General features: G+C 36.0%; 119 protein-coding genes, 1 pseudogene and 1 riboswitch (2 of these 121 only partly in view). Of the genes and pseudogenes, 34 read left to right on the top strand and 86 right to left on the bottom strand.

The window, feature by feature from the left end:
- The 6 genes from CHRYMOREF3P_RS16655 to CHRYMOREF3P_RS16630 all read right to left on the bottom strand — a co-directional run.
- A protein-coding gene (locus CHRYMOREF3P_RS16655) for a fatty acid desaturase family protein (protein ID WP_077413648.1) crosses the window boundary here: on the bottom strand, positions 1-1035 show its 5' portion. It extends 57 nt beyond the left edge of the window; the window shows 1035 of its 1092 coding nt (coding positions 1-1035); it begins with the start codon at positions 1033-1035; the stop codon falls past the left edge of the window.
- A gap of 82 nt (positions 1036-1117) precedes the next feature.
- Positions 1118-2146, bottom strand: a complete 1029-nt coding sequence (locus tag CHRYMOREF3P_RS16650; protein WP_175627183.1) for a homocysteine S-methyltransferase family protein — start codon at positions 2144-2146, stop codon at positions 1118-1120.
- Positions 2136-2507 carry a four helix bundle protein gene (locus CHRYMOREF3P_RS16645; protein WP_077413647.1) on the bottom strand — a complete coding sequence of 124 codons (372 nt, stop codon included), beginning with the start codon at positions 2505-2507 and terminating at the stop codon, positions 2136-2138. The genes CHRYMOREF3P_RS16650 and CHRYMOREF3P_RS16645 overlap by 11 nt, the downstream gene beginning before the upstream one ends.
- A 29-nt stretch (positions 2508-2536) precedes the next feature.
- On the bottom strand, positions 2537-3697 hold the full coding sequence (locus tag CHRYMOREF3P_RS16640; protein ID WP_077413646.1) for an O-succinylhomoserine sulfhydrylase: 1161 nt from the start codon (positions 3695-3697) through the stop codon (positions 2537-2539).
- Between the two features lie 111 nt (positions 3698-3808).
- Positions 3809-5347, bottom strand: coding sequence for an ACT domain-containing protein (locus tag CHRYMOREF3P_RS16635; RefSeq protein WP_180565075.1), 1539 nt, complete (start codon positions 5345-5347; stop codon positions 3809-3811).
- Positions 5347-6291, bottom strand: a complete 945-nt coding sequence (locus CHRYMOREF3P_RS16630; RefSeq protein WP_180565074.1) for an alpha/beta fold hydrolase — start codon at positions 6289-6291, stop codon at positions 5347-5349. Before CHRYMOREF3P_RS16630 ends, CHRYMOREF3P_RS16635 begins: the two co-directional genes overlap by 1 nt.
- 66 nt (positions 6292-6357) lie before the next feature.
- Positions 6358-6464, bottom strand: a riboswitch (SAM riboswitch).
- Between the two features lie 188 nt (positions 6465-6652).
- Between CHRYMOREF3P_RS16630 and CHRYMOREF3P_RS16625 the strand changes: the two genes are divergently transcribed.
- Positions 6653-9268: an MGH1-like glycoside hydrolase domain-containing protein gene (locus CHRYMOREF3P_RS16625; protein ID WP_180565073.1), complete on the top strand. Its 2616-nt coding sequence runs from the start codon at positions 6653-6655 to the stop codon at positions 9266-9268.
- 70 nt (positions 9269-9338) lie between these two features.
- On the opposite strand, the gene CHRYMOREF3P_RS16620 is transcribed toward CHRYMOREF3P_RS16625, so the two are convergent.
- The 7 genes from CHRYMOREF3P_RS16620 to CHRYMOREF3P_RS16590 all read right to left on the bottom strand — a co-directional run bounded on the left by CHRYMOREF3P_RS16620 (position 9339) and on the right by CHRYMOREF3P_RS16590 (position 16205).
- Positions 9339-9758, bottom strand: a complete 420-nt coding sequence (locus tag CHRYMOREF3P_RS16620; protein ID WP_077413642.1) for an OsmC family protein — start codon at positions 9756-9758, stop codon at positions 9339-9341.
- Positions 9759-9785: 27 nt separating this feature from the next.
- Positions 9786-11108, bottom strand: coding sequence for a DUF58 domain-containing protein (locus tag CHRYMOREF3P_RS16615; protein ID WP_077413641.1), 1323 nt, complete (start codon positions 11106-11108; stop codon positions 9786-9788).
- Positions 11109-11183: 75 nt separating this feature from the next.
- Positions 11184-12215 (bottom strand): AAA family ATPase, encoded by a 1032-nt coding sequence (locus CHRYMOREF3P_RS16610; protein WP_077413640.1) that lies wholly within the window; start codon positions 12213-12215, stop codon positions 11184-11186.
- 110 nt (positions 12216-12325) lie between these two features.
- Positions 12326-13483: a hypothetical protein gene (locus tag CHRYMOREF3P_RS16605; RefSeq protein ID WP_077413639.1), complete on the bottom strand. Its 1158-nt coding sequence runs from the start codon at positions 13481-13483 to the stop codon at positions 12326-12328.
- Between the two features lie 11 nt (positions 13484-13494).
- Positions 13495-14283, bottom strand: a complete 789-nt coding sequence (locus CHRYMOREF3P_RS16600; RefSeq protein ID WP_180565072.1) for a DUF4129 domain-containing protein — start codon at positions 14281-14283, stop codon at positions 13495-13497.
- Positions 14276-15238 carry a DUF4013 domain-containing protein gene (locus CHRYMOREF3P_RS16595; RefSeq protein ID WP_180565071.1) on the bottom strand — a complete coding sequence of 321 codons (963 nt, stop codon included), beginning with the start codon at positions 15236-15238 and terminating at the stop codon, positions 14276-14278. The genes CHRYMOREF3P_RS16600 and CHRYMOREF3P_RS16595 overlap by 8 nt, the downstream gene beginning before the upstream one ends.
- A complete protein-coding gene (locus tag CHRYMOREF3P_RS16590) occupies positions 15222-16205 on the bottom strand; it encodes a stage II sporulation protein M (RefSeq protein WP_077413636.1) in 984 nt (327 codons plus the stop codon). Before CHRYMOREF3P_RS16590 ends, CHRYMOREF3P_RS16595 begins: the two co-directional genes overlap by 17 nt.
- A gap of 28 nt (positions 16206-16233) precedes the next feature.
- Here CHRYMOREF3P_RS16590 and CHRYMOREF3P_RS16585 point away from each other — a divergent pair, with 28 nt between their 5' ends.
- Both CHRYMOREF3P_RS16585 and CHRYMOREF3P_RS16580 read left to right on the top strand, forming a co-directional pair.
- Positions 16234-16983: an RDD family protein gene (locus CHRYMOREF3P_RS16585; protein ID WP_077413635.1), complete on the top strand. Its 750-nt coding sequence runs from the start codon at positions 16234-16236 to the stop codon at positions 16981-16983.
- Positions 16984-17124: 141 nt separating this feature from the next.
- Positions 17125-17415 (top strand): GNAT family N-acetyltransferase, encoded by a 291-nt coding sequence (locus CHRYMOREF3P_RS16580; protein ID WP_089692650.1) that lies wholly within the window; start codon positions 17125-17127, stop codon positions 17413-17415.
- Here the strand turns inward: CHRYMOREF3P_RS16580 and CHRYMOREF3P_RS16575 are convergent.
- The 5 genes from CHRYMOREF3P_RS16575 to smpB all read right to left on the bottom strand — a co-directional run bounded on the left by CHRYMOREF3P_RS16575 (position 17404) and on the right by smpB (position 22141).
- Entirely contained in the window at positions 17404-18375 is a 972-nt protein-coding gene (locus CHRYMOREF3P_RS16575; protein WP_180565070.1) for a glycosyltransferase family protein, read from the bottom strand. The genes CHRYMOREF3P_RS16580 and CHRYMOREF3P_RS16575 overlap by 12 nt on opposite strands.
- Positions 18376-19200 carry a UDP-2,3-diacylglucosamine diphosphatase gene (locus CHRYMOREF3P_RS16570; RefSeq protein ID WP_047380663.1) on the bottom strand — a complete coding sequence of 275 codons (825 nt, stop codon included), beginning with the start codon at positions 19198-19200 and terminating at the stop codon, positions 18376-18378.
- 57 nt (positions 19201-19257) lie between these two features.
- Positions 19258-19998 (bottom strand): YebC/PmpR family DNA-binding transcriptional regulator, encoded by a 741-nt coding sequence (locus tag CHRYMOREF3P_RS16565; protein ID WP_077413632.1) that lies wholly within the window; start codon positions 19996-19998, stop codon positions 19258-19260.
- Between the two features lie 95 nt (positions 19999-20093).
- A complete protein-coding gene (locus CHRYMOREF3P_RS16560; protein WP_180565069.1) occupies positions 20094-21605 on the bottom strand; it encodes an OmpA family protein in 1512 nt (503 codons plus the stop codon).
- Between the two features lie 77 nt (positions 21606-21682).
- The gene (smpB, locus tag CHRYMOREF3P_RS16555; RefSeq protein ID WP_180565796.1) at positions 21683-22141 is read right to left on the bottom strand and encodes an SsrA-binding protein SmpB; all 459 of its coding nucleotides are present in this window, start codon (positions 22139-22141) and stop codon (positions 21683-21685) included.
- A 121-nt stretch (positions 22142-22262) separates the two neighbouring features.
- Between smpB and CHRYMOREF3P_RS16550 the strand changes: the two genes are divergently transcribed.
- On the top strand, positions 22263-23885 hold the full coding sequence (locus CHRYMOREF3P_RS16550) for an ABC-F family ATP-binding cassette domain-containing protein (RefSeq protein ID WP_077413630.1): 1623 nt from the start codon (positions 22263-22265) through the stop codon (positions 23883-23885).
- A 76-nt stretch (positions 23886-23961) separates the two neighbouring features.
- Here CHRYMOREF3P_RS16550 and CHRYMOREF3P_RS16545 read toward each other — a convergent pair whose 3' ends face one another.
- Positions 23962-24774, bottom strand: coding sequence for a M48 family metalloprotease (locus CHRYMOREF3P_RS16545; protein WP_077413693.1), 813 nt, complete (start codon positions 24772-24774; stop codon positions 23962-23964).
- A 93-nt stretch (positions 24775-24867) separates the two neighbouring features.
- On the opposite strand from CHRYMOREF3P_RS16545, the gene CHRYMOREF3P_RS16540 reads away from it, so the two are divergent.
- From CHRYMOREF3P_RS16540 to CHRYMOREF3P_RS16520, 5 genes and pseudogenes are all read left to right on the top strand, one after another.
- Positions 24868-25890, top strand: coding sequence for a hypothetical protein (locus CHRYMOREF3P_RS16540; protein ID WP_180565068.1), 1023 nt, complete (start codon positions 24868-24870; stop codon positions 25888-25890).
- An 80-nt stretch (positions 25891-25970) separates the two neighbouring features.
- Entirely contained in the window at positions 25971-27683 is a 1713-nt protein-coding gene (gene recJ / locus CHRYMOREF3P_RS16535; protein WP_077413628.1) for a single-stranded-DNA-specific exonuclease RecJ, read from the top strand.
- 38 nt (positions 27684-27721) lie between these two features.
- A pseudogene (locus CHRYMOREF3P_RS24410) lies at positions 27722-28083 on the top strand (four helix bundle protein).
- A gap of 33 nt (positions 28084-28116) precedes the next feature.
- Positions 28117-28701, top strand: coding sequence for a nicotinate (nicotinamide) nucleotide adenylyltransferase (gene nadD / locus CHRYMOREF3P_RS16525; RefSeq protein ID WP_180565067.1), 585 nt, complete (start codon positions 28117-28119; stop codon positions 28699-28701).
- Positions 28702-28785: 84 nt separating this feature from the next.
- Entirely contained in the window at positions 28786-29124 is a 339-nt protein-coding gene (locus tag CHRYMOREF3P_RS16520; protein ID WP_180565066.1) for a DUF3817 domain-containing protein, read from the top strand.
- Between the two features lie 50 nt (positions 29125-29174).
- On the opposite strand, the gene CHRYMOREF3P_RS16515 is transcribed toward CHRYMOREF3P_RS16520, so the two are convergent.
- Positions 29175-30956 carry a carboxypeptidase-like regulatory domain-containing protein gene (locus CHRYMOREF3P_RS16515; RefSeq protein WP_180565065.1) on the bottom strand — a complete coding sequence of 594 codons (1782 nt, stop codon included), beginning with the start codon at positions 30954-30956 and terminating at the stop codon, positions 29175-29177.
- Positions 30957-31277: 321 nt separating this feature from the next.
- On the opposite strand from CHRYMOREF3P_RS16515, the gene CHRYMOREF3P_RS16510 reads away from it, so the two are divergent.
- The 3 genes from CHRYMOREF3P_RS16510 (at position 31278) to CHRYMOREF3P_RS16500 (ending at position 36781) form a co-directional block, all read left to right on the top strand.
- A complete protein-coding gene (locus CHRYMOREF3P_RS16510; RefSeq protein WP_180565064.1) occupies positions 31278-33539 on the top strand; it encodes an outer membrane beta-barrel family protein in 2262 nt (753 codons plus the stop codon).
- A gap of 45 nt (positions 33540-33584) precedes the next feature.
- Positions 33585-35837 carry a TonB-dependent receptor domain-containing protein gene (locus CHRYMOREF3P_RS16505; RefSeq protein ID WP_180565063.1) on the top strand — a complete coding sequence of 751 codons (2253 nt, stop codon included), beginning with the start codon at positions 33585-33587 and terminating at the stop codon, positions 35835-35837.
- Between the two features lie 83 nt (positions 35838-35920).
- The gene (locus CHRYMOREF3P_RS16500; protein ID WP_180565062.1) at positions 35921-36781 is read left to right on the top strand and encodes an alpha/beta hydrolase; all 861 of its coding nucleotides are present in this window, start codon (positions 35921-35923) and stop codon (positions 36779-36781) included.
- A 49-nt stretch (positions 36782-36830) separates the two neighbouring features.
- Here the strand turns inward: CHRYMOREF3P_RS16500 and CHRYMOREF3P_RS16495 are convergent, their stop codons facing one another.
- The 10 genes from CHRYMOREF3P_RS16495 to CHRYMOREF3P_RS16450 form a co-directional block, all read right to left on the bottom strand.
- Positions 36831-38585: a discoidin domain-containing protein gene (locus CHRYMOREF3P_RS16495; protein WP_180565061.1), complete on the bottom strand. Its 1755-nt coding sequence runs from the start codon at positions 38583-38585 to the stop codon at positions 36831-36833.
- Between the two features lie 27 nt (positions 38586-38612).
- Entirely contained in the window at positions 38613-39638 is a 1026-nt protein-coding gene (locus CHRYMOREF3P_RS16490; protein WP_180565060.1) for a hypothetical protein, read from the bottom strand.
- A 9-nt stretch (positions 39639-39647) separates the two neighbouring features.
- Entirely contained in the window at positions 39648-41174 is a 1527-nt protein-coding gene (locus CHRYMOREF3P_RS16485; protein ID WP_232539050.1) for an NAD(P)/FAD-dependent oxidoreductase, read from the bottom strand.
- Positions 41175-41211: 37 nt separating this feature from the next.
- Complete coding sequence (locus CHRYMOREF3P_RS16480; protein WP_180565058.1) at positions 41212-42726, bottom strand: polyamine aminopropyltransferase; 1515 nt, start codon at positions 42724-42726, stop codon at positions 41212-41214.
- A complete protein-coding gene (locus CHRYMOREF3P_RS16475) occupies positions 42719-42934 on the bottom strand; it encodes a DUF350 domain-containing protein (protein ID WP_077413617.1) in 216 nt (71 codons plus the stop codon). The genes CHRYMOREF3P_RS16480 and CHRYMOREF3P_RS16475 overlap by 8 nt, the downstream gene beginning before the upstream one ends.
- Before the next feature lie 12 nt (positions 42935-42946).
- Positions 42947-43177, bottom strand: a complete 231-nt coding sequence (locus tag CHRYMOREF3P_RS16470; protein ID WP_232539049.1) for a hypothetical protein — start codon at positions 43175-43177, stop codon at positions 42947-42949.
- The gene (locus CHRYMOREF3P_RS16465) at positions 43138-44595 is read right to left on the bottom strand and encodes a DUF4178 domain-containing protein (protein WP_180565057.1); all 1458 of its coding nucleotides are present in this window, start codon (positions 44593-44595) and stop codon (positions 43138-43140) included. The genes CHRYMOREF3P_RS16470 and CHRYMOREF3P_RS16465 overlap by 40 nt, the downstream gene beginning before the upstream one ends.
- Before the next feature lie 2 nt (positions 44596-44597).
- Complete coding sequence (locus tag CHRYMOREF3P_RS16460) at positions 44598-44957, bottom strand: S-adenosylmethionine decarboxylase family protein (protein WP_121486271.1); 360 nt, start codon at positions 44955-44957, stop codon at positions 44598-44600.
- Positions 44958-44977: 20 nt separating this feature from the next.
- The gene (gene ctlX, locus CHRYMOREF3P_RS16455; RefSeq protein WP_180565056.1) at positions 44978-45901 is read right to left on the bottom strand and encodes a citrulline utilization hydrolase CtlX; all 924 of its coding nucleotides are present in this window, start codon (positions 45899-45901) and stop codon (positions 44978-44980) included.
- A gap of 86 nt (positions 45902-45987) precedes the next feature.
- The gene (locus CHRYMOREF3P_RS16450) at positions 45988-46902 is read right to left on the bottom strand and encodes a dimethylarginine dimethylaminohydrolase family protein (protein WP_077413613.1); all 915 of its coding nucleotides are present in this window, start codon (positions 46900-46902) and stop codon (positions 45988-45990) included.
- Between the two features lie 290 nt (positions 46903-47192).
- On the opposite strand from CHRYMOREF3P_RS16450, the gene CHRYMOREF3P_RS16445 reads away from it, so the two are divergent.
- On the top strand, positions 47193-47357 hold the full coding sequence (locus CHRYMOREF3P_RS16445; protein ID WP_156118387.1) for a hypothetical protein: 165 nt from the start codon (positions 47193-47195) through the stop codon (positions 47355-47357).
- 35 nt (positions 47358-47392) lie between these two features.
- On the opposite strand, the gene CHRYMOREF3P_RS16440 is transcribed toward CHRYMOREF3P_RS16445, so the two are convergent.
- The 3 genes from CHRYMOREF3P_RS16440 to CHRYMOREF3P_RS16430 form a co-directional block, all read right to left on the bottom strand.
- Positions 47393-49567, bottom strand: coding sequence for a TonB-dependent receptor domain-containing protein (locus CHRYMOREF3P_RS16440; RefSeq protein WP_180565055.1), 2175 nt, complete (start codon positions 49565-49567; stop codon positions 47393-47395).
- Between the two features lie 80 nt (positions 49568-49647).
- Positions 49648-50709, bottom strand: coding sequence for a helix-turn-helix domain-containing protein (locus CHRYMOREF3P_RS16435; protein WP_077413611.1), 1062 nt, complete (start codon positions 50707-50709; stop codon positions 49648-49650).
- An 82-nt stretch (positions 50710-50791) separates the two neighbouring features.
- Positions 50792-51157, bottom strand: a complete 366-nt coding sequence (locus CHRYMOREF3P_RS16430) for a winged helix-turn-helix transcriptional regulator (protein ID WP_077413610.1) — start codon at positions 51155-51157, stop codon at positions 50792-50794.
- A gap of 121 nt (positions 51158-51278) precedes the next feature.
- Here CHRYMOREF3P_RS16430 and CHRYMOREF3P_RS16425 point away from each other — a divergent pair, with 121 nt between their 5' ends.
- Positions 51279-52073 (top strand): SDR family oxidoreductase, encoded by a 795-nt coding sequence (locus CHRYMOREF3P_RS16425; RefSeq protein ID WP_077413609.1) that lies wholly within the window; start codon positions 51279-51281, stop codon positions 52071-52073.
- A gap of 18 nt (positions 52074-52091) precedes the next feature.
- Positions 52092-52415 carry a hypothetical protein gene (locus CHRYMOREF3P_RS16420; RefSeq protein ID WP_077413608.1) on the top strand — a complete coding sequence of 108 codons (324 nt, stop codon included), beginning with the start codon at positions 52092-52094 and terminating at the stop codon, positions 52413-52415.
- A 59-nt stretch (positions 52416-52474) separates the two neighbouring features.
- Here the strand turns inward: CHRYMOREF3P_RS16420 and CHRYMOREF3P_RS16415 are convergent, their stop codons facing one another.
- From CHRYMOREF3P_RS16415 to CHRYMOREF3P_RS16375, 9 genes are all read right to left on the bottom strand, one after another.
- Positions 52475-53761, bottom strand: coding sequence for a citrate synthase (locus CHRYMOREF3P_RS16415; protein ID WP_047380612.1), 1287 nt, complete (start codon positions 53759-53761; stop codon positions 52475-52477).
- A gap of 88 nt (positions 53762-53849) precedes the next feature.
- Positions 53850-55142: a phosphopyruvate hydratase gene (gene eno / locus CHRYMOREF3P_RS16410; protein WP_077413607.1), complete on the bottom strand. Its 1293-nt coding sequence runs from the start codon at positions 55140-55142 to the stop codon at positions 53850-53852.
- A gap of 224 nt (positions 55143-55366) precedes the next feature.
- A complete protein-coding gene (locus CHRYMOREF3P_RS16405) occupies positions 55367-56515 on the bottom strand; it encodes a hypothetical protein (RefSeq protein ID WP_180565054.1) in 1149 nt (382 codons plus the stop codon).
- A complete protein-coding gene (locus CHRYMOREF3P_RS16400) occupies positions 56512-56841 on the bottom strand; it encodes a hypothetical protein (protein WP_180565053.1) in 330 nt (109 codons plus the stop codon). The genes CHRYMOREF3P_RS16405 and CHRYMOREF3P_RS16400 overlap by 4 nt, the downstream gene beginning before the upstream one ends.
- 22 nt (positions 56842-56863) lie before the next feature.
- Positions 56864-57193, bottom strand: coding sequence for a hypothetical protein (locus CHRYMOREF3P_RS16395; RefSeq protein WP_180565052.1), 330 nt, complete (start codon positions 57191-57193; stop codon positions 56864-56866).
- 70 nt (positions 57194-57263) lie between these two features.
- Positions 57264-57959, bottom strand: a complete 696-nt coding sequence (locus CHRYMOREF3P_RS16390; protein ID WP_232539048.1) for a sensor histidine kinase — start codon at positions 57957-57959, stop codon at positions 57264-57266.
- A gap of 711 nt (positions 57960-58670) precedes the next feature.
- The gene (locus tag CHRYMOREF3P_RS16385) at positions 58671-59495 is read right to left on the bottom strand and encodes a hypothetical protein (protein WP_077413602.1); all 825 of its coding nucleotides are present in this window, start codon (positions 59493-59495) and stop codon (positions 58671-58673) included.
- 6 nt (positions 59496-59501) lie between these two features.
- Complete coding sequence (locus CHRYMOREF3P_RS16380; RefSeq protein WP_077413601.1) at positions 59502-60134, bottom strand: response regulator; 633 nt, start codon at positions 60132-60134, stop codon at positions 59502-59504.
- A 217-nt stretch (positions 60135-60351) separates the two neighbouring features.
- The gene (locus tag CHRYMOREF3P_RS16375; RefSeq protein WP_180565050.1) at positions 60352-62205 is read right to left on the bottom strand and encodes a beta-galactosidase; all 1854 of its coding nucleotides are present in this window, start codon (positions 62203-62205) and stop codon (positions 60352-60354) included.
- A gap of 66 nt (positions 62206-62271) precedes the next feature.
- Between CHRYMOREF3P_RS16375 and CHRYMOREF3P_RS16370 the strand changes: the two genes are divergently transcribed.
- Positions 62272-62706 (top strand): hypothetical protein, encoded by a 435-nt coding sequence (locus tag CHRYMOREF3P_RS16370; protein ID WP_077413600.1) that lies wholly within the window; start codon positions 62272-62274, stop codon positions 62704-62706.
- A gap of 103 nt (positions 62707-62809) precedes the next feature.
- On the opposite strand, the gene rplQ is transcribed toward CHRYMOREF3P_RS16370, so the two are convergent.
- The 29 genes from rplQ to CHRYMOREF3P_RS16225 form a co-directional block, all read right to left on the bottom strand.
- Positions 62810-63331 carry a 50S ribosomal protein L17 gene (gene rplQ / locus CHRYMOREF3P_RS16365; RefSeq protein WP_077413599.1) on the bottom strand — a complete coding sequence of 174 codons (522 nt, stop codon included), beginning with the start codon at positions 63329-63331 and terminating at the stop codon, positions 62810-62812.
- A gap of 6 nt (positions 63332-63337) precedes the next feature.
- Positions 63338-64333, bottom strand: coding sequence for a DNA-directed RNA polymerase subunit alpha (locus CHRYMOREF3P_RS16360; RefSeq protein ID WP_047376582.1), 996 nt, complete (start codon positions 64331-64333; stop codon positions 63338-63340).
- Between the two features lie 33 nt (positions 64334-64366).
- A complete protein-coding gene (gene rpsD / locus CHRYMOREF3P_RS16355; protein ID WP_047096812.1) occupies positions 64367-64975 on the bottom strand; it encodes a 30S ribosomal protein S4 in 609 nt (202 codons plus the stop codon).
- A gap of 19 nt (positions 64976-64994) precedes the next feature.
- Complete coding sequence (rpsK, locus tag CHRYMOREF3P_RS16350; protein ID WP_047376581.1) at positions 64995-65384, bottom strand: 30S ribosomal protein S11; 390 nt, start codon at positions 65382-65384, stop codon at positions 64995-64997.
- A gap of 12 nt (positions 65385-65396) precedes the next feature.
- A complete protein-coding gene (gene rpsM, locus CHRYMOREF3P_RS16345; protein WP_034738759.1) occupies positions 65397-65774 on the bottom strand; it encodes a 30S ribosomal protein S13 in 378 nt (125 codons plus the stop codon).
- Between the two features lie 9 nt (positions 65775-65783).
- Positions 65784-65900 carry a 50S ribosomal protein L36 gene (gene rpmJ, locus CHRYMOREF3P_RS16340; protein ID WP_007839480.1) on the bottom strand — a complete coding sequence of 39 codons (117 nt, stop codon included), beginning with the start codon at positions 65898-65900 and terminating at the stop codon, positions 65784-65786.
- Between the two features lie 62 nt (positions 65901-65962).
- The gene (infA, locus tag CHRYMOREF3P_RS16335; protein ID WP_034684855.1) at positions 65963-66178 is read right to left on the bottom strand and encodes a translation initiation factor IF-1; all 216 of its coding nucleotides are present in this window, start codon (positions 66176-66178) and stop codon (positions 65963-65965) included.
- Between the two features lie 3 nt (positions 66179-66181).
- Positions 66182-67561, bottom strand: coding sequence for a preprotein translocase subunit SecY (gene secY, locus CHRYMOREF3P_RS16330; RefSeq protein ID WP_047376580.1), 1380 nt, complete (start codon positions 67559-67561; stop codon positions 66182-66184).
- Positions 67562-67570: 9 nt separating this feature from the next.
- On the bottom strand, positions 67571-68020 hold the full coding sequence (gene rplO, locus CHRYMOREF3P_RS16325; protein ID WP_077413598.1) for a 50S ribosomal protein L15: 450 nt from the start codon (positions 68018-68020) through the stop codon (positions 67571-67573).
- A gap of 20 nt (positions 68021-68040) precedes the next feature.
- A complete protein-coding gene (gene rpmD, locus CHRYMOREF3P_RS16320) occupies positions 68041-68217 on the bottom strand; it encodes a 50S ribosomal protein L30 (RefSeq protein ID WP_047376578.1) in 177 nt (58 codons plus the stop codon).
- A 10-nt stretch (positions 68218-68227) separates the two neighbouring features.
- The gene (gene rpsE / locus CHRYMOREF3P_RS16315; RefSeq protein WP_047376577.1) at positions 68228-68749 is read right to left on the bottom strand and encodes a 30S ribosomal protein S5; all 522 of its coding nucleotides are present in this window, start codon (positions 68747-68749) and stop codon (positions 68228-68230) included.
- A gap of 19 nt (positions 68750-68768) precedes the next feature.
- On the bottom strand, positions 68769-69122 hold the full coding sequence (gene rplR / locus CHRYMOREF3P_RS16310) for a 50S ribosomal protein L18 (RefSeq protein WP_077413597.1): 354 nt from the start codon (positions 69120-69122) through the stop codon (positions 68769-68771).
- 15 nt (positions 69123-69137) lie between these two features.
- Positions 69138-69683, bottom strand: coding sequence for a 50S ribosomal protein L6 (rplF, locus tag CHRYMOREF3P_RS16305; protein ID WP_047380589.1), 546 nt, complete (start codon positions 69681-69683; stop codon positions 69138-69140).
- A 17-nt stretch (positions 69684-69700) separates the two neighbouring features.
- Positions 69701-70099, bottom strand: coding sequence for a 30S ribosomal protein S8 (gene rpsH, locus CHRYMOREF3P_RS16300; RefSeq protein WP_047376575.1), 399 nt, complete (start codon positions 70097-70099; stop codon positions 69701-69703).
- Positions 70100-70245: 146 nt separating this feature from the next.
- Complete coding sequence (rpsN, locus tag CHRYMOREF3P_RS16295; RefSeq protein WP_002983233.1) at positions 70246-70515, bottom strand: 30S ribosomal protein S14; 270 nt, start codon at positions 70513-70515, stop codon at positions 70246-70248.
- A gap of 3 nt (positions 70516-70518) precedes the next feature.
- On the bottom strand, positions 70519-71070 hold the full coding sequence (rplE, locus tag CHRYMOREF3P_RS16290) for a 50S ribosomal protein L5 (protein WP_047380587.1): 552 nt from the start codon (positions 71068-71070) through the stop codon (positions 70519-70521).
- An 11-nt stretch (positions 71071-71081) separates the two neighbouring features.
- Entirely contained in the window at positions 71082-71408 is a 327-nt protein-coding gene (gene rplX / locus CHRYMOREF3P_RS16285) for a 50S ribosomal protein L24 (RefSeq protein WP_047376572.1), read from the bottom strand.
- Between the two features lie 21 nt (positions 71409-71429).
- Positions 71430-71798, bottom strand: a complete 369-nt coding sequence (gene rplN, locus CHRYMOREF3P_RS16280; RefSeq protein ID WP_002983226.1) for a 50S ribosomal protein L14 — start codon at positions 71796-71798, stop codon at positions 71430-71432.
- A gap of 2 nt (positions 71799-71800) precedes the next feature.
- Entirely contained in the window at positions 71801-72055 is a 255-nt protein-coding gene (gene rpsQ, locus CHRYMOREF3P_RS16275; protein ID WP_027387210.1) for a 30S ribosomal protein S17, read from the bottom strand.
- Positions 72056-72067: 12 nt separating this feature from the next.
- The gene (rpmC, locus tag CHRYMOREF3P_RS16270; protein WP_034694678.1) at positions 72068-72253 is read right to left on the bottom strand and encodes a 50S ribosomal protein L29; all 186 of its coding nucleotides are present in this window, start codon (positions 72251-72253) and stop codon (positions 72068-72070) included.
- A gap of 12 nt (positions 72254-72265) precedes the next feature.
- Positions 72266-72691 (bottom strand): 50S ribosomal protein L16, encoded by a 426-nt coding sequence (gene rplP, locus CHRYMOREF3P_RS16265; RefSeq protein ID WP_077413596.1) that lies wholly within the window; start codon positions 72689-72691, stop codon positions 72266-72268.
- 98 nt (positions 72692-72789) lie between these two features.
- On the bottom strand, positions 72790-73539 hold the full coding sequence (gene rpsC, locus CHRYMOREF3P_RS16260) for a 30S ribosomal protein S3 (RefSeq protein WP_077413595.1): 750 nt from the start codon (positions 73537-73539) through the stop codon (positions 72790-72792).
- Between the two features lie 7 nt (positions 73540-73546).
- On the bottom strand, positions 73547-73945 hold the full coding sequence (gene rplV / locus CHRYMOREF3P_RS16255; RefSeq protein ID WP_034694674.1) for a 50S ribosomal protein L22: 399 nt from the start codon (positions 73943-73945) through the stop codon (positions 73547-73549).
- Between the two features lie 2 nt (positions 73946-73947).
- Complete coding sequence (gene rpsS, locus CHRYMOREF3P_RS16250; RefSeq protein ID WP_034702850.1) at positions 73948-74226, bottom strand: 30S ribosomal protein S19; 279 nt, start codon at positions 74224-74226, stop codon at positions 73948-73950.
- A gap of 2 nt (positions 74227-74228) precedes the next feature.
- Positions 74229-75050, bottom strand: coding sequence for a 50S ribosomal protein L2 (gene rplB, locus CHRYMOREF3P_RS16245; RefSeq protein WP_047380579.1), 822 nt, complete (start codon positions 75048-75050; stop codon positions 74229-74231).
- A 22-nt stretch (positions 75051-75072) separates the two neighbouring features.
- On the bottom strand, positions 75073-75363 hold the full coding sequence (rplW, locus tag CHRYMOREF3P_RS16240) for a 50S ribosomal protein L23 (protein ID WP_180565049.1): 291 nt from the start codon (positions 75361-75363) through the stop codon (positions 75073-75075).
- A 3-nt stretch (positions 75364-75366) separates the two neighbouring features.
- A complete protein-coding gene (gene rplD / locus CHRYMOREF3P_RS16235) occupies positions 75367-75996 on the bottom strand; it encodes a 50S ribosomal protein L4 (RefSeq protein ID WP_045491156.1) in 630 nt (209 codons plus the stop codon).
- Positions 75987-76613, bottom strand: coding sequence for a 50S ribosomal protein L3 (gene rplC / locus CHRYMOREF3P_RS16230; RefSeq protein ID WP_077413594.1), 627 nt, complete (start codon positions 76611-76613; stop codon positions 75987-75989). Before rplC ends, rplD begins: the two co-directional genes overlap by 10 nt.
- Positions 76614-76863: 250 nt before the next feature.
- Entirely contained in the window at positions 76864-77628 is a 765-nt protein-coding gene (locus tag CHRYMOREF3P_RS16225) for a DeoR/GlpR family DNA-binding transcription regulator (RefSeq protein WP_077413593.1), read from the bottom strand.
- A gap of 116 nt (positions 77629-77744) precedes the next feature.
- Here CHRYMOREF3P_RS16225 and CHRYMOREF3P_RS16220 point away from each other — a divergent pair, with 116 nt between their 5' ends.
- The 7 genes from CHRYMOREF3P_RS16220 (at position 77745) to CHRYMOREF3P_RS16190 (ending at position 86982) form a co-directional block, all read left to right on the top strand.
- Positions 77745-79343, top strand: a complete 1599-nt coding sequence (locus CHRYMOREF3P_RS16220) for a glycerol-3-phosphate dehydrogenase/oxidase (protein WP_180565048.1) — start codon at positions 77745-77747, stop codon at positions 79341-79343.
- A gap of 10 nt (positions 79344-79353) precedes the next feature.
- A complete protein-coding gene (glpK, locus tag CHRYMOREF3P_RS16215) occupies positions 79354-80850 on the top strand; it encodes a glycerol kinase GlpK (protein WP_077413591.1) in 1497 nt (498 codons plus the stop codon).
- Positions 80850-81605, top strand: coding sequence for an MIP/aquaporin family protein (locus tag CHRYMOREF3P_RS16210; RefSeq protein ID WP_262889623.1), 756 nt, complete (start codon positions 80850-80852; stop codon positions 81603-81605). Before glpK ends, CHRYMOREF3P_RS16210 begins: the two co-directional genes overlap by 1 nt.
- Positions 81606-81648: 43 nt before the next feature.
- On the top strand, positions 81649-82422 hold the full coding sequence (locus tag CHRYMOREF3P_RS16205; RefSeq protein WP_410493573.1) for a hypothetical protein: 774 nt from the start codon (positions 81649-81651) through the stop codon (positions 82420-82422).
- Positions 82423-82599: 177 nt separating this feature from the next.
- Positions 82600-83022, top strand: a complete 423-nt coding sequence (locus tag CHRYMOREF3P_RS16200) for a hypothetical protein (protein ID WP_180565047.1) — start codon at positions 82600-82602, stop codon at positions 83020-83022.
- A gap of 172 nt (positions 83023-83194) precedes the next feature.
- The gene (locus tag CHRYMOREF3P_RS16195) at positions 83195-84172 is read left to right on the top strand and encodes a hypothetical protein (RefSeq protein ID WP_180565046.1); all 978 of its coding nucleotides are present in this window, start codon (positions 83195-83197) and stop codon (positions 84170-84172) included.
- 80 nt (positions 84173-84252) lie between these two features.
- Complete coding sequence (locus CHRYMOREF3P_RS16190; protein WP_180565045.1) at positions 84253-86982, top strand: hypothetical protein; 2730 nt, start codon at positions 84253-84255, stop codon at positions 86980-86982.
- Between the two features lie 97 nt (positions 86983-87079).
- Here the strand turns inward: CHRYMOREF3P_RS16190 and CHRYMOREF3P_RS16185 are convergent, their stop codons facing one another.
- The 8 genes from CHRYMOREF3P_RS16185 to rpsL form a co-directional block, all read right to left on the bottom strand.
- Positions 87080-87580 (bottom strand): low affinity iron permease family protein, encoded by a 501-nt coding sequence (locus CHRYMOREF3P_RS16185; RefSeq protein WP_077413585.1) that lies wholly within the window; start codon positions 87578-87580, stop codon positions 87080-87082.
- A gap of 92 nt (positions 87581-87672) precedes the next feature.
- Entirely contained in the window at positions 87673-88869 is a 1197-nt protein-coding gene (locus tag CHRYMOREF3P_RS16180; RefSeq protein ID WP_180565044.1) for a PepSY-associated TM helix domain-containing protein, read from the bottom strand.
- 270 nt (positions 88870-89139) lie between these two features.
- Positions 89140-89757: a hypothetical protein gene (locus CHRYMOREF3P_RS16175; protein ID WP_077413583.1), complete on the bottom strand. Its 618-nt coding sequence runs from the start codon at positions 89755-89757 to the stop codon at positions 89140-89142.
- A gap of 18 nt (positions 89758-89775) precedes the next feature.
- Positions 89776-92031, bottom strand: a complete 2256-nt coding sequence (locus CHRYMOREF3P_RS16170) for a TonB-dependent siderophore receptor (protein WP_077413582.1) — start codon at positions 92029-92031, stop codon at positions 89776-89778.
- 305 nt (positions 92032-92336) lie between these two features.
- Positions 92337-92642 (bottom strand): 30S ribosomal protein S10, encoded by a 306-nt coding sequence (gene rpsJ / locus CHRYMOREF3P_RS16165; RefSeq protein WP_002661363.1) that lies wholly within the window; start codon positions 92640-92642, stop codon positions 92337-92339.
- A 16-nt stretch (positions 92643-92658) separates the two neighbouring features.
- Positions 92659-94776, bottom strand: coding sequence for an elongation factor G (gene fusA, locus CHRYMOREF3P_RS16160; protein ID WP_077413581.1), 2118 nt, complete (start codon positions 94774-94776; stop codon positions 92659-92661).
- A 6-nt stretch (positions 94777-94782) separates the two neighbouring features.
- The gene (gene rpsG / locus CHRYMOREF3P_RS16155; RefSeq protein WP_034694654.1) at positions 94783-95259 is read right to left on the bottom strand and encodes a 30S ribosomal protein S7; all 477 of its coding nucleotides are present in this window, start codon (positions 95257-95259) and stop codon (positions 94783-94785) included.
- 23 nt (positions 95260-95282) lie between these two features.
- The gene (gene rpsL, locus CHRYMOREF3P_RS16150; protein ID WP_002983146.1) at positions 95283-95696 is read right to left on the bottom strand and encodes a 30S ribosomal protein S12; all 414 of its coding nucleotides are present in this window, start codon (positions 95694-95696) and stop codon (positions 95283-95285) included.
- 457 nt (positions 95697-96153) lie between these two features.
- Between rpsL and CHRYMOREF3P_RS16145 the strand changes: the two genes are divergently transcribed.
- The 5 genes from CHRYMOREF3P_RS16145 to CHRYMOREF3P_RS16125 all read left to right on the top strand — a co-directional run bounded on the left by CHRYMOREF3P_RS16145 (position 96154) and on the right by CHRYMOREF3P_RS16125 (position 100160).
- Positions 96154-96630 (top strand): Dps family protein, encoded by a 477-nt coding sequence (locus CHRYMOREF3P_RS16145; RefSeq protein WP_077413580.1) that lies wholly within the window; start codon positions 96154-96156, stop codon positions 96628-96630.
- 95 nt (positions 96631-96725) lie between these two features.
- Positions 96726-97904, top strand: coding sequence for a nicotinate phosphoribosyltransferase (pncB, locus tag CHRYMOREF3P_RS16140; protein ID WP_077413579.1), 1179 nt, complete (start codon positions 96726-96728; stop codon positions 97902-97904).
- Positions 97905-98031: 127 nt separating this feature from the next.
- Entirely contained in the window at positions 98032-98502 is a 471-nt protein-coding gene (locus CHRYMOREF3P_RS16135; RefSeq protein ID WP_077413578.1) for a YciI family protein, read from the top strand.
- A 233-nt stretch (positions 98503-98735) separates the two neighbouring features.
- On the top strand, positions 98736-99710 hold the full coding sequence (locus tag CHRYMOREF3P_RS16130) for a DUF6624 domain-containing protein (RefSeq protein ID WP_180565043.1): 975 nt from the start codon (positions 98736-98738) through the stop codon (positions 99708-99710).
- A gap of 216 nt (positions 99711-99926) precedes the next feature.
- Positions 99927-100160 (top strand): hypothetical protein, encoded by a 234-nt coding sequence (locus CHRYMOREF3P_RS16125; RefSeq protein WP_077413577.1) that lies wholly within the window; start codon positions 99927-99929, stop codon positions 100158-100160.
- Between the two features lie 64 nt (positions 100161-100224).
- Here the strand turns inward: CHRYMOREF3P_RS16125 and CHRYMOREF3P_RS16120 are convergent, their stop codons facing one another.
- The gene (locus CHRYMOREF3P_RS16120; protein ID WP_077413576.1) at positions 100225-101625 is read right to left on the bottom strand and encodes an MAC/perforin domain-containing protein; all 1401 of its coding nucleotides are present in this window, start codon (positions 101623-101625) and stop codon (positions 100225-100227) included.
- Positions 101626-101767: 142 nt separating this feature from the next.
- On the opposite strand from CHRYMOREF3P_RS16120, the gene CHRYMOREF3P_RS16115 reads away from it, so the two are divergent.
- Positions 101768-102523: a DUF5995 family protein gene (locus tag CHRYMOREF3P_RS16115; protein WP_077413575.1), complete on the top strand. Its 756-nt coding sequence runs from the start codon at positions 101768-101770 to the stop codon at positions 102521-102523.
- Between the two features lie 61 nt (positions 102524-102584).
- Here CHRYMOREF3P_RS16115 and CHRYMOREF3P_RS16110 read toward each other — a convergent pair whose 3' ends face one another.
- The 5 genes from CHRYMOREF3P_RS16110 to CHRYMOREF3P_RS16090 all read right to left on the bottom strand — a co-directional run bounded on the left by CHRYMOREF3P_RS16110 (position 102585) and on the right by CHRYMOREF3P_RS16090 (position 110252).
- Entirely contained in the window at positions 102585-105683 is a 3099-nt protein-coding gene (locus CHRYMOREF3P_RS16110) for an efflux RND transporter permease subunit (RefSeq protein WP_077413574.1), read from the bottom strand.
- On the bottom strand, positions 105683-106798 hold the full coding sequence (locus CHRYMOREF3P_RS16105) for an efflux RND transporter periplasmic adaptor subunit (protein WP_180565042.1): 1116 nt from the start codon (positions 106796-106798) through the stop codon (positions 105683-105685). Before CHRYMOREF3P_RS16105 ends, CHRYMOREF3P_RS16110 begins: the two co-directional genes overlap by 1 nt.
- A gap of 3 nt (positions 106799-106801) precedes the next feature.
- On the bottom strand, positions 106802-108076 hold the full coding sequence (locus CHRYMOREF3P_RS16100; RefSeq protein WP_180565041.1) for a TolC family protein: 1275 nt from the start codon (positions 108074-108076) through the stop codon (positions 106802-106804).
- Between the two features lie 137 nt (positions 108077-108213).
- A complete protein-coding gene (locus CHRYMOREF3P_RS16095; RefSeq protein ID WP_180565040.1) occupies positions 108214-109575 on the bottom strand; it encodes a sensor histidine kinase in 1362 nt (453 codons plus the stop codon).
- 2 nt (positions 109576-109577) lie between these two features.
- Positions 109578-110252: a response regulator transcription factor gene (locus tag CHRYMOREF3P_RS16090; protein WP_077413690.1), complete on the bottom strand. Its 675-nt coding sequence runs from the start codon at positions 110250-110252 to the stop codon at positions 109578-109580.
- Positions 110253-110435: 183 nt separating this feature from the next.
- Here CHRYMOREF3P_RS16090 and rmuC point away from each other — a divergent pair, with 183 nt between their 5' ends.
- The 4 genes from rmuC (at position 110436) to CHRYMOREF3P_RS16070 (ending at position 114457) form a co-directional block, all read left to right on the top strand.
- Positions 110436-111941: a DNA recombination protein RmuC gene (gene rmuC / locus CHRYMOREF3P_RS16085; protein ID WP_180565039.1), complete on the top strand. Its 1506-nt coding sequence runs from the start codon at positions 110436-110438 to the stop codon at positions 111939-111941.
- A 5-nt stretch (positions 111942-111946) separates the two neighbouring features.
- Positions 111947-112786 (top strand): LytTR family DNA-binding domain-containing protein, encoded by an 840-nt coding sequence (locus tag CHRYMOREF3P_RS16080; RefSeq protein ID WP_180565038.1) that lies wholly within the window; start codon positions 111947-111949, stop codon positions 112784-112786.
- A gap of 91 nt (positions 112787-112877) precedes the next feature.
- Positions 112878-113669, top strand: a complete 792-nt coding sequence (locus tag CHRYMOREF3P_RS16075) for a CPBP family intramembrane glutamic endopeptidase (protein WP_077413568.1) — start codon at positions 112878-112880, stop codon at positions 113667-113669.
- A 20-nt stretch (positions 113670-113689) separates the two neighbouring features.
- A complete protein-coding gene (locus CHRYMOREF3P_RS16070) occupies positions 113690-114457 on the top strand; it encodes an RNA methyltransferase (RefSeq protein ID WP_180565037.1) in 768 nt (255 codons plus the stop codon).
- A gap of 128 nt (positions 114458-114585) precedes the next feature.
- Here the strand turns inward: CHRYMOREF3P_RS16070 and CHRYMOREF3P_RS16065 are convergent, their stop codons facing one another.
- Complete coding sequence (locus CHRYMOREF3P_RS16065; RefSeq protein WP_047380511.1) at positions 114586-114927, bottom strand: hypothetical protein; 342 nt, start codon at positions 114925-114927, stop codon at positions 114586-114588.
- Between the two features lie 183 nt (positions 114928-115110).
- Between CHRYMOREF3P_RS16065 and CHRYMOREF3P_RS16060 the strand changes: the two genes are divergently transcribed.
- A protein-coding gene (locus tag CHRYMOREF3P_RS16060) for a hypothetical protein (RefSeq protein ID WP_077413566.1) crosses the window boundary here: on the top strand, positions 115111-115343 show its 5' end (the start). The gene runs 949 nt beyond the window's last position; only the first 233 of its 1182 coding nucleotides appear in the window; the start codon lies at positions 115111-115113; its stop codon lies off the right edge, out of view.

Raw genomic sequence — 115343 nt, 5'->3', positions numbered from 1 at the left:
CTTGCTTAAAGCAGTCAACAATGGAAATCTTTTATATGCAAGATCATATTCTCTGGCAAATTCTTCAATCTCCTCTGTGATCTCGTTGTAATACATATAACTGTAGTTCGGAAACAGATGATGTGCTACATGGAAATTAAAATTCCCCAACATATTCCTTACCAGCCAGTTATTTTCTTTTAAATCATTGGTCACTTCAAACTGATGACGAAGCCAGCTAAATGGCAGACCATTTTCTTTATTTAATTTTGGAAAGGCATTATCAGGAAGCGGATGCAAAGGCAGTAAAACAAACAATGCAAAAATACTTGCTGAAATTACCTGTAAAAACCACGCTCCTAAAGCCAACCCTATTGATACTTTAAAGAACATCACAGGAACCACAATCTGATAAAAGAAATAGAACAGCTTATAGCTTATCATTTTTACTTTCTCCATAACCGGTATTCTCCCCTGAGTCTTTAAAATCACTCTTTCTTTGTCAAAGAAGTCTCTGAAGTCTCTTATAAACATCCAATTGAACAAATAGAATGGATATACTAAAAAGAAAAACTTATCCTGATACCTCTGTACTCCTTTTGCTTTGATCCACGGTACGATTAACAGCAATCCGCTCTGCTCGATATCCGTGTCCCATCCATCTACATTGGGATATGCATGATGGCTTGCGATATGTCTTTTTTTCCAGATATAGGAGTTGGCTCCTATAAAATCAAAAATGTGAAGAACCAGCCCGTTCAGTCTTTTACTTTTATATATGTTGTTATGGGCTGCCTCATGAATTAGGTTTAAATAAATCAAAACCAGAGAAATTCCCATTAAAACAAAACTCAGAATATACATCCAATGTTTTTCAGCATTCAAAACAGCAAGAAAATATAACCCTATATAGACCAGTGGCAGAATAACCGCTTTGATCTGAATGTAGATATCCCTGTTCTCAGAAATGGTTTCTACTCTTTGGTTTACTTTCTTTCTCAGCTCATTAAATAATCTGATATCCTCCGAATCTTTTAAGTAAATTGGCTTTTTCATTATATTTAACTTTGTGGTTTACATAAAGTTACTATTTATAATTAGCCTTCATTCTTGATTTTAATTAAAAAAATCTATCAAATCACACAAATTCCTTCAATTTCCTTGGCTGATATTGTTCTACCAAATCTGCAATCGCTTTTATATGCTCAGGCGTGGTTCCGCAGCAACCACCGATAATATTGATCAGTCCTTTTTCTACATATTCTTTAATTTGTCTTGCCATATCTTCAGGAGTTTCGTCATATTTTCCAAAAGCATTCGGTAAACCTGCATTCGGGTATGCTGAAATATAGAATTCTGAATTATGGGCCAGAGTTTCAAGATAAGGCGTCAGCTGATCTGCTCCCAATGCACAGTTGAAACCTACACTTAATAAATTCAGGTGGGAAACGGAGATCAGAAAAGCTTCTGCTGTTTGACCGCTCAGTGTTCTTCCTGAAGCATCGGTAATGGTTCCTGACACCATGATCGGAATTTTTATTCCTCTTTCATCCTGTAGTTCATCAATGGCAAACAAAGCTGCTTTTGCATTCAGGGTATCAAAGATGGTTTCTACCAAAAGAATATCTGAACCTCCGTCCAGCAAAGCTTCACACTGCTGCCTGTAAGCTACTCTCAATTCTTCAAAAGTGATGGCTCTGTATCCGGGATCATTAACGTCTGGACTTAAACTTGCCGTTCTGTTTGTTGGCCCGATAGATCCTGCTACGAATCTCGGTTTGTCCGGATTTTTCGCGGTATATTCGTCACAGGCTTTTCTTGCAATTTTTGCGGACTCATAGTTCAGTTCGTATACCAGCTCTTCCATGTGATAATCTGCCATCGCTATGGTAGTTCCCGAGAATGTATTGGTTTCAATGATATCAGCCCCTGCTTCCAGGTATTTCTTGTGAACTTCTTCAATCGCCTGAGGCTGTGTGAGAGAAAGAAGGTCATTATTTCCTTTTACCGGATGCTCCCAATCCTTGAAACGCTCTCCACGATAGTCATCTTCTTCAAACTTGTATCTCTGAAGCATTGTTCCCATAGCTCCGTCAAGAACCAGAATTCTCTTCTGAAGTTGAACATTGAGTGCTGAAAGCTGAGCGTCTTGTATATTATTTTTCATTTTCTATCAATTTGTAACAGTTTATAAATCCGCTGACCAGTTTTTTGCATAAGAGGATTTTTTTATTGATTATTTTAAAATCTTCTTTAGAAATATATTGTTGGTCTGAAGCCAAATGGAATTGAGTTTCCAGTTTATAAAGAGATTTCCCGGCAATCTGCAGAAACGGTAAAGTATCTTCGGGATTCTGCCTTCTACTTCCTTCCGTTATATTGAACGAAACTGAAGTTACCATTTTTCTTATCTGACCTGTTAAAGCCAATAATTCTTCTTTAGGAAAGTTGGCAGTCAGGATATAAGTTAGATTAACCAACTTTCTTCCCTCCATCCAAATTACTAATTCTGTGTATTCTCTATTCATTTGGTTTTTTATAAACTGTCAACGATTAACTAATCTAAAGCCTGTTTCAGATCTGCTATGATATCTTCTACATTTTCCAAACCTACCGAACAGCGAACCAATCCTGCCGTAATACCTACTTCATTTCTTTCCTCATCGGATAATTTAGAATGGGTTGTAGATGCCGGGTGGGTAACGATCGTTCTTGTATCACCTAAATTAGCAGACAGTGAGCACATTTGTATCTTATCTAAAAAGTTTCTTCCGCCTTCTATTCCTCCCTTTATTTCAAATGCTACGATATTTCCTCCAAGCTTCATTTGCTTTTTAGCGACTTCATAACTTGGATGGGATTTCAGAAATGGATATTTTACTAATTCTACGTTCGGATGACTTTCTAAAAACTCAGCTACTTTCAATGCATTCTCACAGTGCTTTTCTACACGGATCGCCAATGTTTCTAAACTTTTTGATAATACCCAGGCATTAAAAGGAGATAATGCAGGTCCTGTATTTCTTGCGAAAAGATAAATTTCTCTGATCAGGTCTTCTTTTCCTACTGCTATTCCTCCTAACACTCTTCCCTGTCCGTCAATCAATTTCGTCGCTGAATGTACAACAATATCTGCACCATATTTGATCGGCTGCTGAAGATAAGGTGTTGCAAAGCAGTTATCTACAATAAAAATAAGGTTGTGCTTTTTCGCAATCTGTCCGAAGAACTCAAGATCCAGAATTTCAATAGCCGGATTGGTAGGAGTTTCAAGATATAAGATCTTTGTATTGGGCTTGATATATTGTTCAACATTCTCAGCATCTCCTGCTTTGAAATAAGAGGTTTCAATATTCCATTTCGGGAAATACTTAGTAAATAAAGTATGCGTAGATCCGAAAACTGACTGGCAGCTCACGATATGATCTCCGGCATTCAATAAAGCAGCAAATGTAGAATAGATGGCAGCCATTCCTGTAGCAAACGCATATCCTGCTTCTGCACCTTCCATCTTAGCAATCTTATCTGTAAATTCTGTTACGTTTGGATTAGAGAAACGGCTGTATAAATTCTTTGGTTTTTCTTCTGCAAAGCTTGCTCTCATATCTTCCGCATCCTGAAATATAAAACTGGAAGTAAGGTATAATGGTGTAGAATGCTCGTCAAACTGACTTCTTTCAGTCTGGGTTCTTATTGCTGATGTTTCAAAATTTTCCATATAGTTTTAATTGATCAATTTTACATTGTAACCATCAGATTCTTCGCTATGCTCAGAATGACAATTGCCGTTATGGTTACACTGCCAAATTGATAGATGTTAGATTAAATATTATTTAGTTTCACTTACTCTTAAAATATCTCCGAATACTCCTCTGGCTGTTACCTGTGCACCTGCTCCTGCTCCCATGATAACGATAGGATTTTCACCATAGCTTTCTGTGTAAATTTCAAAGATTGAATCTGAACCTTTTAATTGTCCTAAAGCTGAAGTTGCCGGAACAGAAATCAATTTTACATCTAACTCACCTTTATCTTTCTGCAGATCACCATGCAAATCACCTACATATCTCAATACATGCCCAGGCGCCTGATTTTCTTTTATTTTCTGATACTCTTCGTCCAGTTCTTCAAGTCTTGAAAGAAATTCTGATTTTGAAACCTCAAGCAGACTTTCCGGAACCAGATTTTGAATATTGATATCTCCGAATTCATTAATTAAGTCTAATTCTCTCGCCAGAATCAATAATTTTCTTGCTACGTCATTTCCCGATAGGTCTTCTCTTGGATCCGGTTCTGTGTATCCTTTTTCCAAAGCTTCATTGATAATGGTTGAAAATTTATCGTCTCTTAAAGAAAAATTGTTGAAAACATAGCTTAATGTTCCGGAGAATACTCCTTTGATTCTGGTGATATTTTCTCCTGAAAGGTGTAATAATTTTATCGTATCAATTAATGGTAAACCTGCCCCCACATTGGTTTCATACAGATAACGTCTGTTGTTTTTATTCAACGTATATCTTAGTTTTCTGTATTCTTCAATCGGAAGGGTATTAAAAATCTTGTTTGAAGAAACCAGATCAAATCCGTTTTCTGCCAAAGCATGATAGTTTTTCACAAAATCCTTACTTGCCGTGTTATCAACAACGATAAGGTTCTCCAGCTGGTTTTCGTTGGAGAAATTAATCAGCTCCTGAACACTCGAAGGATGTTCTGCAGTCAAAACCTCATCGCTCCAATTCGCATCAAATCCTCTTTTGTTGAAAGCTATTTTCTTTGAATTGGCTACTGCAACAACTTTAAGATCTATTTTTTTACGTCTTTTTATTTCTTCTGAAGATTCCAATACCTGTTGTATCAGAGTTTTTCCTACATTTCCGTGACCTATAATTGCTAAATGAACTGTCTTTGGCTTTTTGAAAATTTCAGACTCGATGATATTTCTGGTTTTTTCATCCTGTGAAGAAGTTACTACGATGTTGACCCTGTTTTCTCCCGCAACCTGATTCAAAAGTAATGGGAAAACATTGTTTCTTGCCAGCTCAGCAAATACTTTATTGAAATCTTCTGCTACAAAACCGATCACAGAAACATTATTGATACTATAGATCTGAGAAACTTTTCCAGATTTTCTTTCTGCTTCAAACTCATCAATAAGACAAGCAACTGCTTTTTCTGCATCAATTTCCTGAACCAAGATAGAAATTCCGTTTTCTATGGCCTGTTGGGAAATTACTCCTACACTGATACGCGCTAAGGTAAGCGCTTTAAAAATTCGTCCGTCAATCCCGATTTCTCCCAGGAAATCTTCTCCTTCAAATTTGATGATTGATCTGTTCTTCAAAAATTTTATTTCGTTAGCATTTTTCATTACTTCTGTAAAATGTTTTTAATGATATTATTTAATTGTTGATATTCCATTAAGAAGGCATCATGCCCGTGTATAGATTGGATCTCGTGATAAGAAACATTCTTATTTTTCTCTTTTAAGTTTTCAAAACACATTCGGATTTCAGAAGCAGGAAAGAATAAGTCTGTATCTACGGAGATCATGTGCATTCGTGCCTGTATTTTATCCAGTGATGGTTCATCAGCATTAATATTCATTAAGAGATGATTCATCAGTTTGTACGCTTTTAAACTAAATCTTTCGTTTAGTGCATTACCATGATAAACCAACCAGTCTTCTGATTCCAGACATTGTTTGTCCTGGTTATATTGGTTTTGAAATCTGTCATTGAGCGACTGTGGTGTTCTATAACACAGCATGGCATGAATTCTTGCTTTCTGTAATGGTTCTTCTTTATCATTCAATAAAAATTTCTGAACCAGACATTGTGCATGAAGCCAGTCGTGTGTTCTGTAATCACAGGCAATAGGAATAAATATTTCTGCAAGATCCGGCTGCTTGGCAAGCATTTCCCAGGCAATTCCTCCTCCCAGAGAGCCCCCAATAATGGCGTATAGATTTTTGATATGTAAAGCTTCAAGCCCTTTTAGAAATATCGCAGCGATATCTGAAGGCGTGAAATCTTCATAGTCTTCAATTAAAAAATTGTCATAACCGTTTCCGGGTATATTGAAACACAGAACTGTATATTGATTGGTATCAACAATCTGATTTTCTCCTACCAATTGTTTCCACCAACCTTTTTCTCCGGATACATCTGAGTTTCCGGTAAGTGCATGATTGATTAAAACAATGGGTGCTGTAAACAGATCTTTCCCAAAAAGCTGATAGCTTAACGGGATATGGTATTCCTTTTGGGAATTGGTTTGATACGAAAGATTTATATAGTTTAATTCTGTTTTCAATTCTATTATATTTTAATACAAATACAATTGAAAATGCCACAGGAAATGGCTGAAAAGAACTTCAGTAAGTTATCTGTCCAAAATACTTTGGTAGAACGTAGCACCTTCTTTGCTTGCGCAAAGGGTTGCTAAGGTTTCATAGGGTCTAATCCCTCAACCTTTCTTGATAACATTTTCAATATTTGAATGAACGAATGATGCAAAGGTAGTTCTTTTCTTTTAATTTCAAAAAAAAAATATTTTAATATTTAAAAAAGCCCTTAAATACAAGTATTTCAAAACTATATTAATAATTGTTCAGATGAAAAAAATTGGAATTATTTTTCAAAAAAACTAACTTCGTATGGAAAAATGATGAGATATGACCGCCGAAAAAGAAAGATTACAAGATACTAAATGGAAAAACTGGGGACCTTATGTAAGCAACCGACAGTGGGGAAATGTACGTGAAGATTACAGCTCAAACGGGAATGCCTGGGATTTTACCAATCATAATAATGCTGAAAGCTATGCTTACCGCTGGGGAGAAGAAGGCATCGCCGGAATTTCTGATGTAAAGCAACTTTTCTGTTTTGCTTTTTCATTCTGGAACAAGAAAGATAAAATGGTAAAAGAACGATTCTTCGGATTGAGTAACCCTCAGGGAAATCATGGTGAAGACATCAAAGAAATCTTTTATTACCTGGACAATACGCCTACCCACAGCTATATGAAAATGGTGTATAAATATCCGATTAATGAATTTCCTTACGATGATCTTGTTATAGAAAACGGAAAACGAAGCAAAAAGGAACCGGAATATGAGATTTTCGATACCGGAATTTTTGATAACGATGAATATTTTGATATTTTCATTGAATACTGTAAAGCCGATCACAACGATATCTTAGCCAGAGTCACCGTTTGTAATCGAAGCCAGCATGAGGCTCCTATTCTGGTAGCTCCCACAATCTGGTTCAGAAACAACTGGAAATGGGGATACAATACTTATAAAGGAGAGGTTAATGCGTCTCATGACGGAAGTATTAATATTGGTCATGACAGCATTTCGATCAAAAAGCTATATTCCCGAAACTCAAATGCACAAAGTGTATTTTGTGATAATGAAACCAATACTTCCAAACTTTACGGAGCTCCCAAAGCAGAGAATACTTATTTCAAAGATGGAATCAATAATTTTATTATTCATCAGGGAGATACTGTAAATCCTGAAAAAAGAGGAACAAAAGCTTCTTTTCTTATTGATGAAATTATTGATGCTGGGGAATCAAAAGTTTTTGAGTTCAGGTTGTCTCCTGACGAAATGGATGAACCTTTTGACAGTTTTGATCATATTTTCAATATCCGTCAAGCTGAAGCCGAAGAGTTTTATAACGATATTCAGAATGATACAGTAAATGAAGATGAAAGAAATGTTCAGCGACAGGCTTTTGCAGGGCTTCTTTGGAATAAACAGTTCTATCATTACAATATCGGAAAATGGTTGAAAGGAGATCCCAATTTTGAGGCTCCAAGAAATTTCAACGAATATGTAAGAAATACAGAATGGAATCATCTTCATAATAAGGATATCATTTCCATGCCTGATAAATGGGAGTATCCATGGTATGCTACGTGGGATCTGGCATTTCACTGCGTCCCTTTCTCCATTATAGATGCGGAATTCTCCAAAGGACAGCTTTTATTACTTACCAAAGAATGGTACATGCATCCTAACGGACAGCTTCCTGCTTATGAATGGAACATGAGCGATGTAAACCCGCCTGTACATGCCTGGTCTTGCTTCCGTGTTTTTAAGATTGATGAAAAAAACAATGGAAAGCCGGATTTATTATTTTTAGAAAAAGTCTTTCAGAAGTTGTTGCTGAATTTTACATGGTGGGTCAACAGAAAGGATAAAAATGGTAAAAATATTTTCGGAGGCGGCTTCCTTGGTCTAGATAATATTGGTGCTTTTGACCGGAATATGGAACTAAAGGACGGTCAGCATCTTGAGCAGGCAGACGGAACAAGCTGGATGGCGATGTATGCATTGAATATGATGCGTATTGCGATGGAACTTGCCCAATATTATCAGGTATATGAGGATATGGCGATCAAGTTTTTTGAACATTATCTTTATATCGCTGAAGCTATGGAAAACCTGGGTGAAGGAACAAAAGGCTTGTGGAATGAAGAAGACGGATTCTTCTATGATGTATTGCAGCTTGGAAACGGAGACAGTGTTTCTTTGAAATTAAGAAGTATTGTCGGCTTAATTCCTTTATTCGCAGTAGAAATTGTGGATCACAGGCTGTTGGAAAAGATGCCTAATTTCAAAACCAGAATGGAATGGATCCTAAAAAATAAGCCGGAACTCACCAAGCTCGTTTCTCATTGGGATGAGGAGGGACAAGGCAGAAAACATCTGATGAGTATTTTACGTAAAAACAGATTAACAAAGGTTCTTACAAGAATGCTTGATGAAAAAGAATTTCTAAGCTCTTACGGAATCCGTGCTATGTCTAAAGTATACGAAGAAAATCCTTTTGTATTCTCTGTGCATGGAGCCGAAAATATGGTATACTATACTCCTGCAGAAAGTGACAGCCGAATGTTTGGTGGAAACAGCAACTGGCGTGGGCCGATCTGGTTTCCTATCAATTTCCTGATTGTTGAAAGCCTGCAGCGTTTTCATTATTATTATGGAAACAGTCTTAAGGTAGAATTTCCAACAGGAAGCGGCGATAAAAGAAATCTTGATGAAGTCGCTCAGAATATCAGCAAAAGGCTCTGTTCAATATTTTTAAAGGATGAACATGGGCAAAGGGCTTTCAACGGAGGCAATCCAAAATTCAATTACGATGAGCATTTCAGAGATTATATCACCTTCTTTGAATATTTTCATGGTGATAACGGCCGTGGTGTAGGGGCTTCTCACCAGACAGGATGGACTGCCACTGTGGCGAAACTGATAAAACCAAGACTTACCTTTTAATCAGCAATGAGTAATAAATAATAAAAAAGCCGGATGAGTCATCCGGCTTTTTCTATTTTTAAATAAGAGATTAAATTTTTTCTCCGTTTACATAGACTTCATATCCGATTTCTACATTCGGTTCTAACGTTTTTGATACGGAACAGTATTTTTCAAAAGAAAGTTCTGCTGCCTTTAATGCTTTTTTAGGATCAATTTCTCCTTCTAAAAGGAACTTAACATTAATGGATTTAAAAGGTTTTGCTTCATCTACCTGTACTCTTTCTCCTTCTACTTCTGCCTGAAAACTTTTGATATCCTGACGCTGCTTCTTTAAAATAGAAACCACATCAATTCCGCTGCAGCCCGCGACTGCCATCAGTACACTTTCCATTGGAGAAACGCCTTTTGCTCCCGGCTGGGAAGTATTATCCAGAAGAATAGAATTTCCTTGTGCATTTGTACATTCAAATAAAAAATCGTCGTTTATTCTGTTAAGTGTAATTTTCATTATTTATTGCTTATTGCTTTTGCAAAGTTATAAAATTCCTCTCGCTTTTATCTCAAGATATTTATTGATAACATCGATATTCAAATTTTCCGGAAGTGTATATACGGTATAGATTCCATATTTGCGAAGTTCCTGGATGATCAGTTTCTTTTCAAACTCAAATTTCTCAGCAATGATCTCATCATAGATTTCCTGCATATTTTCAGGATTTTTGTTGATCAGCGTCTGCAATTCTGAATTTTTGAAGAATACAACTACCAGCAAATGGTTTTTTGCGATTCCACGTAGATATTTCAGCTGTCGGTTCAGTCCGTCCAATGTTTCAAAGTTGGTAAAAAGCAGAATTAAGCTTCTTTGATTGATAGAATATTTTACATCCTGATACAGGCGGTTGAAATCACTTTCAAAGAAATCTGTTTTAATATTATAAAGCGCTTCAGAGATTTTTTTCAGCTGCCCGGATTTATTATCGGCTGCAATTTTATTTTCAGCTTTCTTGGAAAAGGTCATCATACCGGCTCTGTCTCCCTTTCTCAAAATAATATGAGAAAGTGCCATTGTTGCATTGATGGAATAATCCAGCAAGCTTAATCCATTGAAAGGCATTTTCATGGTTCTTCCTTTATCAATCAGCATAAAAATACGCTGTGATTTTTCATCCTGAAACTGGTTTACCATCAAACGGTTGGTCTTGGAAGTAGCTTTCCAGTTGATCGTTCTGATATCATCTCCGGGAACATATTCTTTGATCTGTTCAAATTCCATCGTGTGTCCCAGCTTTCTGACTCTTTTGATTCCACCTAATAGAAATTCACTTTGAATGGCCATCAGCTCATATTTTCTGAGATGAATAAAGGATGGATAAGATGGCAGCATAGCATCCTTCTGAAAAATAAATCTTTTTGAAATTAAACCTAATGGTGAAGATGCGTAAATATTCAAACCTCCGAAATGATATTCTCCTCTTTCCTTAGGTTCTAATGAATATTGAAAGAATGTATTCGCTCCTGAAGCGATCTGTTTTTCGATTAAAAAATCTCTTTTCTGAAACTGAAAAGGAATTTCATCAATAATCTTAGTGGATATGGTAAAGCTATAATTATTTTTGATGTCAATTTTTACAAAATTCTCATCTCCGTTAGACAGTTTTTCCGGTAAAATTCTTTGAACCTGCAGCGCATTCTTTTGGTTAAAAAGCAACAGGAAATCTACCATTGCAGCCAGAAAACAAATCAGAAGCACGATATGGGCTGCCCACATCAGCACCGGAAAGAAAAATGCCAGAACATACAGAATCCCCACTCCGATGAGTGCAAAAAAGAAACGTGTATTGATGTATAAGTTTTTCATTGGTTAGGGTATAGGGATTAGGATTTAGAAAAAAGGGATTAGGGATTATTGCCCTGTCACCTATTATCTAATAACCTATCTCGGAATCTCTATTCCTTCTAAAATCTGGCGGATAATTTCATCTGCAGTAAGACCTTCCATTTCTCTTTCGGGAGATACGATGACTCTGTGTCTTAAAACAGCATAGCTTGCTTCTTTGATATCTTCAGGAGTCACAAAATCTCTTCCTCTCAGCGCTGCAAATGCTTTTGATGCTGTAAGAAGTGCTAATGAAGCTCTCGGTGAAGCTCCCAGATATAAGAATTGGTTTTCTCTTGTATTGATGATAATCTTAGCAATATATTCCATCAGCTGACTTTCCACAATGATTTCTTTTACCAGATTCTGGTAGTTTTTCAGCTGTACAGCTGTGATCACGCGGTTTACGCCTTCTGTTTTATCTTCTTTTTTACTTTCGTGCTGATTTTTAATGATCGCGATTTCCTGCTCAAGATTAGGATATCCTACATTGATTTTGAATAAAAAACGATCCAGCTGGGCTTCCGGAAGTCTGTACGTTCCCTCATGTTCTATAGGGTTTTGTGTAGCGATAACAAGAAAAGGTTCTTCCAAAATATAACGGGTACCATCCATGGTGATCTGTCTTTCTTCCATTACTTCAAATAATGCAGATTGTGTTTTTGCCGGCGATCTGTTGATCTCATCAATCAGGATGAAGTTGGAGAAGATAGGTCCTTTTTTAAATTCAAATTCTGAATTTTTCACATTGAATATGGATGTCCCCAAGATATCGGAAGGCATAAGATCCGGAGTAAACTGAATTCTGCTGAAACCTACGTCAATGGTTTTGGCTAATAATTTTGCGGTGATTGTCTTCGCCACTCCCGGAACTCCTTCAATCAAAACATGACCGTTTGAAAGTAACGCTGCCAAAAGATGTTCAATCATCTTCTCCTGCCCTACAATTACTTTTCCGATCTCAGATTTTACTTTCTCCAGGCTTGCACGAAGTTCGATCATATCTATTCTCGAATGAAACTGCTCTTCCTGCTTATTAAGGTCTATAGAGCTTTGGTTTTCTATATTAGGGTTATCAAAGTTTTCCATAATAAATTTTAATTTGCCGATCTAACAATGGCTGTCAATGTAATAATCAAATCTCTTCCTGGAAAAGTCATTATTAGCATTGGTACTTGTTACATCATTATATTGTTGTATTATTTAAATATTTCATCAAGGAGCTTATTGATCCTTGTAAGGTCTTCCTTCATTACGCTGGCGTAAGGGTCCTGAGCTTTTTTTACAAGCGTTATCGCTTCATTGATCATCTCTATGGTTTTCCCGGTTTTCAGCTGTAATTTTTTTGCAAATTCTTCATCTAAATTCTGGGTATCTATCAACAGATCCATCCTCACTTTGTTCAGAAAATACTGTGCCTTCTTGGCCATCATATCATGAAAATCACCTTCCTGAAGATACAGATTTCCAATACTTTTCACAAAATCCAGAGAAGTATTCCTTAGTGGCTCTGTTACCGGTACTATTCTCTGTTTTCTTTTCGCATTAAAGAAAATAAAAAGGACAAGTCCACCCAAAAGCACCCACCAGGCATACTTTAAAGCCGGATTTGACAATACAAATCTCATGAAGAAGCGTGATGCTGAACTTTTGTTGGATACAAACCAAATGGTTTCTCTATCTGGCAGATATGAAAACACATCCTGTGCATATTTTACGTTCCCAGGTTTCAGAAGATAATAATTGGTCAGAAAAAGAGGTTCAGTATGAGCGTAAATATATCCTTTTCCAAATTTCACTTTGATAAAGTTGGCCTGATCGTTATTCTTTTTTTCCACAGTTTTCCCCAGAACTTCAACTTTAGGTTTAATGAATGAAAATCCTCTTCCTGACGGAAATTTATCCAGCTTAACAAAATCATTCTGATATTTTTTGTCTGTAAGTTTCAGCACATTTTCCTCTTCAAAGGAGATTTCGGAATCATAATACCCGATACTGTCTGAAATTTCTTTCGGCATCCGAACCACCAGTAAAAATGCATCCGAACCTTCAGATACCTGAGTCAGGATTTTATTCCAGGACTCTTTGTCAAGATTATTTTCAATAACAATAATATTGTGAGGATCCTTTTTATGCTGACTGTAGTATTCGTAGGGAACCTGTTCAATCTTCTTCAGATTATTTTTAAACAGATCTTTAGCTTCATTATTAAAAACGAATAGTCCGAACGGAGACTTCTCATTAATGTCAAAATTCTTTCGCCAGTCTGTCGTTTCTTTTTTGTTAACTTCAAGCAATGCCAGAACAATCATCACAATGACGAAAATTACAGCATATGTTTTGAAAGTTTTATTCATGGTTACTATTGTTAAGGTTTAAATGCCTGATACTGATTTTTAAATTTCTGATAGCTTTCTTCTTCAATACTGAATTCTCCGTACCAGACATAATCAAAGATATAAGAAAGATTAGAGAAATCGTTTTTAAGATGGGGAGCTTTCAACTCTGCGGCATAATCTTTATTGGTTTTTTCCGGATTCCAGTTGATCAGCTTTTTATCACTCAGTTTTTTAAGAACAAACAGGAATTGGTAACGAACTGCTGACCGATAATCTCCCGCCATCTCAAATTTCGCGATACTTTCAGGAAAATTGATTTCATGGATATTCTCATGGAGTTCCTGAACGTTGATATCCAGTTTCTTATTCTTTTTACCAAAAATAAAATTCCCATCTTTCCCCATCAGATATTTAATAATGAAATAAAGCAGAAAACCTACAAGGATAATCGCAAACAGACGGATAAGAACAGTTGTAAATTCCCCCGACTTAGTCAATGTTGTTTCGCCAAAAATCCCCTGTATAATCTGATTGAGCTTCCGCATCAGTTTTTGAAAGAAAGATTCTCTTGGTTTTGATACTGAATAATCAAATTCACGTCCTTTATATCTTGACGGAATATTTTCTTTAAATGTTTTCGGATGAACCTCATTTTCTGACACTGGGTTTTTCATCAGCACAGAATCTGCACGCAGCATATTTCTGTAATGCCCGGTTGTATATAATGAATCTACCAGATCATCATCAGGATTATCGTCCTGAGCCTGAACCAGCCCAAGAGAGAGAAAAAGGAGTAAGAAAAGGAAAATTTTATTCATTGATTCCAATCGTGTCTATTTCTGCAAGTTCTACTTTCTGGTGAAAATCTGTTCTGCTGTCATAATACATCAATCCAGCATTCACATACATCAGGTTTGAAAGAAAAAATGAAATCAGCATTGAAACTCCATAGAATACAAAAAACAAAATTCCGGCAGTTCCGGTAAAAGGGTTCTGCTCAAAATTTCCGTCCGGTGCAGACGTAAGAAGCGATCCGTAAAAGAATATCATCGGAATAAATGTAAATACAGATGTTATCATGTAAATAATAATAAACATCACAAACGCAGATCCCCAATATTTCCAGAACGGAGATTTCTCACTGCCATTCGGGTAAGAAAACTGTGACCGTAAAGCATAGCTCAAACTTCCCCAGAAACCTCTGCCCGAATTAAAATAATCATACATCAGAAATGTAGTGAAATTAAATATCGCTGGGTAAAGCAGCAGTATCAAAAACAGTCCGATAATAATAAAAATGAGGATATAAGAAAATCCTACGACAAACAATACCATCGGAGTGACAATAAAAATCATTCCAAGGCACAGCTTAGCTATTCTCCCTGCATTGCTTTTAAAATCACTCAGAATTTCATCCGCTTTTATCTTTTCTGCACCTTCTGCAATTCTTTTTAAATAGAAAACAGGATACAGGTAATTGACAATCATCAGGACCATGAAAAGCAGAAAAGTCAGTAATCCTACTGTAATCAGCATACCGGCATTATCCGAAAAATACTGTTCAAAATAAGATGTTTCTCCCCCAAGGTTGGATGCGAATACCTGCGAAAAGAGTTCTTTATACCCGAAGATTGCAACGGTTACCATTAAGATCAAAAGCAAGCCATTGATCAGAATATAGTTCTTAAAATAATTCTTCCCATATATTTTGAAGAAATTAAAACTATCGCTGATAAAGTTTCCAAAATCTCTTTTTTTATATAATTGTATCATGAATGTGTTTATTAGTTTTTTTATAGACAACAGACGGATATACAAAATAGTAGAATCCTATAATTGCCAGTGAGCCAAAAATAATGATCAGGTTCAGAAACAAAGGCATTTTCAAAGCATGTCTTGTAACATAACCTTCTATAATTCCTGCACAAATTGTGAAAGGAACAGTACTTAAAAATATTTTAAATGAATCTTTAAATCCTTTTTTAAAAGAGTTAAACCTTGAAAACGTTCTCGGAAATAAAATAGATGCACCCAGAATCAGGCCACACATCGCTTCTACCACCATGGCAAAGATCTCAAAAACTCCATGAAGCCATATTCCTCTTGCACTCTCTTTCAATGCTCCATAATCATAGAAAAAATACTGGAAAGCACCCAGCATCACACTATTGGAAAGCAATGCGAATAATGTTCCCACTCCGCCTGCAATTCCGTAAATATACAGTTTCGCTCCTACCTGGATATTATTAAAAATAATCCCGATGGTACTTCCCCATGTACTGCCACTCTGATAAACTCCTACCGCATTATTATGCTTAATATTTTCAATGGTTTCATTTACGTAACCTTCACCCAGAATAATATTTACAAAATCTTTATCATAAATGGCAGAAAGTACTCCTATTGAAGTAAATAAAATGAAAAAGAGAAAAGCATACATCAGATATCTCCTGTACTGATACATCAGCAACGGAACTTCAGTTTTGAAAAAATAAACCAGCCTGTTCTCCTCTACCCTTTTTGTTTTATAGATCTTCTGAAAAATCTGGGCAGACAGATGGTTCAGGTAAACAGTAGTGTTACTTTTGGGATAATAGGTCTGGGCAAAAGAAAGATCATTGATCAGGTTAATATACAATGAAGACAGGTCATCAGGATTTTTTTTAATTTTCCCTTGAATAACCTGTTCTATTCCCAACCATTTTTCTTTATTTTGTTTAATGAAATAAACTTCTCTCATAATTGTTAAGGCTAAAATAATAAAAAATATGTCTCAAATTGCGATAAATACCTCACAAAATGTAAATATTAATTTTAATATTGCAGGCGTAGGAGAAAGGATGCTTGCCTTCATTATTGATCTTCTGATCAGGATCGCTTATGTGGTGATTATCCTGTATTTGTTCTTCAATATTTTCGACTTAGGATATTTATTAAACGGCCTTGATGAATGGTCTATAAGAGCTGTATATCTTATCCTTACTTTTCCTATTTACATTTATCCGCTTGTATTGGAAAGCTTAATGGAAGGCCAGACACCCGGCAAAAGGCTGATGAAAATCAAAGTGGTAAAGATTGACGGCTATCAGGCCAGTTTCGCCGATTATATGATCCGCTGGGTTTTCAGAATTGTTGATGTTTCATTTGCTGGAGTTATAGGACTTATCTCTATGATTGTTTCTAAAAACAACCAGCGTTTGGGAGATATTGCTTCGGGAACCGCTGTCATTTCTCTGAAAAACAATATCAATATCTCGCATACAATCCTGGAGAATATCCACCAAGATTACATTCCTTCTTTTCCACAAGTCATTGCTTTGAGCGATAATGATATGAGAATCATCAAAGATAATTATACCAAAGCGTTGAAAGTAGATGACCGCCAGATCATCAGTAAGCTGTCTGAGAAAATTAAAAGTATTCTAAAACTGGAAATAGACACTTCTAAAATGACGGAAAGACAGTTTATCAATGTGATTATTAAAGATTATAACTACTACACGGGAAAAGATAATTAATCAGGCCAATAGTGCAGGTTGCTCCGCAAGTGAATTGTCAATTTAAAAATATTGAGAATTTGATTGCGGAATTCATTACTTATTACTCATACCAGCAAGGTCGGTGCAATTTTTGTATCTTTAATCGTAAAGTTCAGCATTATGAAATTTGAAAACAATAAATCCGGAAACGGCGGAGTTCTTACCCTCAATAACGAAATAAAAGAAGTAGGCAGGCTTACCTATACTATTTTCCCTGAAGATCATAAATTCATTATCTCTTTTGTATTGGTACATCCCGAATTTGAAGGCCGAGGAATGGGAAAATTCTTAGTAGAAGAAGCCATCAAATTTGCCCGAGAAAACAACTGGAAAGTATATCCACACTGTTCCTATGCAAGATCTGTGATGATGAGAATGAGTGATGTGGACGATATTTTTTTAAAGAATTAAAACCTCATTGAGCAGAATATCTTCAATATCATCCGGGTAATCTACTTTCAGATGATGATCAGAAGCTACCCATTCCATAATTTCCTGAAGATTTAAAACCTTGGAATTGGGTATTCCCATTTTGTCAAGGGCACATGCATTACATTCCTGTTCATACTGATTGTGGATAGGAATAACAAATAGTTTTTTATCCATAAACAATGCTTCTGCAGGAGATTCAAAACCTGCGTTGCACAAAATTCCGTCACAGCCTTCAAAATACTTCAGGTATTGCATTTCATCAATAGGAAATACTTCCACATTTTTTACTTTAACCTGTACTTTGCTGTATTTTGAAAATACTTTCCATTCCACAGGAATTTTTCTTAAAACCTTGATGATATTTTCATCTGCAAAACTTGGAAGATATACAAGATAATATCCCTGTTTATAAGGATTAAGGTTTCTTATTTTTCTTCTGATCACAGGCTTTTTGATCTGAGGATGATAGTTTTCAAAATGAAATCCTATTTTCCTTTCACTGGGAACATAGTATTTTAAAATCATTTCTCCCAGAAAATCCTTTTTCTTTGGCTTTGGTGTTTCCGGAAAACTCATAGAAGCCTGATGGCTCAGTTCTATCATCGGAAGCTTTTTCAATTTGGAAGCCCAGCCCGTTAAAGGTTCATAATCATTAATTATTAAATCATATTGTGAGAGCTCCAATTCTCGTATTGTTTTGGCCGCTTCAAGGAATTTATTTTCTGTAAACGTTTTTCGGTAGGATAAACCGCCTGTTTTGTTATAAAGGAGGGAAATACCCTTATATTGGAAATTAATGTCAAAATCAGCCTTTAATTGCGATTGGTGTCCACTGATCAACGTATCAACGGATGCATATTTTTTGAGAATAGGAATAATTTCCTGTGCTCTGGCAATGTGACCGTTTCCAGTACCCTGGAATGCGTACAAAATCTTCATTTAGGAAAAGTTGGTTACAATTTTTAAAAGAGCAGAATTATCCATTTCCTGAATTTCTTCTACTTCATCATCTTTCAGCAAATGTTTATGCTCGTCATAATAAAAAATTGACCATTCTTTATTATTGTATTCCAAGGCAGAGAGATTTTCAATCCAATCCCCGGAATTCAAATAAGTACAGGATCCTTTTTTATTAACAACCTCACGGATCTGTGGCTGGTGGATATGTCCGCAAACTACATAATCATAATTATTGTCAATAGCCAGCTCAGAAGCTGTAAGTTCAAAATCACCAATATATTTTACCGCTTTTTTCACATTGTTTTTGATCTTTTTCGAAAATGAATATTTCTCTTTACCCATTTTTTCTAAGAACCAATTTACAACATTATTAATAATAATCAGGAGGTCGTAGCCTTTTCCGCCAAGTTTGGCGATCCATTTTGAGTGCTGGACGGATGCATCGAAAACATCACCGTGAAATATCCAGGTCTTTTTCTGATCAATATTCAGGCAGATTTTATTGCAGACTTTAAGTTTTCCAAGTTCAAAATCTGTGAACTTTCGAAACATTTCATCATGATTACCCGTGATATAATAGACATCTGTGTTCTTGGTTGCCAATGAAAGAATCTTTCTGATTACTTTCAAATGAGGTTTAGGGAAGTAAGACTTTTTAAACTGCCAGATATCAATAATATCACCGTTCAAAACTAAAGTTTTAGGCTGGATAGAATTGAGATATCTCAACAATTCTTTAGCCTTACATCCATAAGTTCCCAAATGAACATCCGATATAACAACTAATTCAACGTTTCTTTTCATAGTTTTGTACAAAGAAACTAATTGAACGTTAACTGTATATGAATGCTATATTATTTTTTATAAAGAGTCCATCAGCTCTTCTGTGATTTCCATATTGTGGTAAACGTTTTGAACGTCATCATCCTCTTCGAAACGCTCAAGCATTTTCATGTTAGCTTTGAACTGTTCTGCATTTACTTCTTTTGTATTGTTTGGAATTCTTTGAAGTTCTGCACTCTTCGCTTCAATACCAAGCTCATCTAATTTGTGAGATAAAGAACCGAAATCTTCAAAAGCAGTTGTGATCATTACTTCTTCTTCATCTTTTTCTACATCTTCTGCTCCGCCATCAATCATTTCCATTTCAAAATCATCCCAATCCATTTTGATCTGAGCCAAATCAAGCGTGAAAATTCCTTTTCTATCGAAAATAAATGCCAATTCACCATTTTTCCCGAGGTTACCATCAAACTTGTTAAAAATAGCTCTCACGTTCGCTACAGTTCTTGTTGTATTGTTTGTAGTACATTCTACAAAAAAAGCAACACCACCTTGCCCGTATCCTTCATACGTAATTTCTTCATAGTTCTCTGCATCGGCACCGCTTGCTTTCTTAATCGCACGTTCTACGTTGTCCTTAGGCATGTTTGCCCCTTTCGCATTCTGGATACATCTTCTCAAGGCCGGATTCGCTTCCGGATCTGTTCCACCAGCTTTTACAGCTAATGCGATGTCTTTACCTATTTTAGAGAATGTTTTGGCCATTTTATCCCATCTGGCCATTTTAGAAGCTTTTCTATATTCAAATGCTCTTCCCATTTTAATTTTTAAATTTCCAACAAAATTACTCAAAAGTCAACAAAAAAAAAATACCTCCAAAAAATTTGGAGGTATTCATTATTTAGAAAAATTAATTATTTTTTCTTTTTAGCTGCAGCTTTTTTCTTAGCTGGAGCTTTTTTAGCTTTTTTCACTACAGTCTTCTTCTCTACAACTTCTAGATCAGATTTCTTAAGTGCATCCCAAGCAGCACCGTTGATAGCCTCAACAACTACTTTTCTGTCAACAATTCTTTCAGCATCAGAAGCTTTTTCAGAAACAGTAGCGTCTCTTTCACCAACTCCTACAGATTTTAACTGATTACCACTAACACCTCTAGCTTCTAGAGCACCTACTACTGAAGCAGCTCTTTGTCTAGAAAGTTTCAAGTTGTATGCATCAGCACCTTTCTTATCTGTGTGACCAGTTACTAAGAAAGTACCATCGTTAGATTGCTTAATGATTGTTGCAGCTTGATCTAATTTACCGCTAGATTCAGGTCTGATTGTAGCTTTATTGAAATCAAATAAGATATCTTTAAGAGCACCCGTAGCTTCTTTAGCGATAACATCTTTTGGCTTAGGACATCCGTTGTATTCAGGAAGACCTGGAACAGTAGGACAAGCATCATCTTTATCTAAGATACCGTCACCGTCTGTATCTGGCCAAGGACAACCGTTGTTTTCAGCAGGACCTGCTACTGTAGGACAAGCGTCATCTTTGTCGATTACACCATCACCGTCAGTATCTGGCCAAGGGCATCCGTTGTTTTCAACTGGACCTGCCACTTCTGGACATTGATCGTCTTTATCTGGAACTCCGTCACCGTCAGTATCAGGACATCCTTGGAATTCTGGTAGACCTGGAGTATCTGGACAAAGATCATCTTTATCTAGGATGCCATCCTTATCTCTATCTCTGTTTCCGAATCTGAATAAGATAGAAGCAGAAGCTTGCCAGAAGTTAGCCACTGTAGAGTGGTCACCTGGAGTTGATACATAATCTCCTTGAACACCAAGACCGAAGTTCTTAGTTACCCAGAAGTTAGCACCAGCACCTGTAGCTACAGTAAAGTGGTTAGCTTTACCATTTTCGTTACCATCCTTACCATTAACAACGTTTTCGATTGGATTACCGTTAGCGTCAACAGATGTTCTAGGGAAAGTAAGAGCTGTATAGTCATGTCTTAAGTAGTTAGCACCAACTCTTAAATATGGATCAAACCAAGATTCTTCGTTCCATAAAAGACCTGCAGCGTGAGCCTGGAAACCAAGACCTGTCATTAGGAAAAATTCTTTCCCCATGTTAAATCTTTTGTTTTCAACATTCCCAACAGAAGTCTGCCAGTCAATTACTAAACCTTTACCAACATTTCTAGCAACTGTTAACTTAGATAATGGAGGAGTAATAGAGAAGTTGTTCACATTGAACATACTTTTCGTCAAATTGTTAGCAGAGAACGTATTACTGAAGTTACCTCTTGCTGCTACGTGGTTTTCTGCATGAGCACCAACTCCGATTAACCACGGATTGTTGGTAGTCTGTGCGAAAACAGTAGAGGCAACAGTAAGCGCCAATGCTGAAATTCCTAATTTTAGATTTTTCATAGAATTAAATGATTAAATAATTGATAATGCAAAATAAATATAATTTTTCTTTATATACAAAGTTTTTCAAATGATTTTTAACTTTTCTTTAATATTCTGTCCAGGTTCCGTTTGTTTTCTCTATCTTTTATCGCCTCCCTTTTATCGAAAAGTTTTTTCCCTCTACTCAGCGCTATCAGAACCTTTGCTTTACCTCGGTCAGTGATATATAATTTTAAAGGTATTATGGTGTTCCCAGCATCCTTTAACTTTTTTTCAAGTTTTTGTAATTCTTTTTTGTGCAAGAGCAATTTCCGTTCCCTTTTTGTTTTATGATTGTAAAAAGTTCCCAATTTATACTCATCAATCATCATGTTAATGATGTACAATTCCCCATCAATAAACTGACAGAAGGATTCTGTGATAGATGCTTTGGATGAACGTAAAGATTTTATTTCGGTACCCGTCAAAACCATTCCTGCTTCATATTCTTCAAGAATTTCATATTCAAAACGGGCTCTTCTATTTAATATACTAACTGTTTTCTCAATCTTCATCATTTTAAAATTTCGTTAATGAAATATATAAAAAATACCATACAATTAAAAACTTGACTATTATATTATTACAATATACCCAAATTCTTTTCGTATTTTTGCGCCAAATTTACAAAACTATATGTTAACAGTATCTAACTTATCTTTACAATTCGGGAAAAGAGTTCTTTTTGACGAGGTAAATATTATGTTTACCAAAGGAAACTGCTACGGGATCATCGGAGCAAACGGTGCGGGAAAGTCTACATTCCTTAAAATATTAACAGGAAAGCAGGATCCTACAACAGGACATGTATCTCTGGAACCAGGGAAAAGAATGTCAGTTTTGGAGCAGGATCACTTTGCTTATGATCAGTATACTGTTCTTGAAGCAGTTTTGAGAGGTAACAAGAAATTATTTGAGATAAAAGAGGAAATGGATGCGTTATACGCAAAAGAAGATTTCTCTGATGAAGACGGAATAAAAGCTGGTGAACTAGGTGTAATCTATGATGAAATGGGAGGTTGGACTGCAGAATCTGATGCACAGACAATGCTTTCAAACGTTGGAGTAAAAGATGATATGCATTGGCAGGTGATGAGCGAACTTGAGAACAAAGACAAAGTGAAGGTTCTTTTGGCTCAGGCTCTTTTCGGAAATCCGGATGTGTTGATTCTGGATGAACCTACCAATGACCTTGACATTGATACTATCTCATGGCTGGAAGATTTCCTTGCAGATTATGAAAATACAGTAATCGTTGTATCTCACGACCGTCACTTCTTAGATACGGTTTGTACGCACATCGGTGACTTGGATTATGCTAAACTTAACCTTTACACAGGTAACTACTCGTTCTGGTATCAGGCTTCTCAATTGGCAACAAGACAGAGAGCTCAAGCCAATAAGAAAGCTGAGGAAAAGAAAAAAGAACTTCAGGACTTCATTGCCAGATTCAGCTCAAACGTTGCTAAAGCAAAGCAGGCTACAGCAAGAAAGAAAATGATCGACAAATTAAACATTGACGATATTAAACCATCTTCAAGAAGATATCCAGCTATTATTTTCGAAATGGAAAGAGAAGTGGGAGATCAGATTTTAGATGTAAAAGGTCTTGAAAAAACAAAAGACGGAGAATTATTATTCTCAAACATTGATTTAAACCTTAAAAAAGGGGACAAAGTTGCTATTCTTTCAAAAAACTCTTTAGCTATCACAGAATTTTTCGAAATTTTAGCAGGAAATATTGAGGCAGACAAAGGAACTGTTGCTTGGGGAGTTACAACAAACCAATCTCAAATGCCTTTAGACAACACTAAATTCTTCCAGGAAGATATCAGCTTGGTTGATTGGTTGAGACAATTCACTAAAAATGATGAAGAGCGTCACGAAGAATTCATGAGAGGATTCCTTGGAAGAATGCTTTTCTCAGGTGATGAAGCTTTAAAATCTTGTAAAGTACTTTCAGGAGGTGAAAAAATGAGATGTATGTTCAGCAGAATGATGCTTCAGAAAGCAAACGTTCTTTTATTAGATGAACCTACCAACCACTTAGACCTTGAAAGTATTACCACTTTGAACAACTCTTTATCTAACTTCAAAGGAAATCTTTTACTGGCATCTCATGACCACGAAATGCTTTCAACAGTCTGTAACAGAATCATTGAACTGACTCCTAACGGAATCATCGACAGAGAAATGACTTATGACGAATACCTTGCTGATAAAAAGGTAAAAGAATTAAGAGAAAAAATGTATTCTTAATCGAACAACATTAAAATTTATATAAAAAAACCTCAAGGCAGTGCTTTGAGGTTTTTTGTTAGAAATATATAATCAATTATTTCGTAAGTTTTGCAGTAGGCAAAGTTACCGTTCCCGGGTCTTTCCACATCCCGTCTTTTTCTGCTCTCTTTTTAATAGACTCTGCCCTTTTATTACTGTCAGGATGAGAATTGAACATTTTCTCAAAATTACTTTGTGTACTTCCTTCTGAAAGCAGCGCTAATTTTTTGAAAGCCGTATAAGCTCCCACAACATCATATTTATTAGCTTTCATAAAGTCGTATGAGTAGGTATCTGCTTCTGATTCCTGTTTCTTACTGTGCGAAGCATCCAAAAATGCATTAGCCATCTTTCCTACCTGGCTCTCATTAAGAGTAGCTACTGCAGAAGAAGCTGATGATGCTGCATCTAATGCCGCTGCTTTCAGATAAGCAGATTTCATTGCATCTTTTGTATCCTGATTTTTCACGTGCCCTATTTCATGCCCGATAACGGCAAGCAATTCATTGTCTGTCATGATATCCATCAGAGAAGAGAACACACGTACGCTTCCGTCTGCACAGGCAAATGCATTGATATCTTTTACTTTATAAACTTTATAATTCAAATTCAGACCGTCCTGAGATTTGTGTTTTCCAAACAATTTGTTCAATCTCACGGTATACGGATCTTTAGGTCCTGCTACGGCATTATTTTTATCCATCCAGTCTACTGATTCTTTGGATAATTTAACCGCATCTTCGTTCGTAAATGTCAATGCTTTTGCACCATTTGAAACCATTCCGGCAGCTTTCCCGAGGTTGATTTTTTGTGCATTGATAGAATGCATAGCCCCTAATAAGATAAGGCATAGAGTAATTTTTTTCATAATCATTTAAAATTTGGAGCACGAAGATAGCCTTTTTTTAAACAATTATTAAATTAAAAGAGTAATCTCAATTTTTTTAATTTTAAAAGAAAAATGAAGACCATTTACCTTTTTACTATATTTTTCTTTTCTCTATTCACAGGGCAGGAAAAAACAAGATATAATATGCCTGATTATGAAGATGTAATGATGACCTCTACTACTTATAATCTACCCTTTAATGTCAACTTCACATCATCAACTTACCCCAAAAATTTAAAAAGGCTTGAGCAAAAAAGTAATGGAGAATACCTTAATATTTTAGAATATGATAAAAATGGAAATTTGATTTATAAATATTATCGACAATATGTAAGTGAAAACTGGAATGGAAAATACCTGACTATTATTGAAAGAAATATTTACAATGATAAAAACCAGCCGGTTAAAACCCTTATTCTGCACTCCAATACCGGAGCAAGTTTAAATGAATATCACTATGATTCTGCAGGAAATATAATCCTTGTGAACAGCACCGGAATAGCCATCACGGGCAACAATGAAAACCAATGGGAATATATTGAAAACTTACGAAGGACCGAAGATTTCGACAAGGATAAAAATATTCTGAAGCTGAATAATAAAAAGAATAAAAGTTCCTATGTTTTTGAATATGATTTTAATAAAAAACTAGTAAAAGCATTGTCTAAGGATCAGCCTTCGGATTATAATTATATTATATATCAATTTAATACCTCAAATCAGTTAATATCAAAGACTGTTTTTGATCAAGGTAAAATTTATTATAACAATTCTTATTTCATTGAGTATAAAGACAATAAAAAAATCACAAAAGAATATGACGAGGAAAAGAATTTAACTCAGACAACAGTGGAATATCCTGAAAATAAATTCACTCTTATTGAAACAGCAAATACTGAATATAAATTTGACCAGAAAAGAAAATACTTTGGAAAAACACTGATTTTTGATGATAGCTTTACTCAGGATAACAATGAAAAGACATTGGAAAAATTTGATTTGGATGAGTACAATGTTCTCGTAAAGATGGTTTCAGAAAAGAATGGAAAGATAGATTCTACTCTTATTTTCATCAACAAGTATGAGTTTTATTAAGCGATATCCTGCTCATTTTTAAAATCTAATTTGCTGATTTTTAAAGAGGCTTTTAGAACTTTTTTCCTTATTTTTGTGAAATGAGTCAAAAATGGATTTATAAGCCTGAACCCGATGAGGAAGTTGTGGACAGACTAAGTTCGTCACTTGGTTTTGGTACTTTTGAATCTAAAATCCTCGTTTTAAGAGGGATTGACAACTATCAAAAGGCCAGAGAATTCTTCAAACCGAACTTTAACGATATACATAATCCGTTTTTAATGGCAGATATGCAAAAAGCTGTAGAGCGTATTGCAACGGCTATTGAAAATGGTGAAAAAATATTGGTATATGGTGACTATGATGTGGATGGAACCACTGCAGTTGCTTTGATGTACCTTTATCTCAGTAAAATTGTTGAGAAAAAATATTTAGACTATTATATTCCGGACAGAAATTCTGAAGGATATGGAATTTCTACTGAAGGAATTGATTTTGCCAAAGAAAATGGTTTTTCATTGATCATCGCTCTGGATTGTGGAATAAAAGCACTTGATATGATCAGCTATGCCAGTAACCTGGATATAGATTTTATTATCTGCGACCATCACCTTCCGGGTGAAGAAATTCCTGATGCTGCGGCTGTACTTGACCCTAAAAGAAATGACTGCCGATATCCCTTCAAAGAACTTTCAGGATGCGGTGTTGGCTTTAAACTTTGCCAGGGATTAAATACAATCTATAAATTACCAGAAGCAGAATTATTTGAACTGACTGATCTTCTGGCTATTTCTATTGCAGCTGATATTGTTTCCATGACAGGAGAAAACAGAGTACTGGCTAAAATGGGACTAAAAATTCTTAGAAAGACCAGAAATCTGGGACTAAGACTGTTGATTCCTGAGGATAAACTTTCTCATTTTGAAATTTCCAATATTGTTTTTGAAATAGCTCCTAAAATAAATGCAGCCGGAAGGATCTCTCATGGCAAAGCGGCCGTAGAACTTATGGTTTCCGACAATCTGAAACATGCCAATCAGATTGTGAGTGATATCATGAACCTTAACGATGAACGAAGAGAACTGGATATGAATTCCACTCTTTCGGCATTAAACCAAATTATAGAGTCTCAGCAAGAAACAAAACATACAACAATCGTTTATCATCCTGAATGGAATAAAGGAGTGATTGGTATTGTAGCTTCCAGGCTTATTGAAACTTATTATAAACCCACACTGGTATTTACTGATGGTAACAATGGGGAAATGGTAGCTTCTGCGAGATCTGTTTCTGATTTTGATGTGCATGAAGCTCTTGATATGTGTTCGGAATATTTCCTTAAGTTTGGAGGCCATCACGCAGCTGCCGGACTTTCTATGGAAAAAGACAAATTTGATGCTTTCAAGGAAAGGTTTGAAAAAATTGTTTCTGAAAAAATCAAAGACCATCAAAAAGAACCTTCCATTGCCATTGATACTGAAATTACAATTGATGAAATCAACAGAGAGTTTATCAATTTTCACAGAAAACTGGCTCCATTTGGACCTCACAATATGAAACCTATTTTTACATTGACGGATCAGAAACTGTCTGGTTATGTAAAAACAATGGGAAAAGATAATAACCACCTGAAGTTTTATATCAAGCAGGAATCCACAGGACGAAACATTGAATGTGTAGGCTTCAAACTAGGACCATTTGTTGAAGATTTTAAAAATAAAAATTTCGACCTTGCTTTTACCCTTGAAGAAAACCACTGGAAAGGCAACGTCACTCATTATCTAAATATTAAGGATGTGAAGTTTAGGGATTGAGAATAGGGATTAGGATTTAGCAATAAGGGAATAGGGAAATGCATATGGGAAATTATAAGGAATTAATCGTCTGGCAAAAATCTGTAGATCTCGTTACAGAAATCTATACAGTAACAACAGCTTTTCCAAAAGAAGAACTGTATGGGCTTACAAGTCAGATCCGCAGATCCTCAATTTCAATTCCATCTAATATTGCTGAAGGTCACTCCAGAAGATCTACTAGTGACTATCTTCAGTTTTTGAAAATTGCAAGAGGCAGCAGTGCTGAATTGGAAACCAATTGATTATTTCAAAAAATTTAAATTATTTGAATCCTGAAAATTTTCAAATTTTAATCGAAAAAACATCCGAAATATCAAAAATGCTGAATGTAGTAATTACAAAACTTCAAACTCCCTAAGACCTAATTCCTGCAACCTAACTCCTTGTAACAATGAAAAAAATCGGTTTATTTTTCGGATCATTTAATCCTATTCATATCGGACATCTTATTCTGGCGAATTATATTCTGGAAAATTCTGATATGGATGAGCTTTGGTTTGTAGTGAGCCCACAAAATCCGTTTAAAGACAAAAAGTCTTTACTGAAAGATCATAACAGACTCGATATGGTACAGCTTGCGGTAAAGCACTATCCGAATATGAGAGCTTCTAATGTAGAATTTTCTCTTCCGATGCCAAGTTATACGATCGATACCCTTACTTACCTCCATGAGAAGTATCCTGAATATTCTTTCAGCCTGATTATGGGAGAAGATAACCTGAAGAGTCTTCACAAGTGGAAAAATTCTGATGTTCTGATCAAAAATCATCATATCATAGTTTATCCAAGAGTATTTGAAGGCGAAAAAGCAGATTCTGACTATTTACAGCATGAAAATATTTCTCTGATCAAGGCGCCGGTCATAGAACTTTCTGCCACTGAAATCCGTAATATGATTAAAGACGGCAAAAATGTAAGGCCGATGTTACCTCCTGAAGTTTTTGAATATTTGGATGGTAGCAGTTTTTATAAGTAATTTTGCAAATCAGAAATGAGAGGGTAAAAACTAAAAGCCAGAGAAAGACTCTTACCTTTTAACTCTCACCTCATAACTCAAGAAATGGACTTCATCGAAAAATTTTTCTCAAAATATTCTCAGGAAAAAATCATCAAATGGTTTAAACAGATATGTGTTGCAGAAGCTGTTTCATGTCTTTTACTGTACTGTGTTGCGATGATATGGATCCGATATGATGAAAATTTGTATTCCATTATCTTCATCAGCGTTATTGGCAGTTTACACGGATTATTTTTTACGCTTTACCTTTTACTCTGCCTTCCTGCAAGAAAAATTTATAATTGGGATGATGAAGATTTTGTTTTTGCCTTATTATCTGCATTCTTCCCTTTTGCAACGGTTTGGGTAGACAAAAAACTAGCCCGATTCGACAGAAAATAAATAATATAATAAAAAAAGGACCTTTTCGGTCCTTTTTATTTTGAATAGTATTACATATCCCGTTTTACATGTCCTGTTGCTGTAAAGGTATGATTACCGGAATTATCTGTAAAAGTTCCGTTAACTGTAAAATCAATGTAGTCTCCCAAAGCTCCAAAAGCAGTTATATCAACAACCAAATTCCCGTTATTTGATGTAATGGATCCCCCCGAAAACTCAAACATATAGTTATTGGTAAAACTTGCAGTAATTCCTGTCATATTGTTTTGAGTCATAAAGAAAGTTGGCCCAATTGGATTTGTTGAGATTATTCTTAATTGTTTGGCTGGCAGATTAGGTGATGTAGAAGTAAGACCTGTCCATTGCGCATTGAACGATCCTGACAAATTAATAATAGGTTGATTATCAATTTTATAACTCACAAATTCATTCACAGAGCTACAAGCCATGATATTCCCCAAATTCATAGTAGTAGATGTGGCAGTGAAAGTAACTTCATTAGTACTCAGAAAATTAACGTTATCAAATCCTTCATACCTAAACTGTGGATTTGCTGTGCATGAATACGTATTGAATATAAAACCTCCGTTATTATCTACCGGGACTGACATATACTGGAAATAATTTGTACTTACTGTTGGTTTCAATTCTACATAACCATCACTCACATTGGCATTGGCACATGTTTTCAGAACTCCCTGAATGGTATAGCTGGTAGATGTAGAAGGGTTTACAACAATATCAGAAATAGTCGTTATGACTCCTGTTGGAAAAGGGCCTACGTTCGATGCATAAATTACATTATTACAGACATCATAAACTTTTAAACTAAGAGTTTCACCTGCCGGAACAATTCCGGAAACCACCCCTGCATTATCCGTCATTCCGTAAGTCTCATACGTTTGAGAGCTTCTCTTTAAAGCTACCTTGGTATTAGGTAAAACCTGCCCTGCAGAGTTTTTTACAGTTACTTTCATGGTTGCCTGTTCAAACTGTGCATCATAATTCCACCAGGAAAAATGACTTACTGTTCCTACATAAGCATTTCCAATCTTTGTAGCAGAACCTTCTTCTTTCCACATTCCTGTATCTTCATTATAAGACCATAATGGAATTGTAGTCGGTGAACTGGAAGTTTGTGTGGCATCCACAGGAACAGTTATTTCTGCGGTATGTCCGTTTGCAAGCTGAAGGTTTTGTCCCGCAGTTCCTGTCAACTGTACATGCAGCATTCCAAATGTTTCCATTATTCTGGCATTACCTCCTGAATTGGTTGCCAAAAATGATCCAGGCATTAATTCATTAAGATATTGATTGGATGGTGCTAAATGAAAGACCCCAACACTCACATTTCCTGAATAGGCGTTTCCGTTTGCATCTTTGAAACTTCCGTCAAATTTCACTTTTGTTCCGTTTGGTAATGAAACTGTAGAGGTAGAACCCGTGGTAATTGTAGATGTCGTTGTTGCGGGAATCATCATGATATTCACCCTATTTATTCCGTTGGTAGGTACCAAAACCCTCGATGCATTTACATAGCCGGATTTTGTCACTTTTATATGGGCAAAATTTTCTTTTACCGAAGCATTTTTAAATGTAAAGAAACCTTTAAGATTGGTTGTAACTGTACTTGTTCCGATTGTAACCGTTGCTCCTGATACCGGAAGCCCGTTCGTATCAAGAACGACACCCTGAAAATTCTTTTGCGTCGTATTCCCAAAATTATAATTGGATGGAGGGTTTGTTGTGTCGTCCTCTATTTCTGAGAAAGTTTCATTTTTACATGAAAACATCAACACAAACAACAATAATAAGAGATAAAATTTTCGCATATGGTATTAATTTTTAGTTTTTACTAAATTAATAATAAAATGCAATCATTGTTATCTTTTCTGATTTCTCATTAAATATTTTTTAAAATTTCCATCAATTTCATATTGTCATGTAACAAAAATGAACTTCAAATTGTCTAATTAAGTAATAAAACCATTGAAACTCAAAATTGATATAAAATTTTAGTTACTGATAATCAAATACTTAAATAAAGTTTAAAAACATTTTAAGTACTTTGCATTGCATGATACTAAATTTATTATATATCTTTGTAATGTAAAATAACAAACCATACAAGCTATTAATTAAAAAATAATATCATGAAAACTCAAATTCTTATTGCAGCACTATTTTTCGGTGGACTTGTAACTGCCCAGCAGAAAAAAGACAGTTTGAAAGTAAATGCTATTGATGCAGTGAATATCAAGAAGCAGGTTTTCAAAAAACAAGGAGACCGTTTAGTTTACGATGTAGCTTCTTCATCTATTGCTAAGGGAACCAACACCTTTAATCTTTTGAAACAAACTCCAATGATTTCCAGCATTGATGGAAAAACACTGAAGATTTTGGGAAAAAATGATGCGGTGATCTACATCAACAATAAGAAAACAAATATGGATTCTGAGGCATTGATTGAAATGCTGAAATCTACTCCATCAGAGGATATCCAGAAAATTGAAGTGATTACAGTTCCGGGAAGTGAATTTCAGGTTGAATCCAAAGAAGGCGTAATCAATATTGTAATGAAAAAAAGCAAAAACAACGGTTATAACGGAACGTTGAAAATGCAGAATGAGCAGGCTTATTACAACAACCCTAATTCAGGAGCTTCTTTTAACTTCAGACAAGGAAAGTGGTCCGGTAACTCAAACTTCAGAACGGGAAGCTGGACAGACAGACAAAGATATACACTCTCTAACGGAGATCCTACATTCAAAAATGAATCATTTGGATTTAATGATGATCCCAATAAAAATTTTGGCGGAGGGTTTAATGTTGATTATGAGATCAATAAAAAGCATAGTCTTGGTTTCTCCTACAACATGAGATATAATAAAAGTTTCAATTCTGTATTGGATATTACCAACTGGCAAAATGGGGTTTTAAATAATAGAACGGTCAATAATGAAGATGCACAAACGAGAAATCATTCTTTCAATTTAAATTATGAAATGAAAACCGATTCTCTGGGAAGCAGACTTACCTCAAACATTTCTTACTTATGGTTCAACAGAGATAAAGTAAGTTTTAATGAAAGTTTTCCTTTAACTAATGATACCATCAACAAATATTCTGCACTTCATCAATCAGTACCTCAGATCATTAACAACTATGCAGCAAATATCGACTACCTGAAAAAAACGGCTAAAGGCGCAACATGGTTAATGGGAATCAGCTACAATCATACGAACACTGATAATGATACCAAACAAGACAAATTAATAGGTAGTGATTTTGTGATAGATCCTAAACAAACCAATCACTTCATTTATAAAGAAAATATTTTAGGTATTTACCTGAACTATGAACGTAAACTGACTGAGAAAATATCCGGAAAAATAGGAGCCCGATATGAAATGACAAGAAGTACCGGAGAAATTCTGGAAAAAACAGGGTTTGAAAGAAATTACAACAATCTTTTACCTTATCTGAATTTAAATTATGCCATCAATTCTGATCACAATCTGAGCTATACTTTCTCAAGCAGAATCCGAAGACCAAGATTCTGGGAACTCAATCCGTCCAGAACGTATTTCACTCCTACGAATTATACACAGAACAATCCATTTGTTCTTGCTTCAAAATTTTATAATCAGGAGCTGAACTATATGTACAAAAATGCATTTTATGCCAATCTTAGCTTTAATATGGTAGAAGATGCATCTGCCTCTGACATGCTTCCATTACAAGGGACTTTAACAACTCCAGAAAGGGATAAAAATGGAAATATAGTCTATGGTCCAGGCGGAAATATGATCATGCGAACAACTAGATTCCTAAGGTATATAAGAACCAATTACGGTAAAAACAGAGAGCTCGCTCTTACGCTGGGAATGAACAAGTCATGGTTCAAAGACATATGGACAACTAACTATTCTGTTAATTTGGGTTATGTTACCTACAAAGGCGGAGTATGGGAAGATCCAACGTCTCAGCTAGGTCAGTACGAATCCGAGTCACTGGATCCTTATATCATTGATGTAAAAAACTACAATATGTCTGTAACGATCAATAATATTATCAGACTTTCATCTAAAAAAGACTGGTTCTTAGGAGTTAATTACTTCTTTGCAAGCCAGACCGCTATGGAAGGAGGTATGATAGGAGCAAGACAAAGCTTTGATCTTAGTCTGAAAAAAATTGCAGGCGACTGGACCATTGTAGCGGAAGTAAGCGATTTATTTAACCAAAGCTTTTACAGCGTTAAAGGAGTACAGCCAAACGGAAAATATAACAATATAACCAACTTCAACTATCCAAGGCTCATGAGCATCGGGGTTACTTATAATTTCGGAAATCAGAAACTGAAAAAGGCAAGGGAAATGAAATCAGCTAATGATGCTGTAAAATCAAGAACCTAATCTGCACAACTTATATCACAAATCCACTCTTAAATAAAAACAAACATGAAACGTATAATTTTGTCAATGGCTATCGTATTCGGTACTTGTGCACTTGCACAGGAGAAGAAATCTGATACGGCAAAAACAAAAAATATAGAAGGAGTTACCATTACAAAACAGGTTTTCAAAAAGCAAAGTGACCGTTTTGTATATGATGTGGCAGCATCACCAGTAGCTAAAGGAAATACCACTTTTGACCTTCTGAAACAGACTCCTCTATTGTCTTCCACAGATGATAAAACATTAAAAATCGCAGGGAAAAATAATGCTCTGATCTATATCAACGGAAGAAAAAGCAATATGGACTCTGAGTCGCTGGCTCAGTTCCTGAAAAATACTCCGGCAGAAAACATCCAGAAAATTGAAGTGATTACTGTTCCTGGCAGTGAGTATCAGGTAGAATCATCGGATGGTATCATCAATATCGTTTTAAAGAAAAAAATGAGTGACGGTCTCAACGGAAATATGAGAATGTCTAATACAACCGGTAAATACAACGGAAGCCAGGCCAGTTTCTCTGCCAACTATCGAAAAGGTAAACTGGGAGTGAGCGCCAACCTAAGCGGTGGTGAAAATATAGAGGCACAAACCTACACTTTAAGAAACGGAACTGCCAAAACATCTAACGAATCTACGGGAGATATTGATGATCCGAACAAAAATATCGGAGGTTATCTGAATATTGACTATCAGCTGAACGATAAAAGCAACTTGGCTTTATCATGGAACACATGGGCTAATAAAAGTTATAATTCTACCGTAAATCTTTTCAATACCATTAAGACAGAAAACGGAACAAAATATACATGGTCCAAGAATAAAGAAGATGCAAGATCTTACAACAATTCCGTGAATTTAAATTATGAATTAAAGACCGATTCCTTAGGCAGTAAGCTTAATGTAAATGCGGCTTATCTTAATTATAAAAGATTCCAGTTTACAGACAACAGAACACATATGTCTGATGCGAATATGGGAGTTGGAAAAATGACTACACAGTTATTCCAGGATCTTCCACAGATCATTAATAACTTCTCCGGAATGGTAGATTATAATCAGAAATTTAAAAATGATCTGACTATTTCAATAGGGGGAAATTATAACAAAACCAAAACAGACAACGATTCTAAAAACATTACGTATTCTTTTAATCCCGCAGAAGTTCCGGATTCAAGACCGAACCACTTTATCTATGATGAAAATATTTATGGTGCTTATCTGACGATAGAAAAGAAATTATCGGATAAAATCTCTGGAAAAATCGGAGCGAGATATGAAATTACAAACAGTCTTGGAACCTCTGACAATGCCCCTACAGATGAACTTAAAAGGATTGAAAGAAATTATAACAACCTTCTTCCCTATTTGAGCTTCAACTATGCAATCAATGATAAAAACAATATTTCTTATTCCTTTTCAAGCAGAATGAGAAGACCGAGCTTCTGGGAAATCAATCCGGTAAGAAACATTCTGACAGATGATAATTATACTCAGAACAACCCTTTTGTAAAGGCTTCATCTACTTACAATCAGGAATTAACTTATATGTTTAAAAACTCATACTTCCTGATTTTAAACCATTCTTATATTCAGGATGCCATCACTCAGGTTCCGCTGCAGGGATATCCGGTATCTCCTGATGGTACGGTGGGTCCCAATCCTGTATTGAGATATATAAGAACCAATTTCGGAAATAAACAGGAAATGTCTGCAATGGTAGGGGTTCAGAAATCATTCTTCAAACAATACTGGACCACCAACTTCAATATTGGAGTTCAGCATAATATCAACAATGGAAGCCTTGATATGGATCCTACTACGGGAGATCGATTTAGGAATCAGAAGGGCGAAGATATTGTATACACCAACAAGACTAATTCTACCAGTCTTTTGATCCAGACCAACAACACGATCCGTCTTGATAAAAAGAAAACATGGTTCTTTGGAGTTAATTATTTCTTCGTAGACAAGCAGCAGATCGAACTTGGATTACTGAAAAGTTTAATGAGTTTAGACCTCAGCATCAAGAAAGTGTGGAACGAGTGGACCTTCGCAGTTAATGCCAATGATATTCTTAATACCAATATCGTTAAAATTGAAGACTTCCAGGAGAATGGAAATTATAATTACATCCACCAAAACCGTTACAACAGAAATGTGATGGTAAGCCTTACCTACAATTTCGGAAACCAGAAAGTGAAAAAAGTACGAGACATCGAAGGTGCATCAGATGCTATCAAAAGCAGAACAAGATAAAGAACTATCTTTCTTCATATTCAATTAATTATTCTTACAGTATCCGCTGATTCTTTTCAGCGGATTTTTTATATTTAATTGCTATGAAAAAAGATATACATATTATTTCGGTTTGCTTAATCCTGCTTTTTCTATGGATTGGCTGCAAGGAAAAAAAGATAGAACTGGGTAAAAATGCCAGCTTTGATAAAGAAGAAAATATTCATTATGGGAATAGCGATAAGCAGGTCATGGATCTTTATATTCCAAACAAAAAAACAAATACCAAAAAAGAAGTCTTCATCATTATCCATGGTGGAGGCTGGCGCAGTGGAAATAAGTCACAATTGACTTTCTTCACACTTTCTCTGATGCAGAGATTTCCTGATCATATTTTCGTCAACATGAATTATAGACTGGCTTCAGCAACTCAATTTGGACTTCCGAATCAGGCTGAGGATATTAGAAAAGTGACTGAGTTGCTAAAAAATAAACTGGGTTACCACCCCAACCTGATTTTATTAGGAAACAGTGCCGGCGGGCATTTGTCTATGTTATATGCCTATCAATTCGATATTGACAAAAAAGTAAAAGCTGTAATTAATATTGTTGGTCCTGCAGATCTATCAGATCCGGGTTTCAGAAATTATCAGGAATATTCTTTTGTGGAAAAAAGGCTTGTAGATCCCGCTGTACCGAAAAAGGGCACAACACGAATAGATTTTGCAAGTCCTGTAAAATGGATAAGAGAAAACTCCCCTCCTACCTTATCTTATTATGGAAATTCGGATCATGTCATACCTTCTACTCAGGAAAAAATCTTAGATTCAGTTTTAAATAAAAATCATGTTATCCATGAGTCTTATCCATTCAATGGTGGACATCTGGATTGGGATAAACAGCCTAATGATGAATTTCTTATCAATAAAATTGAAGCTTTTCTTAAAAGACTAACAAAAAAATAACACGTTCTGATACTTCAAAACGTGTTATTCTTTTATCTATTAATGGTATTTATTCAGATTTTGCAACGGCTGTTCTTTCTGAAACCCCATTGGCATTGAAAGCTTCAATCTGGAAATAATAAGCATCTGTTCTGTCTGCTCCTGTAAAGAAATATTCATTCTTTCCGTATACCATAATGCTTCCATACAATTTATCAGGAGACTTCCCGAAATAGATTACATAGCCGTCTGCATCAGGATTCTGCTGCCACTTCATCCAGATACTTCTTCTTTCACCATATTTCTTGGGATCAGCTCTTAAAGGTACAAATCCCTCAACTTTTGAAGGCTGTTTCCCTGCTCCTTTTCCAAATACCCTGAAACCGCTCAGTGCAAATTTCCCTGTAGGCATTTTCAGATTTTCCATTTTAAGGAAACGGGCTTTTACAGGCTGCTCCAGCTCTACATAATCGTGAGGAACATCTTTTGTATTTTTGCTTTTATCTACAATTACACTCCACTTCTTGCCGTCATTGGATCCATAGATCTTGTACTGGTGCATTTTTCCTAAGGTTTTCCCCATAAACTCTGCATCCTGGTCAGCATAATTGATCTGAATGGCATTGATAGCAGAGACCTCACCAAGATCTGTCTGGAACCATTCTCCAGAATTTCCGGTCTTGGCACTCCAATAGGTTTTGATATCTTCATCTACAGCATTATTCGGCTGATATCCACCTAAAGTAGATGAAACCTGAACCGGTTTATTATAATTCAACAGCATCCATCCGGCAAAAAGACCTTTTGTAAAATCTTTTCCCTGTGCATATTGCGGAAGGTATGTGGGGTAATCACCATAAGCTGTATTACAGTACATTACATCATCTTTATCAAAACCTGCCGGCCAAATTCCCAGTCTTCTTTCAAAATTATTTTTAGTGGAGATAAAGATGGTTGAAATGTGCCACCAGTTTTTATAATTGTCTTCAAAAGTAGCTCCGTGACCTGCTCCTCTGGCAAAACCTCCCGGTTTATAGGAAAACGGATTATGCTGTTGGTATTCGAAGCCTTCCAAAGGATTTTTGCTTACGTATACTCCATCAGAATATCCGCTGAATTCTGTTGCCGGAGCACCATACTGCATATAATATTTTCCGTTGTGCTTTGTCATCCATGCTCCTTCCACAAAAGGCTGAAGAAAAACATTATCATTATACTCCCCGAAACGTTCCCAGCCGTGGTCTTCTGGTTTTAATTTAATAATCGGTTTTACAAAACCTTCAGACTGAAGGTTTTTCACTTTCACTTCTGTTCCCAGCAATGGCCATTCATTACTTGAACCCCAGTACAGATAGAGTTTATTTTTATCTTCATCATAGTGGAATGCCGGATCCCACGCTCCTACTTTTAAGGTATCTACAGCAATTTTCCAATCATCTTTTGTAGGATTTGTACTTTTCCAGATCGGAAAATCCTGCTCCCAGGTAGAACCATAAACGTACAAAGTGTCTTTCATAGCCCAAACTGCCGGAGCATTAAGATCATGAGTGTATTTATTGTCTCTGAGAAATTTCCTTTTTACAAACTTCCAGTCCAGCATATCGTCACTGTACCAATATCCTTCCTGATTCGTAGAAAAAAGAAACAGTTTATTCTTAAAATTAACAATCACCGGATCTGCCGTAGCACGGTGTTTTCCCTGTTTAGAAAAAACTTCGAAAGGAGTATAACCATAATCAATATTGATAGGATTACAGAAAGTCTTCTGCTGTGCTCCTGCAATGATTCCGAGAAAAATTGCTAATAACAGAAAGTATTGTCTCATTTTTAGATTTTAAAGATTACCGCAAAGTTAGCTAACTTTTTTTGGTTTTCTCCAAATAAAGCCGTCCAGGAGATAATGAGTAAGCTGAGGCACTACTAATAACGGAACCAGAAACTGAAACCATTTCTCCGAGATCATCACATTCATGGAAAAATGCTCGTTCCAGACCAGCGTTTCCCACAAAAATTCTTCAACAAAGGCAAATCCCAAAAGAACTCCTATAAATAAAAATACTCCGGAAAAAGATTTAAAAATCTGTATTCCATTCAACGTACTATTTTCCTTTTGCTGTATTTCCCGGATATAAATCAATGCGATATAAGGAATCCCGTGGGAAATCACATTCAGAAAAGTAAAAAGAAGATCATTGTTGAAGTACACGATTCCGAAATACCAGGAAAGGAAAGTTCCGGCAATCAGTGCAGTTTTGGGGATATTAATTCTTTTGGTTTTAAGAGCTTCAAAAACAGTTTTAGCAATCCAAATAATCAGAATTGTAAAATATATGACCATGATTAAATGAGTATAATCCGGGAGATTTTTAAGCCAGTCAAACTCATTATTGACAAACCATGTAAAGGCACGTGGTGTCATGAACCAATATAACATGGGATAGATTGTTGCGGAATAAACAGCTACCTCATCTATTTTTTTGCTCCAGTTATTCGGTTCAAAACGCGCATAGATTCTCATAAACCCGTATTGCTGGCGTATAAAATGGAAAACTGCAACCAAAGCCAATACCGACCAGAAGGTCAGATTCCCGAATTGAAACAGAATAACACCCAAAATCCAGCTTATAGCAGGAATTCCGAGATAAAGTAATTTATTTTTCTGGATCTCACCTTTTACAAAATAGGTCTTGAACAAGGTAGAATAGACGTGGGCTACATCCACAAAAACAATCAGAAAGAGCCATGTGTAAAAAGAATACTGATTTTCCAGCCCCTGAATCTGTTGCTGAAAAAGAAAAATAATCAGCAATACCAGGAAAGGTGGTGATAAAATAAACCACCAGTCTGTTTTGGCATTATGTATCCAGGGTTGTTTCATATAGTAATTTTATATCATTTTTTCTGCAGTCCGGATTCCCTGATAAAAGGCTTCTTCAAAAATAGATATTCCTGAAAGATCGGAATGGGCAAAGAAAATTTTATCTTCAATAGGTTCTTTTGCTGTTCTGGTTTCTTCTCCAAAAATCTGGTTGGGAACCGGCGCGATCATCGCATGCCCTATTTTATGAAACTGCATTTCCAGAACAAAGTCTTCTATCAGAGGGTGTGCTTTCTTCAGATCATTTAAAACTAAATCTTTCAGTTCGGCGTCTTTCATGGCATACAATTTTTTTCTTGCTTTTCTGCAGTCCCCGGTTGAAAAACTTTTGTAATGGGTAATCACCTTTTCACCCATAATCTGGTTAAGATTCTGATGCTGATCAAAGATATAACCCAATCCAGAAGATCCATAGATTACATTATCCCAGGCCAGTTCTTCATCTCCTCCGAATTCATTCCTCAGGGTAATTGTTGTTAAAAGCCAGGGAACATAGTTGAAAGAAGCCGCTTTTTGATGATTGAAAATTCTTTCGTTTACAAACTGTGGTGATGCAAACAGCACTTTATCAGCAATGATTTTTTTTGTTTTTTTCTGGGTATTGTCAAAACTCAGGACCTCAACTTTACCATTGAGCGTTACATCAAAGACAAGATTACCGGACATCTGTTTTCCTTCAGTATATTTTGAGAAATGTTTTGCCAGCCTTGCATTGCCTTCCGGCCATGTGAAAACCTGATCTTTATATTGAGTACTCCAGTTATTCTTTCTTCCAGCGAAATAATGAATTCCGGCCCATGCTGAAACATAATCTATCCCTAATCCGAAATCGTCTCTGCAGGAATAATCAAGAAGCCAAAGAAGTTCTTCGGAGTGATAATTATTTTCTTTGAGCCAGTCTTTGAAAATGAGCTTTTCAAGGTTTACAGCCTCATCTTTTCTGCTTGAATCATGTACCGGAATAGCAAACCAATATTTCCCCTGTGCATCTTTCTTTACACGAAACTCATCCATCAGCTTGAAAAAGCGGTTAAGTTCCTGCTGGGTTTCTGTTGAAATTCCTCTTTGGGGAACAATATCATTCTGCCAGGAGTTTTTATAAAACAGTCTTTCCTGTTGTGGAAAAGTCATTTGGTATTCATCAAGAATGGGCTCTCCGTTCTCTTCCGTTCCAAGACAGATTCCACATTCTTTCAGAAACTCGATGATTTCTGTATTCTCTTTGTTTGGCAATGGTAAATAGTGAGCACCTAAAGGAAATTTTGAAAATGAATTCTGTCCGTTGGAAGAGTTTCCACCGAGATGATTTTCCATTTCAAGGAGAAGGTAATCATTTTCATTATTCAGATTAAAAAAACGGCATGCCGAAAGTCCGGAAATTCCACCACCCACAATAAGATATTTGGTGTGGATAACTTCTGAAAACTGTGGAAAATCTTTTGCCCACAGCCGATGTCCGAGAACATGATTAGTACCCGTAATCCTCAGGAGCAGTGACTTCACCTTCTTTCCGCAATATTGCAAAAAGGGAAGCATAAGGCTACCTAAAAATATAGTTTTAAGAAAATCCTTTCTACTGTACTTTCCCCCACTCTTCATCGAAATAACGAACTAGTATCTGGTTATCCAGACGGTTAACTTCTACTTCTTTCACTTTCATATCTTTACTGAAATAAGACATCTGTGAAAAGTTGTAATCATAAAATTTTAAACCGGGAAGCTTTCTGTAGATTCTGTTGTTGACAGGTTCAAACGAAGCCATAGAAAATCCCCATTCTCCAAAAGACGGAACATAAGTATGATACGCCGCTGTGAAAGGAAAAATCTGATTGATCGTTTTTTCTATACACCAGAATGATTTGGGAGCAAAATACGGAGAAGTGGTCTGAACTACAATTTTAGTGTCCAAAGTCGTCAGTTTCTCCAGTTCTTTATAAAACTGCAGGGAATAGAGTTTCCCTAAGCTGTAATTGGAGGGATCCGGAAAGTCTATGATGATGACATCAAACTTTTTTTTGTTCTCTTTTACCCAAATGTAGGCGTCTTTATTGATTACTTCTACTTTAGGATTGGAAAAAGAACTTTGATTCAGCTTTCGCATGGTTTCATTGATCTTAAAAAACTGTGTCATTTCTCCATCCAGATCTACAAGCGTTATTTTTTTAACGTCTTTGTATTTTAATACTTCTCTTGCTGCAAAACCATCACCTCCTCCAAGAATCAAAACGTTATCAATGTTTTTTGCCATAGACATCGCCGGATGCACTAAAGCTTCATGATAACGGTATTCATCGGTGGAAGAAAACTGTAAGTTATTATTTAAATACAGACGGAATTCGTGAGTATTTCTGGTGAGAACAATCCTTTGGTAGGGAGAACTTTTGGTATAAACCACATTTTCACCATATAATTTTTCTTCAGAATAAGACAAAATAGTATCAGAAAAAATAAAAAGTCCTACTAATATAATGAATGCTGAAATTGATTTTACTTTTAATGAAAGCGGCTTTGACAATTCCCTTTTAAGATAATAGCACAGGAATATAGCGATCGAAATATTAATGAGCCCAAAAAACAAAGGGGTTTTTACAATTCCCAGTTTCGGAATCAAAACCAATGGAAATAGAATGGATGCCAGCAAAGCTCCGATATAATCGAATGCAAAGACATTTGAAACTAAATCTTTAAACTGCACCCTGTCTTTCAGAATATTCATCAAAAGTGGAATTTCCACTCCAACGAGGCATCCTGTGAAGAAGACAAAGAGATAGAGAACGCTCTCAAAATGTGCCAGTGTATTAAACAAAGTAAAGAGCACCACAGAGCTGACTCCGCCCACGATTCCAACCAGAATCTCAATCTCAATAAATTTATCGATCAGATTTCCTTTGATGAATTTCGCAAAATAGGAACCTACTCCCATTGAAAATAGGTACACCCCGATAATGAAAGAAAACTGCTTTACAGAGTCTCCTAAAAGATAGCTCGCCAGGGCTCCGGCCACCAATTCATAAATCAATCCACATGTAGCAATGACGAATACTGAAAACAATAAAAGCAGCTCAAGAGGAATCCTCTTCTTATCCATGAATTGCGGCGCTTATAATCATTGAAATTCCTATGATAAATGCTCCGAAGACAATAGCCAGTGCTATATTTTTGTTCTGAGCGATCTCATGCCATGTTTTTTCCGGAGTAAGTTTTTCAATAATGAAATAACACACCAGCAAAATAGCGATTCCTAAAAATGAGTAAAGAACCGAGTTGAATATTGGTAATAAATTGATGTTGTCCATAGTTTTATATTTTTATTTGTGATAGTATCTGTAGAATCCTACTCTGGAATGACTTCTTGTGGTTCCATCGCGGTATGTTTCCGTTTTGGCACAGTCGCAGACCTGATTTCCCTGATAAGTAAGATATACGAACCATGTCAGGAAAAAGCTCCCAATCAGGCAGAGTATCCAGTTTTGTCTTATATAGTTTAAAATATTAGTCATCATGATGCAGAATAAGGTGAGTTTGAACTGTTCTTCCATTTATTCACATTAAAGAAATGCTTTCCTATCCACATCGCTACAAACAAAGCGGCCATTATGAATATAATAAATCCGAAGTTCCAGAATGAAACGGGAAGCCAGGTTGCTTTGAGCTGTACATAGGTATTGCTTGAAATGGGATCTGTAGTGAGTTTAGGTGCTTCAACATTAATCAGGGAGTCCAGCTTTTGAGTCCCGAAAGACGTTTTAGTAAGTCTGGCTACTTCCGAAGTATCTTTTTCCAGTATCTTTCCATCTGTAAAAGATGTGGTTTGCCCGCTCAACAGGTCAGTAATCTCTATAATTCCCGATTTATCCCGTGATAACGTTACCTTTGAATCCGGAGACATAAGACCGGAAAAGGCAGGTAAAGAGCCATCCTTCTCTGCAGAAATAAGAAAGTGATACTGCCCGGAGCTTACTCCACAAAGATTAAAATCTTCGGACTGACTTCCTTCTGACCAGCTTTCCCCATCTTCGTAACCATGATACTGTTCGATATCTTTGGAGGTATAGATAATTTCATTGGTTTTTTCATTCACAAGACTCAGCTGAATATTTGCCCAGGAATTATCAACCCCTGAAAATGCATTTACCTTTAATGGTGCCGAACCTCCTGAAAGGGTAAAACTACTGCTCACCATTTCTTTATCCCGTACATCTGTAAAGTTGATGGTCTGCGCAAAAACGGTTTCGTTAGTTCTTGATGTATAAACATAGAGCTGAAACAGACATATCAATAATGCTGCTATACAGAAAATGTTTATAGCCTGTTTGATATCAAAATAATAAGGCTGAACAATTCCTACTCCTGTATAATAGGGCATATGTGCTATTTTAAAAGCTTTTTTAACATCATGTTTTGAAATGTGAACTCCATAAAAATACTGGCTTTTCTTGCTGGTCTTTTCCTGAGAGATCATACGGGTTCCGTTGACATATTCTTTGTAAGTGGCAAGACTAAAATCCACGTGTTCTTCAAAAAAACCGGCTGCAGCTTCAACACTGCACTGAGAGTTTTCGTACCAGCGATAGGTTCGTCCTAGATAGGTTGGTAATTTCGAATTTTTACCTTTAAAATCATCGGGATGCATAGGAATCAGGAAAACCCAATGTCCGTCACTTTCACTCAGGAAAGCATCATTTCCTTTGCTGTCTTTTAGATAATATTCGCGCCAGAAAATATTGTTGCCATATCTTTTGACAATAATAGCAACGACTGTATATTCTTCACCTCCGATTTTTCCTTTTTGGCCAACATCCAACACAACGTTTTCCGTTGGGACTTTCAAATGTTTGATTTGTTTGTTTCCAGCTACATCAATAAGATGAGAACAGGTTTGACAAACATATTCTTCAACAGGAAAGGTGAGATCTAATTTATTTTCTGATTCGCATGCTGGGCAGACATAGTGCATTGTTATCTGTAAATTTTGTGTTTTTGAATGGTATTAGCTTTAAAATACTGAACCACTTCATCTGCAATCTGCTCTACTTTTGTGGTATTGTCCTGTGTATAATTACAAAGGAAAACATCGAAAGTAAGCTGTTTAAATTCCGGCCACGTGTGGATACAAAGGTGAGACTCTTTAAGGATCACTGCAGAAGTAAAACTATCATTCTCAAAAATATGATTGGTTACTCCTACAATTTCCACCTCTTTGGTTTTCAGAATCTCTTCTGTAAATGTGAGAAAACCTTTGCTGTCTAATAACAAATCTTCTGACTCTGTTTCCAAAGTCAGAAGAATATGTAAACCTTTACTTGATAATGGGTTCAATTAATTTTTTCGTAAATATATTATTTTTTTGGAAGAAAAACCTCAGCAAGCATACATCTTGCGCTTCCTCCTCCATTTACTTCAATGGTATTCAGGTCAGAATAGATAATTTCGCAGTATTTTTCAATAGCGACTACCTGATCTGCAGCTAAAGATTGATAAGCAGTCTGGCTCATCACCAGAAATTTCTCACCGTTTTTGTTCTGAACCTGAAGCATATTTCCTGCAAATTGCTGCATCTGCTCTTCTGAAATTTCGATGATTTCTTTTCCGGAACCTTTAATAGTTTCAACTACTTTTTCTCTTTCCAGCTCATCATCAATACAGTCCAGGCAGATTACGACAAACTTATCCGCTACACACATCATTACATTAGTGTGATAGATAGGAAGTCTTTCTGTTCCTACCGTCTGGAATGAATGGAAAACAACCGGAGTGAACCTGAATTTTGCACAGAATTCTCTGAACAGTTTTTCATCCAGCCTCAAAGAAACGGAACCGTAAGCAATTTTATTATCGTGATCGAAAATCATACTTCCCGTTCCTTCCAGGAAATGCCCCTGAGTTTCAGGAAAAGACCAGTCATCAATTTCAGCAACTTCAAAGCCTTGATCTTTGATGCTTTCAATAATATCTTCTCTTCTTTCTACTCTTCTGTTGGAAGCGAACATCGGATATAAAACCACTTTCCCGTCTTTATGGAAACTCACCCAGTTGTTCGGGAAAATAGAATCCGGAGTATGAGGATCCAATGTATCTTTTATGGTGATCACATTGATTCCTTTTCCTCTCAGCTTTCCGACAAAGGTGTTGAACTCAGCCAAAGCTTTCGACTGGATATCAGAACCCGTCTGCTCTACCTGAAAGTAATTGTTTTTCGCTGTCTCAGCGTTGTAACCGAATGCAATCGGTTCTATCATTAATACTGTATCTGTTGTTTGCATTTTTTTTGATTAAAAGATTGAAAAATTAAAAAGATTGAAAGATTAAAAACTCTCTCACTTTCAAACACTAAAACTCTCCTACCTGATTATTCTCTCACAAGCGGCATTGTGGAGCATCTCAACAAACCGCCCATTTTAGAGATTTCTCTATAAGGGATTTCTTCAACGGTCATTCCCCACACGTTTCTCAAATGGTCATTCATTCTGGTGAATGCTTTGTCTGAAACTACTATATCAGGAGCAATAGAGAAAATATTCGGGAACATTTCAAACATTTCTTCATCATTGATATGGAAGCAGTTTTCTTCTCCGAAAATGTCGATAATCAAGCGGTAGTCGCTTTCGTCCACGAATCCGTTTTTATAAATGATACATTTGTCTTCTCCTACCGGATTAAATGTACAATCCAGATGCAGAATTCCTTCAAACGGAACTTTATCATTTTTCTTCAGCTCCAGGTCGATGATTCTTTTCTTTGGAAAATATTCTTTTAAGATTTCAATGGCATACTCATTTGTTCTTGCCGTCTTATAGTTTCTGTAATCTTCGCTGAAGCAGGTTCCGATAAAAATAAAATCATTCCATACGATAACATCTCCTCCTTCAATATGTGCTGTTTCCGGAAGGTTGATAATCTTTCTCCATGCTACTTTCTCAAAAACGCTTTTGTATGCTTCCTGCTCGTCTGCTCTGTCTGCAATCACATTGGAAATGATCATCTTGTCATCAATCACAAAGGCTACATCTCTTGAGAAGACCTGGTTGTAATCTTTGATGATACTTGGACGCAGTACTTCAACGTCATACTTTTTTAAAACCGCTTCAAAAGCGTTCATTTCATTGATAATATCCTCTTCTTTAGGATACATGTTGTGTTCGATTGAGTAATATGACTTTGCGTCATAACTTTCCTCTAGTGTGGGAACTGCCCCCAGTGAATTAGGCTGGCCTAGAACTACTGACTTCAGCCTACCCGTTTCGTTTTTAATGTTTAGTCTCATAAAGATTTATGCAATACTACAAATATAAGTAAAGGTCTCTACCTATAAAACTTTTGGATTATTTTATGTATTAAATTTGATCTCCAAAATCAACACCCTTCAACAAAATTTCCTTGTCTGCACAGCCAACTGTAGTGAATAGCTCCAAAAACATCTACAACTTACTATTTTCCATCTACATAAGAACAAAAAAACAGATAATTCTATTATTTAATTTCCTATATTAGTGATATAATTTTCGCGAAATTATATCTCATAAAACTTAACTATTAACACCAAAAATCAAAGTTATGAACAAGAACAATCCGGTGCTGAAAAACGCACAAAAATTAGGAAGAGAACAACAGAAATCCGTAATGGGAGGTGCGCCAATCTCAACAGGCAGAAGATGCTGTGAGTGGGATGATACAGGAAAATGTTATATCTGGACTTGTGACAGATGCCAATGTCCATAATAAAAACGAAAGCCTGCTTTTTCAAGCAGGCTTTCTTATCTCGCTCTGTTTTCTTCTTCTGTTCTCTGGGTTTCTTTTACCTGATATTTTGAACTTCCCATAGTATAACTGAGTGAAAATACCAATCTGCTGCTATCCCACCAATGGGTAAAACGATTATCCATGATCTGTTTATGACGAAATTCTAATCGTTGATCATAAGAATCAAGGAGATTATTAAACCCGATTTTAGTGTTCAGTTTATTATCAAACCATGACTTTTGAACTGATACATCTATGGTATACCTTGGTTTGATAATGTAAAGACTGTTCCCCGTTTTAGATTCATAATTAGCAAATACATTCACAGTAAATCCTTTTGGAAGGGAAAATACCTGATTGAGCCTCACTTCATAATTGTAGATTTTCAATGCAAAGACCTCATCCAGATAAGGTCTGAATTCATCATTATAATATCCTGTGATCTGACTGGTAACATTCCACCATTTTGTAATTCTGATTGGAAAGCTGGTTTCCAAGACAGCAAAGTTCCGGTAAGGAAGATTTGTTCCCAGATATTCTAATACATTCGTTTCCGGATTGTACAGGGGATAACGTGTCATCACATCTTTTTCTTTTCCAACGGTAAAGCTTGTGATCCAGTTTTTATAACGGTAGGTTGCTTTGATCTGGTTTGTAAAAGAAGGAAGCAGATAAGGGTTTCCTATCCAGTAATTTAGCGGACTAAAATAAAACCGGAACGGATTGAGCTGAGAGAAGACCGGTCTTGTTATTTTCCTGCTGTAAGAAAGGGAAAGTTCGCTGGACTTGTTAAAAGTATAATTTGCACTTAATGATGGCAGCCATTTCAGATAGTTTCTTGCAACAACGGAATCCACAGTAACTGCATTGGAAATACTGTTTGTATTTTCAAATCTCAGGCCTGCATTGATCTGTAAGCTTCCTATTTTCTGTCTGTATGCCAGATAACCTGCCCATATTTTTTCTTTATATAAAAACACATTACTTCTTGCAGGATCAAAGACAAAATGGTTTCCGGCAGACAGTGTATCATACCTGATATTGTTTTGGGTGTCTGAATTGATATATTTAACTCCCGCTTCAACATCTGCATGATCAATTTTCTGCGAAACATCTATCTGGGCAGTATAGATAGTAATTTTATTAATCAAGTCAGACTTCCAGTAAGACAGAAGATTTACTGTGGTCTGATCTCTATTGATAAAATCATCATTCTGTTTATTTTTAACTGAAAGATAGTTTCCTAAAAAACCGAATTTAAAACCTCTATTTTGAAAAGAATAATCGGTGGTAATTCCATAATTATTTTGTGAATAACGGGTAGGACTTTCACTGGCGGTATTCAATATTGTCTGGGTTTCATTTTTATCGGTAGTAAAAAGTGATCCGTTTCGTGAACGGTCATTATTCCTGAAATTACCTCTCAGATTGATCCCTAGTCTGTTTTTATCATTCAGTCTGAAATCGGCTCCCGTCTGAATATTGTACATCTTTCCAAAATCTTCCTGATAGGTATGGGTGCGCATCATATTTGTATTTGCCAGTCGCTGCAAAGCCTGATAACGATAGGTTGAAATACCTTCATTATAACCTGCCTGAAGACTGTATGTCACTTTCCCCGTATGATAAGATGTATTGAATGCATTTTCCCTGTAGTTGAATTTATTAATATACACATTACCATTATAGCTTGCTTTCCAGCCGAGTCCGGTATTCTTTTTTAATTTAATATCAATAATCCCTTTAAATTCGGCATCATATTTTGAAGACGGATTGGTATTCACTTCTACAGATTCTACCATATCCGGGGATAAAGACCGCAAATAAGCCTGCAGTTCCTGATTACTCATCACAACAGGTTTTCCATCAATAAGAACAGCCGGAGCAATTCTTCCGCCAATAAAAATTCCGTCTTCCTGATCCACTGTTACACCAGGTGTTTTTCTTAAAACATCAAGAAGATGCATAGACGTTTTAAAGTCTCTGTTTCCGGCAACAGAAACAACGAGGTTCCCATCACTCAATTTCATCTTTCGTGGAGCGGATTGAAGAATGATTTCTGAAATAGTCGTGGTGGAAGATTTTGCCTGAGCCAGAGAATCCGGAACTTTTCTTTTTACAATTTCCTGCGCTTTTCCAAAAATTGAGAGAAATAGCATGAATAACAAGAGCCACAATTTGATTATCATAGATTTTAAATTTTATGAAATCAAAAGTATCAGCTTGTTGTAAAAATGCGGTTTTGAAATTGAAATTCCGCAGTACTGAATTATAAATTTGAACTCTGAAACCTAGGCTCAGCAAGGATTTGAGATTGTTTATACAAAAGAGGAGTTGTATTTTTAATTTTCTTAAAGGTTGAAAAGAAAGTGGACTTAGAATTAAATCCTACTTCATACCCGATCTCCTCAATTTTTAAATAAGACCCGTTTTCTATTTTTTCACAGGCTTCATTGATCCTGTATTCATTGATACAGGTAGAAAAACTTTTCCCCAAATTATCATTCAACAATTGGGACAGTTGATGAGTAGACATATTCATTCTTGAAGACAGGTCGCTCAATTTTAAATTCGGATTTTTATAGAGTTCTTCTGTATCCATTAATCTCTCTAATCTTGATACAAAACTATCTACTTGTTCTCCGGAAATCTTTTTATTGGAATACTTTTCTGTTTCTTTTACCGGAAGCTGCTGATATTTCTTGTTAAATAAAATCAAAAAATTGGCATACAGCACAAATGAAAACACGAGACTTCCTCCTGCACAGTATATCTGTACCCAGCCCGTTGATAGCAGCTGATAGCTAAGAAATATAATCACATTGCTGACCAGAATCGGAAGTACAAAGTTATTCGGACTTTTAGGGTGCTGCTTAAGCAAAATATAATACTGATAGACTGTAAGAAATATAAATACAGACCAAACGGTATAGATAAAAGTACCAAAATAGTTATCCCACGTAATGGGAAACACTAAATACAATAAACCAACAATTCCTAAAATAAGAGTTAATATCCCAAACCATTTCTGACAGTCCTTCCAATCAAACTGATCCTGCTGGAAGGAAGATTTCACATAATAATATAAAGCTGGTCCGGTAAAAAATAAGGCTGACAGCCCTAAATGCGCGATAATTCTGGGTAAATCAGGATAAAAATAAAAGCATACAGAAATCATTACTCTTGAGCTTAGCATTAAGAGAAGAATTCCAAGGAAAAAATCCGGAGGGTATTTCAGTTTTTTAACAAACAGCAGATAGAAGCCCAGCAGAAGTCCGTTGAATGCTCCTACTGCGCTGAAGAAAAATAACATCTGTTCTCCAAAAGTCATTGGGTATTAATTTTTTACAGTAGTAAATTTAATCAATTTATTATATTATATTTTGTAAAAATTAAAAATATCTTTCTCTTTTTTAGGATTCTTTTTCCAGCCTTTTCAGGATCAGTGTCCGTAAGCGCTCATCATGGTCATCCCCCCATTTCCCTAGTGTGGCAATAACCGGAATCAATGTCTGTCCAAATTCTGTAAGCCTGTATTCTACTTTTGGAGGTACAACGGGATAAATCTTCTTTGTGACAAGTTCATGCTCTTCCAGTTCTTTTAACTGAACATTCAATACTCTGCGGGAAGCATCTGGAATTTTCCGCTGCAATTCACTGGGTCTTTGAAATCCTTCATTAATAAACCATAGTAAACGGATTTTCCATTTGCCATAGAGCACCTCAGCAATCAGATCAAGCCCGCAGTTCAGATTGGGTGGGATTTTTCTTTCGTACATAAAACAAATGTAACACAATGAGGTGAGATCACAATAGGGGATTAATTTATCACTATGTGATTCGTAAGACCGTACTTGTAAGAGCCTGTTATACTCCTGAAATTTGTACAAAAAAGAAATCATGACAGAATCATTTAATTTCAACAATGAATTATCAGGTAAGATTGCTTTGGTAACGGGTGGGACAAAAGGAACCGGAAAAGCTATTGCTGAAAGATTACTAACCGCCGGTGCCACTGTAATTATTACTGCAAGAAATCAGTCTGAAGAGATGAATAATCAGCTTCATTTTATTTCAGGAGATCTGAGTAAGGCAAAAGACACGGAAAAACTGGTAATAGAAGTGTTATCTACTTTTGGTAAGCTTGATATTTTAATTAATACATTGGGTGGCTCAGAAACGCCTGGTGGCGGCTTCTCTGTTCTGAATGATGAAGACTGGGAAAATACAATTCAGACCAATTTGTTGGCACCCGTTCGTTTAGACAGAGGATTTCTTCCGCAAATGTTGGAACGAAGGGAAGGTGTGATCATTCATATTGCGTCCATTCAGGGAAGACTGCCTTTATTTGATTCCACATTACCCTATGCTGCTGCCAAGGCCGGACTGATCAATTACAGCAAAGGTTTATCAAAAGAAGTTTCCCCGAAGGGAGTCCGTGTACTTACTGTTTCTCCAGGCTGGATCATGACTTCATCTGCCATCCGAATGATGGAGCGTATTGCTAAAAGTTCAGAAACTTCAATAGAAGAGGCAACTCAAAGTGTCATGGATGCGTTGGGTGGAATTCCGATCGGTAAGCCTGCCCAGCCAGAAGATATTGCAGAATTTGTTGGTTTTTTAGTTTCTCCACGGGCACAATATTTAACAGGAACCGAATATGTAATAGATGGTGGTACTATTCCTACAGTTTAATCATTTAAAAATAACAATATGAACTTACCTAACATTTTACAGGAATTTTTAAAGGCACAGAAGCTCTTTGACAGTACAACTTTTTCCAATTGTTTTTCTGAACAGGCATCCGTATTTGATGAAGGAAAAATATACACGGGAAAAGAGGAAATAAAGCAATGGAATGAAAAATCTAATCATGAATACAAAACCTTGTTTGAAGTAAAAGATTTTTCGGAGAAGGATAATACAACTGTTTTAAGAATCAAAATTTCCGGCTCTTTCAGTGGTAGTCCGGTAGTGCTGAATTTTCATTTCCGGTTGAAAGACCATCTTATTATGGCGTTAGCTATTACTGAATAAGTTGTAAAAAAAAGAATCCCAAAGTTTGCTTTGGGATTCTTTTATGGTATAAGCAAATATTATCTGCTTGCGATGTCAATGTAGTTTCTTTCCTGAGCACCTTGGTAAACCTGTCTTGGTCTTCCGATTGGGTCTCCTTTCAATCTCATTTCTTTCCACTGAGAAATCCATCCTGGAAGTCTTCCTAATGCAAACATTACTGTAAACATCTCTGTAGGAATTCCTAACGCTCTGTAGATGATTCCTGAATAGAAATCTACGTTTGGATATAGTTTTCTTTCAATGAAGTACTCATCTTCAAGTGCTACTCTTTCTAACTGCATTGCAATGTCAAGAGCTTTATCCTGAATACCAAGTGCAGTAAGGATATCGTCAGCAGCTTTCTTGATGATTTTCGCTCTTGGGTCGAAGTTTTTGTAAACTCTGTGTCCGAATCCCATTAGACGGAAGCTATCACCCTTATCTTTAGCTTTAGCAACATATTTAGATACGTCACCACCATCTTTTTCAATAAGTTCAAGCATTTCGATTACCGCCTGGTTAGCTCCACCGTGAAGTGGTCCCCAAAGTGCAGATACCCCAGCAGAGATAGAAGCGAAAAGACCTGTGTGAGCAGAACCTACCATTCTCACTGTAGAAGTAGAACAGTTTTGTTCGTGGTCTGCGTGAAGGATTAATAATTTATCTAAAGCATTTACAACTACCGGATCGATTTCGAAATCAGCGTTTGGTAATCTGAATGCCATTTTGTAGAAGTTCTCTACATAGTTTAGGTTGTTATCACCGTGGTTTAATGGTAAACCTTGAGTTTTTCTGTAAGTCCAAGCACAAAGGTGAGAGAACTTAGCGATCATCAGCTCAGCAGCATGATCCATTTCTTCTTTAGAATTTACGTTAACGGCTTTCGGGTTGAAAGCTGTTAAAGCAGAAGTCATAGAAGATAAAACTCCCATAGGGTGAGCAGAACGAGGAAAAACATCAATGATTTTTTTCATTTCGTCTGCGATGAAGTTATATTTTTTAATATTGTTGTCGAATGAAGTAAATTGATCCTGAGTAGGTAATTCTCCATGTAATAAAAGATACATTACTTCTGTGAAGTTAGATTTCTCAGCAATCTGCTCGATTGGATAACCTCTGTAGAACAATTCTCCTTTATCTCCGTCTAAGTAAGTGATGTCGCTAATAGTAGCTCCTGTATTTTTGTAACCTAAATCCAGAGTGATCAAACCTGTCTGGTCTCTTAATTTTGAAATATCAATCCCTCTGTCTCCGATAGTACTATCCACGATAGGATATTCATATGAATTACCGTCGTAATTCAATATTACTTTGTTGTCTGACATTATTTATTTATTTTTTTTAAATATACCACTTTCCATAAAATACGGCAAACTAAAAATTTCGCTTGCCGTGATTTATAAATTCGATTAATTATCTTTTGATTTTAAAAGCTTCCAATCCTGGGAAAATTGCAGTTTCACCTAAAGCTTCTTCAATTCTCAATAATTGATTGTATTTAGCCATTCTGTCTGATCTTGAAGCTGAACCTGTTTTGATCTGTCCACAGTTCATTGCTACCGCTAAATCAGCAATTGTAGAATCTTCAGTTTCTCCTGATCTGTGAGACATTACTGAAGTGAACTTGTTGTTCTGAGCCATTTGTACAGCAGCCATTGTTTCAGAAAGAGAACCGATTTGGTTTACTTTTACAAGGATAGAGTTCGCAATATTTTCTTTTACTCCTCTGGATAGTCTTTCTACGTTGGTTACGAATAAATCATCACCTACAAGCTGTACTCTGTCACCGATTTTATCAGTTAACATTTTCCAACCCTCCCAGTCATTTTCCTGCATACCGTCTTCAATGGAAATGATTGGGTATTTTGCAGCCAGTTCAGCTAAGTAAGAAACCTGCTCGCTGCTTGAAAACTGAGCTGCGTCCTGAGTCTGGAATTTTCTGTAATCATAAATTCCGTCTTTGTAGAATTCAGAAGCCGCACAGTCAAGTGCTAACATAATGTCGTCACCTGGCTTATAGCCTGCTTTTTCAATTGCCTGAAGCAATGTATCCAAAGCATCTTCAGTTCCTTTGAAAGTAGGAGCAAAACCACCTTCGTCACCTACCGCAGTAGATAAACCTCTTGAATGAAGAATAGATTTCAGATTGTGGAAAATTTCAGTTCCTTTTCTCAATGCATGAGAGAAAGAATCTGCTTTTACCGGCATGATCATGAATTCCTGGAATGCGATAGGAGCATCTGAGTGAGATCCACCATTTATTACATTCATCATTGGAACAGGAAGCGTGTTTGCATTCACTCCACCTACATATTTATAAAGTGGCATTCCCAATTCTGCAGCAGCAGCTCTTGCTACGGCCAAAGAAACACCAAGAATAGCATTAGCACCAAGATTTCCTTTGTTAGCCGTTCCGTCAAGATCAATCATAATCTGATCGATATAATTTTGTTCGAAAACCGGCTGTCCAACTAAATTCTCTGCAATTACTTCTTTTACATTTTCAACAGCTTTCAGAACTCCTTTCCCTTGATATTCTGAACCACCGTCACGTAATTCTACCGCTTCGTGTTCTCCTGTAGATGCTCCTGAAGGTACAGCAGCACGGCCCATTGCCCCGCTTTCTGTAAATACATCTACTTCAATGGTAGGGTTACCTCTGGAATCTAAAATCTGTCTTGCTTCTATATAAGAAATTGCACTCATTTTTTATTTTTTTTAGTTTAGACAAATTTAATCAAAATTTAACTTTTAGGGGTATTTCGAGGGATTTTTTTGATATAAATCCAAGTTAAATTTTAGTTAATTTATATTATGATAATTCTACAATTTATTTGTGAAGAATTGCCGATTTAAAATAGGGAAAGAATGATAAAAAAACTCACCTTTTAAAATTGTAAAGATGAGTTTTTCATTATGTAATTATTATACTATTCTTTTTTCATTGCATCAAAATTGAAACTGACATTTAAGAAACCAAAAAGATTATTGTTTTTAATATCATATTTTAAAATCAATGGAACCCAAAGGTTTTTTAAAATTCTTATTCTTAAATCTGCATTGGCTAAGAACTTGTCATTTTTTTCATCTGTCATTATTCCTGAAACAATTCTTTTATATTCAAAATTAGGTTTAAGTTCCACGATAGATCTCTCTTTAGTTTCCCAAATCGAAATATTCAATCCTAACTGTGATGAAAATTCTTTTCGTTTTATAACCGATGTCGTGATACTGTCTTTTGCTTTAAACTGATTTCGGAAGTCTATTTCCAACTTACTTCCCTTCTTAGATTTCAATCCTTGCAGATAAACCAAATTGGCATCAAACTCGTCTAAAAACTTAGAATCCTTTTGAAAATTACTATGAAATCCTACAGTTAATAAAGGTCTCCTTTTTACTCTTCCCAATTCATTTTGAAAAGTATCTAAAAATTGTTTAGCTTCTACTCCATCTTGCTCTTCCAGCAATATCTTTTTAAAATCCTCCGGCAGATTATCTATGGGCAGGTAATATTGTTTTTCAATAGAAGCTTTTGCTAATTTCTCAATTTTTTGGTAGTTTTCAGAAGTTGCTACGTTTCTATATTTTTGTAAAGCAAAAATTAAAGCGGAACTTAGCTTGGCAAAATATTTACCGGATTCATACTCTTCTCTGGCTAAACTGGCTATGGTTGTATCTCTTTTATTAATGATCGCCCAATCAAAGCCATAATTAAATCCCTTAAATTTATAATCATTATCAAGGTTCAGTCCTATTTGTATCTGAAAATTCCTATAAAAGGTTTCTCGTTTACTTGTATAATTATAGTCAATTAATAAAGTACTATCAACTTTTGATCTCAATGAAAAAATGTTTGCTTTAAATTGAAAAGATTTGTTTTCACTTGTTAATCCTTTAAAAGAAGCCTGCATATAATCAGTCAATACATCTTTCCAGTTTCCTGATTTTGTTTCTTCAATTTTATTATAAAAACTTTCTGATTTTAAATCTTTTTTTGCAAAACCTCCATTTTGGGCACAAACCAATAATGCATTAAAAAGAAATAGAATAATCCCTAATTTATATATAAGTGTTTTCATGATCCTTTTTTATTATTTACTTTAAAATGATACGTTAACAAATACCCATTCCCTTTTCTATTTGCAGGATTTAAATCAGAATCTTCACTAAGGGTAATATCTCCATCGATTTTTATTCTTGTATTTCTTTCCGTTGATAAAGGATTCGATCCAATTATATAAAGATCATATTCTGCATCTTCATTCAACTCAAATTCCTCAGAAAAAGTTCCGTTTTCTGTTTTTTCAAAAAGAGGAACTGTGCTTCCTTTTTTAAAAATTTTATAAATAATTCCTAAAATTGAAGCTCCACCCGTTACTGTAATATTCAATGTTATAGTTTTCATAATGTCTAGTTTTTTAAGTTGTTTATTTTCTCGGTGTAGGAGATAGAAGACCCGCTAAGGCGCCTATGGCTCCTGATGAAATGGTAGCAAAGATTGTCACCAGTTGATTGTCTTTGGGCTGTCCGTTACTCCATGCGGAAATAAGAATAAGCCCTGCAATGATGGCAATCACTGCTAACCCGAGCATAATCACTATAATTCTATAAATCCAAAAATCTGTTCCTCTGGGATTTCTAATTTCCACATCCCTTATAGCCTCTATAGGATTATTTTTAAATTTCTCCTGAAGATCACTGTTGTTTTTTAAAGCAGCTTCTAAATCTCCAATACTGTCATTAATAAGAGTTTTCATGGCTTTTGGTTTTTATATATCAAATTTCCCTCTAAAAAACACACCAATCAATTACACAAAGGGGTAATTTTCATACACTTATTTTAAAAACCAGACATGTTCCAGGGTTTTCAGATAAAATATTACATTCACCGGATAATTCATTCATTCTTCTTTTCATATTCCGGAGGCCATTTCCTTTTGGCTGATCATCCGGAATTCCAGTTCCATTATCTGAAATTTTCATTGAAAAGCAATTTTTTTCCTGTGAAAATGAAAGTTTCAATACATCTGCATGGCTGTGCTTGTATACATTATTCACCGCTTCTTTTAAACAGAGGAAAAGATTACGCCTCATTTCTGTGGAAACAGGGGTTTCAGCAATGATATCATTACATTCTGAATGCAATACTATTTTTGTTTTCTTTAAAAAATTTCCGGTATACAGTATTGCATAATCAATAAAACTGCCTAGTGTGTCATTCCCTGAATTCAGACTCCAAAGCATTTCTCTCATAGAGATATTCATTTCTTCAGAAGTTTTCAGAAGTTCATCAATATCACTTTGCAGATCACCATCTTCTGCTTTCTGTTTTAAAAACTCTGCCTGAAGTTTCAATGCGGAAATCCCTGCTCCGAGATCATCATGCATATCGTGGGAAATACGTTCCCGCTCCTGTTCCAAAATTTTTTGTTTTTCGAGTTCTTTCTGAAGGAGCTGGTTTTGGTGTTCGGCTTCTTTGAGTTGCTGTTCTTTCAGATACAGAAGCTGTTTTCTATTGTACATTAATACGACGAAAATTGTAAAAGCAGCCAAGAGCACAACTAAAAGTAATGCGATTAAAAAAATAAGTTTTATTTCTGAAGGTAAAGACTTCATTTTTTATCCATTGAGTTATATTTATGTAAAGCAATATAAAATAAACCACCGCATACAATATTGATTACATTTAATATTTGTTTCAGCAGCTTTAGAAATGGCTTATCAATTTCATTCAGCAGATACATGGGAATAATTCTGAAAAGAAAAAAACAACTCCATAAAAGTATTGAGGTTGAGATCCAAAAGACAGGATCATCTGTAATTTTCGATTTATTAATATTGTTTAATTTATAACTGCACCAATATAATACCTGTAATATATTGATAACACAATATGTGACAGCAATATTCAAATTATATTTATCAACATAAAAAAGCTCAATATTCAATAGTATTACTATTACAATGATGGTAGATATCGTAAGAGCTATTTTCTTGTTTTTAATATGTCGAAAATAAAAAATGATAAAATAGAAAGTATTGAAAAGATTCAGATAATTATACTGAATTGATCTGGTTGAAATAATATTAATTTCTGAAAAAAAATCTACAACAAAATTTACGACCAGATACAACAAAAAATAGTCTTGAGAGGATAATTTTCTTCCTCTCAAAACTATTAGACCTTTTATTAAAACAATAAAAGAAATTATATAGTAAGCTGTAATAAGCATCTTATGGCTCTAAACTTCCCTGATCGTAATATGGAAAATCTGCGCTAAGTAATTGTTTATTATTATCTGATGGCATGGTTGCAAGATATATTGACTGTTTCCCACTTCCAAAACTTACCGTCTTTTTTCTTCCAATACATGGTATGAAGTCAAGTCTAGAAATATTTTTTTTAAGGCAACCTTCCAAATACATGTGTATTCTATCAATGTACTGTTTTACAAGAATCAACTCATAACGTATACAGTTTGCTACATAAGCGTCATTGGATACGTTAGTGAGGATTCTCCCTAAATCTGTATTATCAAAGCGTCTCAAATGGTTTTCATCTACCTCATAATATCTATCCAGGTTAAAAACAAAATAATGTTTATCCAGTTTGGTTGTATCTGATGCCTCATGGAAGGAAAGGCTTGCATATAAATATCCTTCTATACTTTTCAGTGATGATTGATTTTCAGGCATGATTCTGGAAAATTCACTAATTTCATTCTCTGGAAGTTGTCTAAAAGAGATCTTCATTATTGTATACCCCTCATTCAAATGGTCTCTTACAAGGGTTTCAAATAAATTAAAATCTATGTACAATTCTTGAGTAATATCAGGAGCCCGCTGTTCAAACAATTCTCTGTTCTTTATAAATTCTTCATCTCCTATAGGATGTGTTACGAAAAATTCCACACCATTCTTTGTAATATAATCCTTTATCCATTGCTCACGTTCTGTAAACTCCTTCATTTCATAGAAATCCTTAATTGCTCCTGCCTTTTGCTTAGCAATAATCTCAGCTTCCAAAGCACATTTAAAATCATGCAATTCTTTTTCCATTGTTTCTTAGTTTTTTGATTGGTTAAATTTATTAATAGCCTCCACTTTATTGTTTACGTGAAGTTTTCTGTAGATATTTCCGACATGTTTTTTTACTGTATCAATGCTGATACATTTTTTGTCTGCGATCTCTTTATAAAGAAGTCCCTCCGAAAGAAGGTCAAGAATTTCTTTTTCACGCACTGTAAGTTCATCGAAGCCTTTAATTTCGGGAAGTTTTCGTTCAAAATGTCTGAGAACTCTTCGGGCAATGGAAAAACTCATAGGAGCTCCACCCTGATATACATCCCGGATTGAAGAAAGGATTTTATCCATACTTTCTCCTTTTACAAGATAGCCCATCGCACCAGCTTTTAAAGAATTAAAAATCTTCTCATCATCATCAAAGCTGGTACACATGATAAATTGTGTATTGGGCATGTCTTTTCGCAGTTTTTCTATGATTTCAATTCCCAGCATATCTTGTAACTGGATATCCATCATCACTACGTCCGGGGAAATAGCGGGGAGGTTTTGCATGGCATCATTTCCATCAAAAAACTGAGCAATTACCTTCATATCCTGTTGGTAATTGATGACTTTCTTCAACGCATTGTTGTAGTTTTTTTCGTCCTCTACTATGGCGATGGAAATGCTCATGACTTTGTTTCTTTGTAGCAAATTTCAACAGAAAACAAATTGAAATCAATTACACCTTTGTGTAATATTGATTTTGGAGTTTGTAATTATGGTTAAGTTTTTTTAGCTCTATTAAATTTAATCAATTTCTCATTTAAAAACCAATATTAATATAACTATTTCATAATGAATTAAAACACAAGTCACAAAGTCGTAATAAAACCTTTAAAACAGAGAATTATTCCACAAGACAATCAAGTATAGGATGATCAATGCTGCTTACTGTATTATGAGATTCAATTTGTTCGAAGATTTGAATCAGATTCCTGCCTTTCTTCAACCAAACTCCAGGAATGTAAAGAGTCAGCTGCGGCCCTACTTTACTCCAGTATCTTCCTGCATTTTTTCCGTTGATAAAAACAATTCCTTTTCCAAAATATCTCATGTCAAGAAAAGTATCTCCTGTCTCATCAAGTGTAAATTCAGCTTCCTGAATTACGGGTGAGTGAGCTGCAATCTCTTTTTGTTTAAAAGTATGTTTGGGAAAAGTATCGAAAGGCATTGGAAGCATTTCCCAGTTTCCGGAGACTTCAGTTCCGTTGATTTTTACTGGACTGATAATGCCTTTTAAATTATGGACAATCTCTGCTCCATAATTGATCCTACCCATATTTTCAACCAGAATTTCCAATCGGTCTCCTGGTTTAATTTCAATATCAAGATCATATTTTTTGTTCACCCTGTTCAATTCTCCTTTCCATCTGCCATTGATGTATATGTTGGCATAATCACGTAATCCTTTTATCTCTAATTTTCCTTTCGTATCATTATCAAATTTTCTTCTGTAGAGAACATATCCGTTTCCGATATTCAAATCTTCAAATGTAAGCGGTTTATCACTCACAACAGGTTTCTGACGATCAGTAAGATCAAAGAGGCAATTTATTTTTGAAAATTTAATAGTGGGAATAGTGATGACTTTCATTGGCCTTGGAACATCAGGAAGCTTATTCTGATGTATTTTTTGGAAAACTTCTCTCAGCGCATTATATTTTGGAGTAGCCCATCCTGCTTCACTGATGGGAGCATCATAATCATAGCTTGTAAGATCCGGCTGGATATCATGATCCCTATCGTAATTTGCACCGCTGGTAAATCCAAAGTTGGTTCCGCCATGAATCATATAATAATTAAAAGAAATTCCATTTTTTATATACAGCTCTGTTTGCTTTACCACTTCTTCTGTAGAAACCTTAGCAAAAGGTTCTGCCCAATGATCAAGCCATCCGGGGTAGTATTCGGCAACCATGTAAGGCCCCTGTCCTCCATTATATTCATTGATGCTTTTCTTTAAAATATCAATATCACCTTCCCCGTTTGCTGTTGGTATCGCTCCTTCAATAGAACCACCTTTAAAAAGTGAGCTTCCATCTGAAGTAAATAACGGAACCGAAACTCCGCTGTTCAAAAGCATTTCTTTTATCTTGTGGCTGTATTTTCTATGCTCTTCGAGAGGAATATCTTTTCTTTGGGCAACATAGGAACCAAACTCATTTTCAGCCTGAACCATAATCACCGGACCACCATTATTGATCTGCATGGGTACTATTTGTTTTGCCAGCTGATTAATATATTTCCGGCATTCTTCCAGAAAAGCTTTATTATCTCTTCTTATCTCAAGATCTTTATATTTTTGCAGCCACCAAGGATATCCACCAAATTCCCATTCCGCACAAACGTAGGGTCCCGGTCGAATAATAACATACAAACCGACTTCTTGTGCTGTTTTTATAAACTTCTTCAAATCTTTTTCACCCGAAAAATTCCATTTTCCTGTAGCCTCTTCATGATAATTCCAAAAAACATAAGTGGTAACCGTATTCAAACCCATTGCTTTCATCATCTCCAGCCGGTGCTTCCAGTATTCTGACGGAACCCTCGGATAGTGCATCTCCCCGGAATACACTGTGAACGGTTTCCTATTTAAGATGAAATGTCCATCCTTAATTTCAAAATTTCCTTTTTGTGAAAACATAGTATTAAAGGATAAAAAGAAAAGAATTATGTATAAATAATGACTAAAATTTCTCATATTGTAAGGCATGATTTTTGTAAAATTAAAATATAAAAATCATATTGAATATCAAATAATATAATCATGAAAAAAAGTCTTTTAGCACTAGGTGCTGTACTTACATTAACAGCTATCGGCTGCAAAAAAAATGAGAGTGGAAATAAAAGTGTTATCAAAACAGACAGCTCAACAACTGTAGTTACAGATAACAATGGAAAAATAGATTCGTTAACACAAAGTTCTTCTACAGTAGATGTAAACGGACAGAAAATTGAAAAAACAGATTTTGTTTATAAAGCTACAGACGGAACATTAGTGAAAGTAGTATTCAAAAACGATCCGAAAGAAAGTACAGTAGCCATTACCAGCAACAAGAAAACATTTACATTACCTAAGACAGAAACCAAGGGTGGTGAAACAATTTACAAGAAAGATGATATGACAGCAAGGGTAAAAGGAGACAGCCTTCACCTTGAACAGGGTAATAATCTTATTGAATTGAAAAGAACAAAGATCTAAAATAGCAATGTCCCTCAATATAGAGGGACATTTTATTCTAAGTAATGAAAATAAAAAAACCATCCGGAATCCGGATGGTTTTTTTTATATATCTGAATGAATATTATTCTTCAGTTTTTTCTTCAGTAGTATCAGCTTTAGCTTCTTCTACTTTTTCTTCTACTACAGGAGCATCAGCAACTACTGCTTCAGCTTTTTTTGTAGTAGCAGTTGATCTTCTGCTTCTTCTTGTAGCTTTTTTCTCTTCAGCATTAGGGTTGTAAAGCTCGTTGAAATCTACTAATTCGATAAGAGCCATATCAGCAGCATCACCTGGTCTGAAACCTGTCTTAATGATTCTTGTATAACCACCGTTTCTTTCAGCGATTTTAGGAGCTACAGTTCTGAATAATTCAGCAACCGCAAATTTATTTTGAAGATAAGAGAATACTATTCTTCTGTTGTGTGTAGTATCTTCTTTTGCTTTTGTTAATAGAGGCTCAACATATACTCTTAAAGCTTTAGCTTTAGCTACAGTAGTGTTGATTCTTTTATGCTCAATTAGAGAACAAGCCATATTAGAAAGTAAAGCACTTCTGTGAGAAGCTGTTCTTCCTAAGTGATTGAATTTTTTACCGTGTCTCATTATTAATTATTTATCAGCGTCTAACTTATATTTTGCAACGTCGAAACCGAAGTTAAGACCTTTTGAATGCACTAATTCTTCTAGTTCTGTCAAAGATTTTTTACCAAAATTTCTGAATTTCATCAAATCAGACTTACTGTAAGAAACTAATTCTCCAAGAGTTTCTACTTCAGCTGCTTTTAGACAGTTAAGGGCTCTTACAGAAAGATCCATATCTGCTAATTTAGACTTAAGAAGTTGTCTTGTGTGAAGTGTTTCTTCATCGTACTGGATAGATGCTTTTACAGCTTCAGTTTCAAGCGTGATTCTCTCATCAGAGAATAGCATGAAGTGATAAATTAATATCTTAGAAGCTTCTGTTAAAGCATTTTGAGGGCTGATAGACCCATCAGTTTCTATATCTAATACAAGTTTTTCGTAGTCTGTTTTTTGCTCTACACGATAATTTTCAATGCTATATTGTACTTTCTTGATCGGCGTAAAAATAGAGTCGATAGCAATAGTTCCTACAGGAGCATTGTTTGACTTATTTTGTTCAGAAGGCACATACCCTCTGCCTTTTTCAATATTGAAAGTAATTTCGAAAGTTACATCACTGTTTAGGTTGCAAATCACTAAATCTGGGTTTAAAACCTCAAATCCATTGATAGACTTTCCTAAATCACCAGCAGTAATAACCGTCTGACCTGAAACTTTAGCAACAACCTGCTCGTTAGCCTGGCCTTCTGCTGCAGCTTTTAATCTTACCTGCTTAAGGTTAAGAATAATTTCGGTAACATCTTCGATTACTCCTGGAATAGTTGAAAATTCGTGCTCTACACCTTCTATTTTGATAGATGAAATAGCGTATCCTTCCAGAGAAGAAAGCAACACTCTTCTCAAAGCATTACCGATTGTAAGCCCGAAACCTGGTTCTAAAGGTCTGAATTCGAATTGACCTTTAAATTCATCAGAGTTAAGTAAAATTACTTTATCGGGTTTTATGAATTGTAAAATTGCCATATTATTGGGTTGAGCAAAAATTTGATTAAAAAATTATTTAGAGTAAAGTTCCACGATAAGGTTCTCCTTAATGTCCTCCGGAATTTGGATTCTTTCAGGAGCAGAAATGAAAGTACCTTCTTTCTTCTCATCGTTGAATTGTAACCACTCATAGTTTGACTTAGAAGCCAATGCATTGGTAACAACCTCAAGAGACTTAGACTTTTCTCTTACAGTGATTACATCACCAGCTTTTACCAAGTAAGAAGGGATATTAAGAATTTCTCCGTTCACAGTGATGTGTCTGTGAGAAACTAATTGTCTTGCACCAGATCTAGTTTTAGCAAAACCTAATCTGTACACTACGTTATCCAATCTTGATTCACAAAGTTGTAATAGAACTTCCCCTGTTACTCCTTTGCTTCTGTGTGCTTTTTCAAATAAGTTAGCAAACTGTCTTTCTAAAATACCGTAAGTATATTTAGCTTTTTGTTTTTCAGCTAACTGAACTGCATATTCTGATTTTTTAGCACCTCTTCTTTTGTTAGGACCGTGTTGTCCTGGCGGTTGGTTTTTTCTTTTTTCGAAGTTTTTATCATCTCCGTAGATTGCAGCACCAAACTTTCTAGCAATCTTAGTTTTAGGTCCAATATATCTTGCCATAATGGGTAAATTCTAAAAATTAAACTCTTCTTCTTTTTGGTGGTCTACATCCATTGTGCGGCATTGGAGTCACATCAATGATTTCGCTAACTTCAATTCCTGAATTGTGAATAGATCTGATTGCAGATTCTCTACCTGCACCTGGACCTTTCACAAACACCTTTACTCTTCTTAATCCAGCTTCATGAGCTACAGCAGAGCAATTTTCAGCTGCCATTTGAGCAGCAAAAGGAGTGTTCTTTTTAGAACCTCTGAATCCCATTTTACCGGCAGATGCCCAAGAGATAACCTCTCCACTTTTATTTGTTAAAGAAATGATGATGTTATTGAAAGAAGCTTGAATATGTGCTTCACCAATAGCTTCAACTTTTACTTTTCTTTTTTTAACTACTTTACTTTGTTTTGCCATAATTCCTAACGATTATTTACTTGCCTTTTTCTTGTTAGCAACTGTTTTTCTCTTTCCTTTACGGGTTCTAGAGTTGTTTTTCGTTCTCTGGCCTCTTAAAGGTAATCCTAGTCTGTGACGTATTCCTCGTTGGCATCCTATGTCCATCAATCTCTTGATGTTCAATTGCACTTCAGATCTTAATTCTCCTTCTACTTTAACGTTTTCAGAGATATATGTTCTGATTGCAGCCAATTCATCGTCATTCCATTCGTTGACTTTCTTGTCTTCGCTGATACCGGCAGCTTTAAGGATTTCGGAAGAAGTATTTCTTCCTACTCCATAGATGTAAGTTAAACCGATAACACCTCTTTTGTTTTTTGGTAAATCAATACCTGCAATTCTCGCCATAATTTAATGTTAGCCTTGTCTTTGTTTAAATTTTGGGTTCTTCTTGTTGATTACGAATAGTACACCTTTTCTGCGTACGATTTTGCAATCAGCGCTTCTTTTTTTAATTGATGCTCTTACTTTCATTTTGATAGTATTTATTTTTTACAAATGCCAAATGGAAAGTGTATTCCATTTGGCTAATTGTTTTAATATCTAAATGTGATCCTCCCTTTTGTTAAATCGTAGGGAGACATTTCTAGTTTTACCTTATCACCAGGTAAAAGTTTAATATAGTGCATTCGCATTTTACCTGAAATATGAGCGATAAGAATATGCCCATTTTCAAGTTCTACACGGAACTGAGCGTTCGAAAGTGCTTCCGTTATAACGCCGTCTTGTTCAATATGTTTTTGTTTTGCCATAAATTAATATCCAGTCGTTCTAGACAGTTTAGACTGCATTAAGCCATCATAGTGATGATTCAGCAGATATGTATTAATCTGTTGAACGGTATCTAAAATTACACCTACCATAATTAATAGTGACGTTCCACCGAAAAATAAGGCAAACGCATCTGTCTGAACAAAGCTTCCATGCACAATTGCCGGAAGGACTGCAAAGATAGATAAAAAAATTGCACCTGGCAAGGTAATTTTTGATAAAATATCATCTAAGTAATCTGCTGTCTCTTTCCCTGGTCTTACTTTCGGTACTAAACCTCCATTTCTCTTCAAATCATCAGCCATTTGGTTCACCGGAATTGTAATTGCAGTATAGAAAAACGAGAAGATAATAATTAATAGCGCAAACAATACATTGTACTGCCAGCTAAAAACATTCTTGAAACCTGCAAGAAAAGTGTTAGACTCATCGAATTTTGTTAATAATCCTGGTACGAACATCAATGCCTGAGCAAAGATAATCGGCATTACACCAGCAGCATTTACTTTCAACGGAATCCATTGTCTTGCGCCCTGCATAAGATTTTTGTTTACACCTCCTCTTGCTTGAGCTCTGCTTACATACTGAATTGGAATTTTTCTAACAGCCACAGATAAAATCACGGCTAAAAGAACAACTACCATCCAGAATAATACTTCAATAAGGATCATGATAGATCCCATTCCTCCTTTTCCGTTCTGCACGGCCATCTCCTGTACGAATGCTTCAGGTAATCTTGAAAGGATTCCCACCATAATAAGGATGGAAATACCATTTCCGATTCCTTTGTCGGTAATCTTTTCACCTAACCACATTGCGAATACTGAACCAGCAACCAAGATAACAATACTTGGCAACCAGAACATGATAGAATTTGGCTCTACAAAATATGCAGATTGGAACTGAGCATACGGTAAGAATAATTGAGTAATAGAAGTTAAATAAGAAGGTGCCTGTACCAGACAAACTCCAATTGTTAACCATCTTGTAATTTGGTTCAATGTATTTCTACCTGACTCTCCATCTTTCTGAAGCTTCTGAAGATAAGGAATAGCCATTCCCATCAACTGAACAATAATAGAAGCAGAAATATAAGGCATGATACCCAACGCCATTACGGAAGCGTGGCTGAAAGCTCCCCCCGTAAACGACGAAAGCAAGCCAAGGAGACCTGCTCCTTGCTTGTTACCGCCTTGATTTTTATAATGCTCTAAGAGATCTCCCACCTCTGCAAGGTTAATTGCAGGAAGTGAGATATAAGATGCGAATCTATACACAAGGATAATACCTAACGTAAAGAGAATTTTATCTCTTAACTCCTTTAGGCTCCATATATTTTTAAGTGTTTGTATAAATTCTTTCATTAGTAAGTATTATAAGGTAATTGCTTTTCCACCTGCTTTAGCAATAAGCTCTTCAGCAGACTTAGTGAATTTGTCAGCAGAGATTGAAACCGCAGATTTCAATTCTCCTCTACCCATAATTTTCACTAATTCGTTTTTAGAAACTATCCCGTTTTCTACTAAAACTTCTTTCGTGATATCTCCAGTGATGGATTTGTTCTCGATTAAAGTTTGAATAGTATCAAGGTTAATTCCTCTAAACTCTTTTCTATTTACGTTTTTGAATCCGAATTTAGGTAATCTTCTTTGTAAAGGCATCTGTCCACCTTCGAAACCGATTTTCTGAGAATAACCAGCTCTAGCTTTCTGACCTTTGTGTCCTTTTGTTGAAGTACCTCCTTTTCCACTACCTTGACCTCTACCAATTCTTTTTGAGTTGAAAGTAGATCCTGCAGCAGGTTGTATATTGTTTAAATTCATTTTAATTCTCTTTTATAAAATTATTTTTGAACTTCAAGTAAGTGGCTTACTGCAGCTACCATTCCTAAGATAGAAGGAGTAGCTTCATGTTCTACAACTTGGTGAAGTTTTTTTAATCCTAATGCTTCAAGCGTTCTCTTTTGGGTTTTTGTTCTACCAATAGCGCTTCTTACTTGCTTTACTTTAATTGTTGCCATTGTTTTAATATTAACCGTTAAACACTTTACTTAGAGAAATTCCTCTCATTCTTGCGATCTCTTCAGGTCTTCTGATATCCAATAACGCTTTGAAAGTAGCTTTCACCACGTTGTGAGGGTTAGAAGATCCTTTAGATTTTGAAAGGATATCGTGAATACCAGCAGATTCCAATACTGCTCTTACCGCACCACCGGCGATAAGTCCTGTACCGTGAGAAGCAGGTCTTAAGAAGATATCTGCACCACCGTATCTAGCAGTAGTTTGGTGAGGAATAGTATGGTTCATTACAGGAACTTTCACAAGATTTTTCTTAGCATCTTCAACTGCTTTAGCAATTGCAGAAGCAACCTCTTTAGATTTTCCTAAACCAAAACCGATAATACCTTCTTCATTACCTACTACAACAATAGCAGAAAATCCGAAAGCTCTACCCCCTTTAGTTACTTTTGTTACTCTGTTAACAGCTACGAGACGATCTTTTAATTCTAATCCTCCCGGTTTTACTCTTTCTATATTATCTAGTCCTAACATATTTTCCGAAATTTAATGATTAGAATTTAAGTCCACCTTCTCTCGCACCATCAGCTAGAGCTTTTACTCTACCGTGATATACGAAACCGTTTCTGTCAAATACAATACTTTCGATTCCTGCAGCGATAGCTTTAGCAGCGATAGCTTTACCAACAGCAGCAGAAATTTCAGTCTTAGTACCTTTAGCGTCTACACCTTTTTCTCTAGAAGAAGCTGATGCTAAAGTTTTACCATTTTTATCGTCGATTAACTGAGCGTAAATTTCCTTATTACTTTTATATACAGATAATCTTGGCAATTCAGAAGATCCAGAGATTTTCCCTCTTACTCTTCTTTTGATTCTTATTCTTTTTTCTAATTTACTTAATGCCATAATACTTATAATTTATTAAGCAGATTTACCAGCTTTACGTCTAACAATTTCTCCTACGAATCTTACACCTTTTCCTTTGTATGGCTCAGGCTTTCTGAAAGAACGGATCTTTGCAGTAACCATTCCTAGAAGTTGTTTGTCGTGAGACGCTAAAGTAATAATTGGGTTTTTACCTTTTTCAGTCAATGTATCAACTTTTACTTCACTTGGAAGTTCTAATACGATACCGTGAGAGAATCCTAAAGCTAACTCAAGTTTTTGACCTGCGTGAGAAGCTCTGTATCCTACCCCTACTAGTTCTAGTTTCTTTTCGAAACCTTCATTTACACCAACAATCATGTTGGCGATTAACGCTCTGTATAAACCGTGAAGCGCTTTGTGTTGCTTAGAATCAGATGGTCTGTTTACATTAAGCTCACCATCTTTTTGTTCTAAAGTAATTCCTGCCGTAAGCTCCTGAGAAAGTTCTCCTTTTGCTCCTTTTACAGTTACTACACCGTTGTTTTCAGTGACTGTAACTCCAGCTGGAATTGTTATAATTGCTTTACCAATTCTTGACATTTTCCTCTGATTAAAAATTAATAAACATAGCAGATTACTTCACCGCCTACTTTCTCTTCTCTAGCTTTCTTGTCAGTCATTACTCCTTTAGAAGTAGAGATGATAGAAATACCCAAACCGTTTAGTACTCTTGGAAGTTCAGTAGAACCTTTGTACTGTCTCAAACCTGGTCTTGAAGCTCTTTGAATAGACTTAATAGCAGGTTTGTTAGTTTGCTTATCGTACTTTAAAGCGATTTTGATCACTCCTTGAACAGCGTTATCTTCAAACTTGAAGTTTAAGATATACCCTTGATCAAATAGGATCTTAGTAATCTCCTTTTTGATTTTCGATGCAGGAATTTCCACCACTTTGTGGCCTGCGCTTTGTGCGTTCCTTACTCTTGTTAGGAAATCTGAAATTGGATCTGTTACCATTTTTCTTTTATAAATTATTGGTTAAAGACAATCAGTATTGAAAAGACTTGAAGAGAAAAATATCAGACTTCAGAGAACTTCAGTCTGATATTATTGTTCTTTAGTATCCTGACAACTTAATTGTCCCGATTTTTAATTAGTAATTATTACCAACTAGCTTTTCTTACACCTGGGATAAGACCGTTGTTTGCCATTTCTCTGAAAGTTACTCTGGAAATACCAAACGTTCTCATGTACCCTCTTGGTCTACCTGTTAGTTTACATCTGTTGTGCAATCTTACAGGAGAAGCATTTTTAGGCAATTTTTGAAGTCCTTCGTAATCACCAGCTTCTTTAAGAGCTTGTCTTTTAGCAGCGTATTTAGCAACTAGTGCTTCTCTTTTGCGCTCACGCGCTTTCATTGATTCTTTAGCCATTTCTTAGTTCTTTTTAAATGGTAAACCGAAGTGAGTTAATAATGCTTTAGCTTCTTTATCTGTTTTCGCAGTAGTTACGAAAGTGATGTCCATCCCTTGGATTTTTTTCACTTTGTCAATTACGATTTCAGGGAAGATAATTTGCTCAGTAATACCTAAGTTGTAGTTACCTCTACCATCGAACCCATCTGCTTTGATACCAGAGAAATCTCTGATACGTGGTAAAGCAGAAGCAGTAAGTCTGTCTAAGAACTCATACATTCTGTGAGCTCTCAATGTTACTTTCGCTCCTACAGGCATTCCTTTTCTTAGTTTGAATGCAGCTTCATCTTTCTTAGAGATTGTACCTACAGCTTTCTGTCCTGTAATGTTTGTTAGTTCTTCTACAGCATAATCAATAATTTTCTTATCTGCAGTAGCATCTCCTAAACCTTGCGATATAACGATTTTCTCTAATCTAGGTACTTGCATGATAGACTTGTACCCAAATTCTTCCATCATTGCAGGAACAATTTGCTCTTTGTATATTTTTTTGGGTCTTGCTATAAATTCCATGTTAATTCAAATTATAAAGTTTCACCCGTTTTTTTGTTAACTCTCACTTTCTTATCTCCTTCGATTTTGTAACCGATTTTGATAGCTTTTCCGTCTTTACCAACTAAAGCTACGTTTGAGATATGAATAGAAGCTTCCTTTTCAGTAATTCCTCCTTGAGGATTTGAAGCTGAAGGCTTAACGTGTTTTTTAACGATGTTAAGTCCTGCAACGATTACTCTAGGGTCTTTTCCTTCTTTCTTAATCACTTCAATAACTTCACCAGTCTTACCTTTGATATCTTTCTTACCAGTAGTAATGATTACGTTATCTCCTCTTTTTATTTTTAACTTTGACATTTCTTTTAAAAATTTTTAAAATTAAAGTACTTCAGGAGCTAATGAAATGATTTTCATATATTCTTTGTCTCTCAACTCACGAGCAACTGGTCCGAAAACACGCGTTCCTCTCATTTCTCCCGCTGCGTTTAGTAATACACAAGCATTGTCGTCGAATTTGATGTATGAACCATCTTTTCTTCTTACTGCTTTTTTAGTTCTTACTACTACAGCTTTAGATACCTGACCTTTTTTAGCATTTCCTGATGGTGTAGAATCCTTGATAGTAACAACGATTTTATCACCAACTGAAGCATATCTTCTTCTGGTTCCTCCCAGAACTCTAATAACTAGTACTTCTTTAGCACCTGTGTTATCAGCAACTTTTAATCTTGATTCTGTTTGTAACATTATTACTTAGCTTTTTCAATGATTCTTACTAATCTCCATCTCTTGCTCTTGCTCATAGGTCTAGTTTCTTGGATCAAAACTGTATCACCTTCTGTGCATTCGTTGTTCTCGTCGTGTGCAGTATATTTTTTCGTTTTCAAAACGAATTTACCGTACATCGGGTGCTTTACTCTTGTAGTTTCACTAACAACAATAGTTTTTTCCATTTTATTGCTGGAAACCACTCCGATTCTTTCTTTTCTTAAATTTCTATCCATTGTAAAATGAAATTATTGTTTGTTAGTTAACTCAGTGTTTAGTCTTGCGATTGTTTTTCTCAAATCTCTGATTTGAATCGGGTTTTCAATTGGGCTGATGGCATGAGCTAATTTCAATTTAGAATATTGAGCTTTTGCTTCAGTTAATTGAGCTTGAATATCACCCGCGCTTAAATTTTTAATATCAGCATTTTTCATTGTATTCAAAGATTATAGAGGTTTAACAAAATCGTTAGCAACGATGAATCTAGTAACTACTGGTAATTTTTGTGCAGCAAGCCTTAAAGCTTCCTTAGCGATTTCGTAAGGTACACCTCCGATTTCGAACATAATTTTACCTGGTTTTACTACAGCTACCCAATATTCAACAGCACCCTTACCTTTACCCATACGTACTTCCGCTGGTTTCTTAGTAATTGGCTTATCTGGGAAGATTTTGATCCATAGTTGACCTTCTCTCTTCATATATCTTGTCGCAGCAATACGAGCTGCTTCAATCTGTCTTGCAGTGATCCAAGCTCCTTCCGTTGCTTTGATCCCAAAAGTTCCGTAAGCAAGTTGACTACCTCTCTGGGCATTCCCCTTCATCTTCATCTTGTGAACTCTACGGAATTTGGTTCTTTTTGGTTGTAACATAATTTCTAAATTTTAGATTTTAGATTTTAGATTTTAGATTTTTTTTAATTTTAAAAAAGTAACGGTAATTTAAAATTCAAAATTTCTAATCTAAAATTTTAATTATTATTGTTATTGTTGTTGTTTTTTCTAGGTCTTCTGTTGTCTCTGTCTCCACCTCTGTTTCCTCTGTCTGACTGACCTCCTTTTTTCTGTTGTCCCACTAGTGGAGAAAGTTCTCTTTTACCGTAAACTTCACCTTTCATGATCCAAACTTTTACACCTAGTCTACCGTAAGTAGTGTGAGCTTCTGCCCAGTGGTAATCAATATCAGCTCTGAAAGTTGACAATGGAATTCTTCCGTCTTTGAAAGATTCTGATCTTGCCATTTCAGCTCCGTTCAATCTACCAGAGATTTGAACTTTGATACCTTCAGCACCCATTCTCATAGTACTTGCCATTGCCATTTTAACAGCTCTTCTGTAAGAAATTCTGTTTTCAATTTGCTTAGAAATACTATCAGCAACTAATACAGCATCTAATTCAGGTCTTTTGATTTCGAAAATGTTGATTTGAATATCCTTACCAGTAAGTTTCTTCAATTCTTCTTTCAATTTATCAACTTCCTGACCTCCTTTACCGATGATAAGTCCCGGTCTAGCAGTAGTAATTGTAACTGTTACTAATTTTAGTGTTCTTTCAATATAAATTTTTGAAATACCACCTTTAGATAATCTAGCCTCAAGGTATCTTCTGATTTTGTAGTCTTCAGCGATTCTGTCTCCATAATCTTTTCCACCAAACCAGTTAGAATCCCAACCTCTGATGATACCTAATCTATTACCAATTGGATTTGTCTTCTGTCCCATACCTTGATTAATTTTCTTTTTTACCTAAGATTAATGTAATGTGGTTTGATCTTTTTCTGATTCTATACCCTCTACCTTGTGGAGCTGGTCTTAGTCTCTTCAATTGTCTTGCACTGTCTACAAAAATTTCTTTAACGATAAGATTAGCTTCTTCAATATCAGCACCTTCGTTTTTAGTTTGCCAGTTAGCCATTGCAGAAAGCAATACTTTTTCTAACTTGTTAGATGCGTCTTTTTTAGAATATTTTAGAATGTATAAAGCTTTGTCTACCTGTTCTCCTCTAATGATATCAGCTACTAATCTCATTTTTCTTGGAGAAGATGGGCAATCATTGTGTATTGCTTTTACTACATCTTGGTTTGTCAATTTACGTGCTAATGCACTTTCTCTTTTTCTTGATCCCATGATTATCTGCTTCCTTTGTTTTTGTTACCACCATGACCTCTGAAAGATCTTGTTGGAGAAAATTCGCCTAGCTTGTGACCAACCATGTTTTCTGTAACATAAACAGGGATAAAAGATTTCCCGTTGTGTACTGCAATAGTTTGTCCTACGAAGTCTGGAGAGATCATTGATGCTCTAGACCAAGTTTTGATAACTGTCTTCTTACCAGACTCTATATTTGTCTGAACCTTCTTATCTAAAGTATGATGAATGAATGGTCCTTTTTTAAGTGATCTTGCCATAATTATTTACGTTTAGATATGATATGACGGTTAGACGCTTTATTTTTCTTTCTGGTTTTGTACCCTTTAGCAGGCATACCGTTTCTAGATCTTGGGTGACCTCCTGAAGAACGTCCTTCACCACCTCCCATTGGGTGATCTACAGGGTTCATTACAACAGCTCTTGTTCTAGGTCTTCTACCTAACCATCTGCTTCTACCAGCCTTACCTGATACAGTTAATTGGTGATCTGAGTTGGAAACTGAACCAATCATTGCCATACATTCAGTAAGGATCATTCTTGATTCTCCTGAAGGCAACTTGATGATTGCATATTTACCGTCTCTAGAAGTTAATTGAGCTGAAGAACCAGCACTTCTTGCTAAAATAGCACCTTGTCCAGGTTTCATTTCAACACAAGAGATTACAGTACCCAATGGAATGTTTTTCAATTTCATTGCGTTACCTACGTTTGGTTCAACGCTTTCTCCTGATACTACCTTCTGATCAACTTTGATACCGTTTGGAGCGATGATATATCTCTTCTCTCCATCAGCATACTCTAATAAAGCGATAAATGCAGTTCTGTTTGGATCATACTCTACAGTTTTTACAGTTGCTTCAACGTTTGCTTTGTTTCTTTTGAAGTCAATAATTCTGTATTTCTTTTTGTGTCCACCTCCGGTGTAACGCATGGTCATTTTACCAGTTTGGTTACGTCCACCTGACTTACTAATACCAACTGTTAGAGATTTCTCTGGTTTGTTGGTAGTAATTTCTTCAAAATTGTTTACAATTCTGAATCTCTGTCCCGGGGTGATAGGTTTTAATTTTCTAACAGACATTACTATTATTTATAATTAATAATTAATTTACAGCAAAAATATCGATAACCTCACCTTCAGCAAGTTTGATTACCGCTTTTTTCAATTTGTTTGTCTTTCCTACTTGAAGACCTTTTTTAGTGTACTTTGAAGAAACCTTCGGAGCATAAATCATTGTATTAACGTCTGCTACTTTTACACCGTAAGCTGCTTCAACAGCTTTTTTAATCTGGATTTTATTCGCCTTAGGTTCAACTAAGAAAGAATAAGAACCTCTTAAATCTGTAAGGTAATTAGCCTTTTCTGAAATAACTGGTTTAATAATAATAGGCATGACTTATTTCTTTAAATTTTCCTGGAATTTTTCAACTGCACCTTCGAAGAAAATAATCTCACCTGCATTTACTAAATCGTAAGAACTGATCTCGTTGAAGTTCATTACTTTAGTTTTAGGCAAGTTTCTTGAAGATAAATACACATTCTTGTTAGCTTCAGGAAGAACGAATAAAGATTTTTTACCGTTAAGTTCCAATGCATTTAATACATTGATGAAATCTTTAGTCTTAGGAGCACCAAAGCTCAAATCTTCTAAAACTTTAATGCTGTTGTCTCTCATTTTCTGAGATAAAACAGATTTCTTAGCTAATCTCTTAAGAGCTTTGTTCAATTTGAATCTGTAATCTCTTGGCTTAGGTCCGAATACTCTACCTCCACCTCTGAAAGTTGGAGATTTAATATCACCATATCTAGCAGATCCTGATCCTTTTTGCTTCTTAAGCTTTTTAGTAGAAGCAGTAATTTCGCTTCTTTCTTTTGCTTTATGAGTTCCTTGTCTTTGTGCAGCAAGGTACTGTTTAACTTCTAAGTAAACCGCGTGCTGATTTGGCTCAATTCCGAATACTGTTTCGTCTAGAGTTACTTTTCTTCCGGTCTCTTTTCCTGATGTATTTAATACTACTAGTTCCATTTTCTGATAATTACATAAGAATTTTTAGCTCCCGGAACAGCACCTTTTACTACTAAAAGATTTTGTTCTTGATCAACTTTTAACACTTGAAGGTTTTGAACAGTTACCTGCTCACCTCCCATTCTTCCAGCCATTCTCATCCCTTTGAATACTCTTGAAGGGTCTGAACCAGCACCGATAGAACCTGGAGCTCTAAGTCTGTTGTGCTGACCATGAGTTGCCTGCATTACACCTCCAAATCCGTGTCTTTTAACAACACCCTGGAAACCTTTACCTTTTGAAGTTCCTGTTACGTCAACATATTCACCTTCCGTGAATAGATCAACTTTTACTTCTTCTCCTACTTTTACTTCATCAACGAATTCTCTGTAGAATTCTACTAATTTAGCTTTAGGAGCAGAACCAGCCTTTTTAAAATGGCCAGCTAACGCTTTACCAACGTTCTTCTCACTCTTGTCATCGAAACCTAATTGAACAGCTTTATAACCGTCTTTTTCTATGGTTCTGACCTGTAAAACCGAGCATGGACCTGCCTGAATAACCGTACAAGGAATGTTTTTTCCTTCTTCGTTAAACAAAGACGTCATACCGATTTTTTTACCAATAATACCTGACATTGTTTATATTATAATAAAATTTATCCTTTATTTATCCCCATTTTTTGGAAGTCTGAAGTAATTTCTACTTTTGATATAGGCATACTACGCTCCTAAAATGAGTGTGCAAATTTATGAATAATTTTATAACTGACAAATATTTCGAGTAAAATATTTTGATTTTTAATCGATTAGGTAATTTTGAAAAAAATTAGAACAACTTTCTCAAAGATTTATTTTGATTTAAAAAAAAGAAATTAAAATGAAGACCTTATTGAGCAACAACTGTCACCCCAACTTCTTCCAGCCCAGCCCTGTCTTCAGCAGAAATACCATTATCAGTAATCAGATAATCCACCTGATCCAAAGCGGCAATCTTACCAAATCCTTTCTTATTCAGTTTGGAAGAATCCGCAAGAATTACAGTTTGATCTGCGCACTCCATCATAATCTGGTTCAGATGGGCTTCTGCAGCATTGGAAGTACTGATTCCGAATTCCGGATCAATACCATCAACTCCAAGAAAGAGTTTATTACATGAAAACTGTTTAAGAATGCCTTCGGAAATAGAACCCACTATAGAAGTAGAGCTTTTTCGTACTTCACCCCCCAGCTGTATAATATTAATATTAGGATTATTGCAAAGTTCAATTGCCACTCTCAAAGAAGATGTGAGTACCGTAAGCGGACCAAAATTCATCAGCATCCTGGCAAGATAATGCATGGTTGTTCCAGATGCTAAAATAATACAGTCGTTTTCCTGAATCAACAATAAAGCCGCTCTGGCAATAGCCTGCTTCGCCTCTACATTGATACTTTCTTTCTCTACAACATTTTTTTCATAAGCATACCTCATCTGCTTACTTGCCCCTCCATGATTTCTGAAAAGAAGCCCCAGACTTTCGAGATAGTTCAAATCCTTTCGGATCGTAACTGAAGAAACATTGAGTTTTTCACACAGATCCTGAACAAGAACATGTCCTTTTTCATCAAGCTCTTTCAATATTTCATCCTGTCTTGGTATTAGCTTTTCCATTTTATTCGTTTCATCAAAAATACCGTTTTTTTTTCACTTTTTAAAATTTCGTTTATTTTCTTTTTGCTTTCATTTTTAATTTATATATTTGAAAACGAAACATAAACGAAACATTTATGAAACGAAACGAAGAACTAAGTAAGTTAACCAATGTAAAAGAATGGGACTTTATTGTCATAGGAGGAGGAGCCAGTGGTTTAGGTTCAGCATTAGACGCAGTAAGCAGGGGATTCAAAACTTTATTGATTGAATCTCATGATTTTGCAAAAGCAACATCCAGCAGAAGTACCAAATTGGTACACGGCGGAGTAAGATATCTTGCCCAGGGAGATGTCGGATTGGTAAAAGAAGCATTAAAGGAAAGAGGACTTTTAGCAAAAAATGCAGCACATATCGTAAAAAATCAGTCTTTCATTATTCCAAATTACACATGGTGGGGAGGAATATACTATAAAATAGGACTGTCCATTTATGATTTCCTTGCCGGAAAACTGAGTCTGGGTAAAACGAAATACATCAGCAAATCAAAAACTGTTGAAAAGCTTCCAACTATTGAACAAAAGCACTTGATGAGTGGGGTTGTTTACCAGGACGGACAATTTGACGATGCCAGACTTGCGATTAACCTTACCCAAACCATCATTGAAAAAGGCGGAAGTGCAGTCAATTATGTAAAAGTTATTAATCTTCTAAAAGATGCTTCCGATAAAGTAATTGGTGTCGTTGCAGAAGACCAGTTTTCTAAGCAGCAATATCAGATTCATGGTAAGGGGGTCATCAACGCAACTGGTGTCTTTACGAATGACATCCTTAATATGAACAATCCTAAGCATGGTAAACTTGTAGTACCAAGCCAGGGAATTCACCTTGTATTAGATAAGTCCTTCCTGAAAAGTGATGATGCGATCATGATTCCTAAAACTTCAGACGGCAGGGTTTTATTTGTTGTTCCATGGCATGACAGAGCCTTAGTAGGAACTACAGACACTCTTTTAAAAGATGAAAGCTTTGAACCCCGCGCACTGGAAGAAGAAATTAGCTTTGTTTTAAATACTGCCAGACAATATTTAGCTAAAAAACCGACTCGTGAAGACGTAAAATCAGTTTTCGCCGGACTTCGTCCTCTTGCCGCTCCTAAAGACGGAAGCAAAAGCACAAAAGAAGTTTCCCGAAGCCATAAAGTTATTACTTCAGAAACAGGATTGGTTTCTATCATCGGAGGAAAATGGACTACCTACCGTAAAATGGCAGAAGATACCGTAGATGAAGCAATGAAAGTTCACAAGTTGGGAAATAGCCCATCTAAAACCGAACATCTTTCCATCCATGGAAATGTGAAACCAGAACAGGTAGACAGAACGAATCACCTGTACGTTTACGGATCTGATATTCCTTCTATAAAAGCACTGCAGGAAAGCAATCCCCGATATGCTCAAAAGATTCACCCAGATCATCCTTTTACTGTCGCAGAAATCGTATGGGCTGTAAGAACGGAGATGGCAGAAACTATTGAGGACATCCTGGCAAGAAGAGTTCGTTTACTGTTCCTTGACGCAAGAGCCGCTATAGACAGTGCTCATAACATAGCAAGAATTATTGCTGAGGAAAAAGGATATTCTGAAGAATGGGCCCAGCAGCAGGAAAATGAATTTATTGAATTAGCAAGAGGGTATTTATTAACACCTTATTCACCTAAAGTTATCAACCTAAATTAGCATTATATACATGAATGAAAAACTAATTCTCGCTCTAGACCAGGGGACAACGTCCTCCAGAGCGATTCTCTTCAACCACAGTGGAGAAATCAAATATGTATCGCAAAAAGATTTCGAACAGATATTTCCTACCCCGGGCTGGGTAGAGCACGATCCGAATGAAATATGGTCTTCACAGATCTCCGTAGCAGCAGAAGTTATAGCAAAAGCCGGAATCTCCGGTCTGGAAGTTGCCGCTATCGGTATTACAAATCAACGTGAAACAACCATAGTATGGGATAAAGAAACCGGTGACCCCATCTACAATGCTATTGTATGGCAGGACCGCAGAACCTCAAAATACTGTGATGAACTGAAAGAACAAGGTCATGCGGAAATGGTCAAAGAAAAAACAGGACTTGTTCTGGATGCTTACTTTTCAGCGACTAAACTAAAATGGATTCTCGATAATACAGAAGGAGCAAGACAAAAGGCTGAAGAAGGAAAATTATGTTTCGGAACCGTTGACACCTGGCTTGTCTGGAAACTTACCCGCGGAAAAATGTTTATCACGGACGTTTCCAATGCCAGCAGAACAATGCTTCTGAATATTCATACTCTAGAATGGGATAATGATTTATTAGAATTATTCAACATTCCGAAAGCTATTCTTCCTGAAGTAAAACAAAGCAGTGAAGTATATGGTGAAACGGCCACTACTCTGTTCTCTACTAAAATCCCGATTGCCGGAATTGCGGGTGATCAGCAGGCTGCTTTATTCGGGCAGATGTGTACCACTCCGGGAATGGTAAAAAACACGTACGGAACAGGCTGTTTCTTATTGATGAATACAGGAGCTGAAGCGGTTTCTTCTAAAAACAATCTTCTTACAACAGTAGCCTGGAAAATCAATGGAGAAGTGAACTATGCATTAGAAGGAAGTGTATTTGTAGGAGGTGCAGCCATTCAATGGTTAAGAGACGGTCTTAAAATCATTCATTCTTCAGATCAGGTGAACGAACTGGCTGCTTCGGTAGAAGATAATGGCGGTGTATATTTCGTTCCTGCATTAACGGGTCTTGGCGCTCCTTATTGGGATCAATATGCCCGTGGAACGATTGTAGGAATCACCCGTGGTACTACCGATGCCCATATCGCAAGAGCTACATTGGAAGGAATTGCATTTCAGGTTTATGAAATTGTAAAAGCTATGGAAGCTGATTCAGGAAGAGAGAGTCTTGAGCTAAGAGTAGACGGAGGCGCATCAGCGAGTGATCTTTTGATGCAGATACAGTCTGATTTATTTGCGGTTAAAATAACACGTCCAAAAACCTTGGAAACTACAGCACTAGGCGCAGCCTATCTTGCCGGTCTTGCAGTAGGATACTGGAAAAGTATAGACGAAATCCAGGAACAATGGATTGTAGACAAGGACTTCTACCCTCAACTGGACAGAGAACAAGTGGATAAAATGACCCACTTCTGGAAGAAAGCTGTAAAAAGTGCTCAAAGCTGGATAGAAGATTAATTCACTCACAAAAAAAAACTTATATGACCCCATTTATCGCAGAAGTTATCGGGACGATGCTTCTTATATTGTTAGGCAACGGCGTTGTAGCCAATGTTGTCTTAAAAGATACGAAAGGAAATAATTCCGGGTGGATCGTTATTACTACCGCATGGGCATTGGCCGTTTTTGTGGGAGTAACCGTTGCAGGGCCAATAAGTGGTGCCCATCTGAATCCAGCTGTAACCATTGGACTGGCCATTGCAGGAAAATTTTCCTGGGATCTCGTTCCGTCTTATATCGCAGCTCAAATGATTGGAGGAATGCTGGGTGCATTTTTGGTGTGGTTGTTCCACAAAGATCATTTTGCGATCACGGAAGATGAAGGAGCTAAACTAGCCTGCTTCAGTACTGGTCCGGCTATCAGAAAAACATCCTCTAACCTGATTAGTGAAATTATCGGAACATTTGTACTGGTATTCTGTGTTTTTTATTTTGCAGGCCCCAGCATTTCTTTACAGGCAGATCCAACCGCTAAAGTTGGACTAGGCTCTATTGGGGCCATTCCTGTTACATTTGTGGTGTGGGCAATTGGTTTATCGCTAGGAGGAACAACAGGATATGCCATAAACCCGGCAAGAGACCTTGCCCCAAGAATCATGCATGCCATCTTACCTGTAAAAGGGAGCAGTGATTGGGGATATGCCTGGATTCCTGTTATAGGCCCAATTACAGGGGCTGTTATCGCAGCAGTTATATATGGATTTTTAAAATAAACAAATGATGAAAAAAATCTTAAAGGGAATCTTTCTTCTTGCTATGGGCACAGGAAGGTTATTTTCACAGGAAAATAGTGAAACCAAGGAAACCAAAGAAGGGAGACTTGATTTTACGGCCAACATTCAGAACAATCACTTATGGAGAGGGCTTATTATTACAGACAAGCCTGTTGTGATGGGAAATATTTCCTATGCTCTGGATGCGGAGAAGAAATGGAAAGTGGGAATTTGGGGAGCTTCTGCATTAGCGGACGATAAGGACAATACCCATTATAAAGAGATCAACTACTATGTTCAGTATTCTGACGGTCGTTTTTATATTGGATTATGGGATCTTTATAACTCCAGAAATATCAACACTGCAGTGGCTGCCGATGATATCTTCAGCTATTCACAGAGAAGAACCGCCCATATTATTGATTTAAGAACAAATTATACTTTCGGGCCTTCTTTTCCAATCAATATTGAAGCTGACATTATGCTGTATGGAGGAGCCAATGCAGGAGAAGTCATTTTGGAAGCTGACGGAAGTTATAAGAAAAACAGATATTCTACGTATGTTCAGGCAAGTTATCCTGTCATCAGTGGTCAGAAAGTAAACCTGGATGCTTTTGTAGGAGCCGGATTTGCCCTTAATGACAAAACCTTTTTGTATGGTAATGGCAAAAACAGCTTTGATATTGTAAATGTAGGGGTGAAAGCAGGGAAAGTGGTTAAGATCACAGATCACTACAGTCTTCCTGTATCCATGATGGCGATGTGGAATCCGTCTAACAAGTATGCAAGGATTCAGCTTGCAGCAACCGTTTTTTAATCTGAATTTAACTAAATTACAGAAAAGCCACTTCTTTTGAAGTGGTTTTTTGTGACGTCGTTCTTCCTAAGAAAGAGAATGATTAAAAGAATTTAAAATAGGGTGAAAATCCCACCAATAACCGGGTTTTTACGGAGAATATTTTACTTAAATATATTTACTTTTGAAAAAAAAAGAATGAAAAAGATTTTCAGTTTACTCATTCTGTGTATCAGTATTTTTACATTGGCTCAGCAAGTAAAGCTTCCTTTTACCGGACACAGAAGTTTTGATATCATGAAAGGATACAGCGGTACCGGTACTCCCCACTATTATCTGGATATAAAAGCAAATGGTGATGTTCATTTTGGATATGTTCAGGTGAATCAGGCAGACGGAAAAGAAACAACAGAGGAAATCAATGCCGGAAAATATGCTTCAAATAAAGTCATGAAAGTAGTTTTCAAAGAATATGACGAGACATTTTTGATGAAATTCGACAAAGACAAGATTTATCTTACCGATGAAAGGGGAAATATTCTACATCTTGATGGATGCTGTTCTTCCAGAGAGAGCATTGATAAAGAAACCTGTAAGTGTGAAAGTGAACTTTACAAGTAGTAAAATAGTATATATAGAGAGTCGCTCCATCCGGGGCGGCTTTCTTGTTGTGAAAAGCAATCCCATCAGATTAATCACCGGGATTTTACGGTTTATACTTTGTTTAAATATCTTTATTTTTGAAGAAACATATAGCTACAATGAATTGTGGCTTCAAGAGTGATTTGTATCAATGAGACATTTTAAAATTCTATTCGTATTTCTTCTCTTTCTTGTAGTATCATGCAATAAGAGAGAAAATTATCCTTACACATTCTATTACTGGAAAACCCATCTGAAACTGGATCACGAAGAAAAGAAAACATTAGATCAGGCAACCGTTCCTTACTTGTACACCAGATTTTTTGATGTAGATAAAGTGAACGGAAAATTCCAACCGGTAGCTGTTATTACAAAAGACAAGAGTTTTCAGACGGATAAACAGATTGTTCCCACCGTTTTCATTACCAATCAGACTTTATTGGGTATTTCCACAGAAGAGGTAAGGTTTCTAGCGGAAAGTATTCATCTTTTGATTCTAAAGAAAACGGAAGAGTATCATCTGAGAACCAATAATGAAATTCAGATCGACTGTGACTGGACAGCCGGAACACGAAATGATTATTTTAAATTTCTGAAAGAACTCAAAAAGATCTCCGGAAAGGAAATTACCTGCACGCTTCGTCTTCACCAGGTAAAAGATAAAAAGCAGACCGGAATTCCTCCTGTAGAAAAAGTATATCTGATGTGCTACTCCACTTCATCACCACTGGAAAATTCTGACAAGAACTCGATTCTGGACATCAACATCCTAAAAAGCTATCTTTCAAAAATGGAAGACTACCCTATCAAAAAAATTGAAGTAGCCCTTCCTATCTATTCCTGGGGAATTGTCACCAATCATTTAGGTAAACATAAACTGATCAATGCTTTATCCAAAAGAGATCTTGAAAATTCAAATTTCAAAAAGATATCCGATCATGAAATTCAGGTTTTGAAGGACGGATTCTATTTTGGAAGTTATTTAAACAAAGGCTTCAAAATAAAAGCAGAAGAAATCTCTGAAGAACAGCTTGAAGAGGTTATCTCTTTTTTACAGAAAAAAATCCCGCATTTTAATATTATTTATTATCAATTAGATAGTAAATTTGTGTCAGATCGGAAATTTTAATCTCTCAGAGATAGAGGCACACATCTGTCAAGACCAAACCATAAACTATTACACAAAATTAAAAAAACACCACAAACCCTATGAAAAAGTATATTCTTTCACTTGCGGTTGTATCACTTTTCTATACAAAATCTGACGCCTGTGCGTGGTCAGATCCTGATTATGATTACTTCAACCTTTTTACGCAAAGCATTATTAAGGATAAAGCATACCTTCCTTTTCTGCACAACTATTCGAGCAGGTTCTACGGAGGATACAATCCATCATTGATTCCTGATGATAATATTGAAACATGGAAAAAGTTCTTTAACAATCAGCTTAGCTATACCGAAACTCAGAATCTGGTATATAAGATGAGTATGAACGACCTGAATGCCTTAAAGAATGGAAGCCCAGCAAATCCACTTCTACAAAAGCTAGGAACAGGATTCTACCAAAAATATAAGGAAGGTCTTGATTATTTGATTGAAGCCAAGTATCTGGAACCTTATATGAGCATCAATTATGTTGAAAGTGATAATTCATTTTATTATGACAGAGATGCCAACAGGAAAAATGCCACAGCTCTTGATTATAATAAAACCATTGCTGCGTTAACGTCTTTGTACAATGCGGCAAGAAACCCTGAGATCAAACAACGCTACGGATACCAGCTGGTGCGTCTGAATCATTATACCAGAAACTATGATTCCGCAATGCAGGCTTTCAAAACCTACGTTGCTCCAATCAAACTGAAAGGAACGGTTTACTTCATGTCTCTGGACCAATTGGCAGGAGCACAGAGAGGATTGGAAATGAACAGCGATGCCAACTGGAATTTCTTTCAGGTATTCATGAACAGCAAAGACCGCAAGGAATCTGCATTTGTTTCTATGAAACTTTCTGATACGGCATCTTTCAGCAATATTATGAAAAGAGCCAATACTAATGAAGAAAAGAATATGGCTTATTTCCTTTTAGGGTATGAAGACTTCAACAATCCGATTCCTACCATGGAAAAGATGTATGAGATCAATCCTGATTCTGAGATCCTGAAGGTAATGGCCGCAAGAAGCATCAATGAACTGGAAAGAAGTTATCTCCCTACTTATTATTACACTTCAGACGCTGCCAATAGTCCGTATATACAAAGAGGAAAAGCTGACAACAATACTTCTTCAAAAGATGCTAAAGCCACTTCTACAACTGAAGTAAAGGAGGAGAAGATTTCTTTCTGGCAAAAAATTGTAAGGTTTTTTAAAAACCTGTTCGGAGGTTCAAAATCTAAAGAATCTGCTGATGGAAAGAAAACGGATCAAAGCGATGACGAATTGCTGGACAATCCAAACAGAATTCCATTCTACACCACTTCCGGCTATGGATATGATGATAAGATGAAGGACTATCTTGACGACCTTCAAAAATTCACTGACAAAACGAAAGAGAAGTCTAAGGACGAATATTGGCAGATCGCAGATGCTTATCTTAAATTCCTGAAAAAAGATTACAAAGGAAGTACAGAAATCCTGGAAGATATTAAAACAACGAATCCTGAATATCTGGAAGAGATCAAACGAATGAAAGTTCTGAATGACATTGTTTCCCAGCCAAGGATTGACGCCGCCTATGAGGATCACCTGATGAAAGATTATGCTGAATATTTCGTGGAGAAAAAGGTAGAGAAAGACACAGCCACTACAGATAATTTCGATTATTATGGTGAAGTACCTTCTACTGCAGATTTCCTAAAGGATGTTATGGCAAACCGTTATTTCCTTCAGGGAGAAGACGGAAAATCATTCCTGATGAACAATAAGCTTTCGGATCTTCAATACAATCCTAACTCTGGTCTTGTGAAGAGTGTGGAAGAGTTTTACAGAAAGCCAAATAAAACTCAGTTTGAGCAGCAAATCATTGCTAAAAATATGGATAGCGTAGGTAATATTGATGCTTTCTTCAATACCATTTACGGGGACAGAGCTATGAGACTTGCCGATTTTGAAAAGGCGAAGTCTTATTATGAAAAAGCAAAAAGCTTTGCCGGTATTCCAAGACAGAATTACGAATGGACAGAAAAGAATGGCCAAACGATCACTCCAAAACAATATACTTCTGCAGAGTATGATGGATTTAAAAATATATCAAATCTTGTATTCGGGCATAATGTTTGGGAAAGTTTCGGAAGTCCTGATGCAGAAAGTATGAAAACTGAGAGCTATACTGATTTTCCTTTCATTAAAACCAACATGGACAAACTTGAATTAGCTGATGTATTGATTCAGCTTAAAAAGATAGGAAACGGAACGGATGAAAAAGCCGCAAAAGCTAACCAGCTTATCGGAAATCTATTGTACAACACCTCTATTTTAGGATATTACCGCGAGTTGTTTGTAATGGATATTGACAACAGCAACGGAGGCAAATATGACTTCTGGAATACAGACAGAAAGAATCCTTACAAGTATTATTATAAGAACTTCCTGGACACTTCTTATATTGAACCTGATAATTTTGATCTGTCGATCAACTATTATCAAAAGGCACTTAAGCTTTCCAACAATAAAGAAGAAAAAGCAAGAATCTTATTCCAGATGGCAAGTGCCGAACAGGGTAAATATTATCAGTACGAAGCAAAAGCTCCAAAAGATTTTGATTATTCTGATCCGAAGTGGTCCGAAAAAGAAGACGCCCGCCAAAAGGAAATGGACAATCTTAAAAATCAGAAGTACAGAACCTATTTTGCTCAGTTAAAAACTCAGTATTCTGAGACCGAAGCTGCTAAAAGCCTGATGGGAAGCTGTAGTTATTTCAGCTATTTTATGAAACGATGATTCTAAAGAGAATGTATAGAAGTTTGTATAAAATGAAGATTACATATTTTAGATGGAGTTCAAGACAAGCTTATTATTTATCAGACAAAAAAAGGAATCATTTAGATTCCTTTTTTTGTTCTTGCTTCTGTAACCATTCTTCATGCTTCTCTCTGAAAAAATCGTGTTTATAGTTCTGGTTTCTCTTTGCGGCATCAATAGAATGAGACATATGAATATCAGTATCTTCCTTAGCAAACTGAGCCAGGTTCTCGTAATAAAGATGAAGCTGGTCAAGTTCTGCTTCCGTAAGATCTTCAATATCTACAATTCTGTTGCTTGCCTTTTCGTGAGCGGCTATAATTTCGTTCAGTTTGATCTGTATGGCTTTTGAATCTTTATTCTGGGCTTTCTGAATGAGGAAAACCATCAGAAAGGTAATGATCGTAGTTCCGGTATTGATTACCAGCTGCCAGGTTTCTGAATAGTTAAAAAAAGGACCTGTAACTGCCCATATTACTACGATAAGGAAGGCCCCGATAAAAGCAGATGGACTTCCGGTAAATTTTACAGCCCAGTTTGAAAATTGTTCAAAAAAATGATGACCTTTATGACTCATAGCTTCTGTTTTTATATACTAAATGTATAAAAATTAATCCGAAATCATGAAAAGGCTAAGAATATGAGGTATCTAAATATTTTGGGTTGTTTTTATTTCATTTTTCTGAATCTATGCCACCAGATCATAAACCCTGTCACCGGCAGCGAACAACCGATAAGAGAAACTATAAAGTAGAGAATAATACTTGGCAATCCCATGATTTCTCCCGTATGTAAAGGTTTTGCTAAAGATGTAAACTGTTTGTTCAAAGGTTTGTCAGAAAACAGTTCTTTTGTTTTGAAAACTCCCGTTTTATCAAATGTTACTTCGTCCGGGAACATCATTCCAAGGAAGTTTTCTCTGTTGGTTTTGATAACAACATACCGCGGATTTTCTTTATTGGGGAGCTCTATACTTGTAACAGCATTGTAAGGAAGATGACGGTCTGCCAGCTTTAAAATATTATCCACAGAAGCGGAAGTAGCGTCTTTCAGGTTTTTCTTTTCATCCTGTTTCTGAAGCATATCTTCCAGAAGTCCCCCGAAAGCATCATCTCCACTGTCTTTTTCTTTTGAAATATTATCTATTGACGATCCTCCCAGGCTTATGATGAGAGTATTCTTTACCCACGGATACGTCACATACAATCCGGTAACAGCAATAAAGAAAAGCATGAGAAATGTATAAAACCCCAGTGTATTGTGCAGATCATAATTGACCCTTTGAAATTTTGCTTTGAACATGACAGTGAGTCCCTGTTTCAAAAACTTCAGTTTCTTCGGGAGCCAAAGAATAAATCCTGAAATCAGCAGAATACAGAACATAAGAACTGAAGCTCCTACAATCTGTCTTCCTACATTTCCCATCATCAGATTTCTATGAAGATCCAGAACAACTTCAAAGAATCTACCGGAGTCAACATTGGGCTGTCCAAGAACTTCTCCTGTATATTGGTTGTAGTAAGTACTTTTATCCAAATTATTTTCACGGTAACCGACCACGTAACTTTTCCCTTTATCATCGGGAATCATCAGAGAAGTAAGTTCTTTACTATGTTTTAATAATTCCACCTGGATCAGATCAAGATTCATCGCTTTTTCTGAACCCGGACTTATGTAAACTTTATCTCTGTTGCTAAAATCGGTAATCTGATTTTTGAATGCATAGAGGCATCCGGTAAGACACATGATAAAAACAATACTGCTTGATAAAAGTCCCAGCCAGAGATGAATGATCCACATCAGGTATTTTGTAACCGATTCGTTTTTTCTTCTTTTCCTGTAAAGGCTTTTAAGTAATACTCTCATTATTTAACAGCAAAAACATTAAGACAGTTGTACCGTCTTAATGTTTTAAATTAAAATTGATATGAATAAATTAAAAAAAGTTAATACAAATTCGGGAAAGGAAGCATGAAGCTTTTGATGGAAGTTATTTAGTCTAAAAGATTACTGACCAAACTTTAATCTACATTCACCAAATTGAATACGTTTTCTTAAAAGTAGTAAGAACTTTTAGCCCAATATCATATCCATCTCCTTCTTCCTGCTTCCAGCCCTCACTGGTATCAATGTCGTTTATTTTCTTCCTTTGAACTGAACTTCTTTTACGATTTCTTCAAATTTAGTATAGTGTTCAGGACTTAGTGCTTTCTGAATAGCAGCTTTTCTCTGGGTATCAAATTTCTCCCAGTATTCTTTTGCCAGATCGTTGTTCCCATGATATACATCGTGCGCATCATTGAATGCTTTTTCAAAGGCATCATTCGCAGCATTTACTACTTTGAACTCTTCTTCGGAAAGCTGTGCTTCCGTTTTGATTCTTTCTAACAATACATTGTCATATCTTGGTCTTTTTCTGGAATTTTCATCTACAAACTTATTGAACTTTTCCATCTGAGGACCATCTAAAACGGTAGCCATTTCAATAGACTGCTGCGCTCTCAGTTCTTCATTCTTTATTCCTAAAGCTACGCGGTCCATATTACCACCCTGAGCTTTTGCTGCCTGAAAATTCTGCTCCTGAAGCTGCTGATATTTTGCAGTGATCTCGTTAAAGCTCTTTTCCTGTTCAGGAGTAAGTTTCACTTCTGTTTTAAACTGATTATAATCTATTCCTTTCTTTTTGTCTCCGGAACATGACACAGCTGCTGCGCCAAGAGCCAATGCTAAGAATATAGTTTTGATACTTTTCATAATGAATAATTTTGTTGATTAGAATTTATAGTTTACCTGTACAGCAAAGTTTCTTGGCTGAATCTGATCGATATATCCTCCTCTGAAATAAGAGCTGTATCCTACGCTATCAAAAATGTTATTAAAGAATACTCTTATTCCCATTCCATTTTTCAGTGTATATCCTGCCTGGGCATCTACGGTAGTATATTCCGGCATATCGAAAGGTTTGTCTCCAGGCTTCACACTGTTCAGGTGACCTGCTGTAAATGTTTTCTGAGTCCATTCGTCAACCGGTCTTTTTCCTACATAATAAATTCCCGCCCCTACATCAAGTCCTGATAAAGTACCTTTATTGAATTTATAATTCAGCCATCCGTTTGCAGTATGCTTAGGAGCGTTCATTGGTGCAGATCCGTTCATGTAAGCTGGGCTGTCCTGATACTGAGCATCCAGATATGCCCATCCGGACATTACCTGAAGGTTTGGCAGAATTCGTCCGATCAATTCTACTTCCACTCCTTTTCTTCTAAGGTTTCCTGCAAGACCATACATAGTTTGTTTGTCAATCACAACAGGGTTATAATTTTCGTCAAGAATAGTGAAAGAAAGATGATCTGTTTTAATATCAAATACCGTTACATTAAATCTTAAACGCTCATTAAACCAATCTGATTTAATACCAGCTTCCCATTGTTTAGTCATTGACGGGCCTACTCTTCCACCATCTAAAAGGAAATTATTAGAAGATCTTAAAGATGTGGTTGTAGTATACGATCCAAATACATTAACATTTGGAAGTGGAGAAACAATCAATCCGAAATTAGGGTTCCATGTATCTACAGATTCATTGGCAGAACCATTGAGCCTGCTGTAACGAAGTCCCAAATGAGCTTTTACATATTTTCCAATCGTCATCACATCCTGAGCCATTGCACCGATACTTGGTGTCAATACTGCGTTTGATCTTCCCAGATTTTTATAAATGACATTTACCGGAAGTTGGTTCGGGATATTTCCGTTCACTACGTCAACAATATCAAGTGGATTAGCCGCATAGGTTGTATTTCCGATTTTTGTATTACGTGCAGTAATTAAATTCCCGGGTGCAATTGAGTTTTTGTATGCTTCAAAGGTTGTAGAAGAGGTTTCTGTTTCTCTCCAGTCAAAACCAACCTGGAATGTGTGTTTAATAAATCCGGTCTTTATCTGCTCTCCAATGAAGTCTAACTGTAATACTTTGTTGATATCTTCTCCCTGTGATTTTCCTATAGTACGCTGTCTGATATTGTAGTTGGTTTCACCAGCAGGCAATGACACGGATGAAGCTTCAGAATCTGTATTACTTACGGAATTCACGAAAGCTGCTCTCACTTTTAATTTGTCCGTAATGTTACGTACGATTGTAGTCGCAAAGTTGTAGGCTTCAGTTTTTGAATAATCAGATGTATATCCTAAAAACTTTCCTTTTGGCATGTGATATAATGCTTCAATAGTTCCTGGAGCAAGGTTTATTGTTCCTCTGTCCGGTGTTCTTTTATCATGAAGATAATCCATTTCCACATTGATTAATGTTTTATCATCCGGACGGAAAGCGACAGATGGGTTTACATAAATCCTTTCTCCCTGTACATGGCTTCTGAATGAATTATTATTTTGGTACGCTCCATTGAACCTCAAAGCTACTTTTCCCTGAGGATCCAATACTCTTTGGAAGTCTACTGTAGGTCTGTAAAAATCCCAGCTTCCATAACGGAATCCTACATTAGTCTGATCAATAAACTGAGGTCTTTTTGTTACAACATTAATCACACCTCCTGCAGATCCCAAACCATTTCCTATTCCCTGACCAATAGCAGCAGATCCTTTGATAACCTGAATACTTTCTACACCCTGCATATCAGTGATCATCCCTGCGGTACGGAAATCTGAATCCAGCTGAACTCCGTTTTTCAGTACAGGAACTCCACGATATCCTCTGATTGACATACTTTCGTTTCCTCCGCCATAGCTTGAAAATAGGGTTACCCCCGGAACGTTTTTCGCAACATCAGTGACTGTAAGCGCTCCTAATTCTTCAATTGCTTTATGGGAAATCACAGAAATACTTTGAATCTGATCTCTGGTTTTCAATGGCAATCTGGTAATTGCGTCCAACCCTTGTGGTTGTTTCTTTTTTTCACCAAACAGTTCTACTTCTTCAATTTTCTTGTGTTTAACTGAATCATTTACTTTCTGCGCATTGGCCAGAACTCCACCCAATAGCAGCAGAGAAAAGGATACTACTTTATTCATCTGATAATTTTTGGCAAAATTATTATTTTTATTAATTCTAAATAAATAAACAAGAGTGACATATGTCACCTGAAAAAGAACTATTAATATCAGATCATTAATCCTTCGAAGGGACTCTTTAAAATCCCTAAACAGAACTACTCTATCGTTAAGGTTAATCTCCTTAACACTTTTTATGAGTATAGAAAGTATAATTCAAAAAAAACAGATTTGATAATGTATCCAATATGCTTTTCAGATCAATTCAAAAAAAAACCGCTCCTAAAAAGGAACGGTTTGTATAATCATTGCAAAGTATGCATTTATCACACTTTAATTTCAACGTCTACACCTGAAGGAAGTTCTAATTTCATTAGAGCATCAACAGTTTTAGAAGAAGAAGAGTAGATATCCATTAGTCTCTTGTGAGCTGATAATTGGAACTGCTCTCTTGCTTTTTTGTTTACGTGCGGAGATCTCAACACTGTGAAGATTCTCTTATTCGTTGGCAATGGAATTGGACCGTTTACAACAGCACCAGTAGCCTTTACCGTTTTTACGATTTTCTCAGCAGACTTGTCTACCAAGTTGTAATCGTAAGATTTTAGTTTTATTCTGATTCTTTGTGACATTTCTTTAATTTAAAAATTAACCTTTTGCTTTAGCTATGATTTCTTCAGCAACGTTTTGTGGAGTAGCTTGGTACTTCTCTAATTCCATAGAAGAAGTAGCTCTTCCTGATGAAAGTGTTCTTAGAGTAGTAACATATCCAAACATTTCAGAAAGTGGAACAGAACCCTTGATTACAACAGCACCGTTTTTCTCTTCCTGACCACTGATTGTACCTCTTCTTTTGTTAAGGTCACCAATGATGTTACCCATATATTCTTCCGGAGTTACAACTTCCAGTTTCATAATAGGCTCCATAATTACTGGCTTAGCAGCACGTCCCGCTTCTTTAAATCCTAATTTAGCAGCCATTTCAAATGAAAGAGCATCAGAATCCACCGCGTGGAAAGATCCGTCTTTAAGAACAACTTTAATACCTTCAACTTCGAAACCAGCCAAAGGACCGTTCTTCATTGCAGCTTTAAAGCCTTTTTCAATTGCAGGAACAAATTCTCTAGGAACGTTACCACCTTTGATCTCATTGATGAATTCTAAACCAATTTTACCTTCTTCAGCAGGTCCTAATTCAAATACAATATCAGCAAATTTACCTTTACCACCAGATTGTTTTTTGTAAACTTCTCTGTGTTGAGCAACTTTTGTTAAGTTTTCTTTGTATTCTACCTGAGGCTGTCCTTGGTTAACTTCAACTTTGAATTCTCTCTTCATACGGTCAACAATGATATCTAAGTGAAGCTCACCCATACCAGAGATAATCGTTTGTCCAGAAGCTTCGTCAGTTCTAACCGTAAACGTAGGATCTTCTTCAGCCAATTTAGCTAAAGCGTTACCCATTTTATCCTGGTCAGCTTTAGTTTTAGGCTCAACAGCGATACCAATTACCGGATCAGGGAAAACCATCGATTCAAGAACGATTGGGTTTTTCTCGTCACACATAGTATCACCAGTTTTGATAGATTTGAATCCTACCGCTGCACCAATATCACCAGCTTCAATATATTCTACTGGGTTTTGCTTGTTAGCGTGCATCTGATAGATTCTAGAGATTCTTTCTTTATCACCTGAACGAGTGTTCAAGATATAAGAACCTGCATCCAGTCTTCCAGAGTATGCTCTGAAGAATGCTAGTCTTCCCACAAACGGGTCAGTAGCAATCTTAAATGCTAATGCAGAGAAAGGCTCATCTACAGATGGTTTTCTTGTGATTTCAGCGTCAGTTCTTGGATCAGTACCTTTAATATCATCTTTATCCAATGGAGAAGGAAGGTATTTACATACCGCATCCAACATAAACTGTACTCCTTTATTCTTGAATGAAGAACCACAAGTCATTGGGATAATAGATAAATCGATAGTAGCTTTTCTAAGAGCTTCGTTGATTTCGTCTTCAGAGATTGAATCTGGATCTTCGAAGAATTTCTCCATCAAAGTCTCATCGTAGTCAGCAACAGCTTCTACTAATTTCTCTCTATATTCTAGAACTTCAGCTTTCATGTCTTCAGGGATTGGCACTACTTCGAAAGTAGCTCCTTGTCCTGCTTCATCCCAGATGATAGCTCTGTTTTTAATTAAGTCAACAACACCTTTGAAATCTTCTTCAGCACCGATTGGTAAAACGATTGGAACGGCGTTAGATCCTAACATATCTTTAACCTGGTTTACCACGTTAAGGAAGTCAGCACCTTGTCTGTCCATTTTGTTTACGAATCCCATTCTCGCAACTTTGTAGTTGTCAGCAAGTCTCCAGTTTGTTTCAGACTGAGGCTCTACTCCGTCTACTGCAGAGAATAAGAATACCAATCCATCCAATACTCTTAAAGATCTGTTTACTTCTACAGTGAAGTCAACGTGTCCCGGTGTATCAATGATGTTGAAGTGGTAAGGCTTAGTTTCAGGTAAAGCTTTTCCTTGATCCGTTGGAAAGTTCCAAGAACAAGTGGTAGCTGCAGAAGTAATAGTAATACCTCTTTCTGCTTCCTGCTCCATCCAGTCCATTGTAGAAGCACCATCGTGAACTTCACCAATTTTGTGGTTAACCCCTGTATAGAATAGAATTCTTTCTGTAGTGGTTGTCTTACCAGCATCAATGTGAGCGGCAATACCAATATTTCTTGTAAATTTAAGATCTCTTCCCATTTCAGATTAGAATTTGAAGTGTGAGAAAGCCTTGTTAGCTTCCGCCATTTTGTGAGTATCAGATTTCTTTTTGAAAGCTGCACCTTCTTCTCTAGAAGCTGCTACAACTTCATTAGCTAATTTCAAAGCCATAGACTTATCATTTCTAGCTTTAGAATATTTGATTAACCATTTCATTGCCATAGAAATTTTTCTATCAGCTCTGATTGGCATAGGGATTTGGAAGTTAGCTCCACCTACTCTTCTAGAACGTACTTCTACGTGAGGCATTACATTTGTAAGTGCATCTTTCCAGATTTCAAGTGCAGTTTTTTCGTTATCTCCTTTTTTAGTTTCTACGATCTCTAATGCATCATAGAAAATTTTGAATGCGATTGACTTCTTACCGTCAAGCATTAAGTTGTTTACGAATCTCGTTACCAATTGATCATTAAATTTCGGATCTGGTAACAACGGTCTTTTTTTCGCTTTTGTCTTTCTCATTGCTTTTGTACCTTATTTAATGATTATTTTTTCTTTCCTTTTGCAGGAGCAGCAGCTGCTTGTCCTGGTTTAGGTCTCTTAGCTCCGTACTTAGATCTTCTCTGAGTTCTTCCATTTACACCAGCTGTGTCTAATGCACCTCTTACGATGTGGTAACGTACTCCCGGTAGGTCTTTCACCCTTCCGCCTCTAACCAATACTATCGAGTGCTCCTGTAGATTATGTCCTTCGCCCGGGATATAGGCATTCACTTCTTTACCGTTAGAAAGTCTTACCCTTGCTACTTTTCTAAGTGCAGAGTTAGGTTTCTTAGGTGTAGTTGTATATACTCTCGTACATACACCACGTCTTTGTGGACAAGAATCAAGGGCAGCCGATTTGCTCTTCTTGGCAAGCGTGGCTCTTCCTTTTCTTACTAATTGTTGAATAGTAGGCATTTAATTGCTTTTTATTTTAGGGTGCAAAAATAGTAATATTTTTTTAATCTGCAAACACTTATATAAAAATTAAAATCAAATACTTACATCAGAAATTGAACATGTTTCTCCATGACAATCAGAGAACCATAATATACATAAGGAAAAGGAACAGAAAATATAAATTTCTCAGCTGAAAAAATGAGTATTAAATAATTATGAAATTTATGTTATAAAGATAACCATCACAATTCTTCATTTAAAACAAAACCCGGAACACCTCATCTGATGTATCCAAACTATTTTAAAAAACTTTCGTATAGTTATCATCTATTAATATTCAAGGGAGTTCGGCATGATATTTCGTAAATTTGGAGTATACAAAATGATAAACACATCTATCACCTTAATGGAGCTTACAGTATACTCAACTGAAACCGGTGATTGTATCTAATCTTAAAAAAATAAATATATACATATGAAAAATGCTAGTATCATTGGCCTTAAAGAAGCCGATTGTAAAAAAATCTCAGAAAAATTAAATGTACTGTTAGCCAATTATTCTGTATTTTATCAGAATACAAGAGGTTCTCACTGGAACATCAAAGGAGAACAGTTTTTTACCCTTCATCCAAAATTTGAGGAACTGTACAACAGTCTTGTTTTAAAGATTGATGAAATTGCAGAAAGAATCCTGACATTGGGAGCTACTCCTGCACACAATTACTCAGATTATCTAAAGGTATCAACCATTAAAGAAAGCAAAGAAGTAACTGATGGCATCAAAAGTGTTGAGCAGATTCTAAGTTCTTTCAAAGTAGTCATTGATCTGCAGAGAGAACTTTTAGATATTACGGATGAAGCAGGAGATGAAGGTACCAATTCGCAAATGAGCGATTATATTACTGAACAGGAGAAAGAAGTTTGGATGTACAATTCTTATCTTGGAAAATAACTCCATAAAATGTATTGAAATATTTCAAAAAAATCGCCTTACATTTAGGCGATTTTATTTTTTATTTTTATATTTGCGTTAAAATTACACATATTATGAACGACGTAAGACTGAACTCTATCCTAGATAATGATTTTTATAAAATAACCATGCAGAATGCAGTGGTAAAACTATTCCCAAGTTCTATTGTAAAATATGAATTTATCAACAGGGGAAAACACCACTTTCCGGAAGGATTTGATGTTGCGTTAAGGGAAGCCGTTAATAAAATGGCTGAACTGAAACTTACGAAAGACGAGAAAAAGTTCATGGCAAGAACATGTCCTTATATTGATCTTCCTTATCTGGATTTCCTGGAAGGATACCATTATGATCCTTCTGAAGTGAAAATACATCAGGAAGGAGGAGACCTTTCCGTTGTTGTAGAAGGGCTTTGGTACAGAACAATTCTCTGGGAAGTTCCTTTACTGGCCTTGATCAGTGAGCTGCATTATGAAATGAACCATATGGAAAGAGATTCCAATGAAGTGGTGATGAGCAAAACGATAGAAAAAGCAGACTCATTAGGCAGACTTGGAGTAACCTTTGCAGAATTTGGAACAAGAAGAAGACATTCTTATAAGGTACAGAACCTGGTGATGGAAGCATTAACTCAAAAAAGAGAATCAACTTTCATCGGAAGTTCAAACGTTCATTTTGCTATGAAGTATGGTGTAAAACCCATCGGAACGCATGCCCATGAATGGTTTATGTTCCATGCTGCTGAATATGGATTCAAAATGGCCAATGAAATGGCTTTGGAACATTGGGTAGATGTTTACAGAGGTGATCTTGGAGTTGCCTTGTCTGATACATATACCACAGATGTTTTCTTCCAGCAGTTTGACAAAAAATTCGCAAAACTTTTTGACGGTGTACGCCACGACAGCGGGGATGCATTAGAATTTGCAGATAAAACCATTGCCCATTATCAAAGAAATGGCATTAATCCTATGTTTAAATACATTATTTTTTCAGATGCATTAAATCTTGAAAAAGTAGAGGAAATCACCAATTACTGCAGAGGGAAAATTGGTATCTCATTCGGAATTGGGACCAACCTTACGAATGATGTTGGATTGAAACCAATGAACATCGTGATGAAGCTCATCGGTGTACAGGCTCCTAACAAAGAATGGATTCCAACAGTAAAGCTTTCTGATGAACATGGTAAATACACAGGCGATCCTAAGATGATTGAATTGGCTAAAGAGTTTTTAAGAATAAAAGATTAATATAACTTCATCAGAACTATTAGATATAACCTCGTAACCATCGAGGTTTTTTTGTATCATATCATTTTTGAAATTCAGCTCTCAGAAATCTTTAAGGTTTTTATTATATTTATCAAAATAAAACAAGATGAAATCAAGAACATTACTAACTGCATGCCTCCTCATATCAGCATTATCTTTTGCACAGGAAAAGAAAGCAGAAAAACTTAAGTACAATCAGGAATTGGCCACATCACTGGGAGCTGATAAATACGGGATGAAACCTTATACGATTGTCATGCTGACAACTGGCGATACTAAAATTGAAGACAAAGCCAAAATGAGCGAACTCATGAAAGGTCATATGGCCAATATCGGGAAACTGGCAGATGAGGGCAAAATTGTAGTTGCCGGTCCTTTCCTTGAAAAGAATAAAGAAAACTACCGTGGTATGTTTATCTTCAACACCAAGTCAAAGGAAGAAGCTGAGGAATGGGTAAAAACAGACCCTGCAGTTCAGGCTGGAGTTTTCAGTTATGAAATCTTTCCTTGGTATGGATCTGCTGCTCTACCATTGTATCTTAAACATCATGATGAAGTTTCAAAAGAAAACCCGTGATATTATCTTAAAAAGCACATTGAAAATCTTGAAGAATTAAATTTAAATTCACATTTTTGTAAAAAGACTGATTATTCAAAAGAAAAACATCGCACACTAAGAAAAAAAGAAAGGCTTTAGCAAAGAAGAAAGTGAGGATGTAAAAATCATTAAAGATGAGTGGAAAAAAATAACTATTTCAATACTTCTTCCAACAGAACCAGATATCACCAAACTCAAAAAAAATAATACCCATGAAAATAAGACTATTCGTTTTGCTGTTTTTAGCATCAACAAAACTACTCTTCGGGCAAACTGTTCCCAAAGAATACACCGATAAAGTAAAAACGGCTGAATCACTTTACCATGCCAAGGATTTCAAAAACTCTGCCAGCAACTATTCTGAAGCATTTAAATCTAACGGCTGGAAAGCATCTCTAAATGACAGGTACAATGCAGCATGCTCTTGGGCAATGGCATCAGGGCCAGACAGTGCATTTTCCCAACTTGAAAGGATTGCAGTAAAATTCAGTAATTATAACCATATAACAACGGATACAGACCTTAGCTCTTTACATAGTGATAAACGATGGAAGCCTCTCATCGAAAAAATCAAACAGAATCAGGAGAAAGCAGAAGCAAATTTGAATAAACCCTTGGTCGCAAAGCTTGGTGACATTTATAATGAAGACCAAAAGTACAGAAAACAAATCGATGGTATTGAAAAAAAATACGGTGGAAACTCAAAAGAAATGGACGAGCACTGGCAGCTTATCAATAAAAAAGATTCACTAAATCTTATTGAGGTAAAAGCCATTCTTGATAAATATGGCTGGGTGGGTCCTGATGTTGTGGGCGGACAGGGAAGCGTTACATTATTTCTTGTTATCCAACATGCAGATCAGGCAACACAGGAAAAGTATTTACCCATGATGAGAGATGCTGTAAAAAATGGTAAAGCACAAAGCAGCAGTTTGGCCCTTCTCGAAGACAGGGTGGCCCTGAGACAAGGTAAAAGACAAATTTATGGCAGCCAGATCGGACGTGATCCTGAAACACAAGTATATTATGTATCCCCACTAGAAGATCCTGAAAATGTAGATAAAAGACGCGCAGATGTTGGACTTCCTCCATTGGCTGAGTATATAAAGAATTGGCAAATGAAATGGGATCCTGAACAATATAAAAAAGACTTACCTAAACTGGAGGCAAAAACAAAGTACAAATAAACAGAAATAACATCACAATACTATTCATAGCTAGATTTCAAATCTAATTGACATTCTTCTATTTTAAACTTATTTGCCATTTTAGAAAAATCTAACCTTCATTTTAACATTTATCATAAATTAATTTACTATTTTAGTTTAATATTTTTAACCCTACTTATTTAATTATAAGAGTGTTAAGAATAAATTAATTTACTAAACAAAAAAAATTAAACCATGAAAAAGAACTTAACAAAACTTTTAAGAACAGATTTGAAAGATGTATTTGGAGGAACTCTTTATCCGGCAGAATGTCCCGGAGGATGCCACGGTGAAGGCATGATCAGATGTCCTGACGGCACCACCACAATGACGAATTTTATATGCATGGGAGGAACCTGTCAACCGGCAGCAATGTGCAAACCACTGGTTCTTGAACCTTTTCCGGATCCGATTATAATCACTCCATAATCTGAACAATAAATAAAAAGAGACTGTCACAAAGACAGTCTCTTTTTTACAATTATAATTTTAATTAAAAAATATCGCTACCGATTATATAGCCATTTGTACCATTTATTTTTTTAACCGCATTATTATTAAATCTATATTTATTATAAATACCAATATTTGGAATATATCTTAAGATATTACCTTCTCTCATATATATCTTATTGGTAAAATTATCCTGTTTAAGATCATTATCAGGTGTTAAATCAGCCCCACGTTCTACTGTTGACAAATTACTTGGACTCACAGTAGCGATTTCACCACTCGTAATATTAAATAATCCATAAAGTGTCATAGGGCTCTGGATATATCTCAGTTTATTTTCAAACATAAAAAATATCTGGTTGGTAGCAGGATTTCTAACAAAATTACCATTCACAAGATTTGCAGTATTTGTATAATCCAGCCTCACCTGATTATCAATTAAATATTGATCTATATAAGATTTTAATTGAGCTTTCTTCACAGGATCTTTAACCAATTCATAAAGAGGTATCAAACCATTACTCCCAAATTCTACCAACACAGCATTAGTTGGTGTGGAACTGTTCTGCCAGCTGGAAATATTAATTTTAGGATTTGCCTGGTCAAGGTTTAGCTCTCCCACCAAACTCTTCGATGGATCTCCCCCTCTGGTTTTAAAGGATAATTTTCTAGAAAAGTTTTTACTTGATTCTGAAGTATCTATGTCATTATCAACATTGGCATCAAAAATACTCTTTACTCCAACTTTAACTCCAACTCTGGCTGCTTTTTCACGGCTTTGATTAGTGGTTTCAGATTGAAACATAACATCTAACTTAGCCCCTGTATAAATATCAATTGCAACGTGGGTTCCATAATCGTTTACAATTTGCGCAGGGCTATTGGACTGTAAATCGCTAGAAAACTCCGGTGTCAAATAATCAGATAATAAGACAGGGGTAGCATTAAATCTAAATCTTCTTTGTTTAATTAAAAGATTATAACTACCATAAATATATTTAGCATCAAATTTATTAGTAGTAGTGTTGCTAACCGCAGAACTAAAAGTAACCGAAATAAGTTTTTTAAATAAAGAGAACCCAGCTGAAGCTCCCACTTTTGTAGAGACCATTTTTGAATAAGCTTCTGCGTTTTCCCCATATTCTTCAAGATATTCCTGAGAAAATACATTATCAGTGATCAATCTACCCGCCTGTTCATTTTTAAATCTCTCAATATCAATCACCTGATATCCTGACGAGTTAGAATTAGCATATTCCCCAGTGGCATTATAACCATACCCTAAGACATCATAGATACCATCACCAGCGCTTTTAGCGAAATTTCTCCCTGAATTTTTTTTTGAGTTTTCATTTAGGTTAGGATTTTCAAGCTCATCAGTAGAGCAAGAAGCTGCAAACAGTAATATAATACTGGCAAAAAAGAAACTTAGTTTTTTCATATTTTTATTTTAAGTCTGCAAACTTAATTCTTTGCATCCAAAGCCAGAATGATATAAATCATAAATAAGGGAATTAAATAAAACAATAGGTCAATTATACTGTAATAATGTATTTCTCGATATCTTTAAACAAAAAAACATCATGAAAACTATTGAGGAAGTTCTTAAAAAGCTGGATGAAATCATTATCTGGTGCAAGGAAAATAATAGCCCTGCAGGATATTTCGCCTGTACCTATCGAATCATGACCGCACAGGTTCTGAAAGGTATTCAACAGAAAAAATTTGAAGACAACCCCAGAATGACATTACTGGACCTTGCTTTTGCACAGAGATATCTTCAGGCATGGGAAAGCTACAGCAAAGGAGAAAAATGTACCAACTCATGGTATATTGCCTTTGAAGCCAGCAAGAATAAAAACCTGTTGATTCTACAGCATATATTTTTGGGAATGAATGCACACATCAATCTGGATCTTGGTATTTCTGCAGCTTCCATAATGCCTTACCGGAAGATAAATCCTTTGAAAAAAGATTTTGAAAATATTAATAATGTCATTGCTTCCATTAATCAGAATGTTCAGGACTCTTTAAACAAAATCTGTTATCCTGTAGATCTTATTGATAAACTATCCAATGGGAAAGATAATGCTGTACTTGATTTTGCCATTTCCAAAGCAAGAGATACTTCCTGGGCAACGGCAGTCATTGCATCCAACACTCCGAATTTCTTAAGAGTATCTGTGATCGGCATTGTAGATTATGCGGCGGCTAAAGTCGCTACACAAATCCTGAACCCGAAGATCCTCACTCCTTCCCTTTTAAAAGAATTTAAAAAATGTGAAAGCAGTGATGTGGTAAAAAATATTGAGATCTTAGAATCTACAAAGAATTCTTAACTAAAAAAGGCCGGGATCTTCCTCACGGATCCCGGCCTCATAATGAACAAAATAAAAGAAACTATATTGCTTCCTTATGCTTTTTACGATAGGCATAATGGAAAATAATTGGCAGTATTGTAAATGACAGCAGCATACAGACAATCAGTCCTCCAACAATCATAATGGCTAAAGGTTTCTGAATTTCGGAACCCATCCCGTTTGACATTGCTGCCGGAAGAAGTCCCATAGATCCCATCAGAGCGATCATTACTACCGGACGGATTCTGCTTTTCACTCCTTCTGCGATAGATTCTTTGAGAGACAACCTGTTTTGCAGATTTTCTTTCATCACGCCGATCAGAACGATACCATCTATGGTTGCTACTCCGAAAAGAATGATAAAACCAATTCCCGCTGAAATTCCGAAGATGGTTCCCGTAAACCAAAGGGATAAAAATCCTCCTATAAATGCAAATGCCAGTGTAATGGAAGAAATCAGCGTATCTTTTACGTTCCCAAAATTGAAATATAATAACATCAGAATAAGAACTAAAGAAATCGGTACTACCATTGCCAGCTGTTTTGCTGCTCTTTCTTTGCTTTCAAATTCTCCTGCCCAGGTCATTTTATGATTTTTCGGAAGTTTTACTTCTTTATCTACTTTAGCTTTGGCTTCTTTAATGGTACTTCCAAGGTCACGACCTTCAATATTGAATCCAACTCCGATATATCTGCTGTTTCCTTCACGGTAAATAAATGACGGTCCGGTATGATAATCAATTGTTGCAATTTCTTTCAACGGTACTTTCTTATTATCCTGAGTCGGGATGAGAATATTTCCCATTTTTTCCGGCGTATCCCTGTAATCTTTTTCAAACCTAAGCATTACGTCAAACATTCTTTCTTCTTCATAAAACTTGGTAGCGGCCTGTCCTCCGATTGTCATTTCAATCACGGCCTGCGCATCTGCTGTGGAAACTCCATATTTTGCCATTTTGGAATCATGAAGCTGTATTCTCAATTCCGGTAATCCAATATTTTTAAAAACATTGACATCAGATATTCCCGGAACTGTCCTGATGGAGTTAGCAACTTTATTGGCATAATTTTCAAGTTCAAAAAGATCATTCCCGAAAATCTTAATTACCAGCGGAGCTTTTACTCCTGCCACATATTCTTCCACATTATCCTGAATAGGCTGGCTGAATCCGAAATTGATTCCCGGATATTTTTCAAGGGAAACTCTCATTTCTTCAAGAAGTTCTTCTTTGGATATTTTTTTCTTCCATTCATTCTCCGGTTTTAGCTGAATATTAAATTCGATATTAAAGAAACCTGTGGGATCAGTACCATCGTTCGGGCGGCCTGTTTGGGTCATGACAAATTTCACTTCATCATATTTCATAAGAATTCCTTTCATCTCTTTCGTTAGCCGTACCGATTCATCCAGATTGACACTGTTTGGAAGCGTTGCTCTTACATAGATTGCGCCTTCATTCAGCTTGGGTAAAAATTCAGATCCATAATTGGAGAATCTCCATCCACAGACAGCAAGTAAAGCAACAAATCCAATGATGAATCCTTTTTTATAACGGTCGCTGAATTCGTAAATTCTATAGATATTCACTCTGAAGAATCTTGAGATAAAGTTTTCTTTCTCTTCAATATTTTTCGTTAACAAAAGCTTACACATTGCCGGAACATAAGTCAAGCTTAAAATCAAAGATCCCAATAATGCATATCCCAATGTAAATGCTAATGGAGAGAACATTTTTCCTTCCACTTTCTGGAAAGAGAAGATCGGCATCAGAGCAACAATAAGAATCAATAGGGCGAAGAAAATATAACTTGCTACACTTCCTGCACTTTTCTTAATAATACCAAGTTTTGAAATTTTATTGAATCTCTTCAGTCCTATCTTCTTAGCTTTAAGTTCGAGAGCAACAAAGACATGTTCAACAATGACGAGCGTTCCTTCCAGCAGAAGTCCGAAGTCCAAAGCTCCCATGGAAATCAGGTTGGCAGGCAATCCCTGAATTTTCAACATAATAATGGCAAATAAGAAAGCCAAAGGAATTACTGATGCTACAATAAAGGTTGTTCTCCAGTTGTAAAGGAATATAAATACGATGATAGAAACCAGAATAACTCCTTCAATAAGGTTTTTGGAAACGGTATGAACTGTCGTATTTACCAATTCTGTACGGTCAATGATCGGAACAATCTGAACATCACCGGGAAGTTCTCCCCCATTCAGTTCTTCTATCCTGTCTTTCAGTCTTGCAATAACTTCACTTGGGTTTTCACCTCTAAGCATGATCACAATTCCTTCTACAACATCATTTTCTTTGTTATATCCTACCTGACCTAATCTTGGCTTTGCTGAAATTTTCACTTCAGCCACATGCTTTACCAGAATGGGCGTAGATCCTTTTACTTCGATCTGAATATTCTCAATATCTTCTTTTTTCTCTAAAAGACCAATCCCCCGCACTACATAAGCCTGATCTCCTTTTGCCACTACATCTCCTCCTACATTAATATTACTCTTGGAAACCGCTTCATACACATCCAGGGGGGAAAGGTCATAATTGTGTAATTCCGTAGGATTAATTTTTATTTCATATGTTTTTTCTTCTCCACCAAAGCTTACCACATCAGCAACACCAGGAACTGCCAGTAATTCTCTTTCCACCACCCAGTCCTGAATGGCTGTCACTTCTTTGATGGGAAGTTTGCTTTTGATAATATATCTGTAAATTTCACCTGTAGCACCAGAGGGAGGTTCAATGCTGTATTCTGCTCCAGTGGGAAGCTCTACATTTCCGAGTTTATTGGAAGCATATTGCTGGGCATAAAAATCATTGACATGATCATCAAAAATAACCGTCACCACAGACAATCCAAATAAGGAAATAGAACGCACCGAAGTTTTGTTCGGAATCGCATTCATTTCTTTGGAAATAGGAAGTGTGACAAATTTTTCTATTTCTTCAGCACTTCTTCCAGGCCACTGGGTAATAACTCTTACTCTGGTATTGGTAACATCCGGAAATGCTTCAATAGGAGTATGCATATAGGAATAGATTCCTCCGGCCAGCAAAAGAAAAGTTCCCAAAAGAACAATCAATGAGTTTTTTAAAGAGAAGGATACAATATTCTGTACAAATTTTCGCATTACTTCGTGGAATTATTTAATTGGTTTTTCAGGTTTTCATAAATCAGCAGTCCGTTGGAAGCAATAATATTTTCACCTGGTTTTAAATTGCCTTCTACATAGATATACTGGCTATTGGAAGCAATCTCCGCAACCGGTCTTATTTCTAGCTCACAGTCTTTTTTGTAAACCACAACATAGCTTTGGTTATTATCAAAGATTAAAGCTTTCGCAGGAATAGCCAATGCACTTTTGTTTTGTGAATTCACTGGTAACACAACATCCGCAGACATTCCCGGTCTTAGCTTCATTCCATTATTATCCATAATGATTTTAGCCTTGAGTACCCTTTCGTTTTCATTGAAAACCTGAGAGATATTATCAATCTTTCCGGAGAAACTGTCGTCCGGATAAGCAAGAGTCTTTACCACTACCGGCTGATCTACATAAACATGTCTCATATTGGTTGCATACACGTTGGCCATTACCCACACTTTATCCAGATTCGAAATCGTAAAAAGCTGATCTCCTCCTGTTGTAACCGGCATTCCTTTGGAAACATTCTTTGAAATAACATATCCATCCGCAGGTGCTTTTATCTGAATGGTATTTCCTCCTGCGGAATAAAGCTGCATATTTTTCTGTGTCTTGGAAATATTGGATTGTAAGATGGCCACTTCTGATTTTGCTTCCTGTAAATCTTTCTGAGAAGCAATATCATCTTTATACATGGCCTCTACAGAAGACAGCTTTCTTTTCGCTACTGCAAGCTGAGCCTGTAATGTTTGGGTATCATCCTGCATTTCGTTGACAGCTGTACTTTTTATACTGGCCAGAGTTTGTCCTTTTTTTACATAATCTCCAAGGGAAAAATAAGTATCTATCACTACTCCGTCTACAAGACTTACAAAAGGAACCGTTTTATCCGAGTTACTCTCCACTTCTCCGGTGAGCGTAATACTTTCTTCTATAGGAAGCATTTCTGCTTTAACGAGTTTAATACCTTTTTTCAGCTCTTTACTGATGCAGTACCTTTTTTCAGCTTCTTTATTTTCTTCTTTTCCGGCACAGCCTGTAAAAATAATGAAGGCAGACAGGTAAGCCGCAGCAATGTATTTGGTAATATTTTTGTTCATATCTTATAAGTCTTGTCCTACAACATACTGCAGGTTTTCGTAGTATTGATTAAGTTCTTTTTTGGTATCCAGTATGATCATTTTGTTCCCTATGTAGGTATCCAGAAAATCCATATACTCCAACATGCTGATATTTCTCAGTCTGAAATTTTTCTCATGGCTTACCAGTAATCCATCCAATATGGATTCATAATTTTCATCGATCTCTTCTGAAACCTTTTGTGTACGGATATAGTTTCTAAAAACAGAGACAATTTCATTCTCTGATCTCAGCATATTCTTGCGGGTCTCAAGTTTACTTTTCTCAATTTCAAGCCTCGCTTCCTGAATATTCCCTTTGTTACGGTCGAAAATGGGCAGATCCATAGAAACACCCAATCCTATAAAGTCTTTCATAATATTTCCGCCACGGTCGTATCCAACAGAAACAGCAACATCCGGCGTTTTCATAGCATTTTGAATTTCGAGATTTTTGGCGGCGTGTTTCTCCTTATTTTTTGAAATCATGATGTCAGGACGGTTTTCTTTCGCTTTTTCCATCCATTGGGCCACCTCCAGTTCTGAAAGTTGCTTTTCAGGCATCACAAATGAATCTGAAATCACCAGATACGTTTGAGAAGGCAGCATCAATAAAGCCTTCAGCTCTACCTGCTGCTCTTCGATTTCCTGTTTTAATGAAATCAGTTTTTTCTTGAATTCAATTTCCTGTGCTTTCAGACGGACATATTCAGCTTTACTGATATTCCCAAGAGTTAATTGATTGTTATAGGATTTTGTTAATTTCTCAATAGAAGCAATCTGTCCCTGATAGATTTTCTGCTGTTCCTGATTGTAAAGAATTTCGGTGATGGTATTTCTGAGTGTTTTCTTAAGCTCACGCAACACTTCCTGCAGTTCGTACTTCTCTCCTTCCACTTCTATTTTCTGCAGTTCAATATTTTTCCGTCTTTTACCCGCAGTCTGAATCACCTGTTCTATCTCAGCAGAAATCTGAGTATTTTTTCCCCAGTTTCCGATAAGCGCAGGCTGTTCTTCAATATCATAGGTTCTCCATAGATTCACTTCGCTGATACTTAATTTGGGATTAGGCCAGTATTTAGCCTGAACAGCTCTTGCTTCGGCTTGTGAAATTTCAAGCTTCTGTGCAATAAGGTCGAGGTTTTTAGCCAGAAAAATAGTCTCAGCTTCCTTTCTTCCAATTTTCAGAGTATCTGAAATCTGTGCTGAAAAGAAACTGAAACAATGAATATAAAATAGTGTAAAAAATAGCTTCTTCAAGGTCTCTTATTTTAAGACTACAAAGCTATTTGTCTAATATTAGAGGGAATTTTAAACAGAATTAAAATACGGTTAGTTCAACATTAGAGTTTGATTAGAACTTTTCTAAAACACGGATAATTTCACAAATACCACGATTATGAGTGAGCGGGAAATATAAGAGTAACCGATGTACCTTTATTGACAACAGAATCAATTTTCATTGCAATATGATGGTGGTCGAAGATACTTTTCGAAAGGGATAAACCAATTCCACTGCCTTTTACGGTATCTACATTTCTACCTCTGTAGAAGGTCTCAGCTATTTTCATAAGATCATCTGACGGAATTCCTCTCCCTTCATCTCTTACCTCAATATATAACTGATTATTTTTCTCTGATAATACAACCACTACCGGTTTATCATAGGAATACTTGATTGCATTTTCAACGATATTATACAGTGCTAAATATAGTAGAGTTTCGTTTCCCGGAAATTCCAGCAAAGCAGGTTTTGCGACCTGAAGCTGTATTTTAATGGATGAATTGTTTTCTTTTCCTTTCGGTTCTAATTTCTCGTAGATTTTCCAGATCAGTTCATCCACTCTCATTTGTTGATGAGAGGCTTCAAGTTTGGTCATTCCGGACATCAGCAAAAGATTGTTGAGAATATTTTCAATCTCGTATACGTTTTCCAATGATTCTTTCGCTACTTCTCTATACTCTTCCGGAGTTCTGTCTTTTTGGGCAAAGACTTCCAGATTTCCGGAGATTGCAGCCAAAGGAGTTTTAAATTCGTGAGAAACGTAATTGATAAAGTTCTGCTGTAAGAGAACATTTTCCGAAATTCTACCAAATAGTTTATTATATGATTTTATAAGATCTTCAATCTCATCATTAGTATTCATAGAAGTAATTGCCGTAGAAATATTATTATAATCTACTTTATTAATACGCTCTACAACATTGGAAATAGGTTTATAAACCACTTTTGAAAGATACCGGCTCAGAAAATAAATTGCCAGCAAACCAATAACCAATACAGAAAGCATAATAATGGCAAGTCTCAATATCTGTGATTGAAAAGAATCGTTTGATGATTTTACAAAAACAACAAAGTCTCCCTGATTGTCCGGATAAAAAATCCCATAGTAGAATTGATTATCAGACATAAACTGTACTCCTTTATTATTCCGTACAGCCTGCAAATCGGAAAGCTTTATATTCTTATCGTTCACATTATGGCCAAAAGTAACTTCGTTATTCTGATTGTAGACCGCCACCCTGTTATTCTGGATAAGATGATTGTATTCTTTTTTTATTTGGGCATGTCTATCTTTTGGAAGCTCATCTTTTTCAAGATAATAAATGGCAGAAATAAGAGCTGTATTTCTAAGCTTTTCAAAATAAAAAATTTTAGTACTGTCATAATAGGCAAAAAATATCACCGCAGATGTAATGATAGAAACAATGCCAAATGAAAGGCTTGAAATAAGGGTAAATCTGTTTCTGAGAGTCATTTTCAGTCTTTGATCAAATATCCTGTTCCTTTTACTGTATGAATAATTTTTTGTTCTGTTTCATCAATCTTGTTACGGACATAGGAAATATAAACATCTACCACATTCGTTGTATTATCAAAATCAATTCCCCATACCTTATGTAAAATCTGGGTTCTGCTCAGCACCTTATTTTTATTCTCCATCAGGAAAGTAAAAAGCTTGTATTCTGTAGGCGAAAATTCTATTTCCTTATCGTTCTGCGTTACTTTGTGAAGATCTGTATCAATGACGATATTTCCACATGACAAATATTGATCTTCTTTCTGATAGCTTAGTTTATTCCTTCTGGTTAAAGCTTTAATTCTTGAAATCAGTTCTTCGAAATGAAAAGGTTTCGATAAATAATCATCAGCGCCCATATCCAGCATTTTGATCTTATCATCCGGGCTGTTCAATGCACTTAAAACAAGAATCGGAGTATAGTTTCCTTTAAATCTAATAATTTGTGTAAGCTGCATCCCATCCAATCCTGGAAGCATGATGTCCATTAAAATAAGATCAAAATCATAGGTATGAAGAAGTTCACGCGCTTTTTCCCCGGAATCTGCAAGAGTGAGATTGTACCCAGCCTCAGAAAGGCCTTTAATCAGGAAATTGCTGATTCTTTGATCATCTTCTACCAACAAAATATTCATAATTCTCTGAAATTTCCTATAAATATAGGTATTCTTATTAAGAAAGAAAGTGGGAAGAAAGAAGAGTGAAGTAATGAACATCTATCAAACAATAGCTAATCATTTTATTTCTCTTTAAAAATAGTAGAACAAACAACTATTATTGTCCATACAGCTTCCGGCCTTTTTTCATAATTTTGGAAGATGGAGATGATATACTTAATTATTGGGTTGATTGCCGGTGGTGTACTTGGCGCGGTTATATTATATTTTGCACTGAAATCGTCAATGGTTTCAAGAAGCTCTTATGACTCGCTGAACACCTTATCTATAAAAACGCAGTCTGATCTTGAAAATTCAAACCTGAAGATTCAGGAACTTCATCAGAATATCAGCAAAGAGAAAGAAGCCAATATGCAGCAACAGGATCTTCTGGATGACCTGAAAAATGAATTTTCTAAAATCTCCGCCGAATATTCTTCTTTAAACATTCAGTTCCAGGAATTAAAGCAAATCAATCAAAGACAGAATTCTCAGATAGAAACCCACATTCTTGAAAAGCAGACTCTTTTTGCTAAAAATTCTGAACTTTCTGCAAAAAATGAAGGTCTTCAACAATCGCTTGATACCCAGAAAGAAGAAATTATTAAGATCCAGGAAGACTCCAAACTTCAGTTTGAAAACCTTGCCAATAAAATTTTAGAAGAAAAGACAGAAAAGTTTACCACTTTAAATCAAAATAACTTAAAAAATATCCTTGAGCCTTTTCAGGAAAAAATTGCTGATTTAAAAAACAAAGTCAACGAAGCCTATGAAAAGGAAAATAAAGAACGCTTCTCCCTTGCTGAAAAAGTGAAAGAACTGGCAGAACTGAACCAGCAGATTTCCGAAGATGCCAAAAAACTGACCCGTGCACTGAAAGGGGAAAGTAAAACCCAGGGAAATTGGGGCGAAATGATTCTTGAAAGTATCCTTGAAAAATCTGGATTGGTAAAAGGAAGAGAATATTTTCTGGAACATGAATTACGGGATGAAGACAATAAAGCTTTATTCTCAGAATTCTCAGGAAAGAAAATGCGTCCTGATGCCGTTGTAAAATATCCGGATGAAAGAAATGTCATCATTGATTCTAAAGTATCTTTAACTGCTTTTACAGAATTGGTAGATGAAACCGACGCTGATGTTTACGCTATAAAACTTAGCCAACACCTTGGATCTATCAAAAACCATATCACACAGCTAAGCCAGAAAGCATATGATGATTACGGAAAATCACTGGATTTCGTGATGATGTTTATTCCTAGTGAACCCGCTTATATTGCAGCCATGCAGGCAGATCAGAACCTTTGGAACTATGCCTATGAAAGAAGAATTCTTTTGCTTAATCCAAGTAACTTGATTACTTCCCTTAAACTGATTGCTGATCTTTGGAAACGTGAATATCAAAACCGAAATTCCGTAGAAATTGCAGAACGCGGAGCCAGACTTTATGATAAATTTGTAGGTTTTGTGGATAATCTGGAAAAAGTAGGCAGAAACCTAGATCAGGCTAAAAATGTATACAATGATGCTTACAAACAGCTTCATACCGGAAATGACAACCTTGTGATTCAAACTCAAAAGCTGAAGTCATTAGGAATTAAAAATAAAAAAGATCTGCCTCAAAGTCTTATAGACAATAGTAACCTTATTGAACCATCAGAAAGCTAAATGATATGTTTTCGTTTGCATCATATCCTTACCCAAAATCCGAATCCTTCAAAGAAATTTTCGTTTCTTCTTTGGGAGCAGGAGTTTCTGTATACCTGTTTCTGATTATTTTTCAGCCTTTTGGTACAGAAAACTTTCTGCATCCCTACAAGTTTTTACTACTTTTCCCCTATTGCATTATTTTTGGAACAGCATTTTTTATTGCCAATCTTATGACTTCCCGTTTCAGCAACTGGAATATGGGGGCAGAGCTTTTAAAAATAATTTTCATTCTATTCGTTGGATCAATTCTATCCTACTTTTACAATTCATTATTTCTGAGCCATGTAAAACTTGATTTGGGCAATTATTTTTATATGTTCCTTTATTCTCTGGCCGTTGGCATTCCAATTTCTATCATATATATTTTATCGCGATATATCTATTTAAAGAATCTTCACGAAAATACAGCCCGGAATATTTCTCAACACCTTCCGGTTTCTATTCCGGAATTACAGCAAAATCTATTGAAAATATCCGCACAGAATTCAGAACTTATCATCAGCGAAAGCAATTTCCTATGCGTTCAGTCAATGGAAAACTATTGTACGTTTTACTTTTTAGAGAATAATATTTTAAAAAAAGTGTTGGTCAGAATCAGTTTATCCAGTGCTCTACAACAAATCGAAAACGGTTCTGTCAAAAAATGCCACCGTTCTTATATTGTCAATCTTACAAAGGTCAAAAATCTTAAAGGAAATGCTCAGGGATATAAATTAATTCTCCCGGAAATTGATTTTGAAATCCCTGTTTCAAGAAGTTTTATTCCTTCAATTATTCCTCAACTACAGCAGCAGAATCCATAAATCTTGTCATTCGTCACTATTCTTTGCTATTCATCACATTAGTTTGAAAGCATAGATTTAAAACCACATTTTTGCTCAAAATTTAACTAACATGAGTAAGAATATCCGCTTCTTTTTAATCTTTATTCTGGGATTTACAGCCTATTATTTCTTTGATGCTTTCTTTTTTAAAAGCATTCAGACATTTTCAAAAAACCTAAGCCACAGCAAAGCCGTAGCACATGTAACCGCTTATCTGATAACTTTAATTCCTTTGATCATCACTTTAAAAATTCTGTTACCCAAAAGAAATATTTTGGATCTTCTTTCTTTAAACAAACCCATTTTCAAAGGATTTACATTAGCTTTTACAGGAACTCTCCCCATGCTTATTGGATATATGATTCACTTTAAAGCAGTTAATAAAATATATTTTGAAACCCTGTTTATCAATACATTATCTTCAGCATTTTTTGAAGAAATCATATTCCGGGCTTTTCTTATAGGCACAATATACCGGTTTACCAGACTTGGTTTTTTATCATCAGCCTTATTCGGATCTTTACTGTTTGCACAGGTACATTTATACCAGAGCCAGAATATAACAGAGCTTATGGAAATATTCGCGATTACATTTCTTGGGTCTTTATTCTTTGCCTGGGTGTATTTTGAATCTGAATATAATCTATGGACAGCTATATTTCTGCATTTCCTGATGAATCTGTACTGGGAAATCTTTACTGTTTCGGAAAATGTTTCCGGTAATTTTTATGGAAATCTATATAAATTAGTTTCCATTGTTGCTATAACGGTCATTGTTATTTATGCAAAAAGAAAAAATAAACTCCCCTTTGAGATCACGTGGAAAAACCTTTTTATCAAAACCAGAGAAGTTCAATCATAAATTTTGCATAATTTTGCGGAATGTTGATAGAAAGTTTTCAAAACGAAAAAATAAAAAATGTCACTAAGCTCCTTACTGACAACAGGTTTCGTAAAAAATCAAAAGTTTTTGTAGTAGAGGGCCAGCAGGAAAATGAAAGAGCTATGCAGTATCATTTTGAACCACTGGAATTCTTTATCTGTGAAAATATCTTTAAAGGAAGCCTTCCAGAGGGAAAAATCCATCATGTAATTGAAAAATTATATGAAAAAATAGCTTACAGAGGAAGTTCAGAAGGAATTATCGGGATCTACCACGCAAAGGAAACTCCTCTTTCATCATTTGTTCCTAAAGAAAATTCTACGGTAATTATTGTTGAAGGAGTAGAAAAACCGGGAAACCTTGGCGCTATTTTAAGAAGTTGTGAAGCGTTTGGAGTAGATGCACTGATTGTTGCTGACGGGAAAACTGATTTCTACAATCCTAATGTGATCAGATCCAGTGTGGGCTGTCTTTTTGGAATGGAAGTATATCAGGCTGAAAATGAAGAAACATTGGAATTTCTGCAAAAAAACAGCTTCAATATTTATACTACCCTTATGGATGAAAGTGCTGAAGACCTTTATAAGAGAGATTTCAGACAACGTTCTGCCGTATTATTCGGTACTGAACATTCCGGATTGAGTGATTTCTGGATTGGAAAAGGAAAAAACACGCTGATTCCTATGGCCGGAAGTATTGATTCTTTAAATCTGAGTAATGCAGTAGCTATTACCTGCTATGAATCTTTAAAACAAAAGAAAGGATAAATACAGTCTGATAAAGCTGGGCTTTATTTTCAATGAGGTTGCTTCGCCTTGGGCTCGGCAAAGACTAAGCATAAAAAAACCGTCTCACTGAGTGAAACGGTTCTTTTATTGTTAAGCGTATGCTAGAATTATTTCTTAGCAGCGTCTTTTGCAGCATCTTTAGCAGCGTCAGCAGCACCTTTAGCAGCATCAGCAGCTCCTTTAGCAGCTTCTCCAGCTCCTTTAGCAGCATCTTTAGCAACTTCAGCACCAGCAGCAGTTGTAGCAGCAGCAGCATCTTTAGTAGCTTCTACAGCAGTAGTTGCAGCAGAATCAACAACTTTAGCAGCAGAGTCAGAAACTACAGCAGCAGAATCAGCTACAGTAGCAGCAGCAGAATCAGTTGTTCCTTCAGTAGAAGTAGCTTCAGTTTTTTTACAAGCAACTAGAGAGATTGCAGCGATAGCAGCTACGAATAATGACTTTTTCATAATAAATTAAATTTAATTTTGTTAATATTGTTTTATAAAATTTTCTTCTGTTCTGTTATTTGAACAAGACAAAGGTATAGCAGTTAGAAAATTTGTTTATGAAAAATAATTGTAATACCTTTGTAAAATAGTTTTACAAAAAAACATAGCTGATAATCAACAATTTAATTATTTTTTGAAAAATTGACAGATTTAGATCTATTACACTTTGAGCAGCTAAAAAAGGATGTTCAGGGTCAATACTTAAAAGAACATACCCCTTCGCAGGATGATATATCCAAGTGGAAGGGTATTGATATTATATATTTTCAGGAAGACCTGCGTAAAAAAGCGAAAGGGAACATCAGTGAAAAGTCATTTTACACCTATTTCAAAAGTTCACCGGTTACTAAATTACCAAGGATAGACATGCTCAA

Source organism: Chryseobacterium sp. JV274 (assembly GCF_903969135.1).
Classification (GTDB): domain Bacteria; phylum Bacteroidota; class Bacteroidia; order Flavobacteriales; family Weeksellaceae; genus Chryseobacterium.
The sequence above is the reverse complement of the archived record's forward strand: the minus strand, read 5'-3'. Positions and strand labels throughout refer to the sequence as shown.

Excerpts from the sequence above, each read along its gene's own strand:
- CHRYMOREF3P_RS16495 (WP_180565061.1), bottom strand. The coding sequence starts at position 38,585 with ATGAGACAATACTTTCTGTTATTAGCAATTTTTCTCGGAATCATTGCA.
- rpsC (WP_077413595.1), bottom strand. The coding sequence starts at position 73,539 with ATGGGACAGAAGACAAATCCAATTGGTAATAGATTAGGTATCATCAGA.
- CHRYMOREF3P_RS16115 (WP_077413575.1), top strand. The coding sequence starts at position 101,768 with ATGAAAACTATTGAGGAAGTTCTTAAAAAGCTGGATGAAATCATTATC.
- CHRYMOREF3P_RS16520 (WP_180565066.1), top strand. The coding sequence starts at position 28,786 with ATGGACTTCATCGAAAAATTTTTCTCAAAATATTCTCAGGAAAAAATC.
- CHRYMOREF3P_RS16505 (WP_180565063.1), top strand. The coding sequence starts at position 33,585 with ATGAAACGTATAATTTTGTCAATGGCTATCGTATTCGGTACTTGTGCA.
- CHRYMOREF3P_RS16425 (WP_077413609.1), top strand. The coding sequence starts at position 51,279 with ATGACAGAATCATTTAATTTCAACAATGAATTATCAGGTAAGATTGCT.
- CHRYMOREF3P_RS16465 (WP_180565057.1), bottom strand. The coding sequence starts at position 44,595 with ATGCACTATGTCTGCCCAGCATGCGAATCAGAAAATAAATTAGATCTC.
- CHRYMOREF3P_RS16405 (WP_180565054.1), bottom strand. The coding sequence starts at position 56,515 with ATGAAAACACTTATATATAAATTAGGGATTATTCTATTTCTTTTTAAT.
- rplP (WP_077413596.1), bottom strand. The coding sequence starts at position 72,691 with ATGTTACAACCAAAAAGAACCAAATTCCGTAGAGTTCACAAGATGAAG.
- eno (WP_077413607.1), bottom strand. The coding sequence starts at position 55,142 with ATGAGTGCAATTTCTTATATAGAAGCAAGACAGATTTTAGATTCCAGA.
- CHRYMOREF3P_RS16450 (WP_077413613.1), bottom strand. The coding sequence starts at position 46,902 with ATGAGACTAAACATTAAAAACGAAACGGGTAGGCTGAAGTCAGTAGTT.
- rplV (WP_034694674.1), bottom strand. The coding sequence starts at position 73,945 with ATGGGATCAAGAAAAAGAGAAAGTGCATTAGCACGTAAATTGACAAAC.
- CHRYMOREF3P_RS16615 (WP_077413641.1), bottom strand. The coding sequence starts at position 11,108 with ATGAAAAACTTATACATCAATACACGTTTCTTTTTTGCACTCATCGGA.
- CHRYMOREF3P_RS16510 (WP_180565064.1), top strand. The coding sequence starts at position 31,278 with ATGAAAACTCAAATTCTTATTGCAGCACTATTTTTCGGTGGACTTGTA.
- CHRYMOREF3P_RS16575 (WP_180565070.1), bottom strand. The coding sequence starts at position 18,375 with ATGAAGATTTTGTACGCATTCCAGGGTACTGGAAACGGTCACATTGCC.
- fusA (WP_077413581.1), bottom strand. The coding sequence starts at position 94,776 with ATGGGAAGAGATCTTAAATTTACAAGAAATATTGGTATTGCCGCTCAC.
- CHRYMOREF3P_RS16390 (WP_232539048.1), bottom strand. The coding sequence starts at position 57,959 with ATGTACAATAGAAAACAGCTTCTGTATCTGAAAGAACAGCAACTCAAA.
- CHRYMOREF3P_RS16595 (WP_180565071.1), bottom strand. The coding sequence starts at position 15,238 with ATGATACAATTATATAAAAAAAGAGATTTTGGAAACTTTATCAGCGAT.
- CHRYMOREF3P_RS16170 (WP_077413582.1), bottom strand. The coding sequence starts at position 92,031 with ATGAATAAAGTAGTATCCTTTTCTCTGCTGCTATTGGGTGGAGTTCTG.
- CHRYMOREF3P_RS16515 (WP_180565065.1), bottom strand. The coding sequence starts at position 30,956 with ATGCGAAAATTTTATCTCTTATTATTGTTGTTTGTGTTGATGTTTTCA.
- rpsS (WP_034702850.1), bottom strand. The coding sequence starts at position 74,226 with ATGGCAAGATCACTTAAAAAAGGACCATTCATTCATCATACTTTAGAT.
- rplE (WP_047380587.1), bottom strand. The coding sequence starts at position 71,070 with ATGGAATTTATAGCAAGACCCAAAAAAATATACAAAGAGCAAATTGTT.
- rpsK (WP_047376581.1), bottom strand. The coding sequence starts at position 65,384 with ATGGCAAAACAAAGTAAAGTAGTTAAAAAAAGAAAAGTAAAAGTTGAA.
- CHRYMOREF3P_RS16095 (WP_180565040.1), bottom strand. The coding sequence starts at position 109,575 with ATGACTCTCAGAAACAGATTTACCCTTATTTCAAGCCTTTCATTTGGC.
- rpsE (WP_047376577.1), bottom strand. The coding sequence starts at position 68,749 with ATGTTAGGACTAGATAATATAGAAAGAGTAAAACCGGGAGGATTAGAA.
- CHRYMOREF3P_RS16440 (WP_180565055.1), bottom strand. The coding sequence starts at position 49,567 with ATGATAATCAAATTGTGGCTCTTGTTATTCATGCTATTTCTCTCAATT.
- CHRYMOREF3P_RS16650 (WP_175627183.1), bottom strand. The coding sequence starts at position 2,146 with ATGAAAAATAATATACAAGACGCTCAGCTTTCAGCACTCAATGTTCAA.
- rplF (WP_047380589.1), bottom strand. The coding sequence starts at position 69,683 with ATGTCAAGAATTGGTAAAGCAATTATAACAATTCCAGCTGGAGTTACA.
- CHRYMOREF3P_RS16380 (WP_077413601.1), bottom strand. The coding sequence starts at position 60,134 with ATGAGCATTTCCATCGCCATAGTAGAGGACGAAAAAAACTACAACAAT.
- rplW (WP_180565049.1), bottom strand. The coding sequence starts at position 75,363 with ATGCCTATTATTATTAAACCAGTTATTTCAGAAAAGGCTAATTACCTT.
- CHRYMOREF3P_RS16370 (WP_077413600.1), top strand. The coding sequence starts at position 62,272 with ATGAAAAAAAGTCTTTTAGCACTAGGTGCTGTACTTACATTAACAGCT.
- rplX (WP_047376572.1), bottom strand. The coding sequence starts at position 71,408 with ATGTCAAAGTTAAAAATAAAAAGAGGAGATAACGTAATCATTACTACT.
- rpsL (WP_002983146.1), bottom strand. The coding sequence starts at position 95,696 with ATGCCTACTATTCAACAATTAGTAAGAAAAGGAAGAGCCACGCTTGCC.
- CHRYMOREF3P_RS16565 (WP_077413632.1), bottom strand. The coding sequence starts at position 19,998 with ATGGGAAGAGCATTTGAATATAGAAAAGCTTCTAAAATGGCCAGATGG.
- CHRYMOREF3P_RS16445 (WP_156118387.1), top strand. The coding sequence starts at position 47,193 with ATGAACAAGAACAATCCGGTGCTGAAAAACGCACAAAAATTAGGAAGA.
- CHRYMOREF3P_RS16625 (WP_180565073.1), top strand. The coding sequence starts at position 6,653 with ATGACCGCCGAAAAAGAAAGATTACAAGATACTAAATGGAAAAACTGG.
- CHRYMOREF3P_RS16635 (WP_180565075.1), bottom strand. The coding sequence starts at position 5,347 with ATGAAAAATGCTAACGAAATAAAATTTTTGAAGAACAGATCAATCATC.
- rpmC (WP_034694678.1), bottom strand. The coding sequence starts at position 72,253 with ATGAAAAATGCTGATATTAAAAATTTAAGCGCGGGTGATATTCAAGCT.
- CHRYMOREF3P_RS16395 (WP_180565052.1), bottom strand. The coding sequence starts at position 57,193 with ATGAAAACTCTTATTAATGACAGTATTGGAGATTTAGAAGCTGCTTTA.
- pncB (WP_077413579.1), top strand. The coding sequence starts at position 96,726 with ATGAACGACGTAAGACTGAACTCTATCCTAGATAATGATTTTTATAAA.
- CHRYMOREF3P_RS16600 (WP_180565072.1), bottom strand. The coding sequence starts at position 14,283 with ATGAATAAAATTTTCCTTTTCTTACTCCTTTTTCTCTCTCTTGGGCTG.
- CHRYMOREF3P_RS16385 (WP_077413602.1), bottom strand. The coding sequence starts at position 59,495 with ATGGAAAAAGAATTGCATGATTTTAAATGTGCTTTGGAAGCTGAGATT.
- rpsM (WP_034738759.1), bottom strand. The coding sequence starts at position 65,774 with ATGGCGAGAATTGCAGGTATTGATTTACCAAAAAACAAAAGAGGTGTT.
- CHRYMOREF3P_RS16540 (WP_180565068.1), top strand. The coding sequence starts at position 24,868 with ATGAAGACCATTTACCTTTTTACTATATTTTTCTTTTCTCTATTCACA.
- CHRYMOREF3P_RS16200 (WP_180565047.1), top strand. The coding sequence starts at position 82,600 with ATGAAAAAGATTTTCAGTTTACTCATTCTGTGTATCAGTATTTTTACA.
- CHRYMOREF3P_RS16415 (WP_047380612.1), bottom strand. The coding sequence starts at position 53,761 with ATGTCAGACAACAAAGTAATATTGAATTACGACGGTAATTCATATGAA.
- glpK (WP_077413591.1), top strand. The coding sequence starts at position 79,354 with ATGAATGAAAAACTAATTCTCGCTCTAGACCAGGGGACAACGTCCTCC.
- CHRYMOREF3P_RS16435 (WP_077413611.1), bottom strand. The coding sequence starts at position 50,709 with ATGACTTTTGGAGAACAGATGTTATTTTTCTTCAGCGCAGTAGGAGCA.
- recJ (WP_077413628.1), top strand. The coding sequence starts at position 25,971 with ATGAGTCAAAAATGGATTTATAAGCCTGAACCCGATGAGGAAGTTGTG.
- CHRYMOREF3P_RS16195 (WP_180565046.1), top strand. The coding sequence starts at position 83,195 with ATGAGACATTTTAAAATTCTATTCGTATTTCTTCTCTTTCTTGTAGTA.
- rpsN (WP_002983233.1), bottom strand. The coding sequence starts at position 70,515 with ATGGCTAAAGAATCAATGAAAGCGCGTGAGCGCAAAAGAGAAGCACTA.
- rpsQ (WP_027387210.1), bottom strand. The coding sequence starts at position 72,055 with ATGGATAGAAATTTAAGAAAAGAAAGAATCGGAGTGGTTTCCAGCAAT.
- rplN (WP_002983226.1), bottom strand. The coding sequence starts at position 71,798 with ATGTTACAAACAGAATCAAGATTAAAAGTTGCTGATAACACAGGTGCT.
- CHRYMOREF3P_RS16205 (WP_410493573.1), top strand. The coding sequence starts at position 81,649 with ATGGGCACAGGAAGGTTATTTTCACAGGAAAATAGTGAAACCAAGGAA.
- rpmD (WP_047376578.1), bottom strand. The coding sequence starts at position 68,217 with ATGGCAACAATTAAAGTAAAGCAAGTAAGAAGCGCTATTGGTAGAACA.
- CHRYMOREF3P_RS16580 (WP_089692650.1), top strand. The coding sequence starts at position 17,125 with ATGAAATTTGAAAACAATAAATCCGGAAACGGCGGAGTTCTTACCCTC.
- rpsJ (WP_002661363.1), bottom strand. The coding sequence starts at position 92,642 with ATGTCACAAAGAATCAGAATAAAACTAAAATCTTACGATTACAACTTG.
- infA (WP_034684855.1), bottom strand. The coding sequence starts at position 66,178 with ATGGCAAAACAAAAACATATTGAACAAGACGGCGTTATAACGGAAGCA.
- CHRYMOREF3P_RS16640 (WP_077413646.1), bottom strand. The coding sequence starts at position 3,697 with ATGGAAAATTTTGAAACATCAGCAATAAGAACCCAGACTGAAAGAAGT.
- CHRYMOREF3P_RS16145 (WP_077413580.1), top strand. The coding sequence starts at position 96,154 with ATGAAAAATGCTAGTATCATTGGCCTTAAAGAAGCCGATTGTAAAAAA.
- CHRYMOREF3P_RS16065 (WP_047380511.1), bottom strand. The coding sequence starts at position 114,927 with ATGAAAAAGTCATTATTCGTAGCTGCTATCGCTGCAATCTCTCTAGTT.
- CHRYMOREF3P_RS16475 (WP_077413617.1), bottom strand. The coding sequence starts at position 42,934 with ATGGACAACATCAATTTATTACCAATATTCAACTCGGTTCTTTACTCA.
- CHRYMOREF3P_RS16610 (WP_077413640.1), bottom strand. The coding sequence starts at position 12,215 with ATGGAAAACTTTGATAACCCTAATATAGAAAACCAAAGCTCTATAGAC.
- CHRYMOREF3P_RS16550 (WP_077413630.1), top strand. The coding sequence starts at position 22,263 with ATGTTAACAGTATCTAACTTATCTTTACAATTCGGGAAAAGAGTTCTT.
- CHRYMOREF3P_RS16075 (WP_077413568.1), top strand. The coding sequence starts at position 112,878 with ATGAGTAAGAATATCCGCTTCTTTTTAATCTTTATTCTGGGATTTACA.
- CHRYMOREF3P_RS16220 (WP_180565048.1), top strand. The coding sequence starts at position 77,745 with ATGAAACGAAACGAAGAACTAAGTAAGTTAACCAATGTAAAAGAATGG.
- rplC (WP_077413594.1), bottom strand. The coding sequence starts at position 76,613 with ATGTCAGGTATTATTGGTAAAAAAATCGGTATGACGTCTTTGTTTAAC.
- CHRYMOREF3P_RS16645 (WP_077413647.1), bottom strand. The coding sequence starts at position 2,507 with ATGAATAGAGAATACACAGAATTAGTAATTTGGATGGAGGGAAGAAAG.
- CHRYMOREF3P_RS16570 (WP_047380663.1), bottom strand. The coding sequence starts at position 19,200 with ATGAAAAGAAACGTTGAATTAGTTGTTATATCGGATGTTCATTTGGGA.
- CHRYMOREF3P_RS16120 (WP_077413576.1), bottom strand. The coding sequence starts at position 101,625 with ATGAAAAAACTAAGTTTCTTTTTTGCCAGTATTATATTACTGTTTGCA.
- CHRYMOREF3P_RS16180 (WP_180565044.1), bottom strand. The coding sequence starts at position 88,869 with ATGAGAGTATTACTTAAAAGCCTTTACAGGAAAAGAAGAAAAAACGAA.
- CHRYMOREF3P_RS16070 (WP_180565037.1), top strand. The coding sequence starts at position 113,690 with ATGTTGATAGAAAGTTTTCAAAACGAAAAAATAAAAAATGTCACTAAG.
- CHRYMOREF3P_RS16130 (WP_180565043.1), top strand. The coding sequence starts at position 98,736 with ATGAAAATAAGACTATTCGTTTTGCTGTTTTTAGCATCAACAAAACTA.
- rmuC (WP_180565039.1), top strand. The coding sequence starts at position 110,436 with ATGGAGATGATATACTTAATTATTGGGTTGATTGCCGGTGGTGTACTT.
- CHRYMOREF3P_RS16400 (WP_180565053.1), bottom strand. The coding sequence starts at position 56,841 with ATGAAAACTATAACATTGAATATTACAGTAACGGGTGGAGCTTCAATT.
- rplB (WP_047380579.1), bottom strand. The coding sequence starts at position 75,050 with ATGTCTGTTAGAAAATTAAAACCTATCACCCCGGGACAGAGATTCAGA.
- CHRYMOREF3P_RS16605 (WP_077413639.1), bottom strand. The coding sequence starts at position 13,483 with ATGAATAAAACTTTCAAAACATATGCTGTAATTTTCGTCATTGTGATG.
- CHRYMOREF3P_RS16125 (WP_077413577.1), top strand. The coding sequence starts at position 99,927 with ATGAAAAAGAACTTAACAAAACTTTTAAGAACAGATTTGAAAGATGTA.
- CHRYMOREF3P_RS16485 (WP_232539050.1), bottom strand. The coding sequence starts at position 41,174 with ATGCTTCCCTTTTTGCAATATTGCGGAAAGAAGGTGAAGTCACTGCTC.
- CHRYMOREF3P_RS16560 (WP_180565069.1), bottom strand. The coding sequence starts at position 21,605 with ATGAAAAATCTAAAATTAGGAATTTCAGCATTGGCGCTTACTGTTGCC.
- rplQ (WP_077413599.1), bottom strand. The coding sequence starts at position 63,331 with ATGAGACACGGTAAAAAATTCAATCACTTAGGAAGAACAGCTTCTCAC.
- CHRYMOREF3P_RS16190 (WP_180565045.1), top strand. The coding sequence starts at position 84,253 with ATGAAAAAGTATATTCTTTCACTTGCGGTTGTATCACTTTTCTATACA.
- CHRYMOREF3P_RS16375 (WP_180565050.1), bottom strand. The coding sequence starts at position 62,205 with ATGAGAAATTTTAGTCATTATTTATACATAATTCTTTTCTTTTTATCC.
- CHRYMOREF3P_RS16430 (WP_077413610.1), bottom strand. The coding sequence starts at position 51,157 with ATGTACGAAAGAAAAATCCCACCCAATCTGAACTGCGGGCTTGATCTG.
- CHRYMOREF3P_RS16545 (WP_077413693.1), bottom strand. The coding sequence starts at position 24,774 with ATGAAAAAAATTACTCTATGCCTTATCTTATTAGGGGCTATGCATTCT.
- nadD (WP_180565067.1), top strand. The coding sequence starts at position 28,117 with ATGAAAAAAATCGGTTTATTTTTCGGATCATTTAATCCTATTCATATC.
- rpsG (WP_034694654.1), bottom strand. The coding sequence starts at position 95,259 with ATGAGAAAGACAAAAGCGAAAAAAAGACCGTTGTTACCAGATCCGAAA.
- CHRYMOREF3P_RS16420 (WP_077413608.1), top strand. The coding sequence starts at position 52,092 with ATGAACTTACCTAACATTTTACAGGAATTTTTAAAGGCACAGAAGCTC.
- CHRYMOREF3P_RS16500 (WP_180565062.1), top strand. The coding sequence starts at position 35,921 with ATGAAAAAAGATATACATATTATTTCGGTTTGCTTAATCCTGCTTTTT.
- CHRYMOREF3P_RS16080 (WP_180565038.1), top strand. The coding sequence starts at position 111,947 with ATGTTTTCGTTTGCATCATATCCTTACCCAAAATCCGAATCCTTCAAA.
- rpsH (WP_047376575.1), bottom strand. The coding sequence starts at position 70,099 with ATGGTAACAGATCCAATTTCAGATTTCCTAACAAGAGTAAGGAACGCA.
- rpmJ (WP_007839480.1), bottom strand. The coding sequence starts at position 65,900 with ATGAAAGTAAGAGCATCAATTAAAAAAAGAAGCGCTGATTGCAAAATC.
- CHRYMOREF3P_RS16090 (WP_077413690.1), bottom strand. The coding sequence starts at position 110,252 with ATGAATATTTTGTTGGTAGAAGATGATCAAAGAATCAGCAATTTCCTG.
- CHRYMOREF3P_RS16185 (WP_077413585.1), bottom strand. The coding sequence starts at position 87,580 with ATGAGTCATAAAGGTCATCATTTTTTTGAACAATTTTCAAACTGGGCT.
- CHRYMOREF3P_RS16620 (WP_077413642.1), bottom strand. The coding sequence starts at position 9,758 with ATGAAAATTACACTTAACAGAATAAACGACGATTTTTTATTTGAATGT.
- rplR (WP_077413597.1), bottom strand. The coding sequence starts at position 69,122 with ATGGCATTAAGTAAATTAGAAAAAAGAATAAGAATCAAAAGAAGAGTA.
- secY (WP_047376580.1), bottom strand. The coding sequence starts at position 67,561 with ATGAAAGAATTTATACAAACACTTAAAAATATATGGAGCCTAAAGGAG.
- CHRYMOREF3P_RS16105 (WP_180565042.1), bottom strand. The coding sequence starts at position 106,798 with ATGAACAAAAATATTACCAAATACATTGCTGCGGCTTACCTGTCTGCC.
- rplO (WP_077413598.1), bottom strand. The coding sequence starts at position 68,020 with ATGAATTTAAACAATATACAACCTGCTGCAGGATCTACTTTCAACTCA.
- rpsD (WP_047096812.1), bottom strand. The coding sequence starts at position 64,975 with ATGGCAAGATATATTGGACCTAAAACTAAGATTGCTAGAAAGTTTGGT.
- CHRYMOREF3P_RS16585 (WP_077413635.1), top strand. The coding sequence starts at position 16,234 with ATGTCTCAAATTGCGATAAATACCTCACAAAATGTAAATATTAATTTT.
- CHRYMOREF3P_RS16470 (WP_232539049.1), bottom strand. The coding sequence starts at position 43,177 with ATGGAAGAACAGTTCAAACTCACCTTATTCTGCATCATGATGACTAAT.
- CHRYMOREF3P_RS16175 (WP_077413583.1), bottom strand. The coding sequence starts at position 89,757 with ATGAAAAGTATCAAAACTATATTCTTAGCATTGGCTCTTGGCGCAGCA.
- CHRYMOREF3P_RS16480 (WP_180565058.1), bottom strand. The coding sequence starts at position 42,726 with ATGGATAAGAAGAGGATTCCTCTTGAGCTGCTTTTATTGTTTTCAGTA.
- rplD (WP_045491156.1), bottom strand. The coding sequence starts at position 75,996 with ATGGAACTAGTAGTATTAAATACATCAGGAAAAGAGACCGGAAGAAAA.
- CHRYMOREF3P_RS16225 (WP_077413593.1), bottom strand. The coding sequence starts at position 77,628 with ATGGAAAAGCTAATACCAAGACAGGATGAAATATTGAAAGAGCTTGAT.
- CHRYMOREF3P_RS16490 (WP_180565060.1), bottom strand. The coding sequence starts at position 39,638 with ATGAAACAACCCTGGATACATAATGCCAAAACAGACTGGTGGTTTATT.
- smpB (WP_180565796.1), bottom strand. The coding sequence starts at position 22,141 with ATGAAGATTGAGAAAACAGTTAGTATATTAAATAGAAGAGCCCGTTTT.
- CHRYMOREF3P_RS16360 (WP_047376582.1), bottom strand. The coding sequence starts at position 64,333 with ATGGCAATTTTACAATTCATAAAACCCGATAAAGTAATTTTACTTAAC.
- CHRYMOREF3P_RS16110 (WP_077413574.1), bottom strand. The coding sequence starts at position 105,683 with ATGCGAAAATTTGTACAGAATATTGTATCCTTCTCTTTAAAAAACTCA.
- ctlX (WP_180565056.1), bottom strand. The coding sequence starts at position 45,901 with ATGCAAACAACAGATACAGTATTAATGATAGAACCGATTGCATTCGGT.
- CHRYMOREF3P_RS16135 (WP_077413578.1), top strand. The coding sequence starts at position 98,032 with ATGAAATCAAGAACATTACTAACTGCATGCCTCCTCATATCAGCATTA.
- CHRYMOREF3P_RS16590 (WP_077413636.1), bottom strand. The coding sequence starts at position 16,205 with ATGAGAGAAGTTTATTTCATTAAACAAAATAAAGAAAAATGGTTGGGA.